Below are 115,343 nucleotides of genomic sequence, written 5' to 3' on the forward strand. Positions count from 1 at the left end.
GGCGTGGCCGGACGGGTCGAGGAAGTAGACGCCCCGGCCGCCGTCGTTGTGGTTGATCTCGTCGGGGCGCTTCATGTACGGATCGGCGAAGTGCCGTACGCCCCACTGCTTGATCTTCTCGTAGCCCGCGTCGAACTCCTCCTCGGAGACGAGGAAGGCGTAGTGCTGCGGCACGATCTTGTCCGGGTCACCGGTGGCGAAGTCCAGGGTGACGCCGTTTCCGGTCTCCACGGGGATGAACGGTCCCCACTCGTCGCCGACCCGCAGGCCCAGGATGTCCGCCAGGAACTCGGCGGCGGCCCGCTTGTCGCGGGAGTGGATGATGGTGTGATTCAACTCGACTGACACGGTGGAATGCCTCCAACAGGCATCTCACGGGCACCTCCACGCTCACCCGGCCGGTGACCAACGCGCGATGCCGTGCCGTGATCGTAAGCAGGGGCGCGCGGGGCGGGCAAGGCGACTTCCGGCTTACGTGCGGCCCGCATGTAGTTCTACGCGCACCCGTACGCCGGGCCGGATGCCCCACTCCGCCATGGCGCCCGCCTCCGCCTCCAGGACATGCCGGGCGCGCGGGCGCGGGGCGGTGAGGCGGTTCGGGGGGACGGTGTGAAGGGCGATGACGCGCAGGTGGCGGTCGAGGTAGGCGACGTCGAGCGGGAAGCGCATACGGAAGGTGTGCACGGAGCTGGCCGGGCTGAGCAGGACGACCCCTTCGACCCCGTCCCGCCCGAGGAGCCCCCGGGTACGGGCCCGATAGGACGCGGCGACCTCAAGGGGCACGGACCCCCCACCCTCGACGACCAACTGCCCGAACCCGTCCCGCCATCGCATACCCCCACGCTACAGAGCCCCCACCCCGCCCCTTCCCGAAAGCCCTCGGGCGGGCGGCCGGTCGCTCCGGCTGCGGACCGTGGGTGGCTGGTCGCGCAGTTCCCCGCGCCCCTAACTAGCTAGGGGCGCGGGGAACTGCGCGAGCAACCCACCACGGTCCGCAGCCGAACAGGGGGTCTGGGGCGCAGCCCCAGAAAGCAGCCTCACCCCACCACCCGGCCGCCCGCCCAGGGCTTTAGAGAAGGGGCGGGGTGGGGAAGACCTCCCGCCGCGCCCTAGGGTGCACCCCGTGTACCTCCCCCTGCTGGCCGCCGCCTGGGGCGCCACCCTCGGCTGGCTGGTGCCGCGCGCGGCCTACCGGCTCGCCGTCGAGGCAGGCGAGCCGTGGCGGCACGCCTGCCCGGAGGGCCACGCGCTCACCCGCTGGCTCGGCCCCCCGGTATGCCGACAGCGCGGCGCGCGCAGCTGGGCCGCGGCCACCGCCGTCGCCGCCGCCGCCCTCGCCACCACCACCGGCCCCCGCCCCGAACTAGCCGTCTGGCTGCTCCTCCTGCCGCTCGCCGCGCTGCTCGCCGCCGTAGACGCCCGGGTGCACCGGCTGCCGGACGTCCTCACGGTCCCCCTCGCCGCCACCGCCGCCGTCCTCCTCGGCGCCGCCGCCCTCGCCCCGCACCACCAGGGGTCCTGGCCCCGCGCCCTGCTCGGCGGACTCGCGCTGGGCGGCGCGTACTTCGTGCTCTTCCTGATCCACCCCGCCGGCCTCGGCTTCGGCGACGTCAAACTCGCCGTCGGCCTCGGTGTGCTGCTCGGCTGGTACGGCTGGGGCATCCTCTTCACCGGCGCCTTCGCGGGGTTCGCGGCCGGCGGCACGTACGGCGTCGGGCTGATCCTCGCGCGCCGCGCCGACCGCCGCACGGCCATCCCGTTCGGCCCCTTCATGATCGGCGGGGCGTACCTCGGCCTGCTCCTCGGCGGCCTCGCCGCGTGAATATGCCGCCCCTGGGCCGTACAAGACGCGTAGGGTCCGCAACATGGCGCAAACCATCCGCAACCACAACACCCGCACCTTCGAAGACCTGATCGCCGAGGCGGCGGCCGCCCCCGTGGACGGCTGGGACTTCTCCTGGCTGGACGGACGGGCCACCGAGGAGCGGCCGTCCTGGGGGTACGCCCGTGCCATGGCGGCGCGCTGGGCCCGGGCCACGGCCGCCCTCGACGTGCAGACCGGCGGCGGCGAGGTCCTGGCGGCCGTCCCGCAGCTGCCGCCGCTCGCGGTCGCCACCGAGGGGTGGCCGCCGAACGTCGCCCGGGCCACCGCCCTGCTGCACCCCCGGGGCGTCGCGGTGGTGGCCGACTCCGACGAGCCGCCGCTGCCGTTCGCGGGCGGCGCCTTCGACCTGGTGACCAGCCGTCACCCCGTCCAGACCTGGTGGCCGGAGATCGCCCGGGTGCTCACCCCGGGCGGCACCTACTTCTCCCAACAGGTCGGGCCCGCCAGTGTGTTCGAGCTCGTGGAGTACTTCCTGGGCCCGCAGTCCGCCGACGTCCGGGGCCGGCGCGACCCGGGCAAGGCGCGCGCCGAGGCCGAGGCCGCCGGGCTCCAGGTGGCGGACCTGCGCCAGGAGAAGCTGCGCACCGAGTTCCACGACATCGGCGCCGTCGTCTACTTCCTGCGCAAGGTGATCTGGATGGTGCCGGGCTTCACGGTCGAGGAGTACGAGGACAAGCTGGCGGCGCTGGACGAGCAGATCCGTACCGACGGGCCCTTCGTCGCGCACACGACACGGTTCCTCATCGAGGCGAGGAAGCCCCTGCGCTCCTCCTGAGCGGCCTAGCATCCGACCATATGGAACGGATGCGGACAATCAGCAACGAAGTGTCCTCGCTGCGGCTGCGGGGTGTCGCCGCGCTTCCCAGCCGCCGGGGCCCGCGCACGGCGCCGCCCGCCCTCCTGTGGTGGGGGTGGGCCGCCGCGCTCTTCCTGCTCTACGCCGCCGTCGGCGCCCGCCGCCAGGCGCTGATCCGCACCACCGGCTACGACCTCGGCATCTTCGAGCAGGCCGTGAAGGCGTACGCGCAACTGCGCGCCCCCGTCGCCCCGTTGCGCGGCGACGGTTTCAACCTGCTGGGCGACCACTTCCACCCCGTGCTCGTCGTCCTCGCGCCGCTGTACCGGATCGCCCCGTCCCCGTACACCCTGCTCTTCGCCCAGGCCGCCCTGCTCGCCCTCGCCGTCGTGCCGCTGGCCCGCCGCGCCCGGCAGGCGCTGGGCCGCCGCGCCGCCCATGTGATCGCCTTCGCGTACGGGCTGAGCTGGGGCATCGCCTCGGCCGTGGCGTTCGACTTCCACGAGGTGTGCTTCGCCGTCCCGCTCGTCTCGTACGCCCTGGAGGCGCTGGCCCTGCGGCGCTGGCGGGCCGCGGTGGCCTGGGCCGCCCCCCTTCTGCTGGTCAAGGAGGACCTGGGGCTGACCCTCGCCGCCATCGGCGGATACATCGCCTGGAAGGGGCGGCGCGGGCTTGGCCTGGCGACCGCCGCCGCCGGGCTGCTCGGCAGCGCCCTGGAGTTCAAGGTGCTGATGCCGTTCTTCAGCCCGGCCGGCACCTACGCCCACGCCGCCAACCTCGAACCCGCCCACGGCTCGCTGCTCGCCACCCTCGCCCTCGCCCCGCTCGACGCCGTACGCCCCGAGGTGAAGGCCACCACCCTGGTCCTGGTCTTCGCCCCCGCCGCCCTGATCGCCCTGCGCTCACCGCTGGCCTGGCTCGCCGTGCCGACGCTCGGCTGGCGGATGCTCTCCCAGAACGCCTTCCACTGGGGCACCTCGTTCCACTACACGGCCGTGCTGATGCCCGTCGTGCTGGCCGCCATGACCGACGCGCTCGCCCCCTACCGGCGCACCGGCGACGCCCTCGCCCGCCGCCACGTACGCGCCTCGCTCGCCACCACTGCGGCCGTCACCCTGGTCCTGATCCCGTCCTTCCCGCTCGCCCAGCTCGTCCACCGCTCCACCTGGCGCTCCACCGCGCACATCGCCGCCGCCCGCGACCTGCTGCGCCGCATCCCCGACGGCGCCACCGTCGCCGCCTCCAACCGCCTGGTGCCCCAGCTCACTTCCCGTACCGACGTGGTGCTCTTCCCGACCTACCCGGTCCACTGGCGGCTGTACGACACCGGCGCGGCGGTGCCCCCGCCGACCGCCCAGTGGATCCTCTACGACCGGGTGCCCGCCGAGTCCTGGCCCTACCCACCGGGCTACTGGCCCTACCCGAAGGACCGTCAGGAAGCCGAGCTGGCCAAGGCGGAGCAGGCCTACGGGTACCGGGTCGTGGCCCAGCGGGACGGAATCACCCTGCTCAGACGTTGAGGACGGCGACGGACGTACGAGACGAGGGAGATCCATGGGCAGGCACACCAAGGGCGACGTCAGCTACAGCTGCGGGCTCGACGCGGCGGTGGACGTGGTCGGCGGGAAGTGGAAGCCGCTGATCCTGTGGGCGCTGCACGACGGCACGTACCGCTTCGGCGAGCTCAGGCGCCGGGTCGAGGGCGTCACCGAGAAGGTCCTCGTCCAGCAGCTGCGCGAGCTGGAGACCGACGGGATCGTCCACCGCGAGGTCTACGGGGAGGTGCCGCCCCGGGTGGAGTACTCGCTGACGCCGCGCGGCCAGGCGCTCAACACGGCACTCACCCCCTTGGGTGAGTGGGGTGAGGCACACATGGAGTGGATCCTGGAGGTGAAGACCGGCTCACGCAGTGTGGCCTGAGCCGGTCCGCACCGCCCTGACCTGCACGGTCAAAGAAGCGTTCCGGCATCGGGTCCCCCTTGTGGGTCAGCCGTGGGGGGTGCCTCCTCAGTGCCCCCGCGGTTTCGGAGCGTAGTTTCGGCATGCCGTGGCACCCAGGACCACTTACGAAGGGTTATGGTGGAAACCCCCCCTCGGGCCGGTCCGTATCCCCCCCACGGACCGGCCCGTTTTTCGTCGGCACCGCTCGGTGCCGGTTCCTGTGGATCCGCTGTCAGTTGGCGATCACCGGGGTGATCAGCCGCGCCCGGCCCAGATGTTGGTGCCCGCGGTGTCCACGGCGAAGGTGTCGATCTCCTTCAACTCCTCGGCCGTCAGCGGCGGTCCGGCGAGCGCCGCCACGTTCTCCTCCAGCTGCTTCACGCTGGACGCGCCGATCAGCGCCGACGTCATCCGCGGGTCGCGCAGCACCCAGGCGATCGCCAGCTGGGCCAGCGACTGGCCGCGCCGGGCGGCGATGTCGTTCAGCCCGTTCAGCCGCCGGGTCACCTCGTCGCTGAGCAGCTGCGGGTCGAGCGACTTGCCCTGGGTGGCCCGCGAGCCCTCCGGGATGCCCTTCAGGTACTTATTGGTGAGCAGCCCCTGCGCCAGCGGCACGAAGGAGATGCAGCCCATCCCCGCCTCTTCGAGCGTGTCGAGCAGCCCGTCGTCCTCCGTCCAGCGGTTGATCATCGAGTACGACGGCTGGTGGATGAGCGCCGGGACGCCCATCTCCTTGAGGATCCGCGCGGCCTCGGCGGTCTGCTCGCTGGTGTACGAGGACACGCCCACGTACAGCGCCTTGCCCTGCTGGACGGCGGACGCCAGCGCGCCCATCGTCTCCTCCAGCGGGGTCTCCGGGTCGAAGCGGTGCGAGTAGAAGATGTCGACGTGGTCCAGGCCCATCCGGCGCAGCGAGGCGTCCAGCGAGGACAGCAGGTACTTGCGGGAGCCCCACTCTCCGTACGGGCCCGGGTGCATCAGATATCCGGCCTTGGTGGAAATGATCAGCTCGTCCCGGTACGCCCGGAAGTCCTGGCCGAAAATCTTCCCGAAGTTGAGCTCGGCTGAGCCGGGCGGCGGGCCGTAGTTGTTGGCCAGATCGAAGTGGGTGACACCGAGGTCGAAGGCGCGGCGCAGGATCGCGCGCTGCGACTCCAGGGAGCGGTCGTCGCCGAAGTTGTGCCACAGGCCCAGGGAGAGCGCGGGCAGCCTGAGGCCGCTGCGGCCGGTCCGCCGGTACTCCATGGAGTCGTAGCGGTGCTCGGCGGCCAGGTAGTGGAGGGGGAGTGATTCAGTCACGTTTCCCTGCTTATCACGGACTTGTGACAGGCCGAGTTGGGCCGCTGTGACCCGTCCGCAGTACTGTGCCTTCCTCGGGGGTGCCCCCAGGCCCGTCAGGCACTGGGCGAGGGCCGTGCGATGCCGCGGCGGCCCCCGGAAGCAATCGAGAGGGTGGAATCGGTGAACTTGCGCGACCTGGTGTACGGGCTCTACGCACGCCGGGTGGAAGGCCGCCTCGACCACGACCAGGTGCCCAAGCACATCGGCGTCATCCTGGACGGGAACCGGCGCTGGGCGAAGGCGTCCGGCGGCAGCCCCGAACAGGGGCACCAGGCGGGCGCGAGCAAGATCCACGAGCTGCTCGGCTGGTGTGCCGAGACGGACGTCGAGGTCGTGACGCTCTGGATGCTGTCCACGGACAACCTGGACCGGCCCGACAACGAGCTGGTCCCGCTCCTGGGCATCATCGAGGGCGTGGTGCGCGATCTGGCGGCGGACGGCCGCTGGCGCGTCCACCACGTCGGCACGATGGACCTGCTGCCCGCGCGGACGCAGTCGGTACTCAAGGAGGCCGAGCAGGCCACCCATGACGTCGGCGGGATACTCGTCAACGTCGCCGTGGGCTACGGCGGCCGTCAGGAGATCGCGGACGCGGTCCGCTCGCTGATCCTGGACGCCGCGTCCAAGGGGACCAGCTTCGAGGAACTGGCCGAGATCGTCGACGTCGACCACATCTCGGAGCACCTCTACACCCGCGGCCAGCCCGACCCGGACCTGGTGATCCGCACCAGCGGCGAGCAGCGGCTGTCCGGATTCATGCTGTGGCAGTCCGCTCACTCCGAGTACTACTTCTGCGAAGTGTTCTGGCCCGCCTTCCGCAAGGTCGACTTCCTGCGCGCACTGCGCGACTACGCGGCGCGCCACCGGCGGTACGGGACCTGATCCGTCCCCTCATGTCCCACCACGTCACGATCCGTTCCGACGGGTCCTGACCGGGAGTCGATCCCTTTGGTCCCCACCAAGCGCATATGCCTGTGCATGGCCGCGCTTGTTCGAGGGAATACCCCCTCCAGTTGAACGGCCAGAAGTGGCCGCTCACCCGGGAGGCCCTTTGCACCAGGACGCGCGTGCACAGTGCACGGACGGAGCGGAGGGCCGGAGCTCGGCCCGCGCATCGTGGCCACAGCCCGGCCCCCACCCCCGCGACGCCGTCGCACCCCGACCTCTTCCGAGGGGGTACGTCCTTCCGTGGTGACCAGCACAAAGCGCCGCATGCCCGACCGGCGCACCTACGTCCTCGACACCAGCGTCCTGCTGGCCGACCCCAACGCCATGGCCCGGTTCGACGAGCACGAAGTGGTGCTCCCGATCGTCGTGGTCACGGAACTGGAGGCGAAGAGGCACCATCCGGAACTCGGCTATTTCGCCCGTCAGGCCCTGCGCCTGCTCGACGACTTCCGGGTCCGGTACGGCCGCCTCGACGCACCCATCCCGCTGGGCGACCTCGGCGGCACGCTCCGCGTCGAGCTCAACCATTCTGATCCCGGCGTGCTGCCCGCCGGCTACAGGTTGGGGGACAACGACTCACGGATCCTCGCCGTCGCCCGCAATCTCCAGGCCGAGGGGTACGACGTCACCGTCGTCTCCAAGGACCTGCCGCTGCGGATCAAGGCGTCGTCGGTAGGCCTGCTCGCCGAGGAGTACCGGGCGGAACTGGCCATCACCGACTCGGGCTTCAGCGGAATGTCCGAACTGTCGCTCTCGGGCGAGCAGGTGGACCTTCTCTACGAGGAGGAGACGCTGTACGTGCCGGAGGCCGCGGGCCTGCCGGTGCACAACGGCCTGGTGCTCCAGTCAGAGCGGGGCAAGGCCCTGGGCCGCGTCACGGCCGACGGCAACGTCAAGCTGGTGCGGGGCGACCGGGAGGCGTTCGGCCTGCGCGGCCGCAGTGCCGAGCAGCGCATCGCGCTCGACCTGCTGCTCGACCCGGACGTCGGCATCGTGTCGATGGGCGGCCGGGCCGGCACCGGCAAGTCCGCGCTGGCCCTCTGCGCGGGCCTGGAAGCGGTCCTGGAGCGCCGCCAGCACAAGAAGGTGATGGTCTTCCGCCCGCTGTACGCGGTGGGCGGCCAGGAGCTCGGCTATCTGCCCGGCTCCGAGGCCGAGAAGATGGGCCCGTGGGCGCAGGCGGTGTTCGACACGCTGTCGGCGGTCACCACGCGCGAGGTGATCGAGGAGGTGACGTCGCGCGGCATGCTGGAGGTCCTGCCGCTCACCCACATCCGCGGCCGCTCCCTGCACGACGCGTTCGTGATCGTGGACGAGGCCCAGTCGCTCGAACGGAACGTCCTGCTGACCGTGTTGTCCCGGATCGGGGCGAATTCACGGGTGGTGCTCACCCATGACGTGGCCCAGCGGGACAACCTGAGGGTCGGCCGGTACGACGGAGTGGTCGCCGTCGTGGAGAAGCTGAAGGGCCATCCGCTCTTCGCGCACGTCACCCTCACCCGCTCCGAGCGGTCGCAGATCGCCGCACTGGTGACCGAAATGCTGGAGGACGGCCAGATCTGATCCCGTATGCCCCAAAGGGCGCCGCCCGCGAAGCCGTTGAGCTTAGCCGGGCGGCGCCTTTTCGTGTGCCCGATCCGGCAAAACCCCTGGGGCGGAGGGGATGTGAGGTTTCACACGCAACGGGGAATTGCCTTGCGGCATCGCTCTCCGGCAGAGTCTTGCATCCGTCAGGCCCCGCATACGGCACACCTGTACCTCGTAACTCAATAGCGTCGCCGTATGCCGCCCGAGCACCACGCGGCGCTCCCGCAAGGGAGTTGCCCACCGGGTCAGTTCCTCCCGTGACCTGAGCAGTTGGGAGGAGAGAGCCAGGGGCACGATTGCGTCCGTCAGGTCACCAGTGCGGGCGCTGCTGGAAGGAAACCGTGTGAGCCGGATCTCGGTCCGGGGATTCGCGGTGGCGTCAGCCACTGCGGTCACCACCGTCGGTGCCGTCGTCGGCGTTGCCTCGGGCGCGCCGCAGTCCACCTCGAACGACAACGTCGAGGCGACCGCTGCCGACACGACGCTTCTTGCGGACATACCCGCGGGCCAGCAGGCCCAGGTGCAGACCGCGTCCCTGACGCAGCAGGCGGACGCGCAGTCCGCCCAGGCGAGCGCCGCGGCGAAGAAGTCCGCCGAAGAGGCCGCCCGCCTCCAGGCCGCCAAGGACGCCAAGTCCAAGAAGGAGTCGGCGGACGAGAAGGCGAAGGAGCGTGAGCAGGAGCAGATCGCCAGCCGGTCCGCGACCCGCGACCCCGCCTCGTTCCCGCAGCAGAGCTCCTACACGGTGGAGCAGGTCAAGGCCATCGCCCGGCAGATCGTGCCGGCCGACCAGTTCCAGTGCTTCAGCAACATCGTGAACCACGAGTCGACCTGGAACTACCTCGCGGTCAACTCCAGTTCCGGTGCGTACGGCCTGGTCCAGGCGCTGCCCGGGTCCAAGATGTCCTCGGTGGGCTCGGACTGGCGGACCAACCCGGCCACGCAGATCAAGTGGGGCCTGAACTACATGAACTCCAGCTACCACAGCCCGTGTGGCGCCTGGTCGTTCTGGCAGGCCAACAGCTGGTACTAGGGCACAATCTTTGCCCAGGGCAACTCAACCTTTCGAAGCCCCTCGCCGTCCTTCGGTGAGGGGCTTTGCCCGTGTACGGTCGGAGGCGACGACTCCGGGTGGGGGGAGTGGTGGGGACGCGCGGCGGGGGAAAGGGAAACGGCGGCATCATGTCGAAAGTGCCGGGGCTGCTCGGAGCGCTGGGCGCCGGTCTGACCCGTATGGGAGAGCGGCTGGACGAACGCCGCGTCGAGACCGAGGCGCGGGCGGACGCGGGCCTGGACGAACCGGGCCGTCCGGCGAGCAGTGACGATTCGGCAGACGGTTCGGCAGTAGCGGCAGGGGTTCCTTCGCAGGTGTCCGCCGAGGCTTCCTCGCAGACGTCCGCCGCGGTTCGTACGCAGGCGTCCGCCGCCCCGGGGGCCGAGGAAGCAGCCGCCGAAAGCGCCACCGGCTCCGCCCGGCAGGCCGCCCCCGACCACGTCCCCGCACCTCCCGCCTACGCCCCCGCCGTCGCCGCGCGGCCCGACCCCGTGGCCGCCGTGCCGTGGGGGATGCGGGTTGCCGCCGAGATCGGCTGGCGGCTGCTCGTGCTCGCGGGCACGCTGTGGGTGCTGATGCGGGTCATCAGCGCCGTACGGCTCGTGGTCCTCGCGTTCGTCGCCGCGCTGTTCATCACCGCGCTGCTCCAGCCGACCGTCTCCCGGCTCACCCGCAAGGGCCTGCCCCGAGGCCTGGCGACCGCTGTCACCGCGATCCTGGGCTTCATCGTGATGGGCCTGATCGGCTGGTTCGTGGTCTGGCAGGTCATGGACAACCTGGACACGCTCTCCGACAAGGTCAGAGCGGGCATCGAGGAGCTCAAGCGCTGGCTCCTCAACAGCCCGTTCCATGTCACCGAGGACCAGATCAACCAGGTCGCCAAGAACCTCAGCGACACCATCGGCCACAACACCAACGAGATCACCTCGGCGGGCCTCCAGGGCGTGACCGTCCTCGTCGAGGTGCTCACCGGCATTCTGCTGGCGATGTTCTCGACGCTCTTCCTCCTCTACGACGGGAAGAACATCTGGCACTGGGTGCTGCGGCTGGTCCCGGAGCAGGCCCGGCCGGCGATGGAGGGCGCGGGGCCGCGCGCCTGGCGCACGCTCACCGCGTATGTGCGGGGCACGGTGATAGTGGCTCTGATCGACGCGATCTTCATCGGCCTGGGGATCTACTTCCTGCACGTCCCCATGGCCGTGCCGCTGGCCGTCTTCATCTTCCTGTTCGCCTTCATCCCGCTGGTGGGCGCGGTGATCTCGGGCGCGCTCGCGGTGGTGGTCGCACTGGTCACCGAGGGTGTGTTCACGGCGGTGATGGTGCTGGCCGTGGTGCTCCTGGTGCAGCAGATCGAGGGCCATGTGCTCCAGCCGTTTATTCTGGGCCGCGCGGTCCGCGTCCATCCGCTCGCCGTGGTGCTCTCGGTCGCCGCGGGCGGCCTGATCGGCGGGATCGGGGGCTCGGTGGTGGCGGTGCCGCTGGTGGCGGTGACGAACACGGTGGTGGGGTATCTGCGGGCCACGGCGAGGGAGAACGCGCTGCGGAGCGCGGCGCCGCCGTCCCCGGCGGAGGAGTAGGTGCTCGTTCGCCTGCGGGTCCGCTGTGGCTGGTCGCGCAGTTCCCCGCGCCCCTGAAGGGGCACCCATCCTGCGCAGCGAGAAAGGCCCCCGCCGACGTGATGTCGACGGGGGCCTTCGCGTACGTACGGCGCTCCGTGGTGCCTGCTTTTGGGGGCGCGGGGAACTGCGCGAGCAACCCACCACCGGCCCGCAGGCAACCACGTACCTACTCGGCCAGCACGGACTCCGCGTCCAGCGTGACGCCCACCGCCTGGATCACCGAGGCGATCTTGAAGGCTTCCTGGATCGTCTCGCGGTCGACGCCCGCCTTGCGCAGGACCTGCTCGTGCGAGTCCAGGCACTGGCCGCAGCCGTTGACCGCGGAGACGGCCAGCGACCACAGCTCGAAGTCGACCTTCTCCACGCCCGGGTTGCCGATGACGTTCATCCGCAGACCGGCCCGCAGCGTGCCGTACTCCGGGTCGGAGAGCAGGTGGCGGGTGCGGTAGAAGACGTTGTTCATCGCCATGACCGCGGCAGCGGCCTTCGCGGCGGTGTACGCCTCGGGGGAGAGGTTGGCCTTGGCCTCGGGCTCCAGCTCGCGCAGGACCTTCGGCGAGCGCGCGGCGATGGCGCAGGCGAGGACCGTGCCCCACAGCTGCTGGGCCGGGAGCTCGCTGTTGCCGATGACCGAGCCGAGGTTCAGCTTCAGGTCCTTGGCGTAGTCCGGCAGGGCGGACTTCAGTTCGTCGAGAGCCATGTCAGGTCAGTCCGTTCACTCGCCGGAGAGCAGCGCGACCGGGTCCAGGGTGTTCTCGCCCTTGGTCCAGTTGCAGGGGCACAGCTCGTCGGTCTGGAGGGCGTCGAGGACCCGCAGGACCTCCTTGGGGTTACGGCCCACGGAACCGGCGGTCACCATCGTGAACTGGATCTCGTTGTTCTGGTCGACGATGAAGACGGCGCGCTGGGCGAAGCCGTCCTCGCCCTCGATGCCGAGGTCACGCATGAGCTCGTGCTTCGAGTCGGCCATCATCGGGAACGGCAGGTCGGTGAGGTCCGGGTGGTCCTTGCGCCAGGCGTGGTGCACGAACTCGGAGTCGCCGGAGAAGCCGAGGATCTGGGCGTCACGGTCGGCGAACTCGTCGTTCAGCTTGCCGAACGCGGCGATCTCGGTCGGGCACACGAAGGTGAAGTCCTTGGGCCACGCGAAGACGATCTTCCACTTGCCCTCGTAGGTCTTGTGGTTGATCTGCTCGAACTCCTTGCCGCTTTCCAGCGACACGCAGGCGGTCAGGTCGAACTCGGGGAACTTGTCACCGACAGTGAGCACGCGCTCTCCTTGCGATCGGGAAGGGTCCTTTTTGGGGGCTTCCCTGGGGGTTGGACGGATTACGGATGCTGCCACAGGAGGCATTGATCAGTGAAATAGCTAGACTCGGTCATCGTGATCGGAGGTGCTTATCAGTGGCTATAAGTAATGGTGCGGGCGGCGCGGCCGGTGCGGGCGCGCCACGGGGCCGTACGGCGGCCAAGCCCGTCAAGCAGCCGAGCCTCGCGCAGCTGCGGGCGTTCGCGGCGGTGGCCGAGCATCTGCACTTCCGGGACGCGGCGGCGGCGATCGGGATGAGCCAGCCCGCGCTGTCCGGGGCGGTCTCCGCGCTGGAGGAGGCGCTCGGGGTGCAGCTCCTGGAGCGCACCACGCGCCGGGTGCTCCTGTCGCCCGCCGGGTCGCGTCTCGCCGTGCGGGCGAAGGCGGTCCTGGAGGCGGTAGGCTCGCTCCTGGAGGAGGCCGAGGCGGTACGGGCGCCGTTCACCGGGGTGCTGCGGCTCGGGGTGATCCCGACGGTGGCGCCGTATCTGCTGCCCACCGTGCTGCGGCTGGTCCACGACCGGTATCCCGAGCTGGACCTCCAGGTCCACGAGGAGCAGACGTCGTCGCTGCTCGACGGGCTGGCGGCGGGGCGCCTGGACGTCCTGCTGCTCGCGGTCCCGCTGGGCGTGCCCGGGGTGACCGAACTCCCGCTCTTCGACGAGGACTTCGTGCTGGTGATGCCGCAGGATCACTGGCTGGGCGGGCGTACGGACGTGCCGCGCGAGGCTCTGCGCGAGCTGGATCTGCTGCTGCTCGACGAGGGGCACTGCCTGCGGGACCAGGCGCTGGACATCTGCCGGGAGGCGGGGCGGGAGGAGGGGGCCGCCGTGACGACCACGGCGGCGGGGCTGTCCACGCTGGTGCAGCTGGTGGCGGGTGGGCTGGGGGTGACGTTGCTGCCGCGTACGGCTCTGCGGGTGGAGACGTCCCGTAACGACCGGCTGGTCACCGGGTACTTCGCGGATCCGGCGCCGTCGCGGCGGGTGGCGCTGGCGATCCGGTCGGGGGCGGCGCGGCAGGGGGAGTTCGAGGAGTTCGCGGGGGTTTTGCGGGGAGCGCTGGGGGTGTTGCCGGTGCGGTTGTGCCCCTCCCCGCCCCTTCCCTGAACCCTCCGGGGGGGGTGGGTGGCGGAGGCCCGTCTCCCGGGGACTGCGCCCCCGGCCCCCCGTTCGTCTGCAGGTTCGCTGTGGCTGGTCGCGCAGTTCCCCGCGCCCCTGAAGACGCCCCTGCGGGGCGCCCCAGGGGATGCCGCGCAGCGGCATTCAAGGGGCGCGGGGAACTGCGCGAGCAACCCAGCACGGTCCGCAGATGAAGACCCGCACCCCCGGAGGGGCTCCGCGAGCAACCCACCACACACCCGCAGATGAAGACCCGCCCCCCTACTCCGTCCGCAACCCATCCGGCCGCATCAGCCTCCACAGCGGTGGCAAGGACAGCGCCGTCACCAGCAGCACCACCGCCGCGCCGATCCCCACCATCCCCGCCACCGACGGCCAGTCGACGTGGATCGGGTGGCCGACCATGCGGAGCAGGACCGCGCCCAGGCCCAGGCCCACGCCCGAGGCCAGGGTGAGGCCCAGGGCCACCGGGACCGCCGTCTGCCACAGGACCGACCAGCTCAGGGTGGTGCGGCGGGTGCCGAAGGCGACCAGGGACGACAGCAGGCGCTTGCGTTCGCGCAGTTGCTCCAGCATGGAGACCAGCAGGCTCGTGCCGATCAGCATCAGGACCGCCGCGGCCCCGATGTAGAGCCCGCGCCGCACCCCGGAGAACTTCGCGGCCGTCTTGACGGCGTCGAGCGCCCGCGCCCGCGTGAACGGGTCGTCCCGCCACGCCGCGTTCAGCACCCGGTCGGCCACCTGGCCGTCCCCCGGCCGAGTCGTCACGTAGGTCGTGTAGGAGACCGGGACCTTGGTGAACCTGCGCATGGCCCCGGGGGTCGCCAGGAGGCCTCCCCGCTTGGTGCCCAGCGGGTCCACCCGCGCCGGGACCGTGCGCGCGTCGCGCGGCACCGTGTACGGGGTCTCCGGGCCCTTGCGGTCCCCGACCCACGCCGACTCGAAGAGCAGCTTCGCGCCCGGCGCCGCGCCCTCCCCGCCGAACTCGCCGCCCGTCGTCACGAACACGTCGCCGTCCTTGCACGAGGGCAGTTCGCCCACCTCGCGCAGGGCGCGGCAGTCGCCGACCGCCATCTCGACGTACTTCTGGTCGTTCGGATCCGGCGTGTGCAGGCCCACGTTCCCCAGCGTCGTCGTGCCCGTCACCCCCGGCACCGCCTTCACGTTCGCCTCTCGGCGCTCCTGTTCGGCCTTGGGCAGGGTGGACGGCATGGGGACGACCAGCTGGGCCCGCGCCGTGTCCTCGCCGCTGGAGGTCACATAGTCGCCCTCGATGCCGCTGAAGAGCATCTGCAGCGCGATCGCCCCGGCCACCGCCACCGCGATGCCGTTCACCAGACGGGCCGCGGAGCCCGAGTTCAACTGGAGGCGTCGGACCGCCAGTTGCCAGCCGACCCCGCCGCCGCCGAGCCGCCGCACCACCGTCTCGATCAGCCACGGCAGCAGTGCCGTGACCCCGATGAGCAGCAGGACCGTACCGCCGATCACCTGCGTCTGGTTGTAGAAGCCGGTGTCGCGGCCCTTGTCGAACATCGGGACCAGCAGGCCGAGTCCGACCACCGGAAGCAGCAGCCGCCACCACAGGCGCCGCGGGCGCGGCACCGACGTCCGTACGACACCCAGCGGTTCGATCACCACGCCGCGCAGCGCGAACAGCGTCACCCCGACCGCCGCCGCCGGCACCGCCGCTCCCACCAGGAGCGCCAGCAGCGCGCTGGGGTTGAGGTCGGAGGGGAAGACGTTGAGCCGGGCGATCGTGATCTCACCCACGTACTGGCGGGCGATCAGGAAGAACACCGTGCCGAGGCCGAGCCCCAGGAGCGAGCCCGCCAGCGCCTCGCCCGCCGCGATCCAGCGGGTCATCCGGCTGTCCGCGCCCACCAGCCGCAGCGCCGCGAGCCGTTTGTCGCGGCGCTCGCCCCCGAAGCGGACGGCCGCCGCGATGAAGACCGCGACCGGCAGCAGCAGCACCACGAAGATGATCACGATGAGCAGCGCCAGGATCGGGTCGATCGGCTCGCCCGCCTTCTTGTCCGGGAAGGACTTGATCCGCTCGACGTCCATCCGGTCCCCGGCCAGCGCCTTGTGCCCCTTGAGACCGTCGCTGCCCGCGTAGTAGGCGAGTTCGTGCGGGCCCAGCAGTCCCGCGTCGCCGATCGTGCCGGTGATCTTGTACGGGACGCGCTCGCGCAGCAGCTTGCCGCCGGGCGAGCGGAGCAGGTCGCGCAGCTCGGGCGAGACCACCATCGTGCCGGGCGCGGGCAGCGCGGACAGCCCCGGCGGCACCGGCGCCCGGTCGCCCTCGGGCTGCACCAGGCGGCCCCGGATCTCGTCGCCGCCGTAGACCGTGTCGGTACGGGCGATCAGCATGGTGTCGGCGGCCGCGGGCGTCTCCTGCCCGGCGCCGTAGTCGTTGCGGGCGTTGTCGCGCGCGTCCCGCGCCGAGAGCGCGCCCGGCAGGGCCGTGGTGGCGAGCAGCAGCGCCACACCGAGCCCGACGCCGATCGCCGTCATCAGCGTGCGCGTCCACCCCTCGCGGCCGCCGGTGAGCGCGAACCTGGCGCCCAGGGTGAGGTCACGGAGCCTGTTCATATCGCGTGGCCGTTCATACGGAGTGCTCCAGCATCATGTCGCGGGACTTTCCGTCGCGTACGACGATCTCCCGGTCGGAGTAGGCGGCGACCCGGGCCTCGTGGGTGACCAGGACGACCGCCGCGTTGGCGGACCGGGCCGCCTCGGTGAGCAGCTGCATCACGCGCTCGCCGTTGAGCGAGTCGAGGGCGCCGGTCGGCTCGTCCGCGAAGATCACCCGCGGTGAGGTGACCAGCGAGCGGGCCACCGCGACGCGCTGGCCCTGGCCGCCGGAGACCTCGCCGGGCCGCTTGCCGCCGAGGTCGTCGACCTCCAGGCGCTCCATCCACTTCAGGGCCGTGCGCTCGGCCTCCTTGCGGCGCACCCCGGTCAGGCGCAGCGGAAGCGCCACGTTCTCCGTGCAGGTCAGCTCGGGCACCAGCTGGCCGAACTGGAAGACGAAGCCGAACTCGGTGCGGCGCAGCGCGCTGCGCTCCGCATCCTTCATCGACGACAGCTCGCGGCCGTCGTAGACGATGGAGCCCGAGTCGGGCGTGACGATCCCGGCCAGGCAGTGCAGCAGCGTCGACTTGCCCGAGCCGGACGGGCCCATCACGGCGACGACCTCGCCGGGGTGGATGGAGAACTCCGCGCCGTCGAGCGCGGGCGTGGACCCGTACGACTTGCGCAGGTCCTTGGCGAGGAGCAGGGAGCCGGCGGGCGTCATGCGCGCACCTCCTTGGCGAGCTGGTCGAGGCGGGCGGCGGTCAGCTCAAGCCAGCGCAGGTCCGCCTCCAGGTGGAACAGGGCGTGGTCGCAGATCAGCTGGTCGGAGAGGTCGCCGCGGCGCTTGCGGTCGGTGAGGATGCGCATCAGCCGCAGGTGCTCGGCGCGCTGGGTGTCCAGCAGGTCGCCCGCGCTGCGGCCGGTGAGCAGGGCGAGGACGACCTTGGTGTAGAGGGTCGACTGGAGGTACGGCTCGGGCTTCTCCGGCTGCTTCAGCCAGGCCTCGACGTCGGTGATGCCGGCCTCGGTGATCGCGTACCGCTTGCGCTCGGGGCCGCCGCCGGCCTCCACGCCGTCGACCTCCACGAGGCCGTTCTTCAGCAGCCGCGACATGGTCGAGTAGACCTGCCCGTAGTGCAGCGGGCGGTCGTGCCCGAACTTCTCGTCGAAGGCGCGCTTGAGGTCGTACCCGTGGCGCGGGCCCGACTCAAGGAGTCCGAGGAGGGTGTGGCCGATGGACATGCTCAGATCCCTTTCTGCTGTACGTCTGCGGTGGTCGGGTCACTCGGTACGGAGGCCGTCGGGGCGCATCAGACGCCACAGCGGGGGCAGGCTGAGCAGCGTCACCACCAGGACGGCGACCGTACCGGTGCCCGCGAGCGGCAGGAAAAGCCACCAGTCGGTGACCTCCTTGCCGACCATGTCGAGCAGGGCCACGCCCAGCGCGGTGCCGCCCGCGACCGCGAGCACCACTCCGAGGACGACCGGCACGGCGGTCTGCCACAGCACGGAGAGCGCCAGCGAGGAGCGCCGGGTGCCGAACGCGACCAGCACCGAGAGGAGCCTGCGGCGCTCGCGCAGCTGCTCGATCTGCGAGACGAGCAGGCTCAGCGCGATCAGCAGCATGGTGGCGATCGCCCCGGTCCGCAGCCCGCTCTGGACGCTGGCGTACTGCTTGTCGCGCTCGACGTTGTCGATGGTGCGCACGGTCATGGCCGGGTCGATGGCGGCGGCCGTGTTGCGTACGTACTCGGCGGCGTCCGGCACCGCGCGGTCGACCCTGATCATGGCCCTGGTCTCGGCCGAGGGCAGCTTGGTGACGTCGACGGCGCCGGGCGTGGCGAAGATGCCGTACCGGTGCTCGCCCATCGGGTCGGGCCGGGAGAGGACCTGGCGGGCCGAGGCGGGCAGCGTCCACAGGACCGGCTTGACCGAGGAGTCGTGGTCGGAGGCGGTGTCGAGGTTGATCGCCTCGCCGGGCCGCGCGGTCTCGTCCACCCACGCGCCCAGCCGCTTGTCGTCGGCCGGGTGGACGACGAAGGTGTCGCCGTCCCGGCAGGAGCCGACGCGGGCGAGCTCCGCGAGCGTGGCGCAGTCGCCCACGGTCAGTGTGGTGGTGGGCCGCAGCTGGTCCCCGGTGTAGGCGCCCGGCCGGGTCACATAGGTCTCGACGGTGCCGATGACCGCCTCGACGCCCCGGGTGGCACGGAAGTCGTGGATCATCCGCTGGGCGCGCTCGCCGCTCGGGAAATCGGCCGTGACGTCGATCTGGGCCCGGCTGGGGTCCTGGTCGGTGGTGCGCACGAAGTCGGCGTGGATGCCGGTGGTCATCATCTGGAGCGAGATCGCGCCCGCCACCGCCACGGTGATCCCCGCGACGGCCCGGCTCGCGGAGCCGCCGCCGAGCTGGAGCCTGCGTATCGCCAGCTGCCAGGCGACCGGGCCGCCGCGCAGCCGGGCGACCGCCGCCTCCACCAGCCACGGCAGCAGGGTCGCGATGCCGGTCAGGGTGAGGATCGCGCCGACGGCGACGAGGTTCGGGTCGGTCACGCCCTGGTCCACGCCCGCCTTGGGGGACAGGGCGAGGACGGCGACCCCGGCCGCGGGCAGCAGCAGCCGCCACCACACCCGTCGCCCGCGGGGCCTGGTGATCCGGACGACGCCCAGCGGTTCGACGGCCACCGAGCGCATCGTGAAGAGCGTGACCACCACGGCCGCCAGCGGCACGGCGAGCAGGACGAGCACAGCGAGCGCCGGGGCCGGGGTGAAGTCGGCGGGGAAGGCCGCGAAGCTCCAGAACCGGACGCCGCCGATGAGTTCACGGCCGAAGAGGAAGAGGACCGTGCCGACCAGCAGGCCGAGCGCCGAGCCCGCCAGCGCCTCCCCGGCCGCGATCCACCGGGTCATCCCGGTGTCCGCGCCGACCAGCCGCAGCGCCGCGAGCCGCTTGTCGCGGCGCTCGCCCCCGAACCGTACGGCGGTGGCGATGAAGATGATCACCGGGAGCAGCAGCACCACGCAGGTCACCACGGTGAGCGCCACCAGGACCGGGTTGAGCGGCAGCTTCTCGACCTCGCCGCCGAACCCGCTGGTGCGGGTGGCGCCGCTCGCCTGGTCGAGGGTGGAGCTGCCCGCGTAGAAGAAGAGCTCGGTGGGGTCGAGCAGCCCGGCGTCGCCGATGCTCGCGGTGATCTTGTACGGGAGCCGGTCGCGCAGCAGCTCGCCCTTCGGCGAGTCGAGCAGGTCGCGCAGCGCGGGGGAGGCGGCCATCTCGCCGGGGCCGGGCAGCGCGCTCAGACCGGGCGGCACGGCGGGGTGCCTTCCCTCGGGGCGCAGCAGGAGCCCGCCGATGGACTCGCCGCGGTAGTCGGTGCCCACCATGGCGAAGAGCACCGAGCTGTCGGTGCGCGCGAACGGCTTCTTGCTGCCGGAGGCGGCGGGCACCCGGGCGTCCCCGCGCGCGCTGCTCGCCTGGTTGACGTGCGGGATCGAGGCCGCGGCGAAGAGCAGGGCGACGCCGAGCCCGACGCCGAGCGCGGTCAGCAGCGTACGGATCCAGCCCTCGCGGCCGCCGGTGAAGGCGAACTTGGCGCCGAGCGCCAGCTCGCGGACGCGGCGGCTCACCGGGTGCCGGCCGGGGCGAGGGTGAAGTCGCGGGAGCGGCCGTCGCGGACGGTGATCTCCCGGTCCGAGTAGGCGGCGACCCGGGCCTCGTGGGTGACCAGGACCACGGCCGCGCCGGTGTCCCGGGCGGCCTCGGTGAACAGCCGCATCACCAGTTCGCCGCTGAGCGAGTCCAGGGCGCCGGTCGGCTCGTCGGCGAAGACCACGCGGGGCGCGGTGGCCAGGGCGCGGGCGACGGCGACGCGCTGGCCCTGGCCGCCGGATATCTGGTCGGGCCGCCGCCGGGCCACGGAGTCGACCTCAAGGCGCTCCAGCCAGTGCAGCGCCGCGCGGTCGGCGTCCTTGCGGCGCACCCCGTCGAGCCGCAGCGGCAGCGCCACGTTCTCGGCGCAGGTGAGCTCGGGCACCAGCTGGCCGAACTGGAAGACGAACCCGAAGTCGCGGCGGCGCAGCGCCGAGCGCCGGGCGTCGTTCATCGCGGTCACGTCCCGCCCGTCGTATGTGATGGTCCCCGCGTCGGGCCGGACGATCCCGGCCAGGCAGTGCAGCAGCGTGGACTTGCCGGACCCCGAAGGGCCCATGACCGCGACGACCTCGCCGGGGGAGAGGGCGAAGTCCGCGCCGTCGAGGGCGGGCGTGGAGCCGAAGGCCTTGCGCAGCCCGCTCGCGCTGAGCAGGGGGCCGGACGACGGACCGGAGGACGAGCCGAGTGACATGAGGAGGACTATACGCACTAGGTATACGCGGTGTGTATACCCCTGGTGCATAGAGGCCGGGGGAACATGACATTCCCATGCAAAAACGGGCAGGATCCTGGCTTCTGGCAACCTTGGGGGCTGTTTGTCAGTCGGTTCCCATGGGCTGGGTGCTGATTCTCACGTACGGAAAAGACGTGATGGGCTCCTCTTTGTCCACACGTGCGGTGTTAGTTTTCTGAGCTGATCTGGCGAGTCAAGAAGGCGAGCGACTGAGGTTATGGGCCGAGCGGAAGAGCGGCGGGCCCGGCAGCGCGGGGCGCGCCGGACCACCGAGCAGAAGAAGGGCGGGCGGATACGCAGGCTCTTCACCTGGAAGAAGATGCTCGGCACCTTCTTCGGCCTCGTCCTGCTCGCCATGGGCGGCTTCTACATCATTTACCTGATGACGCCCATCCCCGAGGCGAACGCCCAGGCGCAGCTGGAGAGCAACGTCTACAAGCTCTCCAACGGCAAGATCATCGCGCGTACGGGACAGCTCAACCGCGAGGTCGTCGGGCTCGACAAGATCCCCGAGAAGGTCCAGCTGGACTTCGTCGCCGCCGAGAACATGTCCTTCTACAAGGACTCCGGCGTCGACTTCAAGGGCACCGCCCGAGGCCTGCTGAACACCCTCTCCGGCAAGGGCAAGCAGGGTGGCTCGACGATCACCCAGCAGTACGTGAAGAACTTCTACCTGAGCCAGGACCAGACGGTCACCCGCAAGCTCAAGGAGCTGGTGATCTCCCTCAAGGTCGACCAGAAGTACGACAAGAAGGAGATCCTGGCCGGGTACATCAACACCAGCTTCTACGGCCGCAACGCCTACGGCATCCAGGCCGCGGCGCAGGCGTACTACGGGGTGGACTCCTCCAAGCTGACCATCGAGCAGGGCGCCTACCTCGCGGCACTGCTCCAGGCGCCCAGCCAGTACGACTGGGCGGTGGCCACCGAGACCGGCAAGAAGCTGGTGACCAACCGCTGGAACTACGTCCTCGACAACATGGTCAAGATGAAGGAGCTGGACGCGGCCCAGCGGGCGGGGATGAAGTTCCCGGTGCCGATCGAGCCCAAGCCGGACCCGGGCATGGAGGGCCAGACCGGCTACATGGTCCGGGCCGCCAAGGAGGAGCTGGTGCACAACGGCATCAGCGAGGCGGACCTGGCCAAGGGCGGCTGGACCATCACGCTCAACATCGACCCCAAGAAGCAGCAGCTTCTCGAGGACGCGGTGAAGCAGGAGCTGACCAGCAAGCTGGACAAGAAGCGGAAGGTCGACCAGGACATCCAGGCGGGTGCCGTCTCGGTGGACCCGAAGACCGGTTCGGTCGTCGCGCTCTACGGCGGCCAGGACTATATGAAGCACCAGATCAGCAACGCGAAGACGGCCACCTACCAGCCCGCCTCGACCTTCAAGCCGCTGATCCTGGCCGCCGCGCTCAACGAGAAGTCGGAGACGCAGGACGGCAAGGAGATCCGGGCCAACACCATCTACAACGGTGACAACAAGCGCCCGGTGAAGGGCGAGGGCGGCAAGGGCTACGCCCCGCCCAACGAGGATGACCAGAGCTACGGCCCCATCACCGTCCAGACGGCGATGAACAAGTCCGTCAACAGCGTCTTCGCGCAGATGGGCGTGGACGTGGGACTTCCCAAGCTGCGGGACACGGCCGTCGCGCTCGGCCTCAACCACATGAAGGGCGTCAGTGCCGAGCCCGCCATGACGCTTGGCTCCTACGGCGCCAGCCCCATGGAGATGGCCGGCGCGTACGCCACGCTGGACAACCACGGCAAGAAGGTCACGCCGTCCATCGTCAAGTCGGCCCAGCACAAGGAAGCCAAGTACAACAAGCCGGACCCGATCGGCGACCAGGTGATCAGCCGTGACGCGGCCGACGCCGTCACCTCGGTGCTGACCGGCGTGGTCGACGACGGTACGGCCAAGCGGTCGGTGCGGGACGCGACCAACCGCGACGGGCAGCAGGTCGCGGGCAAGACCGGTACCTCCGACGACAACAAGTCGGCCTGGTTCACCGGCTACACGCCGTCGCTGGTGACCTCCGTCGGTCTGTGGGGCGAGGCCGCCGAGCCGCGCAAGGTGGACGGGCACACGGTGCCCAAGGGCGGCCAGGTGAGCATCGCGGGTGCCACCGGCAACGAGGGTCCCGCCAACGGCCGTATCAACGGTGGCGGCATCCCGGCGAAGATCTGGGCCGCCTACACCTTCGACGCGGTGGGCAGCGGCGAGTCCGACTTCGACCTGGACACCGACCAGGGCGCGGCCAAGCAGCCCGACGAGACCCCGGTGAGCACGCCGTCGGGGACCCCGTCCAACACGCCCTCGCGCACCCCGTCGCACACCCCGAGCCGGACGCCCTCGCACACGCCGAGCCACACCCCGACGCGTACGCCGACGACCGGCGGCACCACTGGCGGCAAACCCACCACCGGGGGCACCACCACGGGCCAGACCAACGGCGGCACCACCACCGGCCAGACCAACGGCGGTACCACCACGGGCCAGACCAACGGCGGTACCACCACCGGCACCACCGACGGCGGAGCGACCACGGGCACCACCGACGGCGGGGCCGCCCAGGGCACCATCCAGGGCGGCGGCAACACGCCGTAGCCCGGACTCGTGACAGACGCGAAGGCCCCCCACCCGTCAGGGCGGGGGGCCTTCGTAGGAGTTGGGGGCGTCCTCGAACGGCCCCGGGGCCTGTCGCCCTAGGGGCGGGTTGCCAGCTCGAACCAGACCACCTTGCCGCCCGACAGCCGGGTCGCGCCCCACCGCCTGGCCAGCCGGTTCACCAGGAACAGACCGCGCCCGCCCTCGTCGGTGTCCCGCGCCCGCCGCTGCCTGGGCAGCTGCGGCGAGTCGTCGCCGACCTCGCAGCGCAGGACGTCCGTCTTGAGCAGCCGCAGGGTCACCGGGCGCTCCGCGTACCGCACGGCGTTGGTGACGACCTCGCTGACCAGCAGCTCCACCGAGTCCGTGAGCTCCTGAAGGCCCCAGCGGTCCAGGGCGCGCCGGGCCAGGCGGCGGGCCCGGCCGGGCGCCGAGTCCTCCGGGTCCAGGAACCAGTACGCCACGTCGCTCGGCGCGATCCCGTCGAAGCGGGCCGCGAGCAGCGCGATGTCGTCGTCCCGGTCGCCGGGTCCCAGCATGTCCAGGACGTCGTCGCAGAGCGCCTCAAGGGGCGGCGGGTGGTCCGGGCCGGTCAGCTGGGCGGTGGCGGCCAGGCGCTCGCGCAGCTGTTCGATTCCGGTCCACACGTCCCGCAGCCGGGACTCCACCAGGCCGTCGGTGTACAGCAGCAGGGTGGCGCCCGCCGGGGCGTCCAGCTCGACCGCCTCGAAGTCGACCCCGCCCACGCCGATCGGCGCGCCCGGGGGCACCCGCAGCACCTCGGCGCGCCCGCCCAGGTGCAGCAGGACCGGCGGCGGATGCCCGGCGTTGGCGATGGTGATCCGGTGGGCGACCGGGTCGTACACCGCGTACAGGCAGGTCGCCATCCGGTCGGTGCCGAGCCGCTGGGCCTGCTCGTCGAGGTGGTGCAGCACTTCCTGCGGCGGCAGGTCGAGCCCGGCCAGGGTCTGCGCGGTGGTGCGCAGCTGGCCCATGATCGCGGCCGAGGTCATCGAGTGGCCCATCACGTCGCCGACGACCAGCGCGACCCGGCTGCCGGGCAGCGGGATCGCGTCGTACCAGTCGCCGCCCACCCGGGCGGTCTCGGCGGCCGGCAGGTAGCGCGAGGCGAGCCGCACGCCGGTCGGCTGGGGCAGCGAGTCCGGCAGCATGGTCCGCTGGAGCTCGTCCGCGATGTACGCCTCGCGCCCGTACAGCACGGCCTTGTCGATGCCGAGCGCGGTGTGGGTGGCCAGCTGGGCCGCCACCAGTAGGTCGTTCGCCTCGAAGGCGGGCCGCTCCAGGCCGCGGACGAAGACGGCGGCGCCGATCACCCGGCGCCGGCCCCGGAGCGGGGCGAGTATCGTCCGGTGGCCGCCGGGGACCGGGCGGTCCGGGCCCAGCAGCTCGGCCAGGGCGAGCCGGGCGGGTACGGAGTCGCCGAAGACCGGCCGCACCCCGCGCAGCACCTCGGCGAGGGCGCCGCCGGTGCGCACCTCGCAGAGCTCGGCGGCCGGGGTCAGGTCGGTCTGGGCGTTCAGCAGGGACAGGGCGTCGATCGCCTCCGGCTCCTGCAGGGACTCGTCCACTAAACGCAACCGGTCGGTTCGGCGCAGCCGCAGCACGAAGGGGCTGGCGGGCCGCTCGTCCCCGACCGGAAGCGGGTCGCGCAGATGCACGAGTATCGCGTCCGAGAACGTCGGGACGGTGGCCCGGCACAGCCCCAGCACGATCTCGTCGAGGTCTATGCCGCGCGCGATCCGGCGGGTCGCGGCGCCCACGAACCGGAGCCGGTCGCCCTCGCGGCGGGCCACGGCCGCGATGTCCCCGCCGCCGGGCACCTCGCCGCCGCTGCCGGCGCCGGGCGCGCCGGAGGCCGGGCCGCCGGGCAGACCGTCGCCCGGGGGCTCGGCGGGGCCGCGTCCCGGAGGCACCCCCATCGCGCCCGCGGTCGCCGCCGCGCCCAGGTCGCGGGCGAGGTCGCGCGAGCCGGGTTCGGGCTGGCCGGGGACCGACGCGGTGGCCGCGCGGGCCTGGCCGCGCCGGGCGGGCACGGCGGAGTGCGCGGCGGAGCCCGCACCCGGCTCGTCCGGGCGCGGCCGGGCCGCCTCAGGAGGCCGGGCCAGCTGCTCCTGGTGCCGGCTCTCGTGCGAAGTGGGCTGATGCTCCGTCACGCGTCGGGTTCCGTCCGTCCGGAGTGAGACATCCACCGTGCTGGGGGCAGGGCAGGGATGCGCGAGGCAGTCGCTTCGTGCGGTATACCCGCTCCATGGGCGGCCGCGACACCCCTCACGTCCCGACCCCCCTTGAGGTGACATACGGTCAATTTGCGCCCTGGGTTCCCTCGTTGTCGATGCGCAGCCTTGCGGAGGACGATCCTACGTTTGAACCCCGGGGGCGCATCAAGGGTCTCACGACGGCATATGCGCCGGGGTGCGATCCCAATCCGCCGGTAGTGCCGGAACCGGCCATCGCGGATCGGGCCGCCACTCCTCCCACCCGTCCGAGAACGGCCTGCCCCACGCGCGGATCACCTCGACCGCCGCCGCCCCGGCCGCCCTCACCCGCCGGGCCTGGGCCGCGTCCATCAGTCCCACCCGCTGGGCCTGCGCGAACTCGTCCTCGTCCCGCCACTGCCAAGTGCGGTCCGGGTAGACGGAGATGTCGAGAAAGTGGTCCTCGGAGTCGATCCCGCCCGACCACCGCGTGCGCGGCTCCTCCAGGTTCACGTACCAGCTCCGGAAGCGCCAGCCCCGCTCCCAGAACAGCCAGACCGACCAGGGATCGCCGGGGCGCGCCAGCTTGAGCACTCCGGTGCCGAACCAGCGCGCGCGCTCCGTGGTGCGCGGGGCGGTGTAGCGGGTCGCCAGCGGCTCCTCGTGGACGGGGGTGCCGTCCGCGAGCACGGGCTTGACGCACTCGGTGCCCGGCGCCATCCACACCGCGAGCAGTTCGTCGGTGTCCTGGACGACGGTGACCGGGCGGCAGATGTGGACGCGGCTCTTCAGGTCGGGGGCATTGCCGCGGTAGCGCCAGAGGATCTGGTCCCCCGGCGCCCAGTGGTGCATGCCTCCGGTACCTGTCATGCGCAGATCTTAGGAGCACGGTCAAGACCGCGCTGCGACCCGCGTCACGGCCGCGGTCACCGCCCGGTCATCGCGCCAGGTCCCGGCGGCGCCCGCGTCCGCGCCTCACGGCCGGGTCATCCGCAGCACGTCCAGCGCCTCGTCCAGCTGCGCCTCGGTGAGGTCGCCGCGCTCCACATAGCCGCCCTCCAGGACCACCTCGCGGATGGTCCGCCGCTCGGCCAGCGACTTCTTGGCGACCTTCGCCGCCTCCTCGTACCCGATGTACTTGTTGAGCGGGGTGACGACCGAGGGCGAGGACTCCGCGTACTCCCGCGCCCGCTCGCGGTTCGCGGTGATCCCGTCGACGGTGCGGTCGGCGAGCAGCCGGGAGGCGTTGGCCAGCAGCCGCACCGACTCCAGCAGGTTCTTGGCGATGACCGGGAGCATCACGTTCAGCTCGAAGTTGCCGGCCGCGCCCGCCGCCGCCACCGTCGCGTCGTTGCCGGTGACCTGCGCCGCGACCATCAGCACGGCCTCCGGGATGACCGGGTTGACCTTGCCGGGCATGATCGAGGAGCCCGGCTGGAGGTCGGGCAGGCTGATCTCGGCCAGTCCGGTGCGCGGCCCGGACGCCATCCAGCGCAGATCGTTGGAGATCTTGGTGAGCGAGACGCCGACCGTGCGGAGCTGGCCGGAGGTCTCCACGAGCCCGTCCCGCGCGCCCTGCGCCTCGAAGTGGTCGCGGGCCTCGGTGAGCGGCAGGCCGGTCGAGCGCGCCACCTCCGCGATCACGGCCGCGGAGAACCCGGGCGGGGTGTTGATGCCGGTGCCCACCGCGGTGCCGCCCAGCGGCAGCTCGGCGAGCCGGGGCAGCGAGGCCCGCAGCCGCTCCACGCCGTACCGCATCGCCGCCGCGTAGCCGCCGAACTCCTGGCCGAGGGTGACGGGGGTGGCGTCCATCAGATGCGTACGCCCGGACTTGACCACGTCCGCGAACTCGGCCGCCTTGCGCTCCAGGGCCTCGGCGAGGTGCTCAAGAGCCGGGATCAGATCGCCGGTGACGGCCGCCGTCGCGGCGATGTGGATGGAGGAGGGGAAGACGTCGTTGGACGACTGCGAGGCGTTGACGTGGTCGTTGGGGTGGACGTCCCGGCCGAGGCGCTCGCTCGCCAGGGTCGCCACGACCTCGTTCATGTTCATGTTGGACGAGGTGCCCGAGCCGGTCTGGAAGACGTCGACCGGGAAGTGCTCGTCCCAGCGCCCCTCGGCGACCTCCGCGGCCGCCGCCTGGACGGCCCCCGCGATGTCCTCGTCCAGCACGCCCAGTTCGGCGTTGACCTTGGCCGCGGCCGCCTTGATCCTGGCCAGCGCCTCGATGTGGGCGCGCTCCAGGCGCTGTCCGGAGACGGGGAAGTTCTCCACCGCCCGCTGCGTCTGGGCCCGCCACTTGGCGTGTGCGGGGACCCGCACCTCGCCCATGGAGTCGTGCTCGACGCGGTACTCAGTCTCGTTCATATCCCTGAACCTCCTGATAAAGATGAGCACTTGTCTTGTTCTAGCTATTCCCAATCGGCCCTACTGGCCAGTAAATACCGGTGGGCTGCTTTCTTCCGGGGGACGACCCCCGTACCCCCAGCAGCAACAGATACCGGGGAGGCGCAATGAGGCGCACCAGGAACAGACTTCGCTGTACGTTCGCGGCCGCCGTGGCCGCGGCGGCCGCGTTCGGGGGAATGACGGCGACGGCCGCGGCCGCACCCGCGGCGACGGTCCAGTCCACCCCCCTTCCGCCCGAGCTGGAGAGGATCCGCGCCGCCGAGGCGCTCAAGCTGTACGGGGATTCCGCCGAGCGGCCCATGGACCAGCGGAGAACGGGGCTGATCTCGCTCGGCGACAGCGAGATCTCCGGCGAGGGCGTCGGCACCTATGAGGCCGGCACCAACGGCCCCGACAACTGGTGCCACCGGGCGCCCGACTCCGCGATCCACCGCACCCAGATCCCCGTCGACGAGACGTACAACGTGGCTTGTTCGGGCGCGTACACCGGCAACATCCGGATAGGCGGCTCGAAGCAGTACGCGGACGAGCTGGTCCAGAGCGACAGCCTGGCCATCAAGGCCCGCAACACCCGCATCAAGATGGTGCTGCTGGTCGCCGGGGCCAACGACGACCTCCAGTTCGGCCCGGTGATGACCGACTGCGTGGAGCGGTACCTGCTGCTCCAGGGCCCCTGCGAGTCCAAGTACGCGCCGGGCTGGCAGGCGCGGGTGGACGGTCTGGTGCCCAAGGTCGAGGCGACCGTCAACGACCTGAAGAGCGTGATGCGCGACGCCGGGTACGCCGACGGCGACTACAAGCTGGTCGTGATGGGCTACCCGAGCCCGATCGGCCCCGACTTCCATGACAACCCCAGCTTCCCCGGCAAGCTGGTGTGCGGCGGCCTCGGCTACGACTCCGACACCGTGTGGGGCCGCAACACCGCCGTCCCGGCCTTCGAGCGGGGCATGCGCAAGGCGGCGGCCGACACCGGCGCCGTCTACCTCGACAACTCGCGGCTCTTCAACGGCCACGAGGTGTGCATGGAGGACACCTGGGCGCGCGGCCTCTACATCGACCTGTCCAAGCCGGGCCTGCCGGACTCCAACTCCGTCCGCCAGTCCTTCCACCCCAACTACCGGGGCCACGGCGCCTTCGCGTCCTGCCTCACCCAGATCTACGACTCGGGCCTGCGCGAGGCCAGTTGCGCCGACCCCGCGTCCACCGGCTCGCCGGTGCTCTACCCGCTCGCCTGGGACGACGCGTACCAACCGCTGAAGGGCGCGGCGACCGGCTCCTGCCTCGACGTGAGCGGCGCGTCCAGTGCCAACAACACCGCCGTCGTCGGCTGGGACTGCCACGGCGGCCGCAACCAGGGCTGGTGGTACGACGGCGCCCGCAAGTCGCTCCACACCCAGCTCACCCAGGACCGCTGCCTGGACGTGCCGGGCGCGAACTACTCGGCCGGGGCCAGGCTGATCATCTGGAACTGCCACGGCGGCGCCAACCAGGAATTCGTCCGCGACGGCGCCACCCTGCGCCCGGCGGCCGCCACCGGGCTGTGCGCCACGCTGGCCGCGGCCAGGGACCCGCTGACGCTGCGCCCGTGCGACGGCTCCCCGTCGCAGCGCTTCGCGTAACGCGGGCCACCGCATGACCGCCCCTCCCTTTAGGTTAGGCTGACCTAACTTACAGGGAGGGGATCGGGCGTGAGCGCCGAGGTCTATCGCGACACCTGGGGAGTCCCGCACCTTCGGGCGGCCGACGCCCGCGAGCTGGCGTACGCCCAGGGCCGGGCCACCGCAGTCGACCGGGCCTGGCAGCTGGAGGTCGAACGGCACCGGGTGCAGGGCACCACGGCCGCCTTCCTCGGCCCCGACGCGGTCGGCTGGGACGTCTTCGCCCGCCGCGCCCGCCTGGCCGACACGGCCCGCCGGTGCTTCGAGGCGCTGGACGCGGAGACGGCGGACTGGGTCACGGCGTACGTGGCGGGGGTCAACGACGGGCTCGCTCAGGGGGCGGGGGCCGGGCGGCCCGACGCGCCGGACGCGGGGGCCGCCGAGCCGTCCGGCTTCGCCCGGACCGGCCTGGCGCCCGGCCGCTGGGAGCCCTGGACCCCGCTGGGCGTCTGGCTCTCCACCCACATCCTGTTCGCGGGCTTCCCCACCAAGCTCTGGCGCGAGCGCGCGGTCGCCGTCCTCGGCCCGGACGCGGTGGAGCTGTTCGCCACCGACGGCCCCGGCACCTCCGGCTCCAACGGCTGGCTGGTCACCGGCGAGCACACCGCCACCGGCGCCGCGATCATCGCGGGCGACCCGCACCGCTTCATCGAGGACCCCGGCGTCTACCAGCAGATCCGCCTCTCCTGCCCGGAGTTCGACGTGGTGGGCCTGGCCGTCCCCGGCGTCCCCGGCATCGCCCACTTCGGCCACACCGGCTCGGTCGCCTGGGCCATCACCAACTCCATGGCCGACTACCAGGACCTGTACCGCGAACGCCTGCGCCGCGACGGTACGGACGTGACCGCGCTCGGCCCCGACGGCTGGGCCCCGGCGTCCGTCCACGTCGAGACGGTGGAGGTGGCGGGCGCGGCCCCGGTGACGGTCGAGGTGGTCGAGACGGACCGGGGCCCGGTGATCATCGGCGGCCCCGACGCGGCCGACGCCATCAGCCTGCGCCACCCGCCCCGCGTCACCTCCGCCCTCGGCTTCGCCGCGCTCCCGGCGCTGCTGCGGGCCCGGACCGCCGACGACGTCGACCGCGCCTTCGACGAGTGGGTCGAGCCGGTCAACGTGGTCCAGGCCGCCGACACCCAGGGCGGCCATCTGCACCGCGTGGCGGGCCGCGTACCGCTGCGCCACCCCGTCAACCGCGTACGGGTCGTACCGGCGTGGGAGGCGGCCCACGCCTGGACGGGCTGGGCCCCGATGCCGCGCGAGGAGGTGTCCGGGACGGCCGTGATGGCCAACCAGCGGGGCCTGGCGGGGCCGCTGGGCGTCGAGTTCGCGCCCCCGTACCGCGCGGACCGCATAGCGGCCCTGCTGGCCGCCTCGCGGTCCTGGACGGCGCCGGAGATGTCGGCGATCCTCCTGGACACGGACCTGGCGTCGGCGCGCCCGCTGCTGGGACTCCTGGCGGAGCTCAAGGGCCTGACCCCCCGGGCGGAGGCCCTGCGGGACCGTCTGACGAGCTGGGACCGCCGCATGGAGGCGGACTCGACGGACGCGATGGCGTACGCGACGGTGCGCGAGCGGGTGGTACGGGCTCTGGCGGCCCACCCGTCCTTCGCGGACCTCGCCGAACTCCCGCCCCTGCCCGACCTGTTCCTGCCCTGGCTGGCGCTGACGCCGAGGATCGCGTTCGCGCTGGAGACGATCCTGACGACGCCGATGCTGCCGGAGCTCGACCGGGCGGAGCTGGTGCGGGCGGCGCTGGAGGAAGTGGCGTCCGAGGGGGAGGAGTTCGGCCCCTGGGGCGAGGCGCACCGGCTGGCGCCCTGGCAGGCACTGCCGGTACCGGAGGAGTGGCCGGGCCTGGCGGGCGACCACGACTGCGTCCTGTCCACCAGCAGCGTCCCCGGCCTCACACACCGCGCCGCCCGCGGCCCGGCCGCGCGGTACGTCTGGGACCTGGCCCGCCGCGAGGACAGCCTCTGGGTGGTCCCGTTCGGCGCGTCCGGCGCCCCGGACAGCCCCCACCACCGGGACCAGCTGCGGCTGTGGGCGCAAGGGGAACTGGCGCGGGTCGTGACCGACTGGAGCGAGCTGAGGAGAGAGACGGTGTACGAGCGGAGCACCTACGTGTACGAGGAGAAGGCGCCCGGCTTCGGAACGGTCCGGCTGCGTCGGCTGGACCCCTCGCACGACGCGGACCTGGTCCACTCGTGGGTCACCCAGGAGCGGGCACGTTTCTGGGGGATGCTGGACGCGGACCGCGCGTACGTGGAGGAGACCTACGCGTACGTGGACTCCCTCCCCACCCACCACGCGTTCCTGCTCCTGCTGGACGACGAGCCGGTGGGGCTGTTCCAGACGTACGAGCCGGCGGCGGATCCGCTGGGGGAGTGCTACGAGGTGCGCCCCGGCGACGTCGGCATCCACATCCTGGTGGCCCCCGCCCCGGGCACGCCGCGCCCCGGCTTCACGGGCGCGCTGATGAAGTCTCTGATCGACTACGTCCTCTCCGACCCCGCCCACCAGCGGATCGTGGTGGAACCGGACGTCCGCAACGTGAAGTCGATCGAGCGGATGGTGCGGTCGGGGTTCGTGCTGGGGGAGGAAGTCCAGAAACCGGAGAAGCGGGCGCGCCTGGCATTCCTGGAGAGGCCCCCCACCCCGCCCGTTCCCTGAAGCCCTCTGGCGGGCGGCCGGGTGGTGGGTCGGGGCGGGCTGCCGGGGGCTTCGCCCCCGGGCCCCCTGAGTTCGTCCGCGGGTCGGTGGCCGGTTGCTCGCGCAGTTCCCCGCGCCCCTAGGGGGTGCGGGCGAGGGCGAAGCCGAGCATTCAAGGGGCGCGGGGAACTGCGCGACCAGCCACAGCGGACCCGCAGACAAACGAAGCGGGGCGCAGGGGCCGCAGGCCCCGCAAAACGGGGTCCGGGGGCGCAGCCCCCGGGAAACCCACCCCCGCCCCCCACCCACCCCCGGAGGGTCTAGGTGAAGGGGCGGGGTGGGGCCAAAACCCCGGTTACTGCACCGCACCCCGCACCGGAATACTCAAAAACGTAGGCGGCTCAGCAGGCGCCTGGAAGAAGTCGTTGCCCTTGTCGTCGACGACGATGAACGCCGGGAAGTCCTCGACCTCGATCTTCCACACCGCCTCCATCCCCAACTCCTCGTACTCGACGACCTCCACCTTCTTGATGCAGTCCTGAGCGAGCCGCGCGGCGGGCCCGCCGATGGACCCCAGGTAGAACCCCCCGTGTGCGTCGCACGCCGCAGTCACCTGCCCCGACCGGTTCCCCTTCGCCAGCATCACCTTGGACCCGCCGGCCGCCTGGAACTGCTCCACGTAGGAGTCCATGCGCCCGGCCGTCGTCGGACCGAAGGAGCCGGACGCGTAACCCTCCGGCGTCTTCGCGGGGCCCGCGTAGTACACCGGGTGGTCCTTGAGGTACTGCGGCATCTCCTCGCCCGCGTCCAGCCGCTCCTTGATCTTGGCGTGCGCGATGTCGCGCGCCACGACCAGCGGCCCGGTCAGCGAGAGACGGGTCTTGACGGGGTACTTCGTCAGCTCCGCCAGGATGTCGTCCATCGGCTGGTTGAGGTCGATCCGCACCACGTCACCGGACTCGTCCAGGTGCTCGTCCGTCGTCTCCGGCAGGAACCGCGCCGGGTCCTTCTCCAGCTCCTCCAGGAACACGCCCTCGGCCGTGATCTTCGCGACCGCCTGGCGGTCCGCCGAGCAGGACACGGCGATGGCGACGGGCAGCGAGGCGCCGTGCCGGGGCAGCCGCACCACGCGCACGTCGTGGCAGAAGTACTTGCCGCCGAACTGCGCGCCGATCCCGATCTTCTGCGTCAGCTCGAAGACCTTCTGCTCCAGCTCCTCGTCACGGAAGCCGTGCCCGGTCGGCGAGCCCTCGGTCGGCAGCTCGTCGAGGTAGTGCGCGGAGGCGTACTTCGCGGTCTTGAGCGCGAACTCCGCCGACGTACCGCCCACCACGATCGCCAGGTGGTAGGGCGGGCACGCCGCCGTACCGAGCGAACGGATCTTCTCCTCCAGGAACTTCATCATGGAGGCCTCGTTCAGGACGGCCTTCGTCTCCTGGTAGAGGAACGACTTATTGGCCGAGCCGCCGCCCTTCGCCATGAAGAGGAACTTGTACGCGCCGCCGTCCGTCGCGTACAGCTCGATCTGCGCGGGCAGGTTCGAGCCGGTGTTCTTCTCCTCCCACATGGTGAGCGGGGCCATCTGCGAGTAGCGCAGGTTGAGCTGCGTGTACGCGTCGTAGATGCCGCGCGAGAGGGCTTCCTCGTCGCCGCCCGACGTCAGCACGTTCTGGCCGCGCTTGCCCATCACGATCGCCGTGCCGGTGTCCTGGCACATCGGCAGCACGCCCGCCGCCGCGATGTTCGCGTTCTTCAGCAGGTCGAGCGCCACGAACTTGTCGTTGCCCGACGCCTCGGGGTCGTCGATGATCTTCCGCAGCTGGGCGAGGTGCGCCGGGCGGAGGTAGTGCTGGATGTCGTGGATCGCCTCGGCGGCCAGCTTGCGCAGCGCCTCCGGCTCGACCTTGAGGAACGTACGGCCGTCGGCCTCGAAGGTGGAGACACCCTCGGAGGTCACCAGTCGGTAGGGCGTGTGGTCCTGCCCCAGGGGGAGCAGATCGGAGTACGCGAACTCTGGCATGTGTACGGCCATTCCTCACTCGGCAGACAGCGGCTGACCTCCATTGGCACAGCACCCTCAAGCGTATGCCGCCGCCACGGCTCCGATCCTGTGAGGTAAGGCTCAGTTGCGACCGGGGCCGGGCGCCGCGCCCGCACTCGCGTACCCCTAGTCGCGATCTATCGCGTTTGGGTACGCTGACTCCGTGGACCTCGAAAAGCACGACGCCAAGGCGCAGCCCGTGGATCCCGCCCCGCTGCGCGCCTCCGACGCCGACCGCGACCGGGTGGCCGACATCCTGCGCGAGGCCCTCGCGGAGGGCCGGCTGGACGCGGAGGAGCACGCCGAGCGCATCGACGGCGTCTACCGCGCCAAGACGGTGGGCGAACTGGAACCGCTGGTACGGGACCTGCCCGCGGCGGCCGGCGGCGCGCACCGGTTCGGCGTGCCCCCGTCCTCGTCGTCCACGCCCGCGTATGCGACCGCACACGCCCCGGACGAGGCCGCGGGGCCGGTCGCGGCCGAGAACCTGGTCGCCGTCTTCTCCAGCTCGACCCGCAAGGGCCGCTGGCGCATCGGCCGCCGCACGAACGCCTTCGCGCTCTTCGGCAGCGTCGAGATCGATCTCACCGAGGCCTATTTCGAACAGCGGCTTTCCGTCATCAACGCCACCTCGGTCTTCGGCAACATCGAGGTCCGGGTCCCCGAGAACCTCACCCTGCGCGGCAGCGGAACCGGCGTCTTCGGCAACTTCGAAGTGGACACGCTGGAGGCCGAACACCCCGAGGCACCCGTGGTCGTCGTCAATGGATACGCGGTATTCGGCAACATCGAGGCCAAGCCCAAGCGCGGCAAGCGGATCGCCGACCTCCACGACCGCCTGCGCAAACGCCTCGACTCCTGACGCGTCGCGTCCGCACACTTCAAGTCATCGGCGCACGATCGGAATTCCGGACATCGGAACTCAGTGCATAGGCGCGCGCACAGCGGGTAGGGACTGTCGCATCGTCGCTCGCTCGCGAAGCCGTCGTCAGCCGTCGTCAGGAGTTGGCCGTGCTGCATCCGCCGCATCAGTCCCTGCAGGTCGCCGTCGCAGTCCCGCCGCAGCGCGGCCCAGCTCGGGAGGACCAGGCGGGCCCGTGGCACACGGAGGCGGTCTGCCGCCGGGACGAGGCGGGGCTGTTCTTCGCCCCCTCCAAGGAACCGACGGCCGCGCGCCTGTCGCGCGAGGAGGCCGCCAAGCGCGTCTGCGCCCGCTGTCCCGTGATGGTCGAGTGCCGCGAGCACGCCCTGCTGATGCCCGAGCCGTACGGGGTGTGGGGCGGGCTGACGGCGGCGGAGCGGCGCGTGGTGCTGGCCCGGCGGCGCCGGCGCGAGGTCGAGCTGAAGAAGGCCGCGTCCGCCGCCTGACGCGCGCGTACGTACGCGAAGGGGCGCTCCCGTCCGCACAACGGGGGCGCCCCTTCACGTACGTACGCGACCTCGGCCGCTACTTCGCGCGGTCGAAGTCGATCTGGCTGTAGGCGCGCAGCTTGGAGAGCCGGTGCGTGGAGTCGATCTGGCGGATCGTGCCCGACTTCGAGCGCATGACCAGCGACTGGGTGGTGGCGGTCTCGGCGCGGTAGCGGACACCGCGCAGGAGCTCGCCGTCGGTGATGCCGGTGGCGACGAAGAAGACGTTCTCGCCGGAGACCAGGTCGTTGGTCGAGAGCACCCGGTCGAGGTCGTGGCCCGCGTCGAGCGCGCGCCGGCGCTCGGCGTCGTCCTTGGGCCACAGCTTGCCCTGGATGGTGCCGCCGAGGCACTTGATGGCGCAGGCGGAGATGATGCCCTCGGGCGTGCCGCCGATGCCCATCAGCAGGTCGACGCCGGTGCCCTCGCGCACGGCCATGATGGAGCCGGCCACATCGCCGTCGGAGATGAACTTGATGCGGGCGCCGGTCTCCCGGATCTCCTTGACGATGCCTTCGTGGCGCGGCCGGTCGAGGATGACGACCGTGACGTCCTCGGGCGAGGAGTTCTTGGCCTTGGCGACGCGCCGGATGTTCACCGAGACGGGCGCGTCGATGTCGACGAAGTCGGCGGCCTCGGGCCCGGTGACCAGCTTGTCCATGTAGAAGACGGCGGACGGGTCGAACATCGTCCCGCGGTCGGCCGCGGCCAGGACCGCGATGGCGTTGGGCATGCCCTTGGCGTTGAGCGTGGTGCCGTCGATGGGGTCGACGGCGATGTCGACCTCGGGCCCGGTGCCGTCCCCGATGCGCTCCCCGTTGTAGAGCATGGGAGCTTCGTCCTTTTCTCCTTCCCCAATGACGACGACGCCGTTCATGGAGACGGTGGAGACGAGGGTGCGCATGGCGTTGACCGCGGCGCCGTCCGCGCCGATCTTGTCGCCGCGCCCGACCCAGCGGCCCGCGGCCATGGCGGCGGCCTCGGTGACCCGGACCAGTTCCAGGGCGAGGTTGCGGTCGGGGGCCTCGGGCGAGACCTCCAGCTGGGGCGGCAAGTTGTGCTCGGTCATCGGAGCGCACCTTTCTGTACGGCGACGGCCGGTCGAAATCAGAGGGTCCCTGGACTCTATCGTCACATCGACAAAATGAGCAGAGGGGGCCACGTATGAGCAGCGACATGACCTGAGACCATGGGGGCGTGGCAGGAACACGTGGCAAGCAGAGTGTGCGGAACATGCTGCAGTCGTTGGCGGTGATCGGTATCGCCGTGGCTGTGATCTACATGTTCGTCCCGCACGACGGAAAGAAGGACCCCGTCAAGGCGGTCGACTACCGCGTCGAGCTCTTGACGGTCCGCCGCGCCGCGCCGTACCCGGTGGCGGCGCCGGTCGGGCTCCCCGACCAGGACAAGTGGAAGGCGACCTCGGTCACGTACGACGGCCAGGCCGACAACGCCTGGCACCTGGGCTTCCTGGACCCGGAGAAGGAGTACGTGGCGATCGAGCAGTCCTCGGCGCCCGACCGGGACAAGTTCGTCCGTTCCGTAGCCAAGAAGGCGGCGAAGACGGACCACACCCAGCAGATCGCGGGCGCGACCTGGCGCCGCTGGGAGGGCCCCAAGTACGACGCGCTGGTCCGCGAGGACAAGGGCTCCACGACCGTGGTGACCGGCACGGCGGGCTTCGCGCAGCTGGAGCGGATGGCGGCGGCGCTGGAGCTGAAGAAGGCGTGATGTCTGGGTGACGTGGGTCTGTGTGACCTGGGTCTTTGTGACGTCGTACGGCGAAGGCCGCCGCACCCCACTGGGGCTGCGGCGGCCTTCGGCGTACGGGCCGGGCTGAGGCGGGGCTCAGACGGTGGTGACGACCTCGTCGTAGGCCAGGCGCGGGCTGCGCGGGTACGACGCGTCCTCGCCCGGCTTGCCGATGTTGACGACCATCAGCGGGGTGTGGTCGCCGTCCAGGAACTCCTTCTGGATGCCGGCGCCGTCGAAGCCGGTCATCGGCCCGGCGGCGAGCCCGGCGGCGCGGACGCCGACGATGAAGTAGGCGGCCTGGAGCGCGGCGTTCAGACCGGCGGCGTTCTCACGGGTCGGCCGCTCGCTGAAGAACACGTCCTTGGCCTGCGGGAACGCCGGGAACAGCGTCGGCAGCTCCTCGTGGAACTCGTTGTCGGCGGCGAGGATGGCGACCAGCGGGGCGGCGGCGGTCTTGGCCCGGTTGCCCTCGGCCATGTGCGCGACCAGCCGCTCACGCGCCTCGGCCGAACGCACCAGCACGATCCGCAGCGGCGTCTGGTTGAAGGCGGTCGGCCCGAACTTGACCAGGTCGTAGATCGCCTGCACCTGCTCCTCGCTCACCGGCTCGTCGGTGAACGTGTTGGCAGTACGGGCCTCGCGGAAGAGGAGGTCCTGGGCGGCGGGGTCAAGGGCGAGAGACATTACGTACCTTCCGGACTTACGGGGATTCCGCTTGTGGGGGATTCAAGCGGCGACGCCACCGTACGACGGAGTTAGGTTAACTTTCAACTAATGGGGTGCCTGGGTGACTGTCCTCACAGCCCCCCACCCCGCCCCTCCCCGAAAGCCCTCTGGCGGGCGGCCGGGGGCCGTGCCCCTGTGCCCCGGTTCGTTCGTCTGCGGGCCGGTGGGGGCTGGTCGCGCAGTTCCCCGCGCCCCTGGGGGGTGCGGGTGGCGGGCGAGTACGAGTGCGAGGGCGAAGCCGAGCCATTTAGGGGCGCGGGGAACTGCGCGACCAGCCACGCACGGTCCGCAGACGGACGGGGTCTGGGGCGGAGCCCCGGCTGCACAGCTCAGTAGCGGGGTGCAAGGGCCGCAGGCCCCGCTCGGGGGCTGGGGGCGGAGCCCCCGGGAGAACCCCCACCTCAACCCACCCCCACCCCCGGAGGGTCTAGGGAAGGGGCGGGGAGGGGAAGCTCACCCCTCGGCCTCCAGCGCCGCATCCAACCGAGCCCGAGCCCCCTCCAACCACCGCCGGCACACCTTCGCCAACGCCTCCCCCCGCTCCCACAGCGCCAGCGACTCCTCCAGAGTCGTCCCCCCGGCCTCCAGCCGCCGCACCACGTCGATCAACTCGTCCCGAGCCTGCTCGTACCCGAGCGACTCGGACGACGCCGACGCCCCGGCCCCCGACACGGACGCCCCGGACGCGCCGGACGCGTCCGACACGCTCACCCCCGACGCGGACGCGTCGCCCGCGTCCCCACCCGAACCAACCTTCGCTGCCATACCCGTCACCCTACGCATCCGTCCCGACGACAACCGTGAACTCCCCCTCGGCCACCCTGGCCCGCAACTCCTCGCCCCCGGCGACCTCCCCCGGCGCCCGCACCACCGCCCCGTCCGCCCGCTGGAGCACCGCGTACCCCCGCTCCAGCGTCGCCGCGGGCGAGAGCGCGACCACGCGCGCGCGGGTGTGCGCCAGCTCGGAGTCGGCCCGATCGAGCAGGTGGCCGAGGACCCGGCGCGAGCGGTTCACCAGCGCGTCCACCTCGTCCGCCCGGTCGTCGACCATCCGGTGCGGCCGCTCCATCCAGGGGCGGCCGAGCACCCCGGCAAGCCCCCGCTCCTCCCGGTCGACGAGGCCGACGACATGCCGCCGAGCCCGGTCCCGCAGCATCCTGACCCGGTCCAGCTCCTCCCCGACGTCGGGGACGACCTTCTTCGCCGCGTCCGTAGGCGTCGACGCCCGCAGATCCGCGACCAGGTCGAGCAGCGGCGAGTCCGGCTCGTGCCCGATCGCCGAGACGACCGGCGTACGGCACTCGGCCACCGCGCGCACCAGCTGCTCGTCGGAGAACGGCAGCAGATCCTCCACGCTGCCCCCGCCCCGCGCCACGATGATCACGTCGACGTCCGCGAGCCCGTCCAGCTCCTTCACCGCCTGGACGACCTGCGGCACCGCGTGCACCCCCTGCACCGCCACGTTGCGCACCTCGAAGCGCACCGCGGGCCAGCGCCGCCGCGCGTTCTCCAGCACGTCCCGCTCGGCCGCCGAGGCGCGGCCGACCACCAGGCCGACGAGCTGCGGCAGGAACGGCAGCGGCCGCTTGCGGTCGAGCGCGAACAGCCCCTCCGCCGCGAGCGACTTCTTCAACTGCTCCAGCCGGGCGAGCAGTTCGCCGATGCCCACGGGCCGTATCTCCGCGGCCCGCAGCGACAGCTGGCCGCGCGGCGCGTACCACTCCGGTTTCGCGTGCACCACGACGCGGGCGCCCTCGGAGACGACGTCCGCCACCGCGTCGAACACCTGCCGGTAGCAGGTGACCGACACCGAGATGTCGTGCGACGGGTCACGCAGCGTCAGGAACACCACGCCCGCGCCCGGCCGCCGCGAGAGCTGGGTGATCTGCCCCTCGACCCAGATCGCCCCCAGCCGGTCGATCCAGCCCCCGATGAGCCGCGACACCTCACCGACCGGCAGCGGCGCCTGCGCACTCGTATTCAGACCCATGTACGCAGGCTAACGGCCCCCACTGACACCGCCTCCGAACGCACCGCCTCCGAACGCACCGCCTCCGAACACACCGCCTCCCAGCGTCTACCCCACCCGCCCGAACCTCTCCGCCCCCTGCACCATCAGCACCCCCACCCCCAGCACCAGCCACACGAACCCCACCACCTGCGCCGTACGTGTCGCCTCCCACATCACCGCCACGATCACCGCCGCACCGACCAGCGGCAGCACCACATGCTTAAGCCAGTTGGGCGCGCCCTCGCGGCGGCGTACCGCGTACCAGCCGATCACCGACGCGTGCAGCAGCAGGAACGCCGTCAGCGCGCCCATGTCGACCACCGAGACCAGATGGTCCATGCCGTCGTCGCGCCGGGCCGCCCAGACCGCCGCCACCAGCGTCACCCCGGCGGCCACCAGCAGCGCCGCGCGCGGCACGCCCGAGTCCGTGCGCGCCAGGACCTTCGGCAGCCGCCGCTCGCGCGCCATCGCGAAGACCAGACGGCCCGCCGCGGCCTGCCCGGCCAGCGCCGCGAACGCCGCCCCGATCGCCTTGCTCACCGCCACCAGATCGTGCAGCCAGGTGCCCACGGACGCCTCCACGGTGTCGTAGAAGGCCGAGCCCTGCCTGACCGGCTCGGCCGCGAGCTCCGCCGACGGGACCGGCGTGAGCAGCGCCGCCAGATACGTCTGCGCCACGAACAGCACGCCCGCCAGCGCCAGACAGAACAGCACCGCGCGCGCGACCTTCTCCGAACCCCCGGTCACCTCCTCCGCGAAGGAGGCGATCGCGTCGAAGCCCAGGTACGAGAGCACCGCCACCGACACCGCGCCGAGCACCGCCGTCAGCGAGAACCCGGCGTCCCCGGCGAGCGGCGACAGCCAGTCGCGCCGCGCCCCGTCCCGTACGAGCACGACCACCGCCGCGGCCACGAACACCAGCAGGACGGCGATCTCCATGGCGAGCACCGCGAAGCCGACCCGCGCCGCCGCCCGTACGCCCCAGAGGTTGAGCGCCGTGGTGATCACCACGGCCAGCGCGGTCCACACCCACCGGGACACCTCCGGGACCAGCGAGTGCATCGCGATCCCGGAGAAGAGGTACGCGACGGCCGGGATCAGCAGATAGTCGAGCATCGCCATCCAGCCCGCGATGAACCCGGCCCCCTCGCCGAGCCCCGCGCGCGCGTAGGCGAAGACCGAGCCCGCCTGCGGGGCGACGCGGACCATCTGGGCGTAGCTGAATGCGGTGAACGCCATGGCGACCGTTGACACGACGTAGACGAGGGCGACCGCGCCGTGCGACTTCGCGTCGAGCGTGCCGAAGATGCCCACGGGAGCCATCGGGGCGATGAACAGCAGCCCGTACACGACGAGGTCACGGAAGCCCAGGCTGCGCCGCAGCCCGCCGTCCCCGGACACCCGCCGCCCGCTCTCCCCGCCCGCCCCGCTCTCTTCGTTCCGCGCGCTCATGCGGCCAGTCTCGTCGGCCGGACGATCTTTGGCCCGCCGGGCAGCGCAGGGGTGTCGGACCCCGGCCGTACCATGGAGCGCATGACTGCAACGCCTGCCCGCCGTGTCCTGCTCGCAGCACCCCGTGGCTACTGCGCGGGTGTGGACCGCGCCGTGATCGCCGTGGAGAAGGCCCTGGAGCAGTACGGGTCTCCGATCTACGTCCGGCACGAGATCGTCCACAACAAGTACGTCGTGCAGACCCTGGAGAAGAAGGGCGCGATCTTCGTCGACGAGACGGCGGAGGTCCCCGAGGGCTCGATCGTCATGTTCTCGGCGCACGGCGTGGCGCCGACCGTGCACGAGGAGGCGGCCGAGCGGAAGCTCGCCACCATCGACGCGACCTGCCCCCTGGTCACCAAGGTGCACAAGGAGGCCGTCCGGTTCGCCAACGAGGACTACGACATCCTCCTGATCGGCCACGAGGGCCACGAGGAGGTCATCGGCACGTCCGGCGAGGCCCCCGACCACATCACGCTGGTCGACGGCCCCGAGGACGTGGCGAACGTCGAGGTCCGCGACGAGTCGAAGGTCGTCTGGCTCTCCCAGACGACGCTCTCGGTCGACGAGACCATGGAGACGGTGGACGCCCTCAAGGAGAAGTTCCCGCTGCTCGTCTCCCCGCCGAGCGACGACATCTGCTACGCGACGCAGAACCGCCAGATCGCGGTGAAGCGGATGGGCGCCGACGCGGACCTGGTCATCGTCGTCGGCTCCAAGAACTCCTCGAACTCGGTCCGCCTGGTCGAGGTCGCCCTCGGCGCCGGCGCGCGCGACGCCCACCTGGTGGACTTCGCCGACGAGATCGACGAGGCCTGGCTGGAGGGCGTGACCACGGTCGGCCTCACCTCCGGCGCGTCCGTCCCCGAGGTGCTGGTCGAGGGCGTACTGGAATGGCTCGCCCAGCGCGGCTTCGAGGACGTCGAGCTCGTCAAGGCGGCGGAGGAGTCGATCACGTTCTCGCTGCCGAAGGAGCTGCGCCGCGATCTGCGCGCGGAGGCGGCGGAGCTGTCCGGGAAGTAGCCGGGCCCCGGCCCGCGACGGCCGGGAGCAGCACGGAACGCCTGGTCACGGGCGCTGACTGGGTGACTGTCAGTGCCCGCCCGTAACGTGGTGTCCATGAACGTGTTCGGAGTGGACATCGGCGGGTCCGGGATCAAGGGTGCTCCCGTGGACCTGGAGCGCGGCGACCTGACCCAGGAGCGGTACAAGGTCCTGACCCCGCACCCCGCGACACCAGAGGCCGTGGCGGACGGCGTCGCGGAGGTGGTCGGCGAGTTCGGCTGGTCTGGCCCGGTCGGCATCACCTTCCCGGGCGTCGTCACGGGCAACACGATCCGCACGGCGGCCAACGTCGACGACGCCTGGATAGGCGTGGACGGGGCGCGGCTGCTCGCCGACCGCCTGGGCGGCATGCCGGTGACGGTGATGAACGACGCGGACGCGGCGGGCGTGGCCGAGATGAGCTTCGGCGCGGGCCGGGGCCGCAAGGGCACGGTGATCCTGCTGACGTTCGGTACGGGCATCGGCAGCGCGCTGTTCCTCGACGGCCGCCTGGTGCCCAACACGGAGCTCGGCCATCTGGAGCTGCACGGCCACGACGCGGAGAAGCGCGCGTCGACCAAGGCCAAGGAGGACGAGGACCTGACCTGGTCCCACTGGGCCCGCCGCGTCCAGAAGTACCTGGCCCACGTCGAGATGCTCTTCTCGCCGGAGCTCTTCATCATCGGCGGCGGAGTGAGCCGCAAGGCGGACAAGTTCCTGCCGCTGATCGAGGGGATCCGCGCGGAGATGGTCCCGGCGGAGCTGCAGAACAACGCGGGAATCGTGGGGGCGGCGATGACGGCGGGCCGCCGGTAGCGACGGGCGGGGCGGGGGCGGGTGCGGGGCGAGTGCGCCCGACAGCTGCCGCCCGCCCGGTGACTACCGCCGGGGCCCGGGCCCGGCGGGCCGGGCCCTGCGCCGCCCCATCAGCCGCAGCTTCCGTACGCTCGCGATCAGCCCCGCCACCAGCGTGCCGCCGTACAACCAGCCGGCGTGCAGGGCCAGGGCGGTGACCACGGCCATCGCCTGACCGCCGAGGCCGCCGGAGCCGCCCGCGATGGGCACGACGCCGAACGCGAAGGCGATCGGCACGCTGATGGGCGCGCTCACCAGGTCGGCGGGGCGCACCCAGAGCGCGGTGACGGCGCTGACCGGCAGGAACAGCACGCCGTACACGGCGGGCGAGCCGTCGAAGATCAGCCAGTCCAGGCAGCCGAGCAGGAACATGACGGCCGCCGCGAAGAGCCCGCCGCCCAGCCCCGTGAGCCGGGGCTCGGGAAGCCGGCGCAGGGCCAGTACGAACGGAGGGGCGGGCCGGGCAGCCACCCGGTACACGGCGGCCGCCTCCCCGGCGGCCGCCTGCGGCCCGAGCGGCGGTCGCCCGGAGGTACGGCCGGGCGCGCGCCCGGCCGGGCCGTCGGCCGTGCGTGCTGCTCGCTGTCCGTGCTGCGGGGTGTGCGTCCTGTATTGCTCCACCGCACCAACGTAGGTCGCGACAGGGGAAGAACCACCCGTGGGACACGCCCTTTGGGTGAGCTTGGCGTTGCGTTCGACGCGAAACCGCCCCCGGAGGCGGTAAAGAGGGCCGGAGCCCGACCCGGTGAGGGCCGTCGCCGACGACCCGACACGCCCGTAAACTGGTGAGTCGGCCCCCATCCGCGGGGGCGTCGGCCCCCGGCCCGGGGGCGGACGGACCATCACCCTCGTACCGGGAAGTCGCCACGTGTCGCTCACGATCGGAATCGTCGGTCTGCCGAATGTCGGCAAGTCGACCCTGTTCAACGCCCTGACCAAGAACGACGTGCTGGCGGCCAACTACCCGTTCGCCACCATCGAGCCGAACGTCGGCGTCGTCGGCGTCCCCGACGCCCGTCTCGGCAAGCTCGCCGAGGTCTTCGGCTCGCAGCGGATCCTGCCCGCCACGGTCGACTTCGTCGACATCGCCGGCATCGTGCGCGGCGCGAGCGAGGGCGAGGGCCTGGGCAACAAGTTCCTCGCGAACATCCGCGAGTCGGACGCGATCTGCCAGGTCATCCGCGCCTTCAAGGACGAGAACGTCGTCCACGTCGACGGCAAGGTGTCCCCGAAGGACGACATCGAGACGATCAACACCGAGCTGATCCTCGCCGACCTCCAGACGATCGAGAAGGTCCTGCCGCGCCTCCAGAAGGAGTCCCGGATCAAGAAGGACGTCGCCCCCAAGGTGGCGGCGGTCGAGGCGGCGAAGGAGATCCTGGAGAAGGGCGACACGCTGTTCTCGCAGGGCATCGTCCAGGGCACGGAGAAGTCGGAGCTCCTCCACGACCTGCACCTGCTGACGACGAAGCCGTTCCTGTACGTCTTCAACGTCGACGAGGACGAGCTCACCGACGACGCCTTCAAGGCCGAGCAGAGCGCGCTGGTCGCCCCCGCCGAGGCGATCTTCCTCAACGCCAAGCTGGAGCAGGACCTCGCCGAGCTCGACGAGGCGGACGCCCTGGAGCTCCTCCAGTCCGTCGGCGCCGAGGAGCCCGGCCTGGCCACCCTCGCCCGCGTCGGCTTCGACACCCTCGGCCTCCAGACGTACCTGACGGCCGGCCCCAAGGAAGCCCGCGCCTGGACCATCAAGAAGGGCGCCACGGCCCCCGAGGCGGCCGGTGTCATCCACACCGACTTCCAGAAGGGCTTCATCAAGGCGGAAGTCATCTCCTTCCACGACCTGATCGAGACGGGCTCGGTCGCCGAGGCCCGCGCGAAGGGGAAGGCGCGGATGGAGGGCAAGGAGTACGTGATGCAGGACGGGGACGTGGTGGAGTTCCGGTTTAACGTGTAGCCAACTAGTTGCTGTACGTGAGATAGCTGCGTCAAGCGTGCAGGTGCCAGAAGGGGTCGGACTCCGGCGAGTCCGACCCCTTTTGCGTTCCCGTGCTGACTTGGTGCTGACTTTTCAGTGGCTCTGCGGCGGTGTGAGCTTGCCGAGGTCCAGGCTGATCTCGAAGGGCACCGGGCGCTGGAGGGTGCCCCGGAAGATCCCGGCGGGCGCGTAACTGCCGGTGGGTTCGTCGAGCTCGTAGACGTGGACGACAGGTGCGCCCTCCTCGTCCTCGATGCACCAGTAATGGGGGATGCCGGCCTCCGCGTACTTGCGGAGTTTCACGGTGCGATCGCGATGAGCGGACTCGGGAGATACGGCCTCCACGACGAGCTTCACGTCCTCCGGGGCGTACCAGGTGCGGTCCGGGTCATAGGGCATGTCCGTCAGCAAGAGGTCCGGCTCGGGGCGGTTGCGGGCGTCGAGGCGGATCGTCATCTCCCGCTCGACCTCGAAGCCGGCCGGTGCCTGCGCCATGAGCGTTGTGGTCAAGGCGGTGACGAGGCGGCCATGCCAGGACCGCTGTGGCGACATCATGAAGACGAGGGCTCCGTCGATCAGCTCGGTGTGGCGCGGCGCTTCCGGAAGGCGGTCCAGGTCCTCCGCGAACCAGCCTTCCGCGCGCGGCGGGCGCATCCAGTCGGGCAGTGCGGTCATGGCTTCACCGTACCGGCTCCGAAGCGACGGGGGCCGGGGCTTCGCCGGGGTGGGAGCGAGGTCCGGAACCGCCCCCGACTGTGATCGAATTCCCCCGTGACCCCCTTCACCACCCCCTCCCGCCCCCTCCGCATAGCCGCCGCCCAGGCCCCCGTCGCCCCCGGTGACATCCCGGCCAATGTCGTCACCGTCGCCCGGCTCATCGGAGCCGCCGCACGCGGCGGAGCGCGGGTCGTCGTGTTTGCTGAGAAGTTCCTCACCGGGTACGAGCCCGAGCTCATCCGGGCCGAGCCCGAGCGGTGTGCCGTGAACGGGGTCGGGGATCCCCGGCTCGATCCCGTCGTGGCCGCCTGTCGGGAGGGCGGGGTGGTCGCGGTTGTCGGGGCCGCCGTGTACGACGGCGGGGAGTTGTTCGTCTCCGCCCTGGTCGTCGACGGGGGCGGGGTTCGCGCGCGGTACGACAAGCAGACGCTGTTCAGGGCCGAGCGCGAGGTCTACCGGCACGGTGCCGCCGGTCTCACCCTCGATGTCGACGAGTGGCGGCTCGGGCTCGGGATCTGTTACGACTCCGGGTTCCCCGAGCACGCGCGGGCGGCGGCGCTGGACGGCTGCCACGCGTACGTGGTGGGCGCGCTGTTCGGGGTCGGCGGCGGGTACCACGAGTCGCGGATCTGGTTCCCCGCGCGGGCCTTCGACAACACGGTGTACGCGGTGCTCGCCAACCACGTCGGACGGACGGGGGAGTGGGAGACCTGCGGGGGCAGTGCCGTGTGGGGGCCGGACGGGCGGGTCGTGGCCGAGGCCGGGGCCGACGGCGAGGAGATCGTCCTCGCCGACCTGGACCCGGCCGCCCTGCACGCGGCCCGCGAGGCCGAGCCGATGCTGCGGGATCTGTGGGAGCGCCGGGACACGGCGGTGCTGCCCCGGCGTGCGGTACGGGCTGCCGCGACGCCGCCCGGCCGGATCGGCTAGCCCGCCGCCGAATCCGTATCGGCTGACCCGGCGCCCGCCCGGACCGGCTAACGGCGCGGCCACCGGACCCGTATCGGCTAACCCGCCGCCACCCCCGTCTTCAACCCCGCCCCGCACAGCGGCACCACCGCCTCGCGCCCCCCGAGCGCGTCCGGGGACGCCGTGACCGCCGCCCAGCACGCCACTCCCGTCGACTCGACGAACAGTCCGCGTCCGGCGAGGTCGAGCTGGGCCGCCCGGATCTGATCCTCCGTCACCGTCAGGAACGTACCGCCCGATTCGCGTACCGCCCGCAGGATCTGGCGGCCCCGGGGCGGGCGCGGGATCGCGATGCCCTCGGCGAGGGTGTCGGCGGCCTCCGCGTCCGCCGGATCGTCCGTGCCCGCCCGGAACGCCGTCGCCAGCGGGGATACCGCCGCCGCCTGGACCGCGATCAGCGCGGGGCGCTCGGGGATCAGGCCGTGCGCGTACAGCTCCGCCGTGGCGAGCGCGGCGCCGAGCAGCAGGGTGCCGTTGCCGACCGGGACGACGATCGCGCCGGGCAGTCGGCCGCCCAGGTCCTCCCACAGCTCGTAGACGTACGTCTTGGTGCCGTGCAGGAAGTACGGGTTGAAGACGTGCGAGGCGTAGAACGTGCCGGGGGTGTCGGCGGCCGCCCGAGCCGCGCGGGCGGTGGCCTCCCGGTCGCCGGGGACGCGCTCGACCCGGGCCCCGTGCGCCCCGATCTGCTCGACCTTCTTCGGCGAGGTGGCCTCGGGCACGTACACCGTGCAGGGCAGTCCGGCGCGGGCCAGATACGCGGCGAACGACGTGCCCGCGTTGCCGCTGCTGTCGGCGATCACGCGCTCGGGCGCCAGCCGCCGGGCCAGCTCGGCGAGCACGACCGCGCCCCGGTCCTTGAAGGACAGCGTCGGCATCAGGAAGTCCAGCTTCGCCGAGACCGTGCCGGTGAGCGGCACCAGCGGCGTGCGCCCCTCGCCCAGCGTGACCGGCGGGGGGCCGTCGAGCGGCAGGGCCTCCGCGTACCGCCACAGCGAACCGACGCGTCCGGCAAGGGACTTCGCCTCCACGGCCCCGGCCGCGAAGTCCAGGTCCCACGGGCCCCCGCAGGCCGGGCAGCACCAGGGGGCGGCGGTCTCGACGGGGGCCCGGGTGCCGTCCTGGGGGCAGCGGTACGCCGCCGCGCCCGGACGCCCGGAAGGCTCGGGATGTGGTCCGTTCATCTGTGTCATGCAGTGACCCTAGAACGTCGCTGGTGACGAGCCGTCAGGGCAAGCTCCTTCCGGGGCTCCCCGCACCCGGGACGGCCTGGACGCCCCCCGTCCGCTTCGGCTGCGGCCCCCCGCCCCGCCCCGCGTACGATTCGCGCAGCAGTTCGCTGACCTCGACGAGGAGCCCTCACCCGTGGACATACCGCCGCCGCCCGCGCCCGAGCCGCCTGCGCAGCCGGGTCAGGGCCACGGCCCCGGCTGGCCGCCGCCCGCTCCCGGGCCGCAGCAGCCCTGGTACCCGTATCCCCAGCCGTACGCGCAGCCGTATCCGCAGCCGTTCCAGGAGCCGGCCAGGACCAGCGGTCTGGCCATCGCCTCGCTGGTCACCGGCATCGTCTGCTGTGTGCCGCCGCTCGGTCTGGTCCTCGGCGCGGTCGCCCTGAGGCAGATCAGGAAGCACGGGCAGGGCGGCAAGGGCATGGCGATCACCGGTGTGGTGCTCTCCTCGATCAGTACGGTCCTGGCCGTCGTCCTCGTCGTGAGCGGTGCGGCGAGCGCGTTCTGGGACGGGTTCCGCGACGGCCTCGACGAGGTCAAGAGCACGCGCAGCACCATGGACCTGCGCAAGGGCGACTGCTTCGACGTCCCCGGCGGCGAGCTGGAGCGCGAGGTCGAGAACGTGATCATCGTGCCGTGCGGCAAGCCGCACGACGGCGAGGTCTCCGGCTCCTTCAAACTGGAGGGCTCCTCCTTCCCCGGCGACAAGGCGATCACCGCGCTCGCCGACCGCAAGTGCTGGGCCGTCGAGCAGGAGTACGCGATGGACAGCTGGGCGCTGCCCGTCGAGGCGGAGTCGTACTACTACACGCCGAGCACCCGCAGCTGGCGGCTCGGCGACCACTCGGTCACCTGCTCCTTCGCCACCACCAGCGGCAAGCTCACGGGCTCGGTGCGCAACGACGCCCGCCGTCTCGACGCCGACCAGATGACGTATCTGCGCTCCTCCAACGCCTACGACCGGGTGCTGGCCACCGGCCCCGACCGGGACCGGGTCGAGGACGACCTGCCCGCCTTCAAGAAGTGGGCCGGGCAGGTCTCCCAGGTGCTGGGCCAGGAGAGCGCGCGGCTGCGCCAGCGCAGCTGGCCCGCCTCGGCGCAGGCGCAGGTGGGCGCCCGCGCCAAGGAGGCCGAGCTGGCGGGCAAGGAGTGGGCGAAGGCGGCCGGTGCCGCCGACGCCGAGGCCTTCTACCTGCACTCGGGCGCGGCGGACCGGGCCATGCGGCAGGCCACGGAGGTCGCCGCGCGGAGCGCCCTGCACCTGGCCACCACACCGCCCGCCACCGACTCCGGGGGCAGCAGCGGCGGTTCGGGCGGCGCCGACGGCGGTACGGACAGCGGTGGTACGGAGGACGGGCCGGGCTCCGGAACGGGGAGCGGAAGCGGAAGTGACGGTTCCAAGGCGGTCTGAGACGGGTAGTCGTACCGGCGGTATCCCCTGGGCACGGGCAAGTCATCACTTCGAGTGAAACTTTGGCCTCGGCTTGCGGCGCAGAACCCACGGTTGCCACGCTGTTGCAGTCTGTCAACCTGATGGGAGTGGCCAGTGACTTTCGGTGAGCAGCCGGCTTATCTGCGCGTAGCCAGCGATCTCCGGCAGAAGATCGTCAGTGGTTCACTGCCACCGCACACCCGCCTCCCCTCACAGGCCCGCATCCGCGAGGAGTACGGGGTCTCCGACACGGTCGCCCTGGAGGCCCGCAAGGTCCTGATGGCCGAGGGCCTGGTCGAGGGCCGCTCCGGGTCCGGTACGTATGTGAGGGAGCGCCCGGTCCCGCGCAGAGTGTCCCGCTCCGGGTTCCGCCCGGCCAAGGGGGCCAGCCCGTTCCGCCAGGAGCAGGCCGAGGACGGCACCCGGGGCACCTGGGAGTCGAGCAGCGAGCAGGAGGAGGCGTCCGCCGAGATCGCCGAGCGGCTCGGCATCGACCCGGGCGACCGGGTGATGCGCACCCGGTACGTGTACCGGGACGCGGGCGAGCAGATGATGCTCTCCACCTCCTGGGAGCCGCTCGCGGTGACCGGGCGCACGCCCGTGATGCTGCCCGAGGAGGGGCCGCTCGGCGGGTGCGGCGTCGTCGAGCGGATGGCCGCGATCGACGTGGTCGTGGACAACGTGGTGGAGGAGGTCGGCGCGCGCCCGGGGCTGGCGGAGGAGCTCATGGCGCTCGGCGGCGTCCCGGGCCATGTGGTGCTCGTCATCGAGCGGACGTACTACGCGTCGGGGCGCGCGGTGGAGACGGCCGACGTGGTCGTCCCCGCCGACCGGTACCGGATCGCGTACCACCTGCCGGTGAAGTAGGTGGGCTGGGTGAACCGGGCTGCCGTGGCGGTGTCGGCGACGGGCTGACCCGGGGTCAACTCCCTTGTCGGGGGCGCGCTCGAAGGAGTGCGCCCCCCTCGTCATGCCCCCGTGTGGCCGGATCCGTATCTCTTTGTGTAAACGCGGATCCGCTGAGTGAAGGTCAGGCGTAGGCTCGGGCATATGCGGAATGCGGTTTCCTGGGGATCTTCACAGACCTGCACGCCGACAGCGGGAGGGGCGCGATGAACGACGGTGGCGTGGTGCTTTCCTGGCAGGTCATACGTCAGGACGACAACGGCAACCGCTACCGCGTCGGCAGGTACGCCACCCGGGCCGAGGCCCAGAAGATCGTCGACAGCCTCGATGACCTGGGACATCACCGGCTCTACTGGGTCGAGAGGATCGCCCAGCCGGCGCAGTAGCACGGCGCCCGGCGGGTGCGGACGGGGAGGCGGAGCCGCACGGCGGCCCGGCGGACCGGACCCCGCCGGGCGCGCGTTACGCTCCGGCGCATGGACGTTCGTGTGGTGGTCGCCGGAGCCGTGTTCGACAGGGGCAGGCTGCTCGCCGCGCGCCGCAGCGCCCCGCCCGAGCTGGCCGGGCGCTGGGAGCTGCCCGGCGGCAAGGTGGAGCCGGGCGAGCGGCCCGAGGACGCCCTGGTGCGCGAGCTGCGCGAGGAACTGGGCGTGGAGGCCGAGCCGCTGGAGCGGATCCCGGGGGAGTGGCCGCTGAAGCCCGGGCTCGTCCTGCGGGTGTGGACCGCCCGCCTGGTCTCCGGCGAGCCCCGGCCCCTGGAGGACCACGACGCCCTGCGCTGGCTCGCCCCCGACGAGACGGACGAGGTCGACTGGCTGCCGCAGGACCGCCCGGCGGTGAAGGAGGCCGCGCGGATGCTGGGGGCGAGGCAGAGCCGTACGGGGTCCTGACCCGGGATACGCCGTTCGCGTCACCCCTGGCACCGTCAGGGGATAGCTGACCCCAAATATCGGGTATGTGGCTATTAATCCTTCTAAACCCCCCGAAGAGTCGGATGCGGGTGAGCGGCGTGATCGACACCTCCGGCGGCTGCGCCGAGTGGACTTTCCCGGCGGAGGCCAACGCGGTGCGCACCGCGCGCCACGCCGTCCGGGACACGTTGCGCAGCTGGGCGCTGGACCCTGCCGTCAGCGATGTGGCGGTGCTGCTGGTCAGTGAGCTCGTGACCAATTCCCTGCGGTACGCCTCGGGCCCCATCGGGGTCCGGATGGCCCGCCTCGACCCCGGCGCCCTGCTGGTGGAGGTCTCCGACCCGCTGCCCGAGGAGCCGGTCGAGCGGAGCGCCGGACCGGACGACGAAGGGGGCCGGGGTCTTCAGTTGGTGGCTTGTTCTGCACGGCGCTGGGGGACCCGACGCGGCAGGACGGGCAAGACCGTGTGGTTCGAGCTGGCCCTGCCGGGTTAGAAGGAGGGAGGGACGAACGATCACGACCCGTTCGGACGGCCAGGCCGGGAGACGGCCGGAAAAGAACGAGACCGGGATGTGATCGTGAACGCCGTGTCGGCGGGGGCCGTAGTACTGAATACTGCGGTCAAGGCCGGTCCGGTGCGGTGAGCTGGAGGGGACGGTCGCGTGAGCGAGATACCTGAGACGGCGGGCGGCGTCGTGTGGCAGAGCAGCCCGCCTGGCTCGATCTATGACTACATCAGGGTCGCCTCGTTCTCGATCGGGCCCGACGGGCTGATCGAGCAGTGGAGCCTGCGGGCCGAGGAGCAGTTCGGGCTGTCCGCCCGCGAGGTCGTGGGAATCGACCCGGTCGACGCCTTCATGCCCCCTGAACTGCGCTCCCAAGGTCACCGCCGGGTCGCCGAGATCCTGGACGGGCGTGAGTGGACCGGTCTGGTCCCGTTCCGCACGCCGGAGCGGGAGGGGCGGCACGGGCTCGCCGAGCTCTATGTGATGCCGAGTGAGACGGCGGCCGGGGAACGCGGCGCGCTCTGTATCGTCGTGGACGTCCGGGCGCTGCGCGGCATAGAGACCGACCTCGCCGCCTCGCAGGCCATTTTCGGTCAATCTCCCTTCGGCTTCCTACTGTTCGGCACGGACCTCACCGTCCTGCGCGCCAACCGGCGGTTCGCCACCGTCTTCGGCGGCGAGCCCGACGAGCACCGCGGCCGCACCGTCCACGACTATCTGAGCCGCGCCGAGGCCGACCGGATGGGCGCCGCCCTGCGCCGCGTCCTCGAAACCGGCGAGGCCGTCACCGACCTCCAGCTCGTCGGCACCGCACCCGGCGACCCGGCCCGCCGCCACTGGTCGATCAACCTCTACCGGGTGCACAGCGGGACCGGCCGGCCCATCGGCGTCGCCAGCCTCGGCATCGATGTGACCCGCCGTCACAATGCCGCCCGCGAGGCCGCCGACGCCCGCCGCAACCTCGCCCTGCTCAACGAGGCGGGCAACCGCATAGGCAACTCCCTCGACCTGGAGACCACCGCCCGCGAACTCCTCGACGTCGCCGTCCCCGGCTTCTGCGACCTGGCCTCCGTCGACCTCTACCAGGCACTGCTCGCCGGGGACGAGGCCATCCAGAGCCGCGCCGACGGCAGCGCCGAGCTGCGCCGGGTCGCCTTCGCCAGCGCCGTCTCGGACGCGCCGCCCACCCTCACCGGCACCGCCCCGACCGCATCCGTCTCCGTGGGGGACGTCCATCGCTACCCCTTCCACTCGCCCTGCGCCGATGCCCTGCGCACCGGCCGTCCACGTGCCGTACCGGGCGACGAGGGCAGCCTGGTGCACACCACGCTCGCCGTCCCGATGGTCGCCCACGACACCGTCGTCGGCCTCGTCCAGTTCTCCCGAGCCAAGGGCAGCGAGCCCTTCGGTGAACGCGACCGCGCCCTCGCCACCGAACTCGCCTCCCGCGCCGCCGTCTGCATCGACAACGCCCGCCTCTACCGGAGGGAGCACGAGCGCGCGCTGATACTGCAGCGCTCCCTGCTCCCGCCCGGCGACCCCGAGGCCGCCGGGCTGGACATCGCCTGCCGCTATCTGCCCGGCAACGCCGCCACCGAGGTCGGCGGCGACTGGTTCGACGTCATCGAACTCCCCGGCCACCGCACCGCCCTGGTCGTCGGCGACGTGATGGGCCGCGGTCTGCGGGCCGCCGTCGCCATGGGCGAACTGCGCACCGCCGTACGGACCCTGGCCATGCTCGACCTGGAGCCCGCCGAGGTGCTCTCGCACCTGGACGAGATCGCCCGGGGCCTGGGCGACCCCGGCGGCCCCGAGCGCGAGGCGGGCGGCAACCGGCGCGGCCGCCCCGGCTCCCGCACCGCCCACAAGTCCCGCGAGGCCGACCTCTCCGAGGTGTACCTCGCGACCTGTGTGTACGCGGTGTACGACCCGGTGACGCGGCGCTGCTCCATAGCCAACGCGGGCCATCTGCCCCCGGTCCTGGTCGAGCCCGGCGAGCCCCCGCTGTTCCTGGACATGCCGCCCGGGCTGCCGCTCGGCGTGGGCGGGGAGCCGTTCGAGGAGATCGAGGTCGACCTCCCCGAGGGCGCCCTGCTCGCGCTCTACACCGACGGTCTGGTGGAGTCCCGCGACCACCCTCTGGAGGAGGGCCTGCGGGCCTTCCGCAAGGCCATCAGCGACCCGGTCCCGGGCCTGGAGGACGTCTGCGACCAGGTCCTCAACACCCTGGACACCCGCCACGGCGAGGACGACATCGCCCTGCTCATGGCCCGCATCCAGGGCCTGCCCACGGACGCCGTCGGCGACTGGCGGCTGCCGCGCTCACCGCGCTCGGTCGGCCGCGCCCGCGAGCTCGCCCGCACCCAGCTGCTCGCCTGGGACCTGGACGACCTCGTGGACACCACCGAACTGCTGGTGAGCGAACTCGTCACCAACGCCCTGCGGTACGGCGAGGGCGAGGTACGGCTGCGGCTGCTGCGGGACCGTACGCTCGTCTGCGAGGTGTGGGACGCGGGTCTGGTCCAGCCGAGACGCCGGCGGGCCCGGGACACGGACGAGGGCGGCCGGGGACTCCAGCTCGTCGGCCTGCTGAGCGCGGGGTGGGGCTCGCGCCGCACCCCGCGCGGCAAGACGGTCTGGTTCGAACTCGCCCTTCCGGACGGGGAGTCCGCCCCCGTGGCCGAGCTGACGGAGGAGCAGCTGCTCAGCATGTTCTGACCCGGGGGCGCGTACCGGTGGCGTACCCGTGGTGTGGTGTCGACGTGCCCCTGCGTCGTCTACGTCGTCGCCTTCAGTGCCGCCAGCCGCGCCTCCACCTCCGCCGTGTCGCCCGGGGCGTCCAGGTGCTCGAACTGGGCGTCCAGGGACGAGGCGGCGAGCTCCTGACCGCCCCGCGCCCGCGCCTCCTCGCGCCGCAGCTTGTCCTCGAAGCGGGGTATCTCACCGGCCGGGTCGAGCAGATCCACACTCTTCAGTCCGTCCGGCAATCGGCTCCCCGCCGAGTCGGCCCGGGACGCCAACTCGCCCTGCTCCGCCCTCAGCACGTCCAGCTGGGACTTCATCCGGGCCAGGCCGGACTTGAGCTTCTCCACCACCTCCACCTGCGCGGCGATCACCGGCTCCGCCGCCCGCGCCTCGCTCTCCGACTGCACCTGTCTGCCCAGCGCCACCTTGGCCAGGCGGTCGAACCGGTCGGCCTCGTCCGCGAAGCCGCCCGCGCGCAGCCCGTCGGCCTTCCTGCTGGCCGCGACCGCCTGGTCGCCCCACGCCTTGGCGGCGGCCAGGTCCTCCACCCGGTCCAGCTCCATCAGCCGTACGTCGCCGACGGCCGAGGCGGCGGCCTGCTCCGCCTCCGCGATATTGCCCGTGTACTCCCGTATCAGCTCGTCCAGCATCTTCTGCGGGTCCTCGGCCTGGTCGAGGAGCGCGTTCACGTTGGCCTTCGCCAGCCGGCCGACCCGGCCCAGTACCGACTGCCTGTCGTTCATGGCTCTTCTCCTTGCGCCGGAAGGTCCCCTGGTCCCGAAAGCTCTCCTCGCCCCGGAAGGTCTTCTGCTCCTGATACACCGCCCGGCCCGTTCGGGTTCCCGATCGCGCCGGAGGTCTGTGGATCGTGGTCGTAGGCGTGTACGTCCGCGTCCGCGAGTGCGAGCGCCTGCCGCGCCAGGGTGTCGGCCCGGCGCACCTCGACGAGGGCGCCCGGCGCGTCCGGTCCGGCCGTCTCCTCGGACTGGGCGAGGTGGCGGCGGGCCTCCGCGAGCCGGGTGCGGGCCGGGCTGCCGACGGCGTCCCGGTGTTCGGTGATGCGGTCGTCCGCCGCCGCGATCGTTGCGCGGGTCGTGAGGGTGGTCCGCTCCAGGAGCGTGCGGGTGCGCTGCGCGCTGTTCTTGTGCTCCTGTGCGCCCATGTCGGCCAGGGCCTCGTCCAGCGACGCCTCCGCCTCGCCGAGTCGGCGCAGCGCGTCGAGCGGGTCGTACGGGCCGGCCGCCCGTGCCCGGCCCACGCCGAGGAGCGCCGTCTCGGCCGCGGCCACCCGGCTGCGCAGGTCGACGGGGTCGGGGGCAGGGGAATCCGCAGTCCGGCGGGAACGGGGTGCCGCCGCGCCCACCCGTGCCGCCCCAGCGGCACGATTGCCCGCATCGGTGGCGGAAGCGACAGCCTCCGGCAACAGCTTCTCCGCCTCCGCGAGTTCCCGGCCCCGCCGGTCGATCGCGTCCACCAGCGCGGCCGCGTGGGCGACGGCGCCCTCGGCGGCGCGCACCTGCGCCGCGGCCTCGCCCCGGTCGTCCCCGTCGAGGGCCTGGCGGGCCGCGTTGAGGGCGGCCGTGGCGGCGATCAGGCGTTCCTTGGCCTCCTCGACATGGTCCGCGACGGGTGCGGTCGCGGACTCCGCGTACCGCTGGCGCAGCGCGGTCAGCGTCGAGTCCGCCGCGGCCGTACGCCCGGCGAGCGTGCGGAAGGCCGTCTCGACCGTCTCCAGCGCCTTCGGGGTGTCGCGTTCCAGCCCCCGCAGCGCGTCGAAGGCCTCCGACTCGGCGTCCAGCCGACGGCCGGCCGCCGCGCACCGCGAGACGATCTCCTCCAGCATCCGCCGCCGGGCCGCCGCGCCCTCCTCCGGCAGCTCCGGCTCGTCCGGCGGGGCCGGGCCCTGAGGCAGGGCGAGCCCCTCCGGCGGCGGGTCGTCGTCGAGCTGCTGGCGCAGCCGGAAGGCGGTGGCCAGTTCGGACCTGGCGTAGGTGACGGCCTTCGCGAACGGCCGGGCCGCCTCATTTCCGAACTGGGCGACGGCGAAACCCAGTTCCTCGTCACTCGTTCGAATGGCTTCATCGGTGGCGACCAGGGTCCGGTCCGCCTCCGCCGCCAGGGCCGCGAGGCCGTCCGGCGCGATGTCCTGGGGTGAGCCCGTATCCCGTCCCCCGCCCTGCGCCCCCGCGCCCTGGGCGCTCGCGGGGGTGGTCCGGGTGGTGGCCCGCCGCTTCCTGCGCGCGTACGCGTACCCGGCCAGCACACCCGCGACGGCCAGGATGCCGACCGGCAGGACGTAGTCGCTCGCCGAGGCCGGCCCGTCGTGCCGGGCGGGCTCGGCCAGGGCGGCGTCCAGGCCCTCGGCCGCGCCGACCGTGGCCCCCGCCCAGTCGCCGCGCCGCAGGGCGGGCTCGACCGACTCTCGGGCCACCTGGCCGAGCGTCTGGTCGCTGAGCCGGAAGGCCTGGTCGACCGAGTACGCGTACTGCCGCGACCCGGTGGCGACGGCCAGCAGGACGTCGTCCCGGCCCAGCCCGTTCAGCTGCGCGGTGGTGTCGGCCCAGTCCTGGGCGGTACGGCCGGAGAAGTCGTCCACGTACACCGCGAAGAGCTGGACCAGGCGGTCCTCGTGGAGGCGGTCGAGCGCGGCGGCCACCTCCGGCGCGCGGGCGCCCAGCGCGTGCGCGCGGTCGGTGATCAGCCCGCTCCCGGCGAGGTTCACCGGGTCCTCGGCGTGCGCGGGTCCCGCGCCGGGCAGTGCCGCCCAGCACATGGCCAGCAGCACGGCCGCCAGGGCCCGGACGGCCCGGACGGCGATGCGGGGCCCGGTGCGACTGACACGCGGCGTCACATTTGTGAGCGTATGGCGGTATCTGCCGCTCCGCGACCGGGCGGGAGCCGCCGGACCGGGGAATCCGCGCCCCGCTCGTTAGGCAGCAGGCCACCGGGAGGTCATACTTCCACGGCACACTGACAGTCAGGGGTACTCGTGCGGACAGCAATATCGGCCGGAGTGGACGGCCTGCGCCGGTGGTTCAGGCGCCCGGCGCGGACGTGGGTGCGGCGTGCCGCGCTGGCGGCCGTGCTCCTGGTGATGGCGCCCATGGTGGTCGGCGCGGTGGCGCTGCGCAGCAGCTACGCGGGCGACCCGGGCGACGGCACCAGAACGCGCGGCCGGGACGCCATCTGGCTCGGCCACGCCTGGGTCGACGGCCGCAAGAGCGACCGCGACCTGGACACCTTCGCCGCGCGCGTACGGGAGACGGGGATACACGACCTGTACGTCCACGCCGGACCCCTGGAGCACGACGGGACGCTGCCCGCGGCCCGCTACCCCAAGGCGCGCTGGCTGGTCGACGGCGTGCACCGCAGGCTGCCCGGCGTGCGCGTGCAGGCCTGGCTCGGCGACAAGCTCGCCACCGAGGGCCCCAGGGGGCTGCGGCTGGAGCGCCCGGCCACCCGTACCGCGATGGTGGACTCGTCCCGCCAGGTGCTGGCGTCCGGCGGGTTCGACGGCGTCCACTTCGACCTGGAGCCGATGCCCTCGGGCAACCGCCACTTCCTCGAACTGCTCGACGCGGTGCGGCCGATGACGCGAGCGCACAACGCGACGCTGTCGGTCGCCGCGCACCAGATCGACCCGGTGCCCAAGCTGCACGCCGCCGCGCGCAAGATCGCCGGGCACCCGAAGTGGTGGTCGCAGGCGTACTTCGGGCAGGTGGCCCAGCGCGTCGACCAGATCGCCGTGATGTCGTACGACACCTCGATGCCGCTGGAGAGCCTGTACGGCGGCTATGTCGCCCAGCAGGCCTCGCTGGCGCTCGAAGTGACGCCCAGGGACACCGATCTGCTGATGGGGCTGCCGTTCTTCCAGACGGAGACCATGGGCCACCACGCCTCGGCCGAGACGGTCAAGGCGGCGGTGCGCGGTGTGCGGCTCGGCCTGGGCCGCACCGACCGCCACCGCCAGCACTTCGGCGTGGCGCTCTATGTGGACTTCACCGCGCGCGACCGTGACTGGGCCGCGTACGACAAGGACTGGAACTGAGGCACGGCGGTACGGCGGCGGGGCCCGGCATCCACTGATGCCGGGCCCCGCCGCCGTAGCGCACCCACTCCCGCGGCCCTAACCGCCGGACCGGCGGCCGATCTTGTTGCCGAGCCAGACCAGCGGGTCGTACTTGCGGTCCACCGCCCGCTCCTTGAGCGGGATCAGCGCGTTGTCGGTGATCTTGATGTGTTCGGGGCAGACCTCCGTGCAGCACTTGGTGATGTTGCAGTAGCCCAGGCCGTGCTCGTCCTGGGCGGTGGCCTTGCGGTCCAGGCCCGTCTCGCCGGCCGCGTCCAGCGGGTGCATGTCCAGCTCCGCGATCCGCATCAGGAAGCGCGGGCCCGCGAAGGCGGCCTTGTTCTCCTCGTGGTCGCGCACCACATGGCAGGTGTCCTGGCACAGGAAGCACTCGATGCACTTGCGGAACTCCTGCGAGCGCTCCACGTCGACCTGCTGCATCCGGTACTCGCCCGCGGCGACCCCCTTCGGGGGAACGAAGGCGGGAACTTCCCGCGCCTTCCGGTAGTTGAAGGTGACGTCGGTCACCAGGTCGCGGACGACCGGGAACGCCCGCAGCGGAGTGACCGTGATCGTCTCCTCCGGCGAGAAGACCGACATCCGGGTCATGCACAGGAGCCGGGGCCGCCCGTTGATCTCCGCCGAGCACGAACCGCACTTGCCCGCCTTGCAGTTCCAGCGCACGGCCAGGTCCGGGACCTGGGTGGCCTGGAGCCGGTGGATGATGTCGAGGACCACCTCGCCCTCGTTCACCTCGACCTTGAAGTCCTCCAGGGCGCCGCCGCCGGTGTCGCCCCGCCAGACCCGGAAGCTCGCGTCATACGTGGTCACTCGTAGAGCTCCTCTTCGGCGAGGTACTTGACCAGCTCCTCCTTCTCGAAGAGGGCGAGCAGGTCGGCACGGATGGGTTCGGTCTCTTCGCGTACGAGCCGGATCTGGCCCCGCACCGGGTCGGTGGCCGCGAGGCCCTCGGTGGGGTCGGCCAGTCGGCACAGCAGGTTCGCCCGTCGCCAGCTCCGGTCCATCGCGGGCCAGTCCTCGCGGGTGTGGCCGCCCCGGCTCTCGGTGCGCTCCAGGGCCGCGCGCGCCACGCACTCGCTGACCAGGAGCATGTTCCGCAGGTCGAGGGCGAGGTGCCAGCCGGGGTTGAACTGGCGGTGCCCCTCCACCCCGGCGCGCCGGGCCCGTACGCGCAGCTCGCCCAGCTTCTCCAGGGCCTGCCGCATCTCCGCGTCCCGGCGGATGATGCCGACCAGGTCGTTCATGGCCTGCTGGAGCTCCTGGTGGAGGGTGTACGGGTTCTCCGGCGCCGCGCCCTCCTGGGGCTCGGCGCTGAACGGCCGCAGCGCCTCGGCCGCCGCCAGGTCCACCTGGGCCTCGTCGACCGCCGGGCGGGCACCGGCCAGGGCCGAGGCGTACTCGGCGGCGTGCAGTCCCGCGCGGCGGCCGAAGACCAGCAGGTCGGAGAGGGAGTTGCCGCCGAGGCGGTTGGAGCCGTGCATCCCGCCGGCCACCTCGCCCGCGGCGAACAGGCCGGGCACCCCGCGCGCGGCCGCGGTGTCCGACTCCACGGCGATGCCGCCCATCACGTAGTGGCAGGTCGGGCCGACCTCCATCGGCTCGGCCGTGATGTCGACGTCGGCCAGCTCCTTGAACTGGTGGTGCATGGACGGCAGCCGGCGCCGGATCACCTCGGCGGGCATCCGGGTGGAGACGTCCAGGAAGACGCCGCCGTGCGGGGAGCCGCGGCCCGCCTTCACCTCGGAGTTGATGGCGCGGGCGACCTCGTCGCGGGGGAGCAGCTCGGGCGGGCGGCGGTTGTGGTCCGGGTCCTCGTACCAGCGGTCGCCCTCCTCCTCGGACTCCGCGTACTTCTCCTTGAAGACGTCCGGCACGTAGTCGAACATGAAGCGCTTGCCCTCGGAGTTGCGCAGCACACCGCCGTCGCCGCGCACCGACTCGGTGACCAGGATGCCCTTGACCGAGGGCGGCCAGACCATGCCCGTCGGGTGGAACTGCACGAACTCCATGTTCAGCAGCGGGGCTCCGGCGAGCAGCGCGAGGGCGTGGCCGTCGCCGGTGTACTCCCACGAGTTCGACGTCACCTTGAAGGACTTGCCGATGCCGCCGGTCGCCAGGACCACGGCCGGGGCCTCCAGGACGAAGAACCGGCCCGACTCGCGCTCGTAGCAGAAGGCGCCCGACACCCGGTCGCCTTCCTTGAGGCTGTGTTCTTTCAAGATCCGGGTGACCGTGCACTCCTGGAAGACCTTCAGCCGGGCCTCGTAGTCGCCGAACTCGCGCATGTCGTCCTGCTGGAGCGAGACGATCTTCTGCTGGAGGGTGCGGATGAGCTCAAGGCCGGTGCGGTCGCCCACGTGGGCCAGGCGCGGGTACTCGTGGCCGCCGAAGTTGCGCTGGGAGATCCGGCCGTCCGCCGTACGGTCGAAGAGGGCGCCCCAGGTCTCCAGCTCCCACACCCGGTCGGGCGCCTCGCGCGCGTGGAGCTCGGCCATCCGCCACTGGTTGAGGAACTTGCCGCCGCGCATGGTGTCGCGGAAGTGGACCTGCCAGTTGTCGCCGGAGTTGACGTTGCCCATGGAGGCGGCGATGCCGCCCTCGGCCATCACCGTGTGCGCCTTGCCGAAGAGGGACTTGCAGATCACCGCGGTACGGGCGCCCTGCTCGCGGGCCTCGATGGCGGCCCGCAGGCCCGCACCGCCCGCGCCCACCACGACCACGTCCCACTGCTGTCGTTCCGCTTGCGTCATCAGAAGAACCTCGGATCGTCGAACGCCCCGGTGGCGAGGAAGTACACGTACAGGTCGGCCAGCGAGACACTGATCAACGAGGCCCAGGCGAGCAGCATGTGATGCTGGTTCAGCTTTCCGGCCCAGCCCCACAGCCGGTAGCGCACCGGATGCTTGGAGAAGTGCCGCAGCTTGCCGCCGACGATGTGCCGGCAGGAGTGGCAGGAGAGGGTGTACGCCCAGATCAGCACGATGTTGACGGTGAAGATCAGGGTGCCGAGCCCCATGTGGCCCCACCGGTAGTGCTCGTCGCGATAGGCGAGCACCGCGTCGTACGTGAGGAACGCGGCGACCGGCAGCGCGAAGTAGAACGTGTACCGGTGGATGTTCTGGATGATCAGCGGGAAGCGGGTCTCGCCCGAGTACTTCTTGTGCGGCTCGGCCACCGCGCAGGCGGGCGGCGAGGCCCAGAAGCCCCGGTAGTAGGCCTTGCGGTAGTAGTAGCAGGTGCCCCGGAAGGCGAGCGGGAAGATCAGGATCAGCAGGGCGGGGGACAGGCCCCACCAGCTGCCGATGAGGTCGGCGTTCGGGCCGCCGCGCATCGGGACGCAGTTGTCGGCGACGCACGGCGAGTAGAACGGCGAGACGTACGGAGCGGCGTAGTAGTCGTCGTTCACGAAGGCCCGCCAGGTCGAGTAGACGACGAAGGCGAGCAGTCCGGCGGCGGTCACGGCGGGCGCCAGCCACCAGCGGTCGGTGCGCAGATGGCGGGGCGCGATGGCGGCGCGCGAGGCGTCGTGAACGCCGGTGAGCGGTTGGGGTTCGGTGCCTGTGGCCAACAGTGGCTCCAGTCGCGTGAGTCAGGGGGCGCGCCGGTCGCGGGCGCCCAGACCTTCGTCGTCCGAGTCCGTCCACAGCGAGGCGTCGTACGGCGTGTCCGGGATGGTGACCAGGTCGGGGCGGGCCTCGGCGGCGTGCGGAGCGGTCGCGCGCAGCAGCGCGACGCTCTCGCGCAGATGGTCGGTGTCGGTCCGTACCCGCCGGATGTCCAGGCCGCCGTCGCCGACCTGTTTCTCCAGCCGCCCCACCGACCTCACCAGGTCGTCGAGACAGCGCTGAACCGACGTCAACTCGTCGTGCAGGGACATGACGTGCCCTACCTTCCGCAGTGGCGGGCGGTGACCGGTCGTGCCGGAGGGCGACCTCCGGATCCCCCCGAAAGGTCATGCGCCTGAGAGTGTCGCGCGTCACTTCCGCGATTGTGAAGGTGTGTGCACCGGGTTCCGGGGGCGCGCACCACCCCGTACGCGCCGTCATTGCGCCGCACGGGTGGGATCCGGCCGCCGCCGCGCCGTGTCGCCGTACGGGCGGGGGCGCCGTCCTCTTCAGTGAGTGGGCAATACGTGTGATCATCGCGAAATGCCACCAAGCAAACAAAACTGACGAAGAGGTACAAAACATGCCCCACGTCGGCGTTCAGCGCGGGAGGGCATCCCGGGCGATCCGCACCGTCGCCGCGATCCGCACCGTCGCGTCGCTCCGGTCCGTCGCGCTCCTCACCTCCGGTGTGCTGGCGCTCCCCGCACTGACCGGCTGCTCCTCGGGCGACGACGCCGCCGGCGCGGTCGCGGCCCCCCAGGACATCGGCGCGGCGGCCCGGCCCCAGGTCGCCGACGGGGGCACCCTGCGCTGGGCCGTCGACGCGCTGCCCCAGACCCTCAACGTCTTCCAGGCCGACGCCGACGCCGCCACCGCGCGGATCACCGGCGCGGTGCTGCCGTCCCTCTTCACCCTGGACGAGCGCGGCCGCCCGGAGCGCAATCCGGACTATCTGGAGAGCGCGGAGATCGTGCAGCGCGAACCCAAGCAGGTCGTGCTCTACAAGCTCAACCAGAAGGCGGTGTGGAGCGACGGCCGGGAGATCGGCGCCCCCGACTTCCTCGCGCAGTGGCGCGCGCTCAGCGGCCGCGACACGGCGTACTGGACCGCGCGCAACGCCGGGTACGAGCGCATCGAGAAGATCGAGAAGGGCGCCAACGACCTGGAGGTCAAGGTCACCTTCGCCAAGCGGTACGCGGACTGGCGCGCCCTGTTCAGCCCGCTCTACCCGAAGGACGTCACCGGGACGCCGGACGCCTTCAACGACGGCGCCCGCACCAGGCTGAAGGCCACCGCAGGACCGTTTCTCCTGAAGGCGTCGGACCGCGACAAGGGAACCTTCACACTGGCCCGCAACCCGCGCTGGTGGGGCCGGCCCAGCAAGCTCGACGAACTGGTCTTCCGAGCCGTCCCGCGCGACAAGCGGGTCGCCGCCCTCGCCGACGGCACCCTGGACGTGGCCGAGATCGACCGGTCCGGCGCCGACCGGATCACCCTGGCCGAGCGCGACAAGGGCGCGGGCCGCGGCAACGACGGCCCCGGGCTCGCCCACGGCCCCGGCGCCGCGATCACCCCGGCCTCCGCGCTGCGCTCCTGGGCCATCGCGCACGGCTCCGACGAGGAGCGGGCCGAGGCCGAGGTGCGGGCGCGCAAGCAGACCCGCGAGGCCGTCGAGCGGTACGCCCAGGAGCAGGCGGGCCTGGCCGGGCTTTCCATCCGCAAGTCCCTGGAGCCCGCCTACACCCAGCTCGCCCTCAACGGCAGCTCCGGCCCGCTCGCCGACGAACGGGTGCGCCGGGCGGTGGCCCGGGCCTTGGACCGCCAGGAGCTCGCGGAGATCGTGCTCAAGCCGCTCGGGCTGCCCGCCCGGCCGCCCGGCAGCCATCTGGCGCTGGCGGGCCAGCCCGCGTACGCCGACAACAGCGACGCGCTCGGCGGCCACGACACCCACGAGGCGCAGGCCCTGCTCGCGGACGCGGGCTGGACCCCCGGCGGCGCCCGCCAGAAGCCCGGCACGAGCAAGGCGGGCAGCAAGGCGTCCGGCGCGGGCGCGGACGACGACGCCAAGCGGGAGAGCGCGGGCGAGGCGGGCACCTCCAACGACGACGGCACCTACATCGTCGGCGACGACAAGGGCAGGAGGGTCCGGCCGGGGCCCGGCCTGTACTCCCTGGGCGGCGCGCACGTCGGCGAGGGCCCCTATTACGCGGACGGGGCGAAGCCCGGGTCGGGTTCCGGCGCGCAGGACGACGACGAGGGCGCGGCCGGGAGCGACGACCGGCCCGGCGACAACCGGCCCGGCGGCTCCGGCCCGGGCGCCGACACGCATGTGCTCGCCCCGGCCCGGGCCGCGGCGATCCAGGAGATCGCCCTGATGCGCCAGGCCGAGGCGCTGGACGACGCGGGCCACGGCCACAAGGACGAGGCCGGGAAGCGGCGGGACGGCGAGGACGCCCACCGGACCGAGGCCCAGCGCCAGGGCGGCGCGCCCGGCGCGTACGCCCCCAAGGGCACCGCGGCCCCCGCGGCGGGCGGTCCGCTCGGCAAGGACGGCAAGCCGCTCACGCTGCGCTTCGTGCTCCCCTCGGGTGCGGGCTCCGAGCAGCTGCGGGCGGTGGGCGAGCGGATCGCGCAGATGCTGAAGGCCGTCGGGATCAGCACCGAGATCTCCAAGGTGGCCGACGACAGCTACTTCAAGGACCACATCGCCTCGGGCGACTTCGACCTGGCGCTGTACTCCTGGCCCGGCACCGCCTACCCGGCCACCGACGACCGGCCGGTCTTCGCCAAGCCGGAGCCCGCCTCGGACGGCTCGCTGGTGGTCGAGCAGAACTACACCCGGGTCGGCACCGACCACATCGACCAGCTGTTCGACCAGGCGGCCGGGGAGCTCGACGAGGACGAGGCCCGCGATCTGGTGCGCAAGGCGGACGCCAGGATCTGGGCGGCGGCCGGATCCGTCCCCCTCTACCAGCGCCCCCAGCTGGTCGCGGTGAAGCCGAACGTGGCCAATGCCGGAGCGTTCGGGTTCGCCTCCCCGCACTTCCAGGACATCGGTTTCAAGAAGGCGGAAAGTGCGCCGAAGGGGTCGCGGAAGTAGCGGAAGCGATCGGGGAACGTTCCTCGACCGTACTGAGAAGTAGCAGGTCAGAACCTCAGAACTGGCTCAAGTCCCTTGCCCGTCGGTCCGCCGGCGGGCAAGGTCGTGACTGCCCTTGACCCGGCCCCGAGGCTGCCTCCACCAGGGCTCCCTCACCGCTCTTCGCACCCCGTAGAACGATCATAGGTTCGGCCCGGGAGGCCTCCGGCGCGCCAGCCCCGTACCATAGGACTAGCCGTGGCGTGTCCGCGCCCGGCGGGCGGACGAGGCTTCGACCGTCAGACGCCTGATTCCCGATCGAGAGAAGCGCCAGCCAGCATGCCCACGCGCCACGACATCCGCAATGTCGCCATCGTCGCCCACGTCGACCACGGTAAGACGACCATCGTCGACGCCATGCTCAAGCAGGCGGGTGCGTTTGCCGCGCACCAGCACCTCGACGACCGCATGATGGACTCGAACGACCTGGAGCGTGAGAAGGGCATCACGATCCTGGCGAAGAACACCGCCGTCAAGTACCACCCCAAGGACGGCGGGGCCCCGATCACGATCAACATCATCGACACCCCCGGCCACGCCGACTTCGGCGGTGAGGTCGAGCGCGGTCTGTCGATGGTCGACGCCGTCGTCCTGCTCGTCGACGCCTCCGAGGGCCCGCTCCCGCAGACGCGCTTCGTGCTGCGCAAGGCCCTCCAGCAGCGCCTGCCCGTCATCCTCTGCATCAACAAGACGGACCGCCCGGACTCCCGGATCGACGAGGTCGTCAACGAGACGTACGACCTGTTCCTGGACCTGGACGCGGACGAGGACCAGATCGAGTTCCCGATCGTCTACGCCTGCGGCCGCGACGGCATCGCCTCGCTGACCAAGCCGGAGGACGGCACGGTCCCGGCGGACTCCACCAACCTGGAGCCGTTCTTCTCCACCATCCTGGAGCACGTCCCGGCCCCGACGTACGACGACGAGGCGCCGCTCCAGGCCCACGTCACCAACCTCGACGCCGACAACTTCCTCGGCCGCATCGCGCTGCTCCGCGTGGAGCAGGGTGAGCTGCGCAAGGGCCAGACCGTGGCCTGGATCAAGCGCGACGGCTCGATCTCGAACGTCCGCATCTCCGAGCTGATGATGACCGAGGCGCTCACCCGCAAGCCGGCCGAGGTGGCGGGCCCCGGTGACATCTGCGCCGTCGCCGGTATCCCCGACATCATGATCGGCGAGACCCTGGCCGACCCGGAGAACCCGATCGCGCTGCCGCTGATCACGGTCGACCAGCCGGCTATCTCCATGACCATCGGCACCAACACCTCGCCGCTCGTCGGCCGCGGTGGCACGGGCAAGGGCGCGGACGCCAAGTCCGCCGTCAAGGACCGCAAGGTCACCGCCCGCCAGGTCAAGGACCGTCTGGACCGCGAGCTCATCGGCAACGTCTCGCTGCGCGTCCTGGACACCGACCGTCCGGACGCCTGGGAGGTCCAGGGCCGTGGTGAGCTCGCGCTCGCCATCCTGGTCGAGCAGATGCGCCGCGAGGGCTTCGAGCTGACCATCGGCAAGCCGCAGGTCGTCACCAAGCTGGTCGACGGCAAGGTGCACGAGCCGGTCGAGCGGCTGACCGTGGACGTGCCCGAGGAGCACATGGGCGCCGTCACGCAGCTCATGGGCGTCCGCAAGGGCCGTATGGACAACATGTCCAACCACGGCTCCGGCTGGGTCCGCATGGAGTTCGTCGTCCCGTCCCGCGGCCTCATCGGCTTCCGTACGGAGTTCCTGACCAACACCCGCGGTACGGGCATCGCCCACTCGATCCACGAGGGCCACGAGCCGTGGTTCGGCAACCTGGTGACCCGTAACAACGGCTCCCTGGTCGCCGACCGCGCCGGTGCGGTCACGCCGTTCGCGATGATCAACCTCCAGGAGCGCGGTGTGCTGTTCACCGAGCCCGGCACCGAGGTGTACGAGGGCATGATCGTCGGTGAGAACTCGCGCTCCGACGACATGGACGTGAACATCACCAAGGAGAAGAAGCTCACCAACATGCGTGCGGCTTCGGCGGACAACACCGAGAACGTGGTGCCGCCGCGCAAGCTCTCCCTGGAGCAGTCCCTGGAGTTCTGCCGCGACGACGAGTGCGTCGAGGTGACCCCGGAGGCCGTCCGCATCCGCAAGGTCGTCCTGGACCAGAAGGAGCGCGGCCGCACGGCCTCGCGCGCCAAGCACGGCTGAACCCTGGCCGGTTGAGCTTCACGGCCCGGCTCCCCGCGATCTTCGCGGGGAGCCGGGCCGCTGTCGTACGGTGGGGTCCGCGCGGTCCCGCGCACTGCCCTCCGCCCGGCGCGCGGTCAAGTCGTTTTCCTCTACATCCTGTTCGGATATCGAGCGCTGCTCTCCGGAAGATGTGTTAACGGTCCGTTTCGGGCGTGTCTGTCTGTGATCTGTTTGTCCGGATTTCGGACTGTTGGCCTGACCTGATGTTGTCAAAACGAGACCCTTTAAGTGTGGTTTACAGCCCGGCCGTACTTAATAGTTGGCTCCATTGAGCTCGGGTCAATGGGTCACGCACTGTGGGGAGTGCCGACTCACGAGCACACTCGGGGCGCTTCATCGATCGCCGTCAGGGGTGTCGGCGATCTTTTTGTGCCCCTCTTGTTGTGACAAGTGGACTCATGAGGAGGAACCCATGCGTGGTGCCAAGAGCGCCAAGTGGGTCGCGGGTGCGGCGGTCGTCGCCCTGGCTGCGACTGCCTGTGGTGGCGGCGACGGTGACAGCAAGGGCAAGGGGGGTAGTTCGGGCGGTGTGATCTCCATGGAGATCGGCGAGCCGCAGAACCTGCTCGTGCCCTCGAACACCTACGAGACCGAGGGCGGACAGGTCATTCACGCCCTGTTCACCGGGCTCACCAAGCTGAACGAGAAGAGCGAGGTCGTCAACGACCTCGCGCAGTCCGTCGAGACCAAGGACTCCAAGGTCTGGACGATCAAGCTGAAGCCGGGCTTCACCTTCCACAACGGTGAGGCCGTCACGGCGAAGTCCTTCATCGACGCCTGGAACTACGGCGCCAACCAGGACAACGCCCAGCAGACCAACCCCCTCTTCTCGCACATCCAGGGTTACAAGGACCTCAACCCCGGACCGAAGAAGAAGGTCGCCACCAAGGAGATGTCGGGCCTCAAGGCCGTCGACGACAACACCCTCCAGGTGACGCTGGACGCGCCGTTCTCGGCGTTCCCGGCGCAGCTTTCGTTCTCGGCGTTCTCGCCGCTGCCGAAGGTGTTCTTCAACGACCCGAAGGGCTTCGGCGAGGCCCCGATCGGCAACGGCCCGTTCAAGATGTCGGGCAAGTTCCAGCACGACGAGAAGATCAGCGTCGTGAAGTACGACAAGTACCCGGAGGCCTCGAAGATCGAGGTCAAGGGTGTCGACTTCAAGATCTACTCGAACCTGGACACGGCGTACAAGGACCTCCTCGCCAACAACATCGACTTCCACATCGCGATCCCGGACTCGGCGCTCGCGACGTACAAGAAGGACCTGGACAACCGTGTCATCGACACGCCGGACTCCAGCGTCGGCTTCATCGGCTTCCCGCTGAAGTACAACGAGGCCTTCAAGAAGCCGGAGCTGCGCAAGGCGCTGTCGATGGCGATCGACCGGAAGACCATCTCCGAGAAGATCTTCCAGGGTGCCCGCACCCCGGCCGACGACTTCATCAGCCCGATCATCCAGGGCTACCGCAAGGGCGCCTGCGGCGACGCGTGCAACTACGACCCGGCCAAGGCCAAGGCGCTGTTCCAGCAGGCCGGCGGTCTGCCGAACAACACCCTCGAGATCGGCTACAACGCCGACGGTGGCCACAAGGGCTGGGTCGAGGCCGTCGCCAACATGCTCCAGCAGAACCTGGGCATCAAGGTCACCGCCAAGCCGTTCGAGAAGTTCCAGGCCATCCTGAACGACCTCGACGCCAAGAAGTACCAGGGTGCGTTCCGCATGGCGTGGAACATGGACTACCCGGACATGGAGAACTACCTCCGTCCGATCTTCTCCAAGGACGCCATCGAGAACGGCTCGAACTACGCGGGCTACGTGAACGAGGACTTCGAGAAGCTCCTCGTCGAGGGCGACAAGGCTCCGTCGAAGGACGAGGCCATCAAGAAGTACCAGGCCGCTGACGACATCCTCGCCAAGGACATGCCGTACATCCCGGTCTACTTCTACAAGCTCAACGCCGGCTTCAGCTCGAAGATCAAGAGCATCAGCGTCGCCGGTCACAACGTCCTCTGGGACACCGTCAAGCTCAGCTGAGCTTGAACCAAGTCCCGTGAAGTAGTTGCGGGTCGACTGAGGGTGGGCAGGGGGAGTCCGGTCCGGGTCTCTCCCTGCCCACCCTGTCTGCCGTCCGCCTTGTCCGTTCTGCCACCCCTCACCGGCACCGGGCGAGTCAGCACCCCTCTGGAGAACCGATGGGCCGATTCGTCGTGCGCCGTATCCTGCAGGCGATCCCTGTACTGATAGGCGTTACGTTCCTCATCTTCTACCTGGTCTTCGCACTCAAGGGCGATCCGATCCAGGCCCTGGCCGGCGAGAAGCGCGCCGACCCCAATGTCGCGGCGATGCTGCGCGAGCAGTACCACCTCAACGACCCGAAGATCGTGCAGTACTGGCACTACATCACCGGTGTCTTCACCGGTGACCTCGGTACCACGTACACCGGTCGTCCGATCTCGGACATCGTCAGCGAGCGCTTCCCGGTCACCCTCAAGCTCGCCCTCACCGCGTTCGGCATCGAGGCCGTCATCGGCATCACCGCCGGTATCTTCGCCGCGCTGAAGAAGGGCAAGTTCGTCGACAACCTGGTTCTGATCAGCACCCTCGTGCTGATCTCGATCCCGGTGTTCGTCCTCGGCAGCGTGCTCCAGCTGGAGCTCGGTGTGAAGGTGGGCATCACCCCGGTCGCCGGTATCGACGACGGCTGGCCCAACAGCTACATCCTTCCGGCGTTCGTGCTGGCGTCGACGTCGATGGCGTACATCGCGCGTCTGACCAGGGCGAGCATGATGGAGTCGATCCGCGCCGACTATGTGCGCACCGCGATCGCCAAGGGCCTGCCCCGGCGCCGTGTGATCGGCATCCACACGCTGCGCAACTCGCTCATCCCCGTGGTCACCTTCCTGGGCATGGACCTCGGTGCGCTGATGGGCGGCGCGATCATCACGGAGCGGCTGTTCAACCTGCCCGGCATCGGCGGCCAGCTCGCCAAGTCCGTCTACCTGCGCGAGCGGCCCGTGGTGGTCGGTCTGGTCACCCTGCTCGTCCTGATCTACCTGGTGGCCAACCTCGTCGTAGACCTTCTCTACGCCGTGCTCGACCCGAGGATCCGCTATGAGTGAGAAGACCATAGAGAAGACCGCGCCGGCCGACGGTGCGGTGAGCGACAAGGCGACCGAGGCCGAGGAGAAGGCGGCGGCCCGCCAGGCGAGCCTGCTCCGCGACGGCTGGGAGATCCTGCGCAAGCGGCCGATGTTCTACATCTCCGCGTTCGTCATCGTGATCCTGCTGGCGCTGGCGATCGCCCCCGGCCTGTTCACCTCGCGCAGCCCGTTCAGCGACGGTTTCTGCCAGCTCCAGAACTCGCTCAACCCGCCGTCGTCGGGCCACATGTTCGGCTACGACGTCCAGGGCTGCGACATCTACACGCGGTCCGTCTTCGGCACCCGCAACTCGATCATCGTCGGTGTGGTCACCACGCTGGCGACGACGGCGCTGGGCGGTCTGCTCGGCATCATCGCGGGTCTGCGCGGCGGCTGGCTCGACTCGGTCCTGTCGCGTGTGACCGAGGTGTTCTCCGCGCTGCCGCTCATCGTCGGCGCGCTGCTGATCATGTCGATCGTCGGCGGCGGCGACGCCTGGTCGGTGTCGCTGATCATGGCCGTGCTCGGCTGGCCGCAGGTCTACCGCATCATGCGCGGCGAGGTCATCGCCAACAAGCACAACGACTACGTCATGGCGGCGAAGGCGCTCGGCGCCGACACCACGCGGATCGCGTTCCGGCACATCCTGCCGAACACGCTCGCGCCGGTCATCGTCGTCACGACGATGAACCTCGGTGTCTACATCTCCGCCGAGGCGGCGCTGTCGTACCTCGGTATCGGCATCCAGCACCCCAACATCTCGTGGGGTCTGATGATCAGTGACGCGACGGACCGGTTCCTGACCTCCCCGCACGCCCTGCTCTTCCCCGCCGCCGTGCTCAGCATCACCGTGCTGGCGTTCATCATGCTCGGCGACGTGGTCCGCGACGCCTTCGACCCGAAGATGCGCTAGGGAGGGCGTACTCCATGACCACCATTGAGAAAACGGCGGGTGTACCCGCCCCGCGATCCGAGAGCGACAGCACTCCGCTCCTCGAAGTCCGCGATCTGCACGTCGAGTTCCACACCCGGGACGGCATCGCCAAGGCCGTCAACGGCGTCAACTACACCGTCTCGGCCGGCGAGACCCTCGCCGTCCTCGGCGAGTCCGGCTCCGGCAAGTCCGTGACCGCGCAGGCGATCATGGGCATCCTGGACATGCCCCCGGGCCGCATTCCGCAGGGCGAGATCCTGTTCCGCGGCAAGGACATGCTGAAGATGTCCGGCGAGGAGCGGCGGAAGATCCGCGGCCAGAAGATCGCGATGATCTTCCAGGACGCGCTCTCCTCCCTCAACCCGGTCCTCTCCGTGGGCTACCAGCTCGGCGAGATGTTCCGGGTCCACCAGGGCGCCTCCCGCAAGGAGGCCAAGGCCAAGGCCATCGAGCTGATGGACAAGGTCAAGATCCCGGCGGCGAGCGCGCGGGTCAACGACTACCCGCACCAGTTCTCCGGCGGTATGCGCCAGCGCATCATGATCGCGATGGCGCTCGCCCTGGAGCCCGACCTGATCATCGCGGACGAGCCGACCACCGCGCTCGACGTGACGGTCCAGGCACAGGTCATGGACCTGCTCGCGGAGCTCCAGCGCGAGTACCAGATGGGTCTGATCCTGATCACCCACGACCTCGGCGTGGTCGCCGACGTCGCGGACAAGATCGCCGTGATGTACGCGGGCCGGATCGTGGAGACCGCACCGGTGCACGAGCTCTACAAGCGCCCGGCGCACCCGTACACCCGGGGTCTGCTCGACTCGATCCCGCGCCTGGACCAGAAGGGCCAGGAGCTGTACGCGATCAAGGGCCTGCCGCCCAACCTGCTCAAGGTCCCCGCCGGCTGCGCCTTCAACCCGCGCTGCCCCAAGGCGGACGACATCTGCCGTACGGACGCCCCGGTGCTGCACCAGGTCACCGAGCGGGACGGCAGCGAGCTGACGGGCCGCGGCAGCGCCTGCCACTTCTGGAAGGAGACGATCCATGGCTGAGCCGGTCAAGAAGGAGACGGCCGTGGACGCGACTCCCAGCGTCACCGACGTCATCAAGAAGGACGCCTCGACGACGACCGAGGTCGAGGCCCTCCTCGACGTCCAGGTCGACCGCGGCGAGCCGATCCTCCAGGTGCGCAACCTGGTCAAGCACTTCCCGCTGACCCAGGGCATCCTCTTCAAGAAGCAGATCGGCGCGGTCAAGGCCGTGGACGGGGTCTCCTTCGACCTGTACCAGGGCGAGACCCTGGGCATCGTCGGCGAGTCCGGCTGTGGCAAGTCCACCGTCGCCAAGCTGCTGATGACGCTGGAGAAGGCGACCGCAGGCGAGGTCTTCTACAAGGGCCAGGACATCACCAAGCTGTCCGGGCGCGCGCTGAAGGCCGTCCGCCGCAACATCCAGATGGTGTTCCAGGACCCGTACACGTCCCTGAACCCGCGGATGACGGTCGGCGACATCATCGGTGAGCCGTACGAGATCCACCCCGAGGTGGCCCCCAAGGGCGACCGGCGCCGCAAGGTCCAGGAGCTCCTGGACGTGGTGGGCCTCAACCCGGAGTACATCAACCGGTACCCGCACCAGTTCTCGGGCGGTCAGCGCCAGCGCATCGGCATCGCCCGCGGCCTCGCGCTCAACCCCGAGATCATCATCTGCGACGAGCCGGTCTCCGCGCTCGACGTGTCGGTCCAGGCGCAGGTCATCAACCTGATGGAGAAGCTGCAGGACGAGTTCAACCTCTCCTACATCTTCATCGCGCACGACCTCTCCATCGTCCGGCACATCTCCGACCGCGTCGGTGTGATGTACCTCGGCAAGATGGCCGAGATCGGCACGGACGAGGAGATCTACGAGCACCCGACGCACCCGTACACCCAGGCGCTGCTCTCCGCGGTGCCGGTGCCGGACCCGTCGGCGCGCGAGCACCGGGAGCGGATCATCCTCACGGGTGACGTTCCCTCGCCCGCCAACCCGCCGTCGGGCTGCCGCTTCCGCACCCGCTGCTGGAAGGCGGAGGAGCGCTGCTCCACCGAGATGCCGCTCCTCGCGGTGCCCGAGCGCTTCCGGGGTCAGGACACCCCGGCCGCGCACGAGTCGGCGTGCCACTTCGCCGAGGAGAAGGACGTCGTGGGCGCGGCCTGACCGCGTCCCACCCGCGCCGCACCCAAGGGGCGCCCGGAACCTCACGGTTCCGGGCGCCCCTTGCGCGTACCCGGGTAATTGCGTTGCGGGGCGGGCGACTTGGGCCCGACAGTGGCCGGATGGAGAACGGGAACGGGGTCAGGGCCGCCACGACCGAGGACGCCCAGGCGGTCTGCGCTCTGCTGAACGCCGTCGACGAGATCGAGATCGGGGCGCCGGAGACCGCGCCAGGCGAGGTCGAGGAGGACCTGGCGAAGGCGCGGGACGCCTGGGTGGCGGTGGCGGACGGGCGCGCGGTGGCGTACGCGGCGGTCCTCGACGTGGGACCGGACGGCGCCGTCGACATCGACCACTACGTACTGCCCGACCGCCAGGACGCGGGCGCCCTCCTGCTCGACCTGGCCGAGGCGCGCTCGCGCGAGCTCGCCGCCGAGGCGGGCGCGGACCACGCGGTGATCCACCTCCACCTCAACGCGAACCCCACCCTGGACACCGCGCTGCTCACCGGCCGGGGCTGGCGCACGGTGCGCCGCCACCACGTCCTGACCCGCCCGGTCTCCCCGGAGGCCGACCCGTTCCCCGAGCCGCCCGCAGGGGTGCGGCTGCGCCCCTGCGCGGACGACGCCGACCGCCGGGCAGCCCACCGCCTGCACCAGGAGACGTTCGCCCACCACTTCGACTTCCGCCCGCAGGGGTACGAGGAGTGGCTGCGCCAGGTCACCCCCGACTGGCCGCTGGTGTGGATCGCCTCCGTCGACGGCCTCGGCGACGCGGCGGTCCTGATCACCCGCGACGACCGCGAGGGCATGGGCTGGATCCGCACGCTGGGCGTCCGCGAGCAGTTCCGCGGCCGGGGCCTGGCCGGCCACCTGCTGCGCCACGCCTTCGCCATATACGCACGCCGCGGCCGCGACACGATCGGCCTCGGCGTCGACACGGAGAACGCCACGGGGGCGCCGCGGCTGTACGAGGCGCACGGCATGGGCGTGCACTACGCGGTGGACACCTGGGAGGCACGCCCGGCGGTGTGAGGCCGCACGGCTCATTCCTCCGCCCATTCGGGTGCGGCAGAGGTGCACCCTGTCCTCTCCTGGGGTGATATTTGGCCCTAAGTGATGCTTTGGGACTCTAGGAGGACTCCATGCGCGGAGCCACGCACGCCAAGTGGACCGCATGTGCGGTGGTCGTCGCCCTGGCCGCGACGGCCTGCGGCGGCGGAGACAGCGGCGGTGGCAGCGGTGCCTCCGGCATCGTGAGTTCGTCCTGGGGCGATCCGCAGAACCCGCTGGAGCCCGCCAACACCAACGAGGTGCAGGGCGGCAAGGTCCTCGACATGCTCTTCCGGGGGCTCAAGCGGTACGACTCGAAGACCGGCGAGGCCAAGGACATGCTCGCCGAGAAGATCGAGACCACCGACTCGACCACCTTCAACGTCACCGTCAAGGACGGCTGGACCTTCTCCAACGGCGAGAAGGTCACCGCGAAGTCCTTCGTGGACGCCTGGAACTACGGCGCCAGCCTCAAGAACAACCAGAAGAACGCGTACTTCTTCGGATACATCGAGGGCTACGACAAGACCCACCCCGACAAGGGCGAGCCGAGCGCGGAGACCCTCTCCGGCCTGAAGGTCACCGGGGAGCGCACCTTCACCGTCAAGCTCAACCAGAAGTTCTCCACCTGGCCCGACACCCTCGGCTACAACGCCTTCGCCCCGCTGCCCAGGGCCTTCTTCGACAACCACGCGGCGTGGCTGTCCAAGCCGGTCGGCAACGGCCCGTACACGGTGAACTCGTACAGCAAGGGCTCCAAGCTGGAGATGCGCAAGTGGGACGGCTACCCGGGCCCCGACAAGGCGCAGAACGGCGGGGTCGACCTGAAGGTCTACACCGACAACAACACCGCCTACACCGACCTGACCGCCGGCAACCTCGACCTCGTCGACGACGTGCCCGCCTCCCAGCTCAAGAACGTCAAGGCGGACCTCGGCGACCGGTACATCAACACCCCGGCCGGCATCATCCAGACGCTCGCGTTCCCGTACTACGACGAGGCCTGGAACACGCCGGGCGCGGTGAAGGTCCGCAAGGGCCTGTCGATGGCGATCAACCGCGCGCAGATCACCGACACGATCTTCCAGAAGACCCGCACCCCCGCCACCGACTGGACCTCGCCGGTGCTCGGCGCGGACGGCGGCTACAAGGCCGGGCTCTGCGGCGACGCCTGCAAGTACGACCCGGCCGGGGCGAAGAAGCTGATCGAGGAGGGCGGCGGGATCCCCGGCGGCCAGGTGAAGATCTCGTACAACGCGGACACCGGCTCGCACAAGGAGTGGGTCGACGCCATCTGCAACAGCGTCAACAACGCGCTGGGCAACGACAGGGCGTGCGTGGGCAACCCGGTCGGCACCTTCGCCGACTTCCGCAGCCAGATCACCCAGAGCAAGATGTCCGGCCCGTTCCGGGCGGGGTGGCAGATGGACTACCCGCTGATCCAGAACTTCCTCCAGCCGCTGTACTACACCAACGCCTCGTCCAACGACGGCAAGTGGACCAACGCCGAGTTCGACAAGCTGGTGAACGAGGCCAACGCGGAGACGGACAAGGCCAAGGCGGTCGACCTCTTCCAGAAGGCCGAAGAGGTGCTGCGGGACCAGATGGGCGCCATCCCGCTCTGGTACCAGAACGGCAGCGCCGGCTACTCGACCCGGGTCTCCAATGTCGCGCTGAACCCGTTCAGCGTCCCCGTCTACAACGAGATCAAGGTCAGCTGACGCCGGCGGAGGTGCGGCCCGGCGCGCGCCCCGCGCCGGGCCGGACCCCTTCCCAGACTCTCGGAGCAGTTCATGGGACGTTATGTGATCCGGCGTCTGCTGCAGATGATCCCGGTCTTCTTCGGTGCCACGCTGCTGATCTTCCTGATGGTCAACGTGATGGGCGACCCCATCGCCGGGCTCTGCGGCGACAAGGCGTGCGACCCGGCCACCGCCGCCCGCCTCAAGCAGGAGTTCGGTCTCGACAAGCCGGTCTGGCAGCAGTACGCGACGTACATGGGGAACGTGTTCACCGGTGACTTCGGGACCGCGTTCAACGGCCAGGAGGTCACCGAGCTGATGTCGACGGCCTTCCCCGTCACCATCCGGCTCACGATCATCGCGATCCTCTTCGAGATCGTCATCGGCATCACCCTCGGCGTGGTCACCGGTCTGCGGCGCGGCCGCCCCATCGACACCGCGGTGCTGATCCTCACCCTCGTCGTCATCGCGATCCCGACCTTCGTCACCGGTCTGGTGCTCCAGCTGCTGCTCGGCGTCGAATGGAAGTGGATCAAGCCGTCGGTGACCCCGGACGCGCCGTTCGACGAACTGCTGATCCCCGGCCTGGTCCTCGCCTCGGTCTCGCTGGCGTACGTCACCCGGCTCACCCGGACCTCGATCGCGGAGAACTCCCGTGCCGACTACGTCCGCACCGCCGTCGCCAAGGGCCTCCCCAGACGCCGGGTGATCACCCGCCATCTGCTGCGCAACTCGCTGATCCCGGTGGTCACCTTCATCGGTACGGACGTGGGCGCCCTGATGGGCGGGGCGATCGTGACCGAGCGGATCTTCAACATCCACGGCGTCGGCTTCCAGCTCTACCAGGGCATCCTGCGCCAGAGCACCCAGACCGTCGTCGGCTTCGTGACCGTCCTGGTGCTGGTGTTCCTGGTGGCGAATCTCGTCGTCGACCTCCTGTACGCCGTACTCGACCCGAGGATCCGCTATGCCTGAGCCCGACTTCGACGAAGGCGCCGCGATCTCCGCGACCGGCGGGGGCGGCGTCGGCCAGGGAGCCATCGCCCCGACCGGGACCGGCGGCGCGATGGACCTCGCGATCAGCGAGGGCGCGACCCTGGAGCGGACGCCCGGCGGCCCGGAGGGCACCGGCCCCGCGGGCAAGCCGCGCAGCCTCTGGGGCGACGCCTGGCGGGACCTGCGGCGCAACCCCGTCTTCATCGTCTCCGGCCTGATCATCCTCTTCCTGGTCGTCATCTCGCTGTGGCCGTCCCTGATCGCCTCCGGCAACCCGCTCAAGTGCGACCTCTCCAAGGCCCAGCTCGGCCCCCGGCCCGGCCACCCCTTCGGCTACGACGGGCAGGGCTGCGACGTCTACACCCGGACCGTGTACGGGGCGCGGACCTCGGTCACCGTCGGCGTCTGCACCACCCTCGGGGTCGCGCTCTTCGGCTCGGTCCTGGGCGGGCTCGCCGGGTTCTTCGGCGGCGGCTGGGACGCGCTGCTCTCCCGGATCACCGACATCTTCTTCGGCATCCCGGTGGTCCTTGGCGGTCTGGTGTTCCTGTCCGTGGTCACCTCGACCACCGTCTGGCCGGTGATCGGCTTCATGATCCTGCTGGGCTGGCCGCAGATCGCCCGGATCGCGCGCGGCTCGGTGATCACCGCCAAACAGAACGACTACGTCCAGGCGGCCCGCGCGCTCGGCGCCACCAACTCCCGGATGCTGCTGCGCCACATCGCGCCCAACGCGGTGGCCCCGGTGATCGTCGTGGCGACCATCGCGCTCGGTACGTACATCTCGCTCGAAGCCACGCTCTCCTACCTCGGCGTCGGGCTGAAGCCCCCGTCCGTCTCCTGGGGCATCGACATCTCGGCCGCCTCCCCGTACATCCGCAACGCGCCGCACATGCTGCTGTGGCCGGCCGGGGCGCTGGCGGTCACGGTGCTCGCGTTCATCATGCTCGGCGACGCGGTGCGCGACGCCCTCGACCCCAAGCTGCGCTGAGGAGTTGGACGCCATGCTGCTCGAAGTGCGCGACCTCCAGGTCGAGTTCAGGACCAGGGACGGGATCGCCAAGGCCGTCAACGGGGTCACCTACTCGGTGGCGGCCGGGGAGACGCTGGCGGTGCTCGGCGAGTCCGGCTCCGGCAAGTCGGTGACCGCGCAGGCCGTGATGGGCATCCTCGACATGCCGCCCGGCCGGATCACCGGCGGCGAGATCGTCTTCCAGGGCCAGGACCTGCTGAAGCTCAAGGAGGACGAGCGGCGCAGGATCCGCGGCTCCGGAATGGCGATGATCTTCCAGGACGCGCTGTCCTCGCTCAATCCGGTGCTGAGCGTGGGCGCGCAGCTCGGCGAGATGTTCTCCGTGCACCGGGGGATGTCCCGGGCCGACGCCAAGGCCAAGGCGGTCGAGCTGATGGACCGGGTGCGGATCCCGGCCGCCAAGGAGCGGATCGGGCAGTACCCGCACCAGTTCTCCGGCGGTATGCGCCAGCGCATCATGATCGCCATGGCAATGGCCCTGGAGCCCGCGCTGATCATCGCGGACGAGCCGACCACCGCGCTCGACGTCACCGTCCAGGCCCAGGTGATGGACCTGCTCGCGGAGCTCCAGCGCGAGATGAACATGGGGCTGATCCTGATCACCCACGACCTGGGGGTGGTCGCGGACGTCGCGGACCGGATCGCGGTGATGTACGCGGGCCGGATCGTCGAGGAGGCCCCGGTCCACGAGATCTACAAGGCTCCCGCGCACCCGTACACCCGGGGTCTGCTCGAATCGATCCCGCGCCTGGACCAGAAGGGCCAGGAGCTGTACGCGATCAAGGGCCTGCCGCCCAACCTCATGCACATCCCGTCCGGCTGCGCCTTCCATCCGCGCTGCCCGATGGCGCAGGACGTGTGCCGCACGGACGTCCCGCCGCTGGCGAACGTCTCCGAGGGCCGCAGGAGCGCGTGCCACTTCTGGAAGGAGTGCCTGAATGGCTGAGGCGATTCTGGAAGTGCGCGACCTGGTCAAGCACTATCCGCTGACCCAGGGCATCCTCTTCAAGAAGCAGGTCGGCGCGGTCAAGGCGGTCGACGGCGTCTCCTTCGACCTGGTGGCCGGCGAGACCCTGGGCATCGTCGGGGAGTCGGGCTGCGGCAAGTCGACGGTCGCCAAGATGCTGGTGAATCTGGAGCGCCCGACGGCGGGGCAGATCAAGTACAAGGGCACGGACATCACCAAGATGTCCGGCAAGGCCCTGCGGTCCGTCCGCCGCAACATCCAGATGGTGTTCCAGGACCCCTACACGTCCCTGAACCCGCGGATGACGGTCGGCGACATCATCGGTGAGCCGTACGAGATCCACCCCGAGGTGGCCCCCAAGGGCGACCGGCGCCGCAAGGTGCAGGACCTGCTGGACGTGGTGGGGCTCAACCCGGAGTACATCAACCGCTATCCGCACCAGTTCTCGGGCGGCCAGCGCCAGCGCATCGGCATCGCCCGCGGCCTCGCGCTCCAGCCGGAGATCATCGTGGCGGACGAGCCGGTCTCGGCGCTCGACGTCTCGGTCCAGGCGCAGGTGGTGAACCTGCTGGAGCGCCTGCAGAACGAGTTCTCGCTCTCGTACGTCTTCATCGCGCACGACCTGTCGATCGTGCGGCACATCTCGGACCGGGTCGGGGTGATGTACCTGGGCCGGATCGTGGAGATCGGCCGGGACGAGGAGATCTACGACCACCCGACGCATCCGTACACGCAGGCGCTGCTCTCCGCCGTCCCGGTGCCCGATCCGTCGGCGCGGGAGCACCGGGAGCGGATCATTCTCTCCGGGGATGTGCCGTCCCCGGCGAACATCCCCTCGGGGTGCCGGTTCCGCACGCGGTGCTGGAAGGCGCAGGAGCGCTGCACGCTGGAGGTGCCGGAGCTGGCGGTCCCGGCGGTCTTCCAACTCCTGCAGGGACCGGCCCACCACCCGTCGGCCTGCCACTTCGCGGAGGAGAAGACGGTGGTGCCGCCGGAGTGACGCCCGGTGTTCGTCTGCGGGTCGTCCCCAACTGGTCGCGCAGTTCCCCGCGCCCCTAACCCTCTAGGGGCGCGGGGAACTGCGCGACCAGCCACCCACCGGTCCGCAGCCGAATCCCCTGCGCACAGCGGCCGCACGCCGGAGCCCGCGTCCGTGGTGTGGCGGGGTGTACGGACGCGGGCCCGGCTCCGAAGCGGAGGCACCACGAACCCGGGTCAATGGGTGGTATCCGTCGCCTCCTCGATCGCGGCGAGCGCGGGATCGAGCACCACGTCCTCGCCCCGCGCCGCGACCGTCGGTTCCTCGGGGAAGTGGCACGCGGTCAGATGCCCCTCCCGGTTTCCCTCAAGACGTACCAGCGGCGGTGTCTCGGAGGCGCAGCGCTCGGCCGCCTTCCAGCACCGCGTGCGGAACCGGCACCCCGACGGCGGGTCGATCGGGGACGGCACGTCACCGGCGAGCCGGATCCGCTCGCGCCCCTCGCCCTCGTCGTCCACCACCGCCTCCGGCACGGCCGACAGCAGCGCGTGCGTGTACGGGTGGCGGGGCCGGTCGTAGATGGAGGCCCGGTCGCCGATCTCGACGATGCGGCCCAGGTACATGACCGCGACCCGCTGTGAGAAGTGCCGCACGATCGCCAGGTCGTGGGCGACGAACAGGAACGCGATGCCCATCTCCCGCTGGAGGTTCTGGAGCAGGTTGACCACCTGCGCCTGGATCGACACGTCGAGCGCGGAGACCGGCTCGTCCGCCACGATCAGCCGCGGCTTGAGTCCCAACGCCCGTGCCACGCCGATGCGTTGGCGCTGGCCGCCGGAGAACTCGTGCGGGAAGCGGTTGTAGTGCTCGGGGTTGAGGCCGACGATCTCCAGCAGCTCGCGCACCCGCTTCTCCCGGCCGCCCGGCGGATTGACGCCGTTGACGACCATCGGGTTGGAGATGATGTCGCCGACGGTCTGGCGCGGGTTGAGCGAGGCGAACGGGTCCTGGAAGATCATCTGGATCTCGGACCGGATCGGCGCCAGCTCCTTGCGCGAGGCGTGGCTGATGTCCCGGCCGTCGTACGTGATGGTGCCCCGGGTCGGTTCGAGCAGCCGGGTGATCAGCCGGCCCGTGGTCGACTTGCCGCACCCCGACTCGCCCACCAGGCCCAGGCTCTCGCCCTGCCCGATGGTGAAGTCGACGCCGTCCACCGCGCGTACGTCACCGACGTGGCGCTTGAGGACGAGGCCGCTGGTGATCGGGAAGTACTTGACGAGCCCGGCCACTTCGAGCAGCGGGGCGGACGGCTCCCGGCCGCCGTCGTCGTCGCGCGGCCCCGGAACCTTCGTGAGGCTCAGCTGTTCGCTCATGATGTGTTCTCGACTCCTGGTCGGCGTCAGCGCAGCCGCGGCCGGATCTGCTCGGCGAAGATGGTGGACTTCTGAGTGGACGTCAGATGGCAGGCGGCCCCGTGCGGCTCGTCCTCCGGGATCACCGGCCGCTCCGTACCGCACGCGCCGCCCGCGACCTGGTCCGGGAAGGCGCACCGCGGATGGAAGGGGCACCCCGGCGGCGGCGAGAGCAGGCTCGGCGGGGTCCCCGGGATCGGCACCAGCGGCAGGTCCACGGGCGAGTCGAGCCGGGGGATCGAGCCGAGCAGCCCCCAGCTGTAGGGGTGGCGGGGGGTGCGCATGATCTCCCGTACCGTGCCGCGCTCCACACAGCGGCCCGCGTACATCACCATCACGTCGTCCGCGGTCTTCGCCACCACGCCGAGGTCGTGGGTGATGATGATGATCGCCGAACCGGTCTCCTGCTGGAGGTCCTTGAGCAGGTCGAGGATCTGCGCCTGGACGGTCACGTCGAGCGCGGTCGTCGGCTCGTCCGCGATGATCAGCTCCGGGTCGCAGACCAGCGCCATCGCGATCATCGCCCGCTGGCGCATCCCGCCCGAGAACTGGTGCGGGTAGTCGTCGACCCGCAGCCTGGGCTGCGGGATGCCGACCTTGCCGAGCATCTGGATCGCCCGCTCGCGGGCCTCCTTGCGGGAGGCGCCCATGTGCTTCATGTACGGCTCGGCGATCTGGCGGCCCACCGTGTAGTACGGCGAGAGCGCGGCCAGCGAGTCCTGGAAGATCATCGCCATCTTCTTGCCGCGCAGCTGGGAGAGCCGGCGCTCCGAGGCGCCGGTCAGCTCCTGCCCGTCGAGCAGGATCTCGCCCCGGATCGTGGTGTTGCGCGGGTTGTGCAGACCGAGGACCGCGAGGTTGGTGACGGACTTGCCGGAGCCCGACTCGCCGACGATGCCGAGCGTCGAGCCGCGCGCGAGGTCGAAGGAGAGCCCGTCGACCGCCTTGACGGTGCCGTCCTCGGTGGCGAAGTGGACGTACAGGTCACGGACCGAGAGGAAGCCGCGGGACGCGTCGGCGGCCGGCTTCGTCGCGGGCTGGCTGAGGGTGCTCACGGACGGTTCTCCTCCGGAGGTTCCTGGGTCCCGGGGTTCCGGGACCGTGAGGGTCGGCGCGCGCTCAGGAGAGCCGGATCCGCGGGTCGATGAAGGCGTACGCCATGTCGACGACGATGTTGCAGAGGACGATGATCGTGGCGCCGATGAGCATCACGGCCATCTCCAGCGGCAGGTCGCTGCGGAGCACGGCCTGCACCGAGAGCGAGCCGAGGCCGTGCAGCCCGAAGGTGACCTCGGTGATGATCGCGCCGCCGAGCACCGCGCTGAGGTCGACGCCGAAGATGGTGATGACGGTGGCCATCGCGCCGCGCAGCGCGTACCGCAGGAAGACGTAGCGCGAGCTCATGCCCTTGGCGCGGGCCGCGCGGATATGGTCCTCCGACATCTGCTCGACCATCAACGACCGGGTCTGGCGGCTGTAGTTGGACCAGAAGATGACCGACAGGATCAGACAGGGCAGCAGCAGTCCCGACACCGAACCGGCCGGGTCGCTGGTCCAGTGCGGGTCGTGGCCGCGGTCGACCAGGTCCAGCTTGGTGGAGAGCACCAAGATGGCGATCGGGCCGATGAAGTAGATCTGCACGGACTGGCCGAGCAGCGAGGCCGCGCTCGCGACCCGGTCGAAGAGCCTGCCCTGCTGCCAGGCGGAGACGAGGCCGAGGCCCACGCCGACGCTCAGGAAGATCGCGGCGCCGCCGACGCCCAGCGACAGCGTCGTGGGATAGCGGTCGGAGATGGTGTTCCACACCAGCTGCTGGTCGGCGAAGGAGTAGCCGAAGCAGGGCGCCGGGCAGTGCCCGACGGGCATGTCGCGCCCGGCGAAGATGCCCACCATGAAGTGCCAGTACTGGACCCAGATCGGATGGTCGAGCCCCAGGTTCTTGCGGATCAGCGCGACGTTCTGCGGGTCGCAGTTCTTGCCGCAGGACAGCAAGGCGGGATCGGAGGGCAGGAAGAAGAAGAGGAAGTACGTGATGGCGCTGATCAGCAGCAGGATGACCGCGGCGCCGAGCAGTCGTCGCACAAGGAAGCGGAGCATCGGACTCTTCCGTCTGTATGCGGTCCCCGGCCCGTGAGGCGGGCCGGGGACCGGGCCGCCACGGCTACTGCTTCACGAAGATGGTGCTCGGGTTGATGGTGCCGAACACCTGGTTGTAGGTGACGCCGCCGAGGCCGTCGCCGTGCAGGTTGAAGTACTTGTCGTAGATGAACGGGATCTGCGACGTGTCGGTCTGCAGCACGTACTCGGAGAGCTTGCGCCACTCCTCGTTCTGCTTGGCGATGTCGGTGAGCGCCATGATCCGGTCGATCTCGGAGTTCACCTTCGGGTCGTTCAGGAACGCGTAGTTGTTGGTGCCGTCCTGGAGGTTGCGGCCGTCCATGGTCGGCGGGACCACGGTCGAGGCGCTCGGCCAGTCGGCGCCCCAGCCGGTGCGGTAGATGTCGTACGGCGTGTTCACCTTGCCGACCACCGTGTAGTACGAGGTCGGGTCGACGGCCTTGCGCTCCACCTGGAAGCCGGCCTTCTCCAACGCCTTCTGGACGGTCAGCGAGACGTTCTGCCAGCGCGGGGTGTTGGCGTACGCGTAGGAGAGCTTGACCGGGGTGGCGACCCCGGCCTCCTTCAGCAGCGCCTGGGCCTTCTCCGGGTCGCCCATGGGCTTGGCGAGCTTGCCGAACGGGTCGAACTTCGCCCAGCCGGCCACCGTCGGGCTGAGCAGCGTGGTGCCGAGCTCACCCTGCGCGCCGCCGCCGAAGGCCTGGAGCACCTGCTGCTGCGGGAAGGCGTACATGATCGCCTGGCGGACCTTGGGGTTGGTGATCCGCTTGGTGTTGATGTTCATGACCTCGACGTACGGCTGGTACTCGTTGACGATCCGCGACTTGTACTGCGCGTCCGTCGTCAGCGTCTGCATCTTCGACGGGTCGGCGGAGCCGGACAGGTTCACGGCGTACTTGTCGGGCCCGGACTGGGCGGCCATCCGGTTGGTGAGGCCCGGCTCGGCGATGCCGAGCTGGAACTCCCACTTGTCGGGGTAGGCGTTGCGGATCGGGTCGGACTTGGGGTCCCAGTTGGTGTTGCGCACGAACGACAGCGACTTGCCCGGCTTGTAGTCCGCGATCTTGTACGGGCCGGAGGCGACCGGGTGGTTGTTGTACTTCTGCTTGTCGTCCTTGGCCTTGGGCACCGGCGACACGTTCGGCATGGACATCGCGTACGGGGCGTCCGCGTGCGCTTCCTTGAAGTGGAAGACGAGGGTCTTGTCGTTGGGCGTCGCCAGGACCGTGTCGGGCAGCTCCTTGCCGTCGTACGGGCCCTTGTAGGCCTTGCGGTAGTCGACGCCGAGCATCCACTTCTGGACGTACTGCGGGCCCTGCGTCTGGTAGTCCGCGAAGAGCCGCTCGATGCCGTACTTGATGTCCTTGGACGTGATCGGTGTGCCGTCCTCGAACTTCAGGTTGTCCTTGAGCGTGTACGTCCAGGTCTTGGCGCCGTCCGAGGAGGTGCCCGTGTCGGTGGCGAGGTCGCCCACCAGAATCGTTTTGCCTGTCTTGGCGTCGATCTTGTAGCCGGTCAGCGAGCGGTTGTAGAGCAGTTGCAGCGAGAGCATGTCGCTGACGTACTGCTGGCCCGGGTCCAGATAGTCGAAGCCCGCCTGGTCCAGGTCGTAGGCCGTACCCCCCGGCTTGGCGCCCTCGACGGGCACCGCCGGTCCCGTGGAGTCGGCCTTGGAGCCGATGCCGAAGTTCTGCACCGACGCCTTCTTGTCGTCGCCCGCGGGTTTCTTCTCGTCGTCGGCCCCGCCGCTGCTGCACGCAGCAGACAGTGTCAAAGCCCCCACCGCCAGAAACGCGGAGGCGTAGCGCGCCTTGCGAATTCTCATTGATTCCTGCCTGTCAGGATGTGGACGGTTCAGCGGACGGTCTTGGGGTCGAGTGCGTCCCGGACCGAATCCCCGAGCAGGTTGAAGGCGACGACGAAGATCAGCATCGCGATGCCGGGGAAGAACATGAAGGTGACGTCGGACTCGAAGTACGAGGCGCCCGACTGGAAAAGCAGCCCCCAGTCCGGGGTCGGTGGCTGGATACCGACGCCCAGAAAGGAAAGTCCCGCCTCCGCGGTGACATTGGCCGGAAGCAGGAGTGTGGCCTGAACGAGAACGGTCGACCAGATGTTCGGCAGGACTTCCTTGCGGATGATCCGCCAGTTCGAGGCGCCGCTGAGTCTGGCGGCCTCGATGAACTCGCGCTCGCGCAGCGAAAGCACCTGGGCCCGCACCAGCCGGCCCACCACCATCCACCCGAGCAGGAACTGCACCAGGATCAGTGCCACGATCCGCACATATGTGGGCTCCTCGTCCCGGGGAGAGACGAACAGCGCCACGATCACCGGGGTGAAGGCGATGAAGAACAACTGCTGCGGGAACGACAGCATCAGGTCCGAGAACCGGCCCAGGAAGTAGTCGACCTTGCCGTGCATATAGCCCTGGACCAGGCCGATCAGCACCCCGGTCACCACCGAGACGACGGTGACCGCCAGCGAGATGAACAGCGAGGTCCGGATCCCGTAGATCAACAGCGTGAACACATCGCGGCCCAGGTTCGGTTCGACGCCGAACCAGAAGTCCGCGTCGACGCCGCCGTTGGGCTTCAGCGGAATGCCGTAGCTGTTCAGCAGCCCGCGGTCCTGACCGTAGAGCTGATAAGGATCTTTGCCGTACAGCTTCGCGATCAAGGGTGCCGCGAAAGCGATGAGAATGAAGGCGAGCACCGTGACCGCGCAGGCGATGCCCACCCGGTCGCGTTTGAATCTCGCCCAGGCGAGAGAGCCGGGAGAGCGTCCAATGAGTTCGGTCGCCGTCAGTCCCGTGCCCGTTCCGGAATCCCCGCCGGGTGGCAGAGGATCAGTTGGTTCTGTGGCGGCCTGGGTTGAACTCGTCATCGCGCATAGCCCCCGCACCGAGAGAGTCGAACGGCGCCCGAAGGCGTCATTGATTGACCGGAACATTCATGGGCCCGGCCTTGTGCGTCAAGAGGTTTGAGCATGCTTGTGTGTGATCACGGGAGAACTTGGCACAAGATTTCGCACATCGAGGCGACTACGTGCTTGACAGGGCGGCGGAGCGGGCGACATGACTCCATAAATGCCCATCAATTTCGTTAACAAGCAGGCAACTTGACTGACGCAACACCGATATACGAACGCGTCACGCTGAACACCGTACGGCCGTGCGGGTGCCGTAGGCCGACCGGGACCGTCAAGTCGCCCCGGTCGGCCGCCCGTGCCACGCCCGGGTCACGCACCCCTCTTGTCCATCCGAGCACCGCGGGTGGAGGATTCGCCCGAGCAGGCGCTCGCCACGCCAACCGGGGGGACGGCAAGGGGCATGACGCAGCCACAGACACTCACGGCCGGGGCCAGACTGACCGGGGCACTCCTGTGTGCCTTCCTCGCGCTGGTCACGGCCGCCTGGATCGCCCGTGACATCCACGCCGCCCGCAGCATGAGCGACCTCGGGTGGTTCTGGACCGGCGTCCCCAAGCGCGGCGGCCGCGCCCCGCTGACCACCGGCATCCTCGACCCGGTCCTGCTCCTGGTCTACGCGGTGGCGGCCGCGGTCGTGCCCCGCTCCCCGTCCGCCGCGGCCGTGCTGTGCAGCGTCGGGGCGGTCACCGCGGCGCTGCGGGTCTCCTCGCTGTGGGTGCTGCACGACGACTGGACGGACTCGACCGCCCTGCACGATCTGCACCGGCGGGCGGTGCTCAGTACCTTCGGGGCCCTCGCGGCCGGGCTCGCCCTGGTGATCACGGCCGCCGCCGGACGCAGACCCGACACCGCCCCGGGCCCCAGGACGCGGGCCCGGCCCGGCGCGGGCGCCGGGACCACCGCGTTCCTGCTGCTCGGCGCGGCCGGTCTGGTGGCGGTGGCCTGGGAGATCTACTGGGCCGTGGAACTGCCCGGCGACGTGTACGAGAGGCGGTTCACCGGCAAGCACCTGCCGCTGCTGTGGGTGCCCGGCGGCTGGGCGGCCCTCGTCATCGCGGCGATCGCCCTGACGGCAGCGGGCGGCGGCCTCGCACGGGCCGGCTACGTACGGCCGCTCGGTCTGATCGCGGCCGCCTTCCTCGTCTCCTCCGGCGCCATCGGGATCGCCCTGGCCGTGCGGTTCGACCTGCTCGACCACTTCGGGGACGCGGAGACGAGTGCCCAGTTGCAGGTGGTGACGTGGTTCTTCCAGCTGGCGGCGGGCCTCGCGCTGATCCCGGTGCTCGCCCGGCGCGGCCCCGACGACCCGGCGGGCGTGCCCGGGACGCCGTGGTCCCCGGCCTATCCGCCGTACGCGCCCCACCCGCCGCAGGGGCCGCAGGACAGCCACGGCGGCTTCGGCCCGCCGCCCCAGGGCTTCGGGCCGCCCCCGCCGCCCTCCTCCCCGCCGCCAGGCTGGTGAGGCACGCGGGCGGCGGGGAAGGGGACTCAGATCCCCAACGAGCGCTTCAGGAAGTCCACTTGGAGCAGCAGAAGGTTCTCCGCCACCTGCTCCTGCGGGGTCATATGCGTCACGCCCGTCAGCGGCAGCACCTCGTGGGGGCGTCCGGCGGCGAGCAGGGCCGAGGAGAGCCGCAGGGTGTGCGCGGCCACCACGTTGTCGTCGGCCAGACCGTGGATGAGCATCAACGGCCGGTGCTGCTCGGCCGCTTGGGACAGCCCGGAGTCGGTGACCAGCGAGTTCGCCTCGTACACCGAGGGGCTGCCCTGCGGGTCGCCGAGGTAGCGCTCGGTGTAGTGGGTGTCGTAGAGGCGCCAGTCGGTCACCGGCGCGCCCGCGATCCCCGCGTGGAAGACGTCGGGCCGGCGCAGCACCGCGAGCGCGGAGAGATAGCCGCCGTAGGACCAGCCGCGCATCGCCACCCGGCCCAGATCCAGCGGGAAGCTGCCCGCGAGGCCGTGCAGCGCCTCGATCTGGTCGTCGAGGGTGAGCGTGAAGTCGTCCCGGATCGCCTTCTCCCAGCCGGGGGAGCGGCCGGGGGCGCCGCGCCCGTCGGCCACGATCACCGCGAAGCCCTGGTCCGCGAACCACTGCGAGGTGAGATGGGCGTTGTGGGCGGCGTAGACACGCCCGCCGTGGGGGCCGCCGTACGGGTCCATCAGCACGGGAAGAGGACCGTCCGATTCCGAGTATTCGGTGGGGAGCAGCACGGCGCATGGGATCCGCCGTGCGCCCCCCTCGGTCAGCCGGACCCGGGCCGTGAGCACGGGGGTCTCCGCGTACGACTCGACCACCGCGACCGGCTTGCCGTCCCGTTCCACCCGGACCGTGGTGCCCGGGCTGTCCGGACGGGCCGAAGTGAGAACCGTCACCGGTCCGCCCCGGACCGCCGAGTGCACCCCGGCACCCTCCGAAACCCGCTCGATACCCAGCTCATTGACCCGGTACACATGGATCTCTCCGGTTTCGGGAGCACGGGCCGCCTCGCCGGCCGACGCCGAGACCAGGATGTCGTCGTCCCCGATGTCGAGCACGGCCCGGATCTGCAGCTGCCCTCCGGTCAGCGGACGGTCGCCCGCCGTGAGCACGCGCGCCCCGCCCTCGTCCGCGATCCGCACCAGCCGTCCGTCCGGCGCCCAGGCCGGGACGCCGGGGAAAAGATCGAGCCATACCGCGTCCTCGTCCGCGTGCACCGTCCGGGTCGTCCCGGAAGCGGTGTCGGTGGTGTCGACGGTCAGGTGCAGCTGCACCCGCTGGTCCCTGGCCTGCACCAGGAGCAGCGGCGCCCCCGCCGCCGACCAGTGCACCCGCGCCAGATACGGGTAGCGCGACCGGTCCCAGACGATCTCGGTCCGGGAGCCGTCGAGCCGGTACAGGAACAGCCGCACCTCGGCGTTGGGCGTGCCCGCCGCCGGATAGGCGACCCGCTGCGGCTCACGGTCGGGGTTGGCCGGGTCGGAGATCCACCAGCGCCGCACGGGGCTCTCGTCGGCCCGCGCCACGAGCAGCGCGTCCCCGTCGGGGGACCACCAGTAGCCGCGCGGGCGGTCCATCTCCTCGGCCGCGATGAACTCCGCGAGCCCGTAGGTGATCTCCGGCGACTCCGGCTCGGCCAGCGCCCGGTCGCCCTCGCCGTCCGCTCCGGTGACCCGCAGGGCGCCCCGCGCCACATAGGCCACCAGGCGCCCGTCGGGCGACGGCCTCGGGTCGATCACCGGGCCGGGAACGGGCAGTTCACGGGTGGTCCCGGCGCGCAGCTCGGCCGTGAACAGGCGCCCCGAGAGCGCGAAGGCGGCCAGCTCCACCGCCGCGTCCGTCGCATAGCCGACGATGCCCGCGCCGCCCTCGCGGCTGCGCTCGCGCCGCGCCTTCTCCTCCTCCGACAGCTCCTCCGAGGCGCCGCCGAGGAGCGCCCGGGGGTCCGCCGCGAGCCGTTCGCGCGCGCCGTCCGCCAGATCGAGCACCCAGAGGCTGTTGGCCGGATCCGTACCCCCTGGCGCCCTCAGAAAGGCCACCCGGCTGCCGTCCGGGGCCACCGTGAAAGCGCGGGGCGCACCGAGCGTGAAGCGCTGGGTCCTGGCGTACTGACGGGGAAACGAGGTCTTTCCGGGGGCAATTGAGGTCATGGGGCGAACCTAGCGGCACCCGTCCGCACCTGCTCGTACGTGGGGGGTGTGCGCCCCTTGTGCGCCCGTGCACCGATCAATGCGTTCCGCCGGATAGTTATGATCCATAGTGGGGGGTGGGTATGACTCTGCATGCCCCCTGGCACGCTGCTCTGCCCCTACCGACTGGCTCTGCCCGACCGACAGATGGAGGTGAACCGCCGTGGCACTCTCGATTTCGGCGGTGGTGCTGCTGGCGATCATCGTCTTCCTGCTGGTCAGGAAGTCCGGGCTGAAGGCCGGACACGCGGTGGTCTGCACTCTGCTCGGCTTCTACCTCGCCAGCTCGTCCATGGCCCCCACCATCAACGACCTCTCCAACAACGTCGCGGGCATGATCAGCGACATCAAGTTCTGACGGTCGCGCCGCCGCCCGGCGCGGCCGGGGGATCCGAGGCATGCCGTGGTGCGGCATGCCTCGTAGGCTGTCCCGTATGACGGATCTCCCCGCCCGCCGGCTGCTCCTGGTGCACGCCCACCCCGACGACGAGTCGATCAACAACGGCGCCACCATGGCCCGCTATGCCGCCGAGGGCGCGCTGGTCACGCTGGTGACCTGCACCCTGGGCGAGGAGGGCGAGGTCATCCCGGCGGACCTGGCGCACCTCACCGCCGACCGCGAGGACCGCCTCGGCGCCCACCGCGTCGGCGAACTCGCGGCCGCGATGAAGGAGCTCGGGGTCACCGACCACCGCTTCCTCGGCGGCCCCGGCCGCTTCCGCGACTCCGGGATGATGGGCCTGGAGCAGAACCACCGCCCGGGCGCCTTCTGGAACACCGACGTGGACGACGCGGCCCCCCACCTGGTCGAGGTGATCCGCGAGGTCCGCCCGCAGGTCCTGGTGACCTACGACCCGGACGGCGGGTACGGCCACCCCGACCACATCCAGGCCCACCGGGTGGCGACGCGCGCCGCCGAACTGGCCGCCGACCCCGCGTACCGCCCCGACCTCGGCGAGCCGCACACCGTCGCCAAGACCTACTGGAACCGGGTGCCCCGCTCGGTGGCCGAGGCCGGTTTCGCGCGGCTGCGCGCCTCCGGGTCCTCCTTCCCGGGGATCGCCGACATCGGCGACATCCCGGGCGTCGTCGAGGACGCGCGGATCACCGCCGAGATCGACGGCACCGCCCACGCCGGGGCCAAGGCCGCCGCGATGCGCGCGCACGCCACGCAGATCGCCGTGGACGGCCCGTTCTTCGCGCTCTCCAACGACCTGGGCCAGCCGCTCTTCCCGGTCGAGTACTACGAGTTGGTCGACGGCGAGTCCGGGGCCCCGGCCGGAGAGCGCGAGCACGACCTGTTCGCCGGGGTGGACGCCCGATGAGCACTTCGTCCCGTACGTCCGCTCCGTCCGTCAACTCCCGTACGGCGGGCGCCCGCCCCGGGCGGATCGCCGCCTTCGCGGGCCTGTTCGTACTCGGCGCGCTCACCGGGGCCGCCGGCGCCCTGGTCCAAGCCGGCTGGTTCCCCGGCGGGTTGCTGCTCTCGCTGGCCGCCGCGGCCGGACTCTTCTACGTCGGTACGCACCTGACGGGCAGCCGGGGCGGGGTCGGTGCGGCGGGCGGGGGATGGCTGGTTGCCGTGCTGTTCCTGACCGCCACCCGGCCGGAGGGCGACTTCGTCTTCGGTGCCGGGCTCGGCTCGTACGTCTTCCTGCTCGGCGGGATGGCCGCGGCTGTGATCTGTGCCACGGTCGGCGTCCTGGTGCAACCGCCCCGCGATTAGCTCCGACTTGGCAAGTGACGTGCGCGGTCGCGGCGGCGCAGTACAGGGTGTGGTGCCCTGCTTCCCCGGGCCGTCCCGTGCTTCTCGGCGGCGGCCAGTATGGTGGTGCGCGCCGCCGAGCCCCCCGCACAGAGGAATTCGAGACAAGAGCGGGTGGCGGAGCCGATCGGGAGAGAACCTGCCTTGAGTCGTGAAACTGACAGTTCGACCTCCGGCCCCCAGGGGCGCGGCGGAGCTGCGTACCCGTCGGGTACCCCGCCGTACGGAACGCCGCACTCTCCGGCGCACGACGCCCCGGAAGCCGCCGCCGTCGAGCCGGACGAGCCGAAGACCGAGACCACGCTGACGACGCGGATCCGGATCAACATCCCCGGGTCCCGGCCCATCCCGCCGGTCGTGATGAGAACGCCCGTCAGCGACGCCGACAAGGCGTCCGCCGCCGAGAGCGAGCGCGCCCAGGCCGCCGAGGCCCAGGAGGCGGCCGCGGCCGCCGAGCCCGCGGCCGAGGAGAAGCCCGCCAGCGACTGGTTCGCGCCACGCAAGGCGGGTTCCGGTGCGACCCCGCCGTCCGGCACGCCGCGCCAGAACCTCCCGTACTTCTCGGACGGCCCGCAGGGCGCGCCCGCCGACGGCCCGGCCACCGGCGCGGACGCCTTCGGCAACGGCACCGGCCCCCGCGCCGACGGCGGGGACTTCGCCCCGGCCCCCGACGCCAACGGCTTCCGGCCCGGCCCGGCCGCGGCCAACGGCTCGGCCCGCTCCGCGCTCGCCGGGAACGGCGGCCCCGCCGGGCCCACCACCGGCCCGGTCACCGGCACCGCGGCCCTGCCCACCCGCCCGGTCGGCAGCCGCAAGGGCCAGCAGCGGCTGGGCGGCGCGCCCGGCCCGCAGAGCACCCCGAGCCACGGGACCCCGGTCCCGGGTGCGCAGGGTCCCGGCGGTACGCCGAGTCACGGCACCCCGGTGCTGGGCACCCAGGGCGTGCGGCCCGGGCCCGTGGCGCCGGCCGTGCCCCGGATGTCCGACGACACCGCGATCCTGACCCCGCAGGCCCCGGCCCCGGTGCCGGGGGCCGGGAGCGGTGGGAGCACTCCGGCCCCGCCGGCAGGACATGTCTCCGGGGACACGCTGACCAGCGGGATCCCTGTCGTACCGGCGGAGAACCGTTCCGCGTTCGGGCCCGGCGGCGCGGGCACCGGGCCCGACCTCACGCCGCGGCTGCCGGACGGGCCGCGCGCGGCGGAGGAGCCGCCCGCCCCGGCCCGTACGAGCGCGCCCGCGCCCGCCAAGAAGAAGGGCCGCTCCAAGCTGGTCCTGCTCGGCGTCGCGGCCTTCACCCTCGCCGGTGTCGCGTACGGCGCGGGTCTGCTGCTCAACCACTCCGAGGTCCCCAAGGGCACCACGGTCCTGGGCGTCGACATCGGCGGCGGCAGCAAGGAGCAGGCCGTCGCCAAGCTCGACGCCACGCTCGGCAAGCGCGCGGCGCAGCCGCTGCGGCTCACCGTCGACGGCAAGAAGGAGACGCTCGCGCCCGACAAGGCGGGGCTCACCTTCGACGGCCAGGCGACCGTGCGCAACGCGGCGGGCAGCGACTACAACCCGGTCTCCGTGATCTCCTCCCTCTTCGGCGGCAAGCGCGTCGCCGAGCCGGTCATCCCGGTCGACGAGGAGAAGCTGGGCGTCGCGCTGACCGACCTCGCGGGCGCCTCGGGCTCGGCGGTCGAGGGCACGATCAAGTTCGTCCCGGGCAAGGCCGTGGCCGTACCCGGCAAGGCGGGCAAGACGCTCGACGTCAACCGCTCGATGATCTCGGTCAAGGACGCCTACCGGGCGCAGGTGGAGACGGGCAGGCCCAACGAGGTGCAGCTGCCGGTCGCCGCCCGCCAGCCGACCATCACCCAGGCCGAGATCGACCGGGCGATGAACGAGTTCGCCAAGCCCGCGATGTCCAACCTGATCACCGTCAAGGCGGGCGGCAAGCAGATCAACTTCGGCCCGCTGAAGTCGCTCCCGAAGATCCTTTCGATGAAGCCGATCCAGGGCAAGCTGGTCGAGGTCTACGACAAGAAGGCCATCGAGCAGCTCATGGGCAGCACCTTCAACGGGGTGATGATCACCAAGGGCGACGGCCAGAAGCACCAGCTGTCGTCCGACGACGTGGCCAAGGCGATGCAGAGCGCGCTGCGCGGCAAGACGCCGGCGGAGCGCAGCGTGACGATCGACCTGAACGCCAGCTGATCGGTCCGCACCCCGGCCGACCCGCGGTCATGTGCCCGGCCCCCGTACGCCCCAGGCGTACGGGGGCCGTGTCATGCCGTCCGTATGACATCTGTCATCCGGTACTCACGACACCCGGCACTGCCCCCGCCCGGGCCCCGCGGGCGAATCTTGGGGCATGACCACAACCACCTCCACCTCCACTTCCGTGGTGAGCTTCGCGCATGTGAGCAAGAGCTACGGCGACGTCCACGCCGTCGCCGACCTCTCCCTGGAGCTGCACCCCGGCGAGACGGTCGCGCTCCTCGGGCCGAACGGCGCGGGCAAGTCGTCCACGCTCGACCTGCTGCTCGGGCTGCGGGGCGTCGACTCGGGCGCCGTGCGCCTCTTCGGCACCACGCCCGAGCAGGCCATCAAGGACGGCCGGGTCGGCGCGATGCTCCAGAGCGGCGGTCTGATGGAGGAGGTCAAGGTCCGCGAGCTGGTCAAGCTCGCCTGCGATCTGCACCCGCGTCCGCACCCCGTCCAGGAGGTCCTGGACCGCGCGGGCATCGCGCAGATCGCCGACCGGATGGTCAACAAGCTCTCCGGCGGCCAGGAGCAGCGCGTCCGCTTCGCGCTCGCGACCGCCGGTGCCAACGACCTGATCGTCCTGGACGAGCCGACCACGGGCATGGACGTCACCGCCCGCCAGGCGTTCTGGGCGACCATGCGCGAGCAGGCGCAGCAGGGCCGTACGGTCCTGTTCGCCACGCACTACCTGGAGGAGGCGGACGCGATCGCGGACCGCGTCCTGGTCCTGCACAAGGGCCGGCTGCTCGCCGACGGCACCGCCTCCGCGATCAAGGCGAAGGCCGGCGCCCGCCGGATCGCCTTCGACCTGGAGGGCGCCATCGACGAGGCCGTGCTGCGCGAGCTGCCCTTCCTGACCTCGTTCGACGTCTCGGGCCGCACGGTCCGCCTCCAGTCCACCGACGCCGACGCCACCGTCCACGCGCTCTACGGGCTGAGCCTGTACCCCCGCAACCTCGAAGTCGCGGGCCTCGGCCTGGAGCAGGCCTTCGTCGCCATCACCGAGGCCGAGGAGGCCAGGACCCGATGAACACCCTGATCAAGCTCGAAATCGCCCGCACCCTGCGGAACAAGAAGTTCATGTTCTTCTCGGTGATCTACCCCTCCGCGCTCTATCTGCTGATCTCCGGCTCACAGAACACCACGGACACGATCGGCGGCACCGATCTGACCTTCCCGGCCTTCTTCATGGTCTCGATGGCCTCGTTCGGCGCGATCACCGCCGTCCTGATGGGCAACAGCGAGAAGATCGCCAAGGAGCGCGAGAAGGGCTGGGTGCGCCAGCTGCGGCTGACCGCGCTGCCCGGCCGCGGCTACGTCCTGGCGAAGATCGCCAGCGCCGCCGTGGTCACCCTGCCCTGCATCGTGGTGGTCTTCCTGACCGCCGCGACCGTCAAGGACGTACGGTTCGACGCCTGGCAGTGGCTGGCGCTGACCGGCGCCATCTGGGCCGGCTCGCTCTGCTTCGCCGCGCTCGGCGTGGCCATCGGCTACCTCGCCAGCGGTGACGCGGTCCGCCCGATCACGATGATCATCTACTTCGGCCTGTCCATCCTGGGCGGCCTGTGGATGCCCACGACGACGTTCGCGCCCTGGCTCCAGTCGCTCGCCAAGTGGCTGCCCACCCACGCGTACGCTGCGCTCGGGCAGGCCATCGAGGCGGGCAACGCCCCGGACACCAAGGACGTGGCCGTCCTCGCCGCCTACTTCCTGCTCTTCGCGGGCGGCGCGGCCTGGCTGTACCGGAAGGACACCCTGAAGGCGTGACGAGCGTGACGGAAGACCACAAGCCCGTGGCCGCCATCGGCCGCCCGCCCAAGGACCGCCAGGAGGCGCTGCGCAAGCTGCTGTGGATCGGCATCTGGCTGGCGTTCCTCGGCGCCCCCGTGTCCGACCTCCTCAAGCGCGAGCACACGGCGTGGGCGACCGCGCTCGGCTGGCTCGCCCTGGTGGCCTTCGTCGCGGTCTATCTGGCCCTGGTCTTCCGCCACACCGCCCGCCCCTTCGCCCGCGCCACGGTCGCCTCGATACTGGTCTTCCTCACCGGCATCGCGGTGGTCACCTCACTGACCCTGGACGCGCCCTGGCTGGTGCTCTTCGTGTACGTGTCGGTCGGCTGCGGGGCGGTGCTGCCGCTGCCGCTCGCGCGCTGGGCGATCCCGGGCGCGACGGCCGCGATGGCCCTGATCGGCCTGACCACCAAAGGCGACTGGAGTGACTTCGTGCCCGGCCTGGCGATCCCGGCCTTGCTGGGCGGCTTCGCCATGACGGGCGTGCGGCATCTGGTGCGTACGACCGTGGAACTGCGCCAGGCCCGGGCGACCGTGGCCCAGCTGGCGGCCAACGAGGAGCGGCTGCGCCTCGCCCGCGACCTGCACGACCTGCTCGGCCACTCGCTCTCCCTGATCACGCTCAAGAGCGAGCTGGCGGGCCGGATGCTCCCCGGCCACCCCGAACAGGCGGCCCAGCAGGTGGCCGACATCGAACAGGTCAGCCGCCAGGCCCTGGTGGACGTACGGGAAGCGGTCACCGGCTACCGCCGCGCGACCCTCACCGGGGAACTGGCGGGCGCGCGCACCGCGTTGACGGCGGCCGGGGTGGCCGCGGACCTGCCGGTGACGGCCGAACTCCCGCCCGGCCTGCCCCCGGGCGCGGGGGAGGCCCTGGCCTGGGTGGTCCGCGAGGCGGTCACCAACGTGGTCCGCCACAGCGGCGCCCGCCGATGCGTGATCACCCTCGGGGTGTTCCAGACGCTGGACGGCCGCTTCCTGGAACTGAAGATCACGGACGACGGCCGCGGGGCCGGTGCCGTGACGGCGGGCAACGGTCTGACGGGCCTGGCGGAACGCCTGTCGGAGGTGGACGGCAAGCTGGAACCGTCGGCCCAGAAGGGCAAGGGCTTCACGCTCACGGCGAGGGTGCCGCTTCTGTAGCCCGGTCTTTGTCTGCGGGCCGGTGGGTGGCTGGTCGCGCAGTTCCCCGCGCCCCATTTCCGCCCGGTCTTTGTCTGCGGGTGGGTGGTGGGTTGCTCGCGCAGTTCCCCGCGCCCCTTAGATGCGCCCCTGCGGGGCGCCCAGGGGATTGCCGCGGAGCGGCATTTTTAGGGGCGCGGGGCTGTGACATTTGCGGCTCCGCCGCGCGGGCGCGACCAGCCCACCACGGCCCGCAGCCGAACAGCGGCGCGACCACCGGCGCCTAGAATCCGGGGCATGATCCGCCTACTCCTGGCCGAAGACCAGTCCATGGTCCGCGAAGCGCTCGCCGCCCTGCTCGGCCTGGAGCCGGACTTCGAGGTGGTCGCCCAGGTGGCCAGAGGCGACGAGGTGCTGGCGGCCGCACGCACCCATGAGGTCGACGTGGCGCTGCTCGACATCGAGATGCCCGGCATCACCGGCATCGAGGCGGCCGCCGCCCTGCACCGCGAGCTGCCGGAGCTGAAGATCGTGATCCTCACGACGTTCGGCCGTCCCGGCTACCTCCGCAGCGCCATGGAGTCCGGCGCCGACGCCTTCCTGGTGAAGGACGCCCCCGCCGCCCAACTCGCGGCCGCCGTGCGCAAGGTGCTCGCAGGGGAGCGCGTGATCGACCCGACGCTGGCCGCCGCCGCGCTCGCGGAGGGCGCCAACCCGCTGACCGACCGCGAGCGGGACGTCCTGCGCGCGGCGGCGAACGGCGCCACCAACGCGGAGCTCGCCCGCACCCTCTGCCTCTCCCAGGGCACGGTCCGCAACTACCTCTCCATGGCCATCCAGAAGCTGGCGGCCCGCAACAGGGCGGAGGCGGTGGGGATCGCACGGGAGAAGGGCTGGCTCTGATCTTCCTCCGGCGTCAGTTCAGCATCGCCCGGGCCGCCCGCGCCCGCCCCCGGATCGTCTCCGCCGTACGCGGTTCCACCGGCTCCAGCACATCCGCGTACAGGTCGAGTTCCGCCGCCCCCGCGAGGAAGTCGCCCCGCTGGACCAGGAGTTGGGCCCGGTCGTAGCGCAGCCGGGCCGGGTGGGCGGGCAGCAGCAGCGAGAGGTCCAGGGCCCACAGGGCGACCGCGCTCTGCTCCGGGCGGGCCGCCGCCCAGGCGCGGATGTTGTTGAGGATGCGCAGCACGATCGCCAGCGGATCGGCCGGGGTGAGCATCGACGGGTCGAGCGGGGCGCCGGTGGCCCCGGCCACCAGGAGCTCCGCGTCCGCCCCCGTCAGCGGCCTGCCCCCGTCGAACGGATCCGCGAGCACCCGCTCCTCCGGGCGCCCGAAGCCCACCACGAAGTGGCCGGGCAGAGCCACCCCGTACACCGGCGCCCCGGCCCTGCGGGCCACCTCCATCCAGACCACCGAGAGCAGGATCGGCAGGCCACGGCGGCGGCGCAGGACCTCCGGCAGGAGCGAGGACTCCAGGCGCTGGTACTCGGCCGGGGCGCCCCGGAACTCACAGCGGTGGCCGAGCAGTTCGGCCAGCGCCAGCGCCCAGGCGCGGGCCCCGGTGACGCCGTACGGGAGCCGGCCCGCGAGGCGGTCCAGCTCCATCTGGGCGTCGTCCACACCCCGCTGCCCGAGCTCCGGATCGGCCACCGCGCCGATCAGCAGGCACAGCGTCGCGAGGTCGGGCCGCTCGGCCCGGGCCTCCTCGGTGAACTGCCGCCGCCAGTCCTCGGCGCCGGGGTTTTCGGGGTCCATAACCGCCTCGTACCCGTTCGTGGAGATCGGAAAGTCCGGGACGGGCTCACCCGTGCCGGAAGTGGTGGTAGGTGTGGTGGGTGGCGAAGCCCTGGGCGTCGTAGAGGGCCCGGGCCCCTTCATTGTCCGCCTCCACCTGGAGCCACGCCGCCGACGCCCCCTCGGAGAGGGCCTGGCGGGCCAGCGCGGTCATCACGGCCGTCGCGAGCCCCTCGCGCCGCCGCGCCGGGTCCACCTCGACCGCCATGAACCCCGCCCAGCGGCCGTCGACCACGCACCGGCCGATCGCGGCGGGCGCCTCGCCCGCCTCCCCGGGCACCGTCGCGAACCACGTCGACGGGCCGCTCTCCAGCACCTTCCGCACATGGGGTCCTGGTGTGCCCGTGCGCTGGTAGCGGCCGAGCCAGTCGGAGGAGACGGAACGGGACAGCGCGATCCGCGAGACGTCCGCGTCGAGGTCCCCGATCGGGGCAAGTGCGGCGATCCGCAGTTGGGCGCTTACCTCGCGAATCCACCCAAACTTTTCAAGATCGACACAGAGGCTCTCCTGCGTCCCCTCGGCGCCCGTGGACGTTTGTACGTACGTGGGAAGGCCGCGCGCCGAGTACCAGGCGTCCGCGTACGCCAGCGCGTCCGCGAGCGGCATTCCCGGGTCGCCGAGCGGCAGCACCGAATTGGCCCGGCGGGTGAATCCGCCGGCCGCCCGCAGCGTCCACCCGCCCAGCGCCTCGCTCTCCACGGGCTGCCAGGCGCGTGCGCTGACCAGCGCCAACTCCCGGAAGGTGGCGGCCGGGCCGCGACGCCGGGCGGGCTCGGCCGGGATGACCTTGCCCGCGACCATCTCGCGCTCGGGGATGCGGACCGTCTCCCCGTTCCTGCGCACGATCGACAGCGTCCCGGCATCCCACGATGTGAGAACGCCGACCGTGTCGGTGAACTTCTCGCCCCGCTCCCCGGTCATCGCCAGGTGTCTGACTGATACGCGTTTGCCCTGATCTTGTGGCGTGATTCTGACGATCAACCGTCCGCCGGTGGTGAACTCCACAGCTCTCTTCGCCCCTCCTGTTCGGATCGCGCCCCGGAACGGAGATACTAGGTGTGGGCATCGACGACGCCGCGCTCCCGCGCGCCACGTGGACGGAGCCGCAGACCGGCCCGCCGCGCCCTATCGAGGAGGAACGACAGCGTGACCTACGTCATTGCGGAGCCTTGTGTCGACCTTAAGGACAAGGCATGCATCGAAGAGTGCCCGGTCGACTGCATCTATGAGGGCAAGCGGTCCCTCTACATCCACCCGGACGAATGTGTCGACTGTGGCGCCTGTGAGCCGGTCTGCCCGGTCGAGGCGATCTTCTACGAGGACGACACCCCGGAGGAGTGGAAGGACTACTACAAGGCGAACGTCGAGTTCTTCGACGAGCTCGGTTCGCCCGGTGGTGCCTCCAAGCTCGGCCTGATCGAGCGCGACCACCCCTTCATCACCGCGCTGCCCGCCGACATCAACGCCGACAGCGCGCACTGACACCGACACCACGTGTCCCCCCGGTCCCGTACGGCGCCCACCGCCCTACGGGACCGAGGCGTTTCGTCCGTACGACGCCGAGTACGGAACCGAGTACGAGAAAGTGAGCACCTCCGTGGGCGCAGTCTCCGCACGCCTGCCCGTCTTCCCCTGGGACAAGCTGGAGCCGTACAAGGCGACGGCCTCGGCCCACCCGGACGGGATCGTGGACCTGTCCGTGGGCACCCCGGTCGACCCGGTCCCGGCGCTGATCCAGAAAGCGCTGGTCGAGGCCGCGGACTCGCCGGGCTATCCGACGGTGTGGGGGACCACGGAGCTGCGTGACGCGCTCACCGGATGGGTCGGGCGCCGGCTCGGCGCGGTCGGCGTCGGCCACCGCAACGTGCTGCCGGTGGTCGGGTCCAAGGAGCTGGTGGCCTGGCTGCCGACCCAGCTGGGCCTGGGCGCGGGCGACAAGGTCGCCTACCCCCGGCTCGCGTACCCGACGTACGAGGTGGGCGCCCGGCTCTGCGGCGCCGAGCCCGTCGTCTACGACGACCCCACCCAGCTCGACCCGGCCGGTCTCAAGCTCCTCTGGCTGAACTCGCCGTCCAACCCGACCGGCCGCGTCCTCGCCAAGGACGAGCTGGTCCGGATCGTCGCCTGGGCGCGCGAGCACGGCGTGCTCGTCTTCTCCGACGAGTGCTACCTGGAGCTGGGCTGGGAGGCCGAGCCGGTCTCGGTGCTGCACCCGGACGTCTGCGGCGGTACGTACGAGGGCATCGTCGCCGTCCACTCGCTCTCCAAGCGGTCCAACCTCGCGGGCTACCGCGCGGCCTTCCTGGCGGGCGACGAGGCCGTGCTCGGCGAGCTGCTCCAGATCCGCAAGCACGGCGGGATGATGACGGCCGCGCCCGTCCAGGCGGCCACGGTGGCGGCGCTCGGCGACGACGTGCACGTCCAGGAGCAGCGGGCGCGCTACGCGGCCCGCCGCGCCGCCCTGCGCGACGCGCTGGTCAAGCACGGCTTCCGGATCGAGCACAGCGAGGCCAGCCTCTACCTGTGGGCGACCCGCGACGAGGGCTGCTGGGAGACCGTGGAGTACCTCGCGGGCCTCGGCATCCTCGTGGCGCCCGGCGACTTCTACGGCGAGGCGGGCGAGCGGTTCGTACGGGTGGCCTTCACGGCGACGGACGAGCGCGTCGAGGCGGCCGTCAAGCGGCTGGGCTAGCCGTTCGCGCAACACCGGAAACGGAGACGAGAAGGGGCCCCGGGGACAGGATCCCGGGGCCCCTTCGGCCGTGTGCCGCGCGGGGCGCGGCCGCGCGGCTCAGCCGAGGGGCAGGCCCTTGAGCGGCAGCTGGTCGGTGGAGGGCAGCCCGCTGGTGGGCAGCTGGCCGCCGACCGGGAGGCCGTCCAGGCTGGCCGACTTGGCGGTGGAGCCGAGGAGGTCGCCCGCGTTGCCCGCGGCGTCGCCCGCCGTCTTCTGGGCCGCCGGGGTCGCCGTCTTGCCCGCCTTGCCGACGGCCTTGCCCGCGGCCGGGACCGCCTGCTTGACCGCCTTGCTGCCGGCCTCGCCCGCCAGGCCGGTGGCCTTCTGCGTGGCGCCGTCGACGGTGTTGCCGAGGTTCGCGCCGTCGAGTGCGGTCAGACCGCCCAGGTTCGGGGTCTCCGGAAGGGCCGCGGCGCTCGCCGCGCCGGCCGCGCCGACCACAGGAACTGCACCCGCCGCGATGAGCAGTGCGGCACGGGCGATCCGACGGGTCAGGGGGAGGGACATGATGCTCCTTGAGACGGGAGGAACGGCGTTCGGACGCTGTGACAACTCCTCTGGGTGCGGCGGAGGTTGCGGAGACCCCAGGTAAAGAGTTCGCAATGCGTCGCATTATCGGGTTCGGATAAAAACGGGCAAAAGAGCCGTGACGACAATAGGTTGAACGCCCCCGGATCCCTTTGTTCCCAAGGGAATTGACGATTCTTCGGGCGGGTGCGGGGGTGGGTGTACGAAACGGTGTACGCGAAAGCCATCTGTGCCCCGCACGGGTGGCCGTCCGAACGGGTGTCGCGCGCTATCCGGCGAGCTGGATCCGGACCTGGCCGAACGCGCCGGAGGTCTCCGCGCCGCCGTTCGCGCCCGGGCCGGTGGCGGCCGCGGCGGCCTCGGTGTCGTCCGTGTGCCAGCCCTTGCGGGAGCCGTCCACGCGCCAGGTGCGCCCGGCGTACGAGACCTGCTCGACGCGGAACGCGGCGGCGTGCGCGACTGCCCAGTGGGCCAGCTCCCAGCCGCGCTGCTCGGCGCCGCCCCCGCCGTCGGCACCGGCCCGCGCGGGCGTGCGCACCGGGACCGTGACCTCACGCCCCTCGCCCCGGTCCGGGGCCACCCCCGCGCCGAACGCGCGGGCCAGCTCGGCGCGTACCTTCGCCGGGTCGCCCGGGCGGGCGTCCTTGGAGATCGTGCAGGTCAGCGCGGCGGGAGTGCGGCCGGTGAGGGCGGCGGTGAGCAGCGCCGCGTCCGGCTCGTGCTTGGCGTAGGCCTGCGGGAAGCCGCTGCGCTGGACCCGCTGCGCGGCGACGGTGAGCGGCAGCCGCGAGTAGCCGGGCACCTCGGCCAGGCGCTGGTAGAACTTCCCGGCCGAATAGACCGGGTCCATGATCTGCTGCACGGTGCCCCAGCCCTGCGAGGGCCGCTGCTGGAAGAGGCCGACCGAGTCGCGGTCGCCGTGCGTGATGTTGCGCAGGCCCGACTCCTGGAGCGCGGTGGCCAGCGCGATCGTCACCGCCCGCTCGGGCATCCCGCGCGAGGTGCCGACCGCGGAGATGGTCGCCGCGTTCTCGGCCTGCTCGGGGCTGAGCCGGTAGGTGTCGTCCCCGGACCCCACCGTGCATCTCGGCGCCCCCGGCCCGCCACTCACGTACTGCACCACCAGATATCCGGCGACGGCGAGCAGCACGACGGCCGCGGCGACGATACGGAAGAGGCGGCCGCGCCTTACGGGTCGGTTGGGGGTGACGGGCTGGGACACGGGCACCACCGTACTGGAGGGCAGGACGACTGCCCCCGGCCCTGCCCTTCTGGACACTCCGGCCCAGCTCGGGACGGCCGCGCTAGGGTCGGGTCCATGGCAGACAGCGCACTCGACCTGACCCTGGACGGCCCCGCGCTCACCGCGTGGCTCGTCGACTTCCCGTCCGAGAGCGGAACGGAGAAGCCGCTCGCGGACGCGATCGAGGCGGCCCTGCGTACGCTGCCGCATCTGACCGTGGACCGCCACGGCAACAACGTCGTGGCCCGCACCCACCTGGGCCGGGCCGAACGGGTCGTCCTCGCCGGGCACATCGACACCGTCCCGATCGCCGGCAACGTGCCGTCCCGCCTCGACGAGAACGGCGTCCTGTGGGGCTGCGGCACCTCGGACATGAAGTCCGGCGTGGCCGTCCAGCTGCGCATCGCCGCGACCGTCCCCGAGCCCAACCGCGACCTCACCTTCGTCTTCTACGACAACGAAGAGGTCGCCGCACACCTCAACGGTCTCGGCCATGTGGCAGACGCACACCCCGACTGGATCGAGGGCGACTTCGCGGTCCTCCTGGAGCCCTCCGACGCCCAGGTCGAGGGCGGCTGCCAGGGCACGCTGCGGGTCATCCTGCACACGGCGGGGGAGCGGGCCCACTCCGCGCGCAGCTGGATGGGCTCCAACGCCATCCACGCGGCCGCCCCGATCCTGGCCGCGCTCGCCGCGTACGAGCCGCGCCGGCCGGTGATCGACGGCCTGGAGTACCGCGAGGGCCTGAACGCGGTACGGATCGAGGGCGGCGTCGCCAACAACGTCATCCCCGACGCCTGCGCGGTCACCGTCAACTACCGCTACGCCCCGGACCGCACCGCCGAGGAGGCGCTGGCCCACGTCCGCGAGGTCTTCGCGGACTGCGGGATCACCGAGTTCACCGTCGACGACCACTCGGGCGCGGCCCTGCCGGGGCTCTCACACCCGGCCGCCGCGGCCTTCATGGCGGCGGTCGGCGGCACCCCGCAGCCCAAGTTCGGCTGGACCGACGTCTCCCGCTTCGGCGCGCTGGGCGTGCCCGCCGTCAACTACGGTCCCGGCGACGCCCTCTACGCGCACAAGCGGGACGAGCATGTGGCCGTGGACCGGATCACCCACTGCGAACGGCGACTTCACGCCTGGCTGACCGCCTGAATTTCATCATTCGTCACGTAAGTCGTCCTACCCTGGCCGGACGCGTCATATGACTCAGTCAGCGGAGGGAGCACGCAATGGCCAACCCCGAGGGAGAGTTCCCGGGCGAACAGCGTCTTGAGCAGCGGCTCGGGCCGGTGCTGCGCCGCCGCGACCAGGTCCAGGCCGGCACCACCGACCAGCGCCTCCTCGACACCGAGGGCGACTCGGAGTGGGTGCACACCGACCCCTGGCGGGTCATGCGCATCCAGTCCGAGTTCGTGGAGGGCTTCGGCGCGCTCGCCGAACTGCCCAGCGCCATCAGCGTCTTCGGCTCGGCCCGTACGCCGGTGGGCTCACCGGAGTACGAGGCGGGCGTCGCCATCGGGCACGCGCTGGTCGAGGCGGGCTTCGCGGTGATCACCGGCGGCGGGCCGGGCGCGATGGAGGCGGCCAACCGGGGCGCGCGCGAGGCGCGGGGCGTGTCGGTCGGGCTGGGCATCGAGCTCCCCTTCGAGCAGGGGCTCAACCCGCATGTCGACATCGGCGTCAACTTCCGCTACTTCTTCGTGCGGAAGACGATGTTCGTGAAGTACGCCCAGGGGTTCGTGGTCCTGCCCGGCGGTCTGGGCACGCTGGATGAGCTCTTCGAGGCGCTCACGCTCGTCCAGACCGGCAAGGTGACGCGCTTCCCGATCGTGCTGTTCGGCTCGGCGTACTGGGCGGGCCTGGTGGACTGGCTCCGCGACACGGTGGTCGGCGGCGGCAAGGCCTCCGAGGGCGACCTGCTCCTGTTCCACGTCACGGACAGCGTGGAGGAGGCGGTGGCCCTGGTGACGAAGGAGGTGGGCCGGTAGGCCCCACCTCTTTCCGGCTGCGGCCCGTGCCGGGTTGCTCGCGCACCGGCTCGTGGCCGGAACTCTGCCCCCACCCCGCCCCTTCCCGAAAGCCCTCTGGCGGGCGGCCGGTCACTTCGTCTGCGGACCGTCTGTGGTTGCTCGCGCAGTTCCCCGCGCCCCTAACTACCTAGGGGCGCGGGGAACTGCGCGACCAGCCACCCACGGCCCGCAGGCGCAGGACGGGGCCCGGGGCGAAGCCCCGGCTACGCCAGGCCGCGTCGGGCCACCGCCGGCGGGCGGTGGCCCGCGATGGACGCGACCATGTCCAGGACCTGACGCGTCTCGGCGACCTCGTGCACCCGGTACACCTGAGCCCCCAGCCACGCCGACACAGCCGTCGTGGCGAGCGTCCCCAGCACCCGCTCCTTCACCGGCCGGTCCAGCGTCTCGCCGACGAAGTCCTTGTTGGACAGGGAGACCAGGACCGGCCACCCCGTCGCCGTCATCTCGCCGAGCCGCCGCGTCGCCTCCAGGCTGTGGCGGGTGTTCTTGCCGAAGTCATGACCGGGATCGATCATGATCCCGTCCCGCCGCACCCCGAGCGCGACCGCCCGCTCGGCGAGCCCCACCGTGACCCGGAGGATGTCCTCCACCACGTCCTCGTACGCGATCCGGTGCGGCCGCGTGCGCGGCTCCACACCGCCCGCGTGCGTGCACACCAGACCCGCCCCGTATCGCGCCGCGACCTCAGCCAGCTTCGGGTCGACCCCGCCCCACGCGTCGTTCAGCACGTCCGCGCCCGCCTCGCAGACCGCCTCCCCGACGTCGTGGCGCCAGGTGTCGACGCTGATCACCACGTCCGGGTGCCGCCGCCGCACCTCGGCCACGAAACCGACCGTGCGCCGCGCCTCCTCCTCGGCCGTCACCTCCTCGCCGGGGCCCGCCTTGACCCCGCCGATGTCGATGATGGCGGCGCCCTCGGACACCGCCTGCTCCACGCGGGCCAGCGCGGGCTCGTCGCGGAAGGTCGCGCCCTGGTCGTAGAAGGAGTCCGGGGTCCGGTTGACGATCGCCATGATCACCGGCTCGTGCGCGTCGAACTCGCGCCGTCCCAGCCGCAGCATCCGCTGTTTCCTCCTCGGGTAAGACGCCCGTGACCTCTAGGTTCCGTGTCCGGCGGGCCGGTCCGCGCCGCCCGACAGACCCTAACTCCCAGCCGCGCATGGCACGATCGGACCCGACGGATTCCGGCTGGCGGGGAGAGGCTTCGCGCGTGTTCTGGTTCTTGCTGATCGCCATGGTCGTGGTGGTCGCCGCGGTCACGCTGGCCGTGGTGGGCGGCGGCGACGGCGCCGTGCTGCCCGAGACGGGTCCCGAGCGGCTCACCGACCCGCTGCCCGAGGGCCGCCCGGTCGAGCGCGCGGACATCGACGCCCTGCGGCTCCCGGTGGCCGCGCGCGGCTACCGGATGGCCGACGTCGACGACGTGCTGAGCCGCCTCGCCGCCGAGCTCGCCGAGCGCGACGCCCGGATCACCGACCTCCAGGAGGCGCTCAGCGCCGCCCACGCACCCCGCGACGAGGAGCCCCGCAAGTGAGCACCGCCATCCCCGGCCCGGACGGCCGGCTGCGCTGCCCGTGGGGCCTGTCCAGCGCGGACTACGTCGACTACCACGACAGCGAGTGGGGCCGTCCGGTCCACGGCGACGACGCCCTCTACGAACGGCTGTGCCTGGAGGCCTTCCAGTCGGGCCTGTCCTGGATCACCATCCTGCGCCGCCGCGAGGGCTTCCGCCGCGCCTTCGCGGACTTCCGGATCGCCAAGGTGGCCGCCTTCACGGACGAGGACGCGGCGCGGCTGCTGACCGACGAATCGATCATCCGCAACCGCGCCAAGATCCAGGCGACGATCGCCAACGCGCGCGTACTGGCCGACTGGGCCCCCGGCGAGCTGGACGAGCTGATCTGGTCGTACGCCCCGGACGCGGCCTCCCGCCCGGCCCCGCGCACCCTGGCGGACGTCCCCCCGGTCACCGACGAGTCGACGGCGCTCTCCAAGGCCCTCAAGAAGCGGGGCCTGCGCTTCATCGGCCCCACGACGGCGTACGCGCTGATGCAGGCCTGCGGCCTGGTGGACGACCACCTGGCGGACTGTGTGGCCCGGGGCGGCCGTACCCCCTAAGGGGTACGGGCCACGGATGGCTCAGCGCCCCACATATTTCGGCTTCTCCTTCGCCAGGAACGCCGCCACCGCGATCCCGTGGTCCTCGGAGGCCCCCGCCCGCGTCTGGAGCTCGTCCTCCTTCTCCAGCGCCTCGGCCAGCGAGTGCCCCGCCCCGTACGCCAGGGACTCCTTCAGGGCCGCGTACGCGAGCGTCGGGCCGGCGGCCAGCGCGCGGGCCACCGCCGCCGCCTCGGCCGCCAGCGAGTCGGCCGGGACCAGCTTGTTGACGATGCCGAGCTCGTACGCCTCCTGCGCCGTGATCGAGCGCGGGAAGAGCAGCAGGTCGGCGGCGCGCGAGTGGCCGATCAGCCGGGGGAGCGTCCAGGAGACGCCCGAGTCGGCGGTCAGGGCGACGCCCGCGAACGAGGTGTTGAAGGCGGCCGTGTCGGCCACCACCCGGTAGTCGGCCGCCAGCGCGAAGCCGAAGCCCGCGCCCGCCGCGACCCCGTTCACCCCGGCCACGACCGGCTTGGGCATCTCGGTGAGGGCCTTCACGATCGGGTTGTAGTGCTCGCGGACCGTGCTCATCGTGGAGCCGGTGCCCGCCGCGCGGTCCGCCGCCAGCAGGGCCACGTGCTCCTTGAGGTCCTGGCCCACGCAGAACGCCCGGCCCGTCGCCGTGAGCAGGACCGCCCGTACCGCCGGGTCCGCCGCGGCGGCCCGCGCCGCGTCCCGCAGGGCGACCTTGGCCTCGGTGTTCATGGCGTTCATGGCGTCGGGACGGTTGATCGTGATCGTCGCGAGCCCGTCGGTCACCTCGTAGAGCACGGTGTCGGCCATTGGGATGGATCCCCTCCGTTGCGGTGTCGTGTCCGCCCAGCATGGCGGAGATCATCGGCGCCGCACATGTGACCTGCGTCAAACAATCCCGGCCACCGCCCGGACCGGGGGTGGCGAAGTATCGCAGGCGGATCGCCGAATTGGGTGGTTTTGATAGAGCGCGTTGCGCAAGCGATGCCGACCGATGTTGGTCATCGGGTCCTGCGATGCGGGATAATGACCTGGAAGCAATGTGTTCGATGCCGGTAACACGGTGCCTGTCATGGGGCCGCCGGCTGCGATGAGCTGGTTTCAGGAAGGGGAAACAGCATGGCGGCCATGAAGCCGCGGACGGGCGACGGCCCGCTCGAGGTGACCAAGGAGGGGCGGGGCATCGTCATGCGCGTTCCGCTCGAAGGCGGCGGACGGCTTGTGGTCGAGCTGACCCCGGACGAGGCCGAGGCGCTCGGTGACGCTCTTAAGAAGGTCGTCGGCTGATTCAGCGGGCTTGACCCCCAATCTGCCCCCGCCCCGGGCCGGTACGCGAGTACCGGCCCGGGGCGGAGTAGTTTTCCGGGGCCGCGAGCCCCGTGAAAAGCCGTCAGCCGCGCTTCACGGCGCAGAGCAGGCCGTCGCCCACCGGCAGCAGCGACCCGACGAGCTCCTGGCTCTCCCGTACGGTCCGCAGGAGGTCGCGCAGTCGCAGCACCTCGGCGGGCTGGACGCCGGAGTCGACCGTACGGCCGTCGGCGAAGACCCCTTCGAAGCAGACGATGCCGCCGGGCCGCAGCAGGCGCAACGATTCAGCGAGGTAGTCGAGGGACTCCAGCCGGTCGCCGTCGCAGAACACCAGGTCGTATCCGCCGTCGGCGAGCCGGGGCAGTACGTCCAGGGCGCGCCCGGGAATGAAGCGCGCCCGGTTCCCGGCGAAGCCCGCCGCGCGGAACGCCTGCTTGGCGAACTGCTGGCGGTCCGCCTCGGGGTCGACGGTGGTCAGCACGCCGTCCGGCCGCAGGCCCTGGAGCAGATAGATCCCGGAGACGCCGGTTCCGGTGCCGATCTCGGCGACCGCCTTGGCGTCGGCGGTGGCAGCGAGCAGGCGCAGCGCGGCCCCGGTCCCCGGGGACACCGAAGGCAGTCCTGCCTCCCGGGACCGCTCGCGGGCCCAGCGCAGCGCGTCGTCCTCGGCGACAAAGGCGTCGGCGAACGCCCAGCTCGTCTGCCGGTTGGCGGTAATGGCCCTCTCCTGTCCCCGTAGTTGGCGCGCAACGGTGACTGTATCCGCTGCACCCGGGAACCCGCAGATGGGACCGGGCGTTATGAAGGGCGGGGGGATACATGGACGAGATGGGCGAGTACGGAATCCCGGTCCCCGAGCGGTCCGGGAAGCAGCGCGGTGCGAGGGGCACGAAGCCCGTCCCAAATGCGCGTAAAGATTCTTATCCGGAGCTAACGGGCGAGGTGGCTATGGTAGGGGCTCCACTGGACACCACCAGAGCCGACAGGGGAGGTGCGGCTGCGCCTGTGGATCGGGGAGGAGTGCTCCGGCGCTTTCTCAGGTCGGCGGGTGAGCCGAAATCCGTGACCTACACCGCTGACCGTTCCACCGCCGCAGACTCCGCAGCCACCGCGACCTTCGCCGACGCGGATTCCCCGGCGTGGACCCCTCCCACCTGGGAGGAGATCGTCAGCACGCACAGCGGCCGCGTCTACCGCCTCGCCTACCGCCTGACGGGCAACCAGCACGACGCCGAGGACCTCACCCAGGAGGTCTTCGTCCGCGTCTTCCGCTCGCTGTCGACCTACACGCCGGGCACGTTCGAGGGCTGGCTGCACCGGATCACCACCAACCTCTTCCTGGACATGGTCCGCCGCCGCCAGCGCATCCGCTTCGACGCCCTGGGCGACGACGCGGCCGAGCGCCTCCCCAGCCGCGACCCGTCCCCCAGCAGGTCTTCAACGACGCGCACTTCGACGCCGACGTCCAGCAGGCGCTGGACACCCTCGCGCCCGAGTTCCGCGCCGCCGTCGTCCTCTGCGACATCGAAGGACTGTCGTACGAGGAGATCGCCGCCACCCTCGGCGTGAAGCTCGGCACCGTGCGCAGCCGCATCCACCGCGGCCGTTCGCATCTGCGCAAGGCCCTCAAGCACCGCTCGCCCGAGGCTCGGGCCGAGCAGCAGCGTGCCCTCGCGGGGGTGGCGCCCGGCGCCCCGGGGGCGGTCGGAGAGGGGACCGCGTGACCGGCACCAGTCCCACTCCCGCGGAACAGCATCTGGGAGACCGCCTCGCCGCCCTGGTCGACGGCGAGCTCAGCCATGACGCGCGCGAGCGCGTCCTGTCGCATCTGGCGACCTGTCCCAAGTGCAAGGCCGAGGCCGACGCCCAGCGCCGCGTCAAGAGCGTCTTCGCGCAGACGGCACCGCCCGCCCCCTCCGAGGGCCTTTTGGCCCGGCTCCAGGGGCTGCCCGGGGGGTCCGGAGGTGACGACGACGGTCGGGGACCATTCGGCGGGGGCCGCCTTGCCGACGGGGTCTTCTCGCCCGGAGTCCTGAGCGACCCGCGCGACCCGGCCGGGCGCTTCGGCTACGCACCCGGCGGGGCCCATGCGGCCGTCCTCGGCGGCGCGCTGCCCGGGCGGGGCTTCCGGATCCTCCCCCAAGCTCTGAATGAGCAGGGGGTGCCCCCATCCGTGGGCCGCCCCGAGGAGCGTTCGGGCTCGCCGTGGCGCGGGCGCAGGATCGCCTTCGCCGCCGCCAGCGCCGTCTCGTTCGCGGCGATCGCGCTCGGCGCCGCGGTCCCGTCGGACTCCGGGCCGGACACCACCGCCCGGGGCGACGGCTCGGGCAGCAATGTCACGCCGCTGCGGGCCCAGAGCCCGTCGGCCGCTCCGGCCTCGGGGACGTCCCTGTCCATGGAGTCGCAGCGCAGACACGGCGGCGCGGCGAGCGCGCCACTGGCTCCCGAGTACACGGCGCCGGTCCCGATGGGTCTGGCCGGGCTCAACGGCATCCCGTCCCAGCCGTCCCAGCAGTTCGGCAACCCGCCCCCAAGCTCCAAAGGAACAGGGGGGACCCCCTTGGCCGCTCTGCTGGGCAGTTCGTCCCTGCCTCCGCTGATACGTCCGGCGGTCGCCACCCTGGCGATGCGGCCGGTCACACCGCCACTCGCGCTCCCCGGCGCCACCCCGTCCGTACCGCCGACGCAGCTGGCGGCTCCCCGGCACTGACCGTGCCCTGCGCTCCTCCCGGCAAACCTGGTTGAATCCCTGGGAGGGGTGCCCCCGGGGGCACGCAGGACAGTTGCGGGGAGAGCATGAACGACGGGAAGCCCACCGGGTCCAAGCCGAGATGGTGGAACCGTCCCACCCCGCGCGGGGACGGCTCCGCGGCCGAGGAGACCTACGACCTGGCTCCGCCGGAGGCGCCGGTCCACGGTGAGCCGGTGGCGCCGGGCGCGCCCGTGCCGCCGGAGGCTTCGGTACCGGGTGAGCCGGTGGTCGGGGACGTGGCGGTTCCGGCCGCGCACGCTTCGGGCGAGGCCGTGGTGCCGGGTGCGCAGGACGTACCGGCCGCGGGTGCGCCGGAGGGTTCCGGGCAGGGGGAGTTGCCGTACTCGCTGGCCCAGGGCGAGCCCGTCGAGGACGAGTCGGCGTATCGGCTCGCGCCGCCCGCGCCTGCCGACCCCGCCCACGAGGCTGTTTCCGCCGAGCCCGCATCGGTGCAGCCCGCACCCGCCGCGCCGGTCGACGAGCCTGCCCAGGAGCCCGTCCAGGAGCCCGTCCACGACCCCGCCCGGTCCGAGGACCTGGCCGCGCCCCGGCGGCCCCTGCACGCCCCCGATCCGTACGGGACGCCGCCGTACGGCGGGCCGGGGCCGTGGGCGCCCGCGCCTCCCGTGCAGCGGCCGGCGCCGCCCGCCGGGGCGGTCCCGCCCCAGGGTGCCTACCCGGCACCGGAGGCCCCGGCCCCGTACCCCGCACCGGAAGGCGTGCCGCCGGTGGCGCCCTCCTCCCAGTGGGTGCAGTACGACCCGTGGGGCGCGGCCGGGCAGCCGCTGAGCACCGCCGGGGCGCCGCAGCAGCGGAAGCCGCGGCGCGGGGCGCTCGTCCTCGGGGCCGTCGTCCTCGCGCTGGTCGCGGGCGGTATCGGCGGCGGGGTCGGCGCGTACATCGAGCGCACCGGCGTCACCCGCGTCGACCTGCCGCAGGCCGGCAAGGGGCCCACCGGGCGCGCGCCCGACAGCGTCGCCGGGATCGCCGCGAGCGCCCTGCCGGGCGTGGTCACGCTGCACGTCAGCGGGGAGAGCGAGTCCGGCACCGGCACCGGCTTCGTGCTGGACAACGCCGGGCACATCCTCACCAACAACCACGTCGTGCAGCCCGCGGGTTCGTCCGGCGACATCAGCGTGACGTTCAGCGGCGGCGAGACCGCCCGCGCCACGGTGGTCGGCCGGGACTCCGGCTACGACCTCGCCGTGGTCCGCGTCACCGGGGTCTCCGGGCTGAAGCCGCTGCCGCTCGGCAACTCCGACAACGTCCAGGTCGGCGACCCGGTGGTGGCCATCGGCGCCCCCTTCGACCTCTCCAACACCGTCACCTCGGGCATCATCAGCGCCAAGGAGCGCCCGATCACGGCGGGCGGCGAGAAGGGCGACGGCAGCGACGTCAGCTATGTCGACGCGCTTCAGACCGACGCCCCGATAAACCCGGGCAACTCGGGCGGCCCGCTGCTCGACTCGCGCGCCCACGTCGTCGGCATCAACAGCGCGATCCGCGCCGCGGGCAACAGCGACAGCGGCGGCCAGGGCGGCTCCATCGGCCTGGGCTTCGCGATCCCGGTCAACCAGGGCAAGCGGGTCGCCGAGGAGCTGATCAACACCGGCAAGGCCACCCACCCGGTCATCGGGGTGACCCTCGACATGAAGTTCACCGGCGACGGCGCCCGGGTCGGCGCCAAGGCCGCCGACGGCAAGCCGTCCGTGACCCCCGGCGGCCCCGGCGCCACCGCGGGCATCAAGCCCGAGGACGTGATCACCAAGGTCGACGGCCAGCGTGTGCACAGTGCCGAGGAGCTGATCGTCAAGATCCGCTCGCACCGCCCCGGCGACCGCCTGGAGCTGACGCTCAAGCGCGGCGGCCAGGAGCAGCGGCTGACCCTCACCCTGGGCTCCGCCACGTCCTGACCTGTGCCTCGGGCCGCCGCGAGGGCCCGCCCCGGGTCGCCTATCGGTCACCCGTGGGGCAAGCGGCGGCCAAAGGTCACCGGGTAGGTACCGTTTCGACAGTTTCGGCGGGTACCGTGGAGCGGTCCATGACTGGACCCGGGAGCAGAGCCACGAGGAGCAGCAGGTGTTCAACGACATAGGGCCCATGGAGCTCGTCACCCTCGTGGTCCTCGCTGTGCTCATCTTCGGCCCCGACAAGCTGCCCAAGCTGATCCAGGACATCTCCGGCTTCATCCGCAAGATCCGCAGCTTCTCGGAGACCGCCAAGGCGGACATCCGCGCCGAACTCGGCCCGGAGTTCAAGGACTTCGAGTTCGAGGACCTGAACCCGAAGACGTTCGTGCGCAAGCAGCTCATGGACAACGACGACCTGGGTCTCAAGGAGATCCGCAACAGCTTCGACCTGCGCAAGGACATGGAAGAGGTCGCGGACGCGGTGCACGGCCGCGAGAGCGCGGCCGCCGGGTCCACCACGGCCGCCAACGGCTCGGCCGCGGGTGTGGCGGGCACGCCGGACCTCCTCAAGAAGCGCGACAAGCTCGACCCCGGCGAGCGCCCCCCGTACGACGCCGACGCGACCTGACACAACCCCCCGGCTTTCGTACAAGACGTCAATCCGAGCCACGTCAGCACCGTCATTCCCGGTGGGCGGGGCCGGGGTGGCTATCCTCCATAGGTCCGGCAGCCAGGACGCCCGAGGGGGGCGGGCCGCTGCGGACACCTACGGATCGAGGAGGCGGCCGGGCAGTGGAGACGACGAGTCGGGTAGCGGCACAGGGGTCCACCGAGGACACCCCGTCCACACCGGAAGGGGTGCCGGCGGCCCGCCGTGCGGTCGACGGCTATCTGCGGGCGCCGTTCGCCTGGTACGGCCTGGACGAGGCCTTCAGCGG

100 protein-coding genes and 1 pseudogene (2 of these 101 cut by a window edge) are annotated in these 115,343 nt (G+C 71.4%); 60 read left to right on the forward strand and 41 right to left on the reverse strand.

Features of this window, described 5'->3' with window-relative positions:
• On the reverse strand, positions 1-348 hold the 5' portion of the coding sequence (locus tag BX283_RS25640) for a VOC family protein (protein WP_101389845.1). Its footprint begins 39 nt before the window's first position; only the first 348 of its 387 coding nucleotides appear in the window; the start codon lies at positions 346-348; its stop codon lies beyond the left edge, outside the window.
• Between the two features lie 123 nt (positions 349-471).
• On the reverse strand, positions 472-834 hold the full coding sequence (locus BX283_RS25645; RefSeq protein WP_101389846.1) for a DUF192 domain-containing protein: 363 nt from the start codon (positions 832-834) through the stop codon (positions 472-474).
• 280 nt (positions 835-1,114) lie between these two features.
• Here BX283_RS25645 and BX283_RS25650 point away from each other — a divergent pair, with 280 nt between their 5' ends.
• Genes BX283_RS25650 through BX283_RS25665 form a run of 4 tightly spaced genes read left to right on the forward strand, consistent with a single transcriptional unit; the run spans position 1,115 to position 4,601 of the window.
• A complete protein-coding gene (locus BX283_RS25650) occupies positions 1,115-1,822 on the forward strand; it encodes a prepilin peptidase (protein ID WP_373979289.1) in 708 nt (235 codons plus the stop codon).
• A gap of 43 nt (positions 1,823-1,865) precedes the next feature.
• On the forward strand, positions 1,866-2,660 hold the full coding sequence (locus BX283_RS25655; protein ID WP_101389848.1) for a class I SAM-dependent methyltransferase: 795 nt from the start codon (positions 1,866-1,868) through the stop codon (positions 2,658-2,660).
• A gap of 29 nt (positions 2,661-2,689) precedes the next feature.
• Entirely contained in the window at positions 2,690-4,201 is a 1,512-nt protein-coding gene (locus BX283_RS25660; protein ID WP_101389849.1) for a DUF2079 domain-containing protein, read from the forward strand.
• A gap of 34 nt (positions 4,202-4,235) precedes the next feature.
• Complete coding sequence (locus BX283_RS25665) at positions 4,236-4,601, forward strand: helix-turn-helix domain-containing protein (protein WP_101389850.1); 366 nt, start codon at positions 4,236-4,238, stop codon at positions 4,599-4,601.
• Between the two features lie 276 nt (positions 4,602-4,877).
• Here BX283_RS25665 and mgrA read toward each other — a convergent pair whose 3' ends face one another.
• Positions 4,878-5,921, reverse strand: a complete 1,044-nt coding sequence (gene mgrA / locus BX283_RS25670; protein WP_101389851.1) for an L-glyceraldehyde 3-phosphate reductase — start codon at positions 5,919-5,921, stop codon at positions 4,878-4,880.
• Between the two features lie 162 nt (positions 5,922-6,083).
• Here mgrA and BX283_RS25675 point away from each other — a divergent pair, with 162 nt between their 5' ends.
• The 4 genes from BX283_RS25675 (at position 6,084) to BX283_RS25690 (ending at position 11,129) form a co-directional block, all read left to right on the forward strand.
• Positions 6,084-6,845, forward strand: a complete 762-nt coding sequence (locus BX283_RS25675; RefSeq protein ID WP_101392572.1) for an isoprenyl transferase — start codon at positions 6,084-6,086, stop codon at positions 6,843-6,845.
• Positions 6,846-7,151: 306 nt separating this feature from the next.
• On the forward strand, positions 7,152-8,474 hold the full coding sequence (locus BX283_RS25680) for a PhoH family protein (RefSeq protein WP_101389852.1): 1,323 nt from the start codon (positions 7,152-7,154) through the stop codon (positions 8,472-8,474).
• Between the two features lie 367 nt (positions 8,475-8,841).
• Positions 8,842-9,531 carry a transglycosylase SLT domain-containing protein gene (locus tag BX283_RS25685; protein WP_101389853.1) on the forward strand — a complete coding sequence of 230 codons (690 nt, stop codon included), beginning with the start codon at positions 8,842-8,844 and terminating at the stop codon, positions 9,529-9,531.
• 149 nt (positions 9,532-9,680) lie between these two features.
• Entirely contained in the window at positions 9,681-11,129 is a 1,449-nt protein-coding gene (locus BX283_RS25690) for an AI-2E family transporter (protein WP_180357251.1), read from the forward strand.
• Between the two features lie 208 nt (positions 11,130-11,337).
• On the opposite strand, the gene BX283_RS25695 is transcribed toward BX283_RS25690, so the two are convergent.
• Together BX283_RS25695 and BX283_RS25700 are read right to left on the reverse strand one after the other, a co-directional pair.
• Positions 11,338-11,871, reverse strand: coding sequence for an alkyl hydroperoxide reductase (locus tag BX283_RS25695; protein ID WP_101389854.1), 534 nt, complete (start codon positions 11,869-11,871; stop codon positions 11,338-11,340).
• 15 nt (positions 11,872-11,886) lie between these two features.
• Positions 11,887-12,441 carry a peroxiredoxin gene (locus BX283_RS25700; RefSeq protein WP_031083404.1) on the reverse strand — a complete coding sequence of 185 codons (555 nt, stop codon included), beginning with the start codon at positions 12,439-12,441 and terminating at the stop codon, positions 11,887-11,889.
• A 230-nt stretch (positions 12,442-12,671) separates the two neighbouring features.
• Here BX283_RS25700 and BX283_RS25705 point away from each other — a divergent pair, with 230 nt between their 5' ends.
• Complete coding sequence (locus tag BX283_RS25705) at positions 12,672-13,589, forward strand: hydrogen peroxide-inducible genes activator (protein ID WP_257584374.1); 918 nt, start codon at positions 12,672-12,674, stop codon at positions 13,587-13,589.
• A 273-nt stretch (positions 13,590-13,862) separates the two neighbouring features.
• On the opposite strand, the gene BX283_RS25710 is transcribed toward BX283_RS25705, so the two are convergent.
• Genes BX283_RS25710 through BX283_RS25730 form a run of 5 tightly spaced genes read right to left on the reverse strand, consistent with a single transcriptional unit; the run spans position 13,863 to position 20,518 of the window.
• The gene (locus BX283_RS25710; RefSeq protein WP_101389856.1) at positions 13,863-16,193 is read right to left on the reverse strand and encodes an ABC transporter permease; all 2,331 of its coding nucleotides are present in this window, start codon (positions 16,191-16,193) and stop codon (positions 13,863-13,865) included.
• 13 nt (positions 16,194-16,206) lie between these two features.
• A complete protein-coding gene (locus BX283_RS25715) occupies positions 16,207-16,899 on the reverse strand; it encodes an ABC transporter ATP-binding protein (protein ID WP_101389857.1) in 693 nt (230 codons plus the stop codon).
• Complete coding sequence (locus tag BX283_RS25720) at positions 16,896-17,420, reverse strand: PadR family transcriptional regulator (protein WP_101389858.1); 525 nt, start codon at positions 17,418-17,420, stop codon at positions 16,896-16,898. The genes BX283_RS25715 and BX283_RS25720 overlap by 4 nt, the downstream gene beginning before the upstream one ends.
• 39 nt (positions 17,421-17,459) lie before the next feature.
• A complete protein-coding gene (locus tag BX283_RS25725; RefSeq protein ID WP_101389859.1) occupies positions 17,460-19,802 on the reverse strand; it encodes an FtsX-like permease family protein in 2,343 nt (780 codons plus the stop codon).
• Positions 19,799-20,518, reverse strand: coding sequence for an ABC transporter ATP-binding protein (locus BX283_RS25730; protein WP_101389860.1), 720 nt, complete (start codon positions 20,516-20,518; stop codon positions 19,799-19,801). Before BX283_RS25730 ends, BX283_RS25725 begins: the two co-directional genes overlap by 4 nt.
• A 259-nt stretch (positions 20,519-20,777) precedes the next feature.
• On the opposite strand from BX283_RS25730, the gene BX283_RS25735 reads away from it, so the two are divergent.
• Positions 20,778-23,168, forward strand: coding sequence for a transglycosylase domain-containing protein (locus BX283_RS25735; protein WP_101389861.1), 2,391 nt, complete (start codon positions 20,778-20,780; stop codon positions 23,166-23,168).
• Between the two features lie 98 nt (positions 23,169-23,266).
• On the opposite strand, the gene BX283_RS25740 is transcribed toward BX283_RS25735, so the two are convergent.
• From BX283_RS25740 to BX283_RS25750, 3 genes are all read right to left on the reverse strand, one after another.
• Positions 23,267-25,342 (reverse strand): ATP-binding SpoIIE family protein phosphatase, encoded by a 2,076-nt coding sequence (locus BX283_RS25740; RefSeq protein ID WP_101389862.1) that lies wholly within the window; start codon positions 25,340-25,342, stop codon positions 23,267-23,269.
• Positions 25,343-25,579: 237 nt separating this feature from the next.
• Positions 25,580-26,254: a DUF402 domain-containing protein gene (locus tag BX283_RS25745; protein WP_101389863.1), complete on the reverse strand. Its 675-nt coding sequence runs from the start codon at positions 26,252-26,254 to the stop codon at positions 25,580-25,582.
• A gap of 105 nt (positions 26,255-26,359) precedes the next feature.
• The gene (locus BX283_RS25750) at positions 26,360-27,751 is read right to left on the reverse strand and encodes an aspartate ammonia-lyase (protein ID WP_101389864.1); all 1,392 of its coding nucleotides are present in this window, start codon (positions 27,749-27,751) and stop codon (positions 26,360-26,362) included.
• 146 nt (positions 27,752-27,897) lie between these two features.
• On the opposite strand from BX283_RS25750, the gene BX283_RS25755 reads away from it, so the two are divergent.
• Positions 27,898-29,412, forward strand: a complete 1,515-nt coding sequence (locus BX283_RS25755; RefSeq protein ID WP_101389865.1) for a ricin-type beta-trefoil lectin domain protein — start codon at positions 27,898-27,900, stop codon at positions 29,410-29,412.
• A 69-nt stretch (positions 29,413-29,481) separates the two neighbouring features.
• Positions 29,482-32,121 carry a GNAT family N-acetyltransferase gene (locus BX283_RS25760; RefSeq protein ID WP_101389866.1) on the forward strand — a complete coding sequence of 880 codons (2,640 nt, stop codon included), beginning with the start codon at positions 29,482-29,484 and terminating at the stop codon, positions 32,119-32,121.
• 334 nt (positions 32,122-32,455) lie between these two features.
• Here the strand turns inward: BX283_RS25760 and BX283_RS25765 are convergent, their stop codons facing one another.
• Positions 32,456-34,120 carry a fumarate hydratase gene (locus BX283_RS25765; protein WP_101389867.1) on the reverse strand — a complete coding sequence of 555 codons (1,665 nt, stop codon included), beginning with the start codon at positions 34,118-34,120 and terminating at the stop codon, positions 32,456-32,458.
• 184 nt (positions 34,121-34,304) lie between these two features.
• Between BX283_RS25765 and BX283_RS25770 the strand changes: the two genes are divergently transcribed.
• Both BX283_RS25770 and BX283_RS25775 read left to right on the forward strand, forming a co-directional pair.
• A complete protein-coding gene (locus BX283_RS25770) occupies positions 34,305-35,003 on the forward strand; it encodes a DUF1707 domain-containing protein (protein ID WP_101389868.1) in 699 nt (232 codons plus the stop codon).
• A 149-nt stretch (positions 35,004-35,152) separates the two neighbouring features.
• On the forward strand, positions 35,153-35,509 hold the full coding sequence (locus tag BX283_RS25775) for a WhiB family transcriptional regulator (protein ID WP_067163559.1): 357 nt from the start codon (positions 35,153-35,155) through the stop codon (positions 35,507-35,509).
• Positions 35,510-35,588: 79 nt separating this feature from the next.
• Here the strand turns inward: BX283_RS25775 and glpX are convergent, their stop codons facing one another.
• Positions 35,589-36,620 (reverse strand): class II fructose-bisphosphatase, encoded by a 1,032-nt coding sequence (glpX, locus tag BX283_RS25780; protein ID WP_101389869.1) that lies wholly within the window; start codon positions 36,618-36,620, stop codon positions 35,589-35,591.
• A 128-nt stretch (positions 36,621-36,748) separates the two neighbouring features.
• Between glpX and BX283_RS25785 the strand changes: the two genes are divergently transcribed.
• Positions 36,749-37,282: a DUF4245 domain-containing protein gene (locus tag BX283_RS25785; RefSeq protein WP_101389870.1), complete on the forward strand. Its 534-nt coding sequence runs from the start codon at positions 36,749-36,751 to the stop codon at positions 37,280-37,282.
• Between the two features lie 117 nt (positions 37,283-37,399).
• On the opposite strand, the gene BX283_RS25790 is transcribed toward BX283_RS25785, so the two are convergent.
• The 4 genes from BX283_RS25790 to BX283_RS25805 form a co-directional block, all read right to left on the reverse strand.
• The gene (locus tag BX283_RS25790; protein WP_101389871.1) at positions 37,400-37,990 is read right to left on the reverse strand and encodes a malonic semialdehyde reductase; all 591 of its coding nucleotides are present in this window, start codon (positions 37,988-37,990) and stop codon (positions 37,400-37,402) included.
• Positions 37,991-38,485: 495 nt separating this feature from the next.
• Complete coding sequence (locus BX283_RS25795; protein WP_257583849.1) at positions 38,486-38,797, reverse strand: exodeoxyribonuclease VII small subunit; 312 nt, start codon at positions 38,795-38,797, stop codon at positions 38,486-38,488.
• Positions 38,798-38,807: 10 nt separating this feature from the next.
• Complete coding sequence (gene xseA, locus BX283_RS25800) at positions 38,808-40,022, reverse strand: exodeoxyribonuclease VII large subunit (RefSeq protein ID WP_101389872.1); 1,215 nt, start codon at positions 40,020-40,022, stop codon at positions 38,808-38,810.
• Positions 40,023-40,109: 87 nt separating this feature from the next.
• Complete coding sequence (locus tag BX283_RS25805; RefSeq protein ID WP_101389873.1) at positions 40,110-41,495, reverse strand: APC family permease; 1,386 nt, start codon at positions 41,493-41,495, stop codon at positions 40,110-40,112.
• A 72-nt stretch (positions 41,496-41,567) separates the two neighbouring features.
• On the opposite strand from BX283_RS25805, the gene BX283_RS25810 reads away from it, so the two are divergent.
• Positions 41,568-42,557 (forward strand): 4-hydroxy-3-methylbut-2-enyl diphosphate reductase, encoded by a 990-nt coding sequence (locus BX283_RS25810; protein ID WP_180357252.1) that lies wholly within the window; start codon positions 41,568-41,570, stop codon positions 42,555-42,557.
• Positions 42,558-42,653: 96 nt separating this feature from the next.
• A complete protein-coding gene (gene ppgK / locus BX283_RS25815) occupies positions 42,654-43,394 on the forward strand; it encodes a polyphosphate--glucose phosphotransferase (protein WP_101389875.1) in 741 nt (246 codons plus the stop codon).
• A 63-nt stretch (positions 43,395-43,457) separates the two neighbouring features.
• On the opposite strand, the gene BX283_RS25820 is transcribed toward ppgK, so the two are convergent.
• Positions 43,458-44,054, reverse strand: coding sequence for a DUF6542 domain-containing protein (locus tag BX283_RS25820; RefSeq protein WP_373979290.1), 597 nt, complete (start codon positions 44,052-44,054; stop codon positions 43,458-43,460).
• A 247-nt stretch (positions 44,055-44,301) separates the two neighbouring features.
• Between BX283_RS25820 and ychF the strand changes: the two genes are divergently transcribed.
• Positions 44,302-45,390, forward strand: coding sequence for a redox-regulated ATPase YchF (ychF, locus tag BX283_RS25825; protein WP_101389877.1), 1,089 nt, complete (start codon positions 44,302-44,304; stop codon positions 45,388-45,390).
• Between the two features lie 114 nt (positions 45,391-45,504).
• Here the strand turns inward: ychF and BX283_RS25830 are convergent, their stop codons facing one another.
• A complete protein-coding gene (locus BX283_RS25830) occupies positions 45,505-46,086 on the reverse strand; it encodes a Uma2 family endonuclease (RefSeq protein WP_101389878.1) in 582 nt (193 codons plus the stop codon).
• Between the two features lie 96 nt (positions 46,087-46,182).
• Here BX283_RS25830 and BX283_RS25835 point away from each other — a divergent pair, with 96 nt between their 5' ends.
• The gene (locus tag BX283_RS25835; protein ID WP_101389879.1) at positions 46,183-47,058 is read left to right on the forward strand and encodes a carbon-nitrogen hydrolase family protein; all 876 of its coding nucleotides are present in this window, start codon (positions 46,183-46,185) and stop codon (positions 47,056-47,058) included.
• A 77-nt stretch (positions 47,059-47,135) separates the two neighbouring features.
• Here BX283_RS25835 and BX283_RS25840 read toward each other — a convergent pair whose 3' ends face one another.
• Positions 47,136-48,281, reverse strand: a complete 1,146-nt coding sequence (locus BX283_RS25840; protein ID WP_101389880.1) for a threonine synthase — start codon at positions 48,279-48,281, stop codon at positions 47,136-47,138.
• Between the two features lie 181 nt (positions 48,282-48,462).
• Here BX283_RS25840 and BX283_RS25845 point away from each other — a divergent pair, with 181 nt between their 5' ends.
• The 6 genes from BX283_RS25845 (at position 48,463) to BX283_RS25870 (ending at position 54,799) form a co-directional block, all read left to right on the forward strand.
• A complete protein-coding gene (locus BX283_RS25845) occupies positions 48,463-49,737 on the forward strand; it encodes a DUF4190 domain-containing protein (protein WP_101389881.1) in 1,275 nt (424 codons plus the stop codon).
• 135 nt (positions 49,738-49,872) lie between these two features.
• The gene (locus tag BX283_RS25850; protein WP_101389882.1) at positions 49,873-50,625 is read left to right on the forward strand and encodes a GntR family transcriptional regulator; all 753 of its coding nucleotides are present in this window, start codon (positions 49,873-49,875) and stop codon (positions 50,623-50,625) included.
• Positions 50,626-50,870: 245 nt separating this feature from the next.
• Positions 50,871-51,050, forward strand: coding sequence for an SPOR domain-containing protein (locus BX283_RS25855; RefSeq protein ID WP_101389883.1), 180 nt, complete (start codon positions 50,871-50,873; stop codon positions 51,048-51,050).
• Positions 51,051-51,140: 90 nt separating this feature from the next.
• The gene (locus tag BX283_RS25860; protein ID WP_101389884.1) at positions 51,141-51,554 is read left to right on the forward strand and encodes a (deoxy)nucleoside triphosphate pyrophosphohydrolase; all 414 of its coding nucleotides are present in this window, start codon (positions 51,141-51,143) and stop codon (positions 51,552-51,554) included.
• Between the two features lie 104 nt (positions 51,555-51,658).
• Positions 51,659-52,069 carry an ATP-binding protein gene (locus BX283_RS25865; RefSeq protein ID WP_373979291.1) on the forward strand — a complete coding sequence of 137 codons (411 nt, stop codon included), beginning with the start codon at positions 51,659-51,661 and terminating at the stop codon, positions 52,067-52,069.
• 168 nt (positions 52,070-52,237) lie between these two features.
• On the forward strand, positions 52,238-54,799 hold the full coding sequence (locus BX283_RS25870) for a SpoIIE family protein phosphatase (protein WP_101389885.1): 2,562 nt from the start codon (positions 52,238-52,240) through the stop codon (positions 54,797-54,799).
• 59 nt (positions 54,800-54,858) lie between these two features.
• On the opposite strand, the gene BX283_RS25875 is transcribed toward BX283_RS25870, so the two are convergent.
• Both BX283_RS25875 and BX283_RS25880 read right to left on the reverse strand, forming a co-directional pair.
• Entirely contained in the window at positions 54,859-55,569 is a 711-nt protein-coding gene (locus BX283_RS25875) for a PspA/IM30 family protein (RefSeq protein ID WP_101389886.1), read from the reverse strand.
• Complete coding sequence (locus BX283_RS25880; RefSeq protein WP_101389887.1) at positions 55,566-57,677, reverse strand: TPM domain-containing protein; 2,112 nt, start codon at positions 57,675-57,677, stop codon at positions 55,566-55,568. Before BX283_RS25880 ends, BX283_RS25875 begins: the two co-directional genes overlap by 4 nt.
• 243 nt (positions 57,678-57,920) lie before the next feature.
• Here BX283_RS25880 and BX283_RS25885 point away from each other — a divergent pair, with 243 nt between their 5' ends.
• A complete protein-coding gene (locus tag BX283_RS25885) occupies positions 57,921-58,874 on the forward strand; it encodes a glycosyl hydrolase family 18 protein (protein ID WP_101392576.1) in 954 nt (317 codons plus the stop codon).
• A gap of 78 nt (positions 58,875-58,952) precedes the next feature.
• On the opposite strand, the gene BX283_RS25890 is transcribed toward BX283_RS25885, so the two are convergent.
• Genes BX283_RS25890 through BX283_RS25905 form a run of 4 tightly spaced genes read right to left on the reverse strand, consistent with a single transcriptional unit; the run spans position 58,953 to position 62,793 of the window.
• Positions 58,953-59,726 carry a succinate dehydrogenase/fumarate reductase iron-sulfur subunit gene (locus BX283_RS25890; protein WP_101389888.1) on the reverse strand — a complete coding sequence of 258 codons (774 nt, stop codon included), beginning with the start codon at positions 59,724-59,726 and terminating at the stop codon, positions 58,953-58,955.
• A complete protein-coding gene (locus BX283_RS25895) occupies positions 59,723-61,666 on the reverse strand; it encodes a fumarate reductase/succinate dehydrogenase flavoprotein subunit (RefSeq protein WP_101389889.1) in 1,944 nt (647 codons plus the stop codon). Before BX283_RS25895 ends, BX283_RS25890 begins: the two co-directional genes overlap by 4 nt.
• A complete protein-coding gene (locus BX283_RS25900; protein ID WP_101389890.1) occupies positions 61,666-62,484 on the reverse strand; it encodes a hypothetical protein in 819 nt (272 codons plus the stop codon). The genes BX283_RS25895 and BX283_RS25900 overlap by 1 nt, the downstream gene beginning before the upstream one ends.
• Positions 62,485-62,505: 21 nt before the next feature.
• Positions 62,506-62,793, reverse strand: a complete 288-nt coding sequence (locus BX283_RS25905; RefSeq protein WP_101389891.1) for a hypothetical protein — start codon at positions 62,791-62,793, stop codon at positions 62,506-62,508.
• A gap of 311 nt (positions 62,794-63,104) precedes the next feature.
• On the opposite strand from BX283_RS25905, the gene BX283_RS25910 reads away from it, so the two are divergent.
• The 13 genes from BX283_RS25910 to BX283_RS25970 all read left to right on the forward strand — a co-directional run bounded on the left by BX283_RS25910 (position 63,105) and on the right by BX283_RS25970 (position 80,938).
• Positions 63,105-65,624 (forward strand): ABC transporter family substrate-binding protein, encoded by a 2,520-nt coding sequence (locus BX283_RS25910; protein WP_101389892.1) that lies wholly within the window; start codon positions 63,105-63,107, stop codon positions 65,622-65,624.
• 318 nt (positions 65,625-65,942) lie between these two features.
• Positions 65,943-67,844 carry a translational GTPase TypA gene (gene typA, locus BX283_RS25915; RefSeq protein WP_101389893.1) on the forward strand — a complete coding sequence of 634 codons (1,902 nt, stop codon included), beginning with the start codon at positions 65,943-65,945 and terminating at the stop codon, positions 67,842-67,844.
• Positions 67,845-68,298: 454 nt separating this feature from the next.
• Positions 68,299-69,921, forward strand: a complete 1,623-nt coding sequence (locus BX283_RS25920; protein ID WP_101389894.1) for an ABC transporter substrate-binding protein — start codon at positions 68,299-68,301, stop codon at positions 69,919-69,921.
• A 158-nt stretch (positions 69,922-70,079) separates the two neighbouring features.
• Entirely contained in the window at positions 70,080-71,006 is a 927-nt protein-coding gene (locus BX283_RS25925; protein ID WP_101389895.1) for an ABC transporter permease, read from the forward strand.
• Positions 70,999-71,940, forward strand: coding sequence for an ABC transporter permease (locus tag BX283_RS25930; protein ID WP_101389896.1), 942 nt, complete (start codon positions 70,999-71,001; stop codon positions 71,938-71,940). The genes BX283_RS25925 and BX283_RS25930 overlap by 8 nt, the downstream gene beginning before the upstream one ends.
• A 14-nt stretch (positions 71,941-71,954) precedes the next feature.
• Positions 71,955-73,010 carry an ABC transporter ATP-binding protein gene (locus BX283_RS25935; protein ID WP_101389897.1) on the forward strand — a complete coding sequence of 352 codons (1,056 nt, stop codon included), beginning with the start codon at positions 71,955-71,957 and terminating at the stop codon, positions 73,008-73,010.
• Complete coding sequence (locus BX283_RS25940; protein WP_101389898.1) at positions 73,003-74,151, forward strand: ABC transporter ATP-binding protein; 1,149 nt, start codon at positions 73,003-73,005, stop codon at positions 74,149-74,151. The genes BX283_RS25935 and BX283_RS25940 overlap by 8 nt, the downstream gene beginning before the upstream one ends.
• A 119-nt stretch (positions 74,152-74,270) precedes the next feature.
• Positions 74,271-75,182, forward strand: a complete 912-nt coding sequence (locus BX283_RS25945; RefSeq protein ID WP_101389899.1) for an N-acetyltransferase — start codon at positions 74,271-74,273, stop codon at positions 75,180-75,182.
• A 110-nt stretch (positions 75,183-75,292) separates the two neighbouring features.
• Positions 75,293-76,921, forward strand: coding sequence for an ABC transporter substrate-binding protein (locus tag BX283_RS25950; protein WP_101389900.1), 1,629 nt, complete (start codon positions 75,293-75,295; stop codon positions 76,919-76,921).
• Positions 76,922-76,993: 72 nt separating this feature from the next.
• Positions 76,994-77,917 carry an ABC transporter permease gene (locus BX283_RS25955; protein ID WP_101389901.1) on the forward strand — a complete coding sequence of 308 codons (924 nt, stop codon included), beginning with the start codon at positions 76,994-76,996 and terminating at the stop codon, positions 77,915-77,917.
• Positions 77,910-78,929, forward strand: coding sequence for an ABC transporter permease (locus BX283_RS25960; RefSeq protein WP_101389902.1), 1,020 nt, complete (start codon positions 77,910-77,912; stop codon positions 78,927-78,929). Before BX283_RS25955 ends, BX283_RS25960 begins: the two co-directional genes overlap by 8 nt.
• Positions 78,930-78,942: 13 nt before the next feature.
• A complete protein-coding gene (locus BX283_RS25965; protein ID WP_101389903.1) occupies positions 78,943-79,917 on the forward strand; it encodes an ABC transporter ATP-binding protein in 975 nt (324 codons plus the stop codon).
• A complete protein-coding gene (locus tag BX283_RS25970) occupies positions 79,910-80,938 on the forward strand; it encodes an ABC transporter ATP-binding protein (RefSeq protein WP_101389904.1) in 1,029 nt (342 codons plus the stop codon). Before BX283_RS25965 ends, BX283_RS25970 begins: the two co-directional genes overlap by 8 nt.
• A 215-nt stretch (positions 80,939-81,153) precedes the next feature.
• Here BX283_RS25970 and BX283_RS25975 read toward each other — a convergent pair whose 3' ends face one another.
• From BX283_RS25975 to BX283_RS25995, 5 genes are all read right to left on the reverse strand, one after another.
• The gene (locus BX283_RS25975) at positions 81,154-82,290 is read right to left on the reverse strand and encodes an ABC transporter ATP-binding protein (protein WP_101389905.1); all 1,137 of its coding nucleotides are present in this window, start codon (positions 82,288-82,290) and stop codon (positions 81,154-81,156) included.
• A 26-nt stretch (positions 82,291-82,316) separates the two neighbouring features.
• On the reverse strand, positions 82,317-83,384 hold the full coding sequence (locus BX283_RS25980) for an ABC transporter ATP-binding protein (protein WP_101389906.1): 1,068 nt from the start codon (positions 83,382-83,384) through the stop codon (positions 82,317-82,319).
• A 64-nt stretch (positions 83,385-83,448) separates the two neighbouring features.
• Positions 83,449-84,426: an ABC transporter permease gene (locus BX283_RS25985; RefSeq protein ID WP_101389907.1), complete on the reverse strand. Its 978-nt coding sequence runs from the start codon at positions 84,424-84,426 to the stop codon at positions 83,449-83,451.
• Between the two features lie 64 nt (positions 84,427-84,490).
• Complete coding sequence (locus BX283_RS25990; protein WP_306822867.1) at positions 84,491-86,230, reverse strand: ABC transporter substrate-binding protein; 1,740 nt, start codon at positions 86,228-86,230, stop codon at positions 84,491-84,493.
• 71 nt (positions 86,231-86,301) lie between these two features.
• Entirely contained in the window at positions 86,302-87,330 is a 1,029-nt protein-coding gene (locus tag BX283_RS25995; RefSeq protein ID WP_101389909.1) for an ABC transporter permease, read from the reverse strand.
• A gap of 445 nt (positions 87,331-87,775) precedes the next feature.
• On the opposite strand from BX283_RS25995, the gene BX283_RS26000 reads away from it, so the two are divergent.
• A complete protein-coding gene (locus tag BX283_RS26000; RefSeq protein WP_101389910.1) occupies positions 87,776-88,837 on the forward strand; it encodes a hypothetical protein in 1,062 nt (353 codons plus the stop codon).
• Positions 88,838-88,863: 26 nt separating this feature from the next.
• Here BX283_RS26000 and BX283_RS26005 read toward each other — a convergent pair whose 3' ends face one another.
• Positions 88,864-91,002 (reverse strand): prolyl oligopeptidase family serine peptidase, encoded by a 2,139-nt coding sequence (locus tag BX283_RS26005; RefSeq protein ID WP_101389911.1) that lies wholly within the window; start codon positions 91,000-91,002, stop codon positions 88,864-88,866.
• A 202-nt stretch (positions 91,003-91,204) separates the two neighbouring features.
• Here BX283_RS26005 and BX283_RS26010 point away from each other — a divergent pair, with 202 nt between their 5' ends.
• The 8 genes from BX283_RS26010 to BX283_RS26050 all read left to right on the forward strand — a co-directional run bounded on the left by BX283_RS26010 (position 91,205) and on the right by BX283_RS26050 (position 98,871).
• Positions 91,205-91,399, forward strand: a complete 195-nt coding sequence (locus tag BX283_RS26010) for a hypothetical protein (RefSeq protein WP_101389912.1) — start codon at positions 91,205-91,207, stop codon at positions 91,397-91,399.
• 76 nt (positions 91,400-91,475) lie between these two features.
• The gene (mshB, locus tag BX283_RS26015) at positions 91,476-92,366 is read left to right on the forward strand and encodes an N-acetyl-1-D-myo-inositol-2-amino-2-deoxy-alpha-D-glucopyranoside deacetylase (RefSeq protein ID WP_101389913.1); all 891 of its coding nucleotides are present in this window, start codon (positions 91,476-91,478) and stop codon (positions 92,364-92,366) included.
• Positions 92,363-92,767, forward strand: coding sequence for a DUF6113 family protein (locus tag BX283_RS26020; protein ID WP_257583868.1), 405 nt, complete (start codon positions 92,363-92,365; stop codon positions 92,765-92,767). The genes mshB and BX283_RS26020 overlap by 4 nt, the downstream gene beginning before the upstream one ends.
• Before the next feature lie 183 nt (positions 92,768-92,950).
• Positions 92,951-95,005, forward strand: a complete 2,055-nt coding sequence (locus BX283_RS26030) for a hypothetical protein (protein ID WP_180357253.1) — start codon at positions 92,951-92,953, stop codon at positions 95,003-95,005.
• A 157-nt stretch (positions 95,006-95,162) separates the two neighbouring features.
• Positions 95,163-96,086 (forward strand): ABC transporter ATP-binding protein, encoded by a 924-nt coding sequence (locus BX283_RS26035; RefSeq protein ID WP_101389916.1) that lies wholly within the window; start codon positions 95,163-95,165, stop codon positions 96,084-96,086.
• Entirely contained in the window at positions 96,083-96,823 is a 741-nt protein-coding gene (locus BX283_RS26040; RefSeq protein WP_101389917.1) for an ABC transporter permease, read from the forward strand. Before BX283_RS26035 ends, BX283_RS26040 begins: the two co-directional genes overlap by 4 nt.
• A gap of 5 nt (positions 96,824-96,828) precedes the next feature.
• On the forward strand, positions 96,829-97,989 hold the full coding sequence (locus BX283_RS26045; RefSeq protein ID WP_101392578.1) for a sensor histidine kinase: 1,161 nt from the start codon (positions 96,829-96,831) through the stop codon (positions 97,987-97,989).
• A 276-nt stretch (positions 97,990-98,265) separates the two neighbouring features.
• A complete protein-coding gene (locus tag BX283_RS26050; protein ID WP_373979292.1) occupies positions 98,266-98,871 on the forward strand; it encodes a response regulator in 606 nt (201 codons plus the stop codon).
• Positions 98,872-98,884: 13 nt separating this feature from the next.
• On the opposite strand, the gene BX283_RS26055 is transcribed toward BX283_RS26050, so the two are convergent.
• Together BX283_RS26055 and BX283_RS26060 are read right to left on the reverse strand one after the other, a co-directional pair.
• Positions 98,885-99,724, reverse strand: a complete 840-nt coding sequence (locus tag BX283_RS26055) for a transglutaminase-like domain-containing protein (RefSeq protein WP_101389918.1) — start codon at positions 99,722-99,724, stop codon at positions 98,885-98,887.
• Positions 99,725-99,770: 46 nt separating this feature from the next.
• Entirely contained in the window at positions 99,771-100,769 is a 999-nt protein-coding gene (locus tag BX283_RS26060; protein ID WP_101389919.1) for a GNAT family N-acetyltransferase, read from the reverse strand.
• A 141-nt stretch (positions 100,770-100,910) separates the two neighbouring features.
• On the opposite strand from BX283_RS26060, the gene fdxA reads away from it, so the two are divergent.
• A complete protein-coding gene (fdxA, locus tag BX283_RS26065; RefSeq protein ID WP_101389920.1) occupies positions 100,911-101,246 on the forward strand; it encodes a ferredoxin in 336 nt (111 codons plus the stop codon).
• 115 nt (positions 101,247-101,361) lie between these two features.
• The gene (locus BX283_RS26070; protein WP_101392580.1) at positions 101,362-102,456 is read left to right on the forward strand and encodes a bifunctional succinyldiaminopimelate transaminase/glutamate-prephenate aminotransferase; all 1,095 of its coding nucleotides are present in this window, start codon (positions 101,362-101,364) and stop codon (positions 102,454-102,456) included.
• Between the two features lie 99 nt (positions 102,457-102,555).
• Here the strand turns inward: BX283_RS26070 and BX283_RS26075 are convergent, their stop codons facing one another.
• Together BX283_RS26075 and BX283_RS26080 are read right to left on the reverse strand one after the other, a co-directional pair.
• Positions 102,556-103,005, reverse strand: coding sequence for an ATP-binding protein (locus tag BX283_RS26075; RefSeq protein WP_101389921.1), 450 nt, complete (start codon positions 103,003-103,005; stop codon positions 102,556-102,558).
• 289 nt (positions 103,006-103,294) lie between these two features.
• The gene (locus BX283_RS26080; protein ID WP_101389922.1) at positions 103,295-104,248 is read right to left on the reverse strand and encodes a hypothetical protein; all 954 of its coding nucleotides are present in this window, start codon (positions 104,246-104,248) and stop codon (positions 103,295-103,297) included.
• Between the two features lie 96 nt (positions 104,249-104,344).
• On the opposite strand from BX283_RS26080, the gene dapE reads away from it, so the two are divergent.
• Both dapE and BX283_RS26090 read left to right on the forward strand, forming a co-directional pair.
• Entirely contained in the window at positions 104,345-105,424 is a 1,080-nt protein-coding gene (gene dapE / locus BX283_RS26085) for a succinyl-diaminopimelate desuccinylase (RefSeq protein WP_101389923.1), read from the forward strand.
• Positions 105,425-105,501: 77 nt separating this feature from the next.
• Positions 105,502-106,260, forward strand: a complete 759-nt coding sequence (locus BX283_RS26090) for a TIGR00730 family Rossman fold protein (RefSeq protein ID WP_101389924.1) — start codon at positions 105,502-105,504, stop codon at positions 106,258-106,260.
• Positions 106,261-106,505: 245 nt separating this feature from the next.
• Here the strand turns inward: BX283_RS26090 and folP are convergent, their stop codons facing one another.
• A complete protein-coding gene (gene folP, locus BX283_RS26095) occupies positions 106,506-107,366 on the reverse strand; it encodes a dihydropteroate synthase (protein WP_101389925.1) in 861 nt (286 codons plus the stop codon).
• Positions 107,367-107,515: 149 nt separating this feature from the next.
• On the opposite strand from folP, the gene BX283_RS26100 reads away from it, so the two are divergent.
• Complete coding sequence (locus tag BX283_RS26100; protein ID WP_257583870.1) at positions 107,516-107,839, forward strand: DivIVA domain-containing protein; 324 nt, start codon at positions 107,516-107,518, stop codon at positions 107,837-107,839.
• Positions 107,836-108,423, forward strand: a complete 588-nt coding sequence (locus BX283_RS26105; RefSeq protein ID WP_101389927.1) for a DNA-3-methyladenine glycosylase I — start codon at positions 107,836-107,838, stop codon at positions 108,421-108,423. Before BX283_RS26100 ends, BX283_RS26105 begins: the two co-directional genes overlap by 4 nt.
• Positions 108,424-108,444: 21 nt before the next feature.
• Here BX283_RS26105 and BX283_RS26110 read toward each other — a convergent pair whose 3' ends face one another.
• A complete protein-coding gene (locus BX283_RS26110; RefSeq protein WP_101389928.1) occupies positions 108,445-109,245 on the reverse strand; it encodes an enoyl-CoA hydratase/isomerase family protein in 801 nt (266 codons plus the stop codon).
• Between the two features lie 309 nt (positions 109,246-109,554).
• Here BX283_RS26110 and BX283_RS26115 point away from each other — a divergent pair, with 309 nt between their 5' ends.
• The gene (locus BX283_RS26115) at positions 109,555-109,722 is read left to right on the forward strand and encodes a DUF3117 domain-containing protein (protein ID WP_009997451.1); all 168 of its coding nucleotides are present in this window, start codon (positions 109,555-109,557) and stop codon (positions 109,720-109,722) included.
• A 103-nt stretch (positions 109,723-109,825) separates the two neighbouring features.
• Here the strand turns inward: BX283_RS26115 and BX283_RS26120 are convergent, their stop codons facing one another.
• On the reverse strand, positions 109,826-110,530 hold the full coding sequence (locus tag BX283_RS26120; RefSeq protein ID WP_101392581.1) for an O-methyltransferase: 705 nt from the start codon (positions 110,528-110,530) through the stop codon (positions 109,826-109,828).
• Between the two features lie 275 nt (positions 110,531-110,805).
• Between BX283_RS26120 and sigE the strand changes: the two are divergent.
• The 5 genes and pseudogenes from sigE to BX283_RS26145 form a co-directional block, all read left to right on the forward strand.
• Positions 110,806-111,467 (forward strand): annotated as a pseudogene (gene sigE / locus BX283_RS26125) (RNA polymerase sigma factor SigE).
• Positions 111,464-112,453, forward strand: coding sequence for a zf-HC2 domain-containing protein (locus tag BX283_RS26130; RefSeq protein ID WP_101389929.1), 990 nt, complete (start codon positions 111,464-111,466; stop codon positions 112,451-112,453). Before sigE ends, BX283_RS26130 begins: the two are co-directional and overlap by 4 nt.
• Positions 112,454-112,539: 86 nt before the next feature.
• On the forward strand, positions 112,540-114,408 hold the full coding sequence (locus tag BX283_RS26135; protein ID WP_101389930.1) for a S1C family serine protease: 1,869 nt from the start codon (positions 112,540-112,542) through the stop codon (positions 114,406-114,408).
• 166 nt (positions 114,409-114,574) lie between these two features.
• A complete protein-coding gene (locus tag BX283_RS26140) occupies positions 114,575-115,033 on the forward strand; it encodes a sec-independent translocase (protein WP_101389931.1) in 459 nt (152 codons plus the stop codon).
• A 164-nt stretch (positions 115,034-115,197) separates the two neighbouring features.
• Positions 115,198-115,343, forward strand: partial view of a hypothetical protein gene (locus BX283_RS26145; RefSeq protein ID WP_101389932.1) — the beginning only. Its footprint extends 532 nt past the window's final position; the window shows 146 of its 678 coding nt (coding positions 1-146); it begins with the start codon at positions 115,198-115,200; the stop codon falls past the right edge of the window.

Source organism: Streptomyces sp. TLI_146 (genome assembly GCF_002846415.1).
In the GTDB taxonomy this organism is placed as follows: Bacteria; Actinomycetota; Actinomycetes; order Streptomycetales; family Streptomycetaceae; genus Streptomyces.

What these genes read in the sequence shown, in the direction of transcription:
- BX283_RS25645 (WP_101389846.1), bottom strand. Translation starts at nt 834, where the DNA reads ATGCGATGGCGGGACGGGTTCGGGCAGTTGGTCGTCGAGGGTGGGGGG.
- BX283_RS25655 (WP_101389848.1), top strand. Translation starts at nt 1,866, where the DNA reads ATGGCGCAAACCATCCGCAACCACAACACCCGCACCTTCGAAGACCTG.
- BX283_RS25660 (WP_101389849.1), top strand. Translation starts at nt 2,690, where the DNA reads ATGCGGACAATCAGCAACGAAGTGTCCTCGCTGCGGCTGCGGGGTGTC.
- BX283_RS25665 (WP_101389850.1), top strand. Translation starts at nt 4,236, where the DNA reads ATGGGCAGGCACACCAAGGGCGACGTCAGCTACAGCTGCGGGCTCGAC.
- BX283_RS25690 (WP_180357251.1), top strand. Translation starts at nt 9,681, where the DNA reads ATGTCGAAAGTGCCGGGGCTGCTCGGAGCGCTGGGCGCCGGTCTGACC.
- BX283_RS25695 (WP_101389854.1), bottom strand. Translation starts at nt 11,871, where the DNA reads ATGGCTCTCGACGAACTGAAGTCCGCCCTGCCGGACTACGCCAAGGAC.
- BX283_RS25710 (WP_101389856.1), bottom strand. Translation starts at nt 16,193, where the DNA reads ATGAACAGGCTCCGTGACCTCACCCTGGGCGCCAGGTTCGCGCTCACC.
- BX283_RS25715 (WP_101389857.1), bottom strand. Translation starts at nt 16,899, where the DNA reads ATGACGCCCGCCGGCTCCCTGCTCCTCGCCAAGGACCTGCGCAAGTCG.
- BX283_RS25720 (WP_101389858.1), bottom strand. Translation starts at nt 17,420, where the DNA reads ATGTCCATCGGCCACACCCTCCTCGGACTCCTTGAGTCGGGCCCGCGC.
- BX283_RS25730 (WP_101389860.1), bottom strand. Translation starts at nt 20,518, where the DNA reads ATGTCACTCGGCTCGTCCTCCGGTCCGTCGTCCGGCCCCCTGCTCAGC.
- BX283_RS25735 (WP_101389861.1), top strand. Translation starts at nt 20,778, where the DNA reads ATGGGCCGAGCGGAAGAGCGGCGGGCCCGGCAGCGCGGGGCGCGCCGG.
- BX283_RS25745 (WP_101389863.1), bottom strand. Translation starts at nt 26,254, where the DNA reads ATGACAGGTACCGGAGGCATGCACCACTGGGCGCCGGGGGACCAGATC.
- BX283_RS25750 (WP_101389864.1), bottom strand. Translation starts at nt 27,751, where the DNA reads ATGAACGAGACTGAGTACCGCGTCGAGCACGACTCCATGGGCGAGGTG.
- BX283_RS25755 (WP_101389865.1), top strand. Translation starts at nt 27,898, where the DNA reads ATGAGGCGCACCAGGAACAGACTTCGCTGTACGTTCGCGGCCGCCGTG.
- BX283_RS25765 (WP_101389867.1), bottom strand. Translation starts at nt 34,120, where the DNA reads ATGCCAGAGTTCGCGTACTCCGATCTGCTCCCCCTGGGGCAGGACCAC.
- glpX (WP_101389869.1), bottom strand. Translation starts at nt 36,620, where the DNA reads ATGACCGAGCACAACTTGCCGCCCCAGCTGGAGGTCTCGCCCGAGGCC.
- BX283_RS25790 (WP_101389871.1), bottom strand. Translation starts at nt 37,990, where the DNA reads ATGTCTCTCGCCCTTGACCCCGCCGCCCAGGACCTCCTCTTCCGCGAG.
- BX283_RS25795 (WP_257583849.1), bottom strand. Translation starts at nt 38,797, where the DNA reads ATGGCAGCGAAGGTTGGTTCGGGTGGGGACGCGGGCGACGCGTCCGCG.
- xseA (WP_101389872.1), bottom strand. Translation starts at nt 40,022, where the DNA reads ATGGGTCTGAATACGAGTGCGCAGGCGCCGCTGCCGGTCGGTGAGGTG.
- BX283_RS25805 (WP_101389873.1), bottom strand. Translation starts at nt 41,495, where the DNA reads ATGAGCGCGCGGAACGAAGAGAGCGGGGCGGGCGGGGAGAGCGGGCGG.
- BX283_RS25810 (WP_180357252.1), top strand. Translation starts at nt 41,568, where the DNA reads ATGGAGCGCATGACTGCAACGCCTGCCCGCCGTGTCCTGCTCGCAGCA.
- ppgK (WP_101389875.1), top strand. Translation starts at nt 42,654, where the DNA reads ATGAACGTGTTCGGAGTGGACATCGGCGGGTCCGGGATCAAGGGTGCT.
- BX283_RS25830 (WP_101389878.1), bottom strand. Translation starts at nt 46,086, where the DNA reads ATGACCGCACTGCCCGACTGGATGCGCCCGCCGCGCGCGGAAGGCTGG.
- BX283_RS25840 (WP_101389880.1), bottom strand. Translation starts at nt 48,281, where the DNA reads ATGAACGGACCACATCCCGAGCCTTCCGGGCGTCCGGGCGCGGCGGCG.
- BX283_RS25855 (WP_101389883.1), top strand. Translation starts at nt 50,871, where the DNA reads ATGAACGACGGTGGCGTGGTGCTTTCCTGGCAGGTCATACGTCAGGAC.
- BX283_RS25860 (WP_101389884.1), top strand. Translation starts at nt 51,141, where the DNA reads ATGGACGTTCGTGTGGTGGTCGCCGGAGCCGTGTTCGACAGGGGCAGG.
- BX283_RS25865 (WP_373979291.1), top strand. Translation starts at nt 51,659, where the DNA reads ATGCGGGTGAGCGGCGTGATCGACACCTCCGGCGGCTGCGCCGAGTGG.
- BX283_RS25875 (WP_101389886.1), bottom strand. Translation starts at nt 55,569, where the DNA reads ATGAACGACAGGCAGTCGGTACTGGGCCGGGTCGGCCGGCTGGCGAAG.
- BX283_RS25885 (WP_101392576.1), top strand. Translation starts at nt 57,921, where the DNA reads ATGGCGCCCATGGTGGTCGGCGCGGTGGCGCTGCGCAGCAGCTACGCG.
- BX283_RS25895 (WP_101389889.1), bottom strand. Translation starts at nt 61,666, where the DNA reads ATGACGCAAGCGGAACGACAGCAGTGGGACGTGGTCGTGGTGGGCGCG.
- BX283_RS25905 (WP_101389891.1), bottom strand. Translation starts at nt 62,793, where the DNA reads ATGTCCCTGCACGACGAGTTGACGTCGGTTCAGCGCTGTCTCGACGAC.
- BX283_RS25910 (WP_101389892.1), top strand. Translation starts at nt 63,105, where the DNA reads ATGCCCCACGTCGGCGTTCAGCGCGGGAGGGCATCCCGGGCGATCCGC.
- typA (WP_101389893.1), top strand. Translation starts at nt 65,943, where the DNA reads ATGCCCACGCGCCACGACATCCGCAATGTCGCCATCGTCGCCCACGTC.
- BX283_RS25920 (WP_101389894.1), top strand. Translation starts at nt 68,299, where the DNA reads ATGCGTGGTGCCAAGAGCGCCAAGTGGGTCGCGGGTGCGGCGGTCGTC.
- BX283_RS25925 (WP_101389895.1), top strand. Translation starts at nt 70,080, where the DNA reads ATGGGCCGATTCGTCGTGCGCCGTATCCTGCAGGCGATCCCTGTACTG.
- BX283_RS25930 (WP_101389896.1), top strand. Translation starts at nt 70,999, where the DNA reads ATGAGTGAGAAGACCATAGAGAAGACCGCGCCGGCCGACGGTGCGGTG.
- BX283_RS25935 (WP_101389897.1), top strand. Translation starts at nt 71,955, where the DNA reads ATGACCACCATTGAGAAAACGGCGGGTGTACCCGCCCCGCGATCCGAG.
- BX283_RS25940 (WP_101389898.1), top strand. Translation starts at nt 73,003, where the DNA reads ATGGCTGAGCCGGTCAAGAAGGAGACGGCCGTGGACGCGACTCCCAGC.
- BX283_RS25945 (WP_101389899.1), top strand. Translation starts at nt 74,271, where the DNA reads ATGGAGAACGGGAACGGGGTCAGGGCCGCCACGACCGAGGACGCCCAG.
- BX283_RS25950 (WP_101389900.1), top strand. Translation starts at nt 75,293, where the DNA reads ATGCGCGGAGCCACGCACGCCAAGTGGACCGCATGTGCGGTGGTCGTC.
- BX283_RS25955 (WP_101389901.1), top strand. Translation starts at nt 76,994, where the DNA reads ATGGGACGTTATGTGATCCGGCGTCTGCTGCAGATGATCCCGGTCTTC.
- BX283_RS25960 (WP_101389902.1), top strand. Translation starts at nt 77,910, where the DNA reads ATGCCTGAGCCCGACTTCGACGAAGGCGCCGCGATCTCCGCGACCGGC.
- BX283_RS25965 (WP_101389903.1), top strand. Translation starts at nt 78,943, where the DNA reads ATGCTGCTCGAAGTGCGCGACCTCCAGGTCGAGTTCAGGACCAGGGAC.
- BX283_RS25970 (WP_101389904.1), top strand. Translation starts at nt 79,910, where the DNA reads ATGGCTGAGGCGATTCTGGAAGTGCGCGACCTGGTCAAGCACTATCCG.
- BX283_RS25975 (WP_101389905.1), bottom strand. Translation starts at nt 82,290, where the DNA reads ATGAGCGAACAGCTGAGCCTCACGAAGGTTCCGGGGCCGCGCGACGAC.
- BX283_RS25985 (WP_101389907.1), bottom strand. Translation starts at nt 84,426, where the DNA reads ATGCTCCGCTTCCTTGTGCGACGACTGCTCGGCGCCGCGGTCATCCTG.
- BX283_RS25995 (WP_101389909.1), bottom strand. Translation starts at nt 87,330, where the DNA reads ATGACGAGTTCAACCCAGGCCGCCACAGAACCAACTGATCCTCTGCCA.
- BX283_RS26000 (WP_101389910.1), top strand. Translation starts at nt 87,776, where the DNA reads ATGACGCAGCCACAGACACTCACGGCCGGGGCCAGACTGACCGGGGCA.
- BX283_RS26005 (WP_101389911.1), bottom strand. Translation starts at nt 91,002, where the DNA reads ATGACCTCAATTGCCCCCGGAAAGACCTCGTTTCCCCGTCAGTACGCC.
- mshB (WP_101389913.1), top strand. Translation starts at nt 91,476, where the DNA reads ATGACGGATCTCCCCGCCCGCCGGCTGCTCCTGGTGCACGCCCACCCC.
- BX283_RS26020 (WP_257583868.1), top strand. Translation starts at nt 92,363, where the DNA reads ATGAGCACTTCGTCCCGTACGTCCGCTCCGTCCGTCAACTCCCGTACG.
- BX283_RS26035 (WP_101389916.1), top strand. Translation starts at nt 95,163, where the DNA reads ATGACCACAACCACCTCCACCTCCACTTCCGTGGTGAGCTTCGCGCAT.
- BX283_RS26040 (WP_101389917.1), top strand. Translation starts at nt 96,083, where the DNA reads ATGAACACCCTGATCAAGCTCGAAATCGCCCGCACCCTGCGGAACAAG.
- BX283_RS26050 (WP_373979292.1), top strand. Translation starts at nt 98,266, where the DNA reads ATGATCCGCCTACTCCTGGCCGAAGACCAGTCCATGGTCCGCGAAGCG.
- BX283_RS26055 (WP_101389918.1), bottom strand. Translation starts at nt 99,724, where the DNA reads ATGGACCCCGAAAACCCCGGCGCCGAGGACTGGCGGCGGCAGTTCACC.
- BX283_RS26075 (WP_101389921.1), bottom strand. Translation starts at nt 103,005, where the DNA reads ATGTCCCTCCCCCTGACCCGTCGGATCGCCCGTGCCGCACTGCTCATC.
- dapE (WP_101389923.1), top strand. Translation starts at nt 104,345, where the DNA reads ATGGCAGACAGCGCACTCGACCTGACCCTGGACGGCCCCGCGCTCACC.
- BX283_RS26090 (WP_101389924.1), top strand. Translation starts at nt 105,502, where the DNA reads ATGGCCAACCCCGAGGGAGAGTTCCCGGGCGAACAGCGTCTTGAGCAG.
- folP (WP_101389925.1), bottom strand. Translation starts at nt 107,366, where the DNA reads ATGCTGCGGCTGGGACGGCGCGAGTTCGACGCGCACGAGCCGGTGATC.
- BX283_RS26110 (WP_101389928.1), bottom strand. Translation starts at nt 109,245, where the DNA reads ATGGCCGACACCGTGCTCTACGAGGTGACCGACGGGCTCGCGACGATC.
- BX283_RS26115 (WP_009997451.1), top strand. Translation starts at nt 109,555, where the DNA reads ATGGCGGCCATGAAGCCGCGGACGGGCGACGGCCCGCTCGAGGTGACC.
- BX283_RS26135 (WP_101389930.1), top strand. Translation starts at nt 112,540, where the DNA reads ATGAACGACGGGAAGCCCACCGGGTCCAAGCCGAGATGGTGGAACCGT.